The organism is Sphingomonas sp., assembly GCF_030145815.1.
In the GTDB taxonomy this organism is placed as follows: Bacteria; Pseudomonadota; Alphaproteobacteria; order Sphingomonadales; family Sphingomonadaceae; genus Sphingomonas.
On record NZ_JAIXHL010000008.1, the window covers coordinates 1 to 109,640 of the forward strand.

Genomic DNA, 109,640 nt, shown 5'->3' on the forward strand with positions numbered 1-109,640 from the left:
GCCGGCCCCCGCGCCGCGTCCCGCCGCTCCGGCGGGCGAGACTGCGCAGGAGCGGCAGGCCCGCCTGCTGCGTGAAGCCGACGAACAGCGGATGCAGGCGCTGGAAGAGGCGCGCCGCCGCGAGGAGCGTGAGCGCGCCGAGGCTGCCGAAGCAGAGCAGCGCCGTGCCGCCGAAAAGGCTCGCGCCGAAGCCGAAGCGGCCAAGGCGCCCAAGGTCGAGGCAACACCCGAGCCCGTTGTCGAAGCGAAGGCCGCGCCAGTCGCGCCCGCCACGACGCCTGCTCCCGCACCTGTTCCGGCTCCCGCTCCTGCGCCGGAGCCGATCGCGCTTCAGCTCGACCCGAGCCGCCCGGCGCCGCGTCGCTTCACCCCGGTGCAGCGCCCCGAAATTCCGCGCCCCGCGCCGGCCAAGCCCGAACCTGCGGCACCCGCTGCCGCCGCCGCTCCGGCGAGCACCGGCGGCGCCGCTGCGCCGCGCGCGACCAATCTTGGCCCGAATCGCGCTCCGGCGCGTGCGCCCGAGCCGCAGCGTCCGCAGCAGCGCGATCGCAAGGGCGATGAGCGTCGCGGCGGCAAGCTGACCGTCAACCGTGCGCTCGGTGGCGACGATGGTGCACGTGCGCGCAGCCTCGCCGCGCTGAAGCGTGCGCGTGACAAGGAACGCCGCCACACCGGCCCGCGTGAGCCGCAGGCCAAGCAGGTCCGTGACGTCAAGGTGCCGGAGACGATCACCGTCGCCGAACTCGCCAACCGCATGGCCGAAAAGGGCGCGGACCTGGTCAAGGCGCTGTTCAAGATGGGCATGCCCGTCACGCTGACCCAGACGATCGATCAGGATACCGCCGAGCTGCTGGTGACCGAATTCGGCCATAACATCGTCCGCGTCAGCGACAGCGATATCGACCTGGTGCTCGACACTGAAGTGGATGCCGAAGATGCGCTGAAACCGCGTCCGCCGGTCGTCACGATCATGGGCCATGTCGATCACGGCAAGACCAGCCTGCTTGATGCGCTGCGCGGCACCGATGTGGTGCGCGGCGAGGCCGGTGGCATCACCCAGCATATCGGCGCCTATCAGGTGACGTTGAAGGACAAGTCGAAGATCACCTTCCTCGACACCCCGGGTCACGAGGCGTTTTCGGAGATGCGCGCGCGTGGCGCGAACGTCACCGACATCGTCGTACTGGTGGTCGCCGCCGATGACGGGCTGATGCCGCAGACAATCGAGGCGATCAATCACACCAAGGCGGCCGGCGTCCCGATGATCGTCGCGATCAACAAGATCGACAAGCCCGAAGCCAATGCCCAGCGCGTGCGCGAGCGTCTGCTCGAGCATGACATCCAGGTCGAGGCGATGGGTGGCGAGACGCAGGACGTCGAAGTGTCGGCCAAGGAAAAGATCAATCTCGACGAACTGATCGAGAAGATCCAGCTCCAGGCCGAGCTGATGGAACTGCGCGCCAATCCCGACCGCGCCGCTGAAGGCAATGTGGTCGAGGCGAAGCTCGACAAGGGTCGCGGCCCGGTCGCGACGATCCTCGTCACGCGCGGCACGCTCAAGGTCGGCGACGTGTTCGTGGTCGGCGCGGAAAGCGGCAAGGTCCGCGCATTGATCGACGACAAGGGGCGCCAGATCAAGGAAGCGGGTCCGTCGATGCCGGTCGAGATCCTCGGCCTGTCGGGCGTGCCGATGGCGGGCGACCTGCTGCAGGTCGTCGAGAACGAAGCGCGTGCCCGTGAGGTTGCGGCCTATCGCGCCAGCGTGATCCAGAACAAGCGCACCACCAACACCCCGGCGAGCCTTGAGAGCATGTTCAGCGCGCTCAAGGAAAAGCAGGCGATGGAATATCCGCTGGTCGTCAAGGCGGATACCCAGGGCACGGTCGAGGCGATCGTCGCGGCGATCAACAAGATCAGCACCGACGACATCAAGGCGCGCGTGCTGCACGCCGGCGTGGGCGGCATTACCGAGAGCGACGTGAACGCGGCTGCGGCCTCGGGCGCGCCGATCATCGGCTTCAACGTCCGTCCGAATGCCAAGGCGCGCGAGATCGCCGATCGTCACAAGGTCGCGTTCAAATATTATGATGTGATCTACGAACTCACCGACGAGATCCGCGCCGGCATGGCCGGGCAGCTCGGCCCGGAAGCGTTCGAAACCGTGGTCGGTCGCGCGGAAATCCGCGAGGTCTTCTCGGCGGGCAAGCATGGCAAGGCGGCCGGTCTGCTGGTCACCGACGGCGCGATCCGCAAGGCGCTCAAGGCACGCATCACGCGCGACGACGTCATCATCTATCAGGGCGAGATCGCGTCGCTGCGCCGCTTCAAGGACGATGTCGCCGAAGTCCGCGCGGGTCTGGAGTGCGGTGTGACGTTCACGCAGAACTTCACCGACATCAAGGCCGGCGACTATCTCGAAACCTTCGAGGTCGAACTGCGCGAACGGACGCTGTGATTTGAGCGAGCTTTCGTCGATCCCCCTCCATCAGGTGCTTGAAAAAGCAGTCTGGTACGAGGTGTGGATCGATGAGAGTGCGCCTTATGTACTGCTTCTGTTGTGTATTTCGGACAGCGACTATCTGATCGCCGACCCCGCCCTCGGGACGATCAGGGATCGGCTTTCGAGCCTCGAAAGTGCGCGAAACTGGCTTTGGGAAGATGAGTACACGCTTGTGACCGGCCGAACGAAGGCAGAGGCGTAGAAGTCTGCGATGAAACACAACGACACCCCCGAAACCCGCTCCGTCCGCCTGCTGCGCGTGGGCGAGCAGGTGCGCCATATCCTGTCCGACATCCTTGCGCGCGGGGAGGTGCATGACGATGTGCTCGCCAGCCATGTGGTGAGCGTGACCGAAGTGCGCATGTCGCCCGACCTGCGCCACGCCACCGTTTTCGTGAAGCCGCTGCTCGGCAAGGACGAGGAGGCGGTGATCAAGGCGCTGCGCACCAACACCGCCTATCTCCAGCGCGAGGTCGCCGGGCGGATGAAGATGAAATACGCGGCGAAACTCAAATTCTTGGCCGACGAGAGCTTCGACGAGGGCAGCCATATCGAACAGCTGTTGCGCGACCCCAAGGTGGCGCGGGACCTGGGAGATGAGGATTGATCTGACGGGGCCGCAGCTTTAGCCTGCGATCATGATCCATTCGGTTCGCATGTCGACGCGGGGTCGCGTCACCCTTCCCAAGGCATTGCGGGATCGGCTGGGCTTGCGGCCGGGCATGAAGCTGGTTTGGGAGGTTTCCGACGGTCAGGCGGTAGCGCGGGTCGTCGAGAAGGATGCTCAGCCTGACTAGGCTCATCACCGCCTCACCGGCGGCGCGGCTGTTTGTTGCTCTTGGCGCAGTCGCGATCACGCTGACTGGCTGTCAGCAAGCCACCCCGCCACCGCTTACCGAAGCTGATCTGCGGTCCGTGTTTGCTATGAAAGTCTTGGGACACGTCCCGAAGGGTCCGGCGCTCGACAGACTATTCTCTTCCGACTCGGGCATGTGCGTAGACCTTCACGGAGGTGGGGCCGCCTTTGCCGAGTTCAGGGTTTTGCTGGACGACTGGGACAAGCTGAAGCTGGACTTGGGCTTCGCGGTTGATCGTAGCGAATGGCAGTCGTCAGATGAGCAACAGAAGCCGCTCGAACCCGTTCTCGCGCATCGCCTGAACCGCGCTGAGGATCGCGCGATCCTGAAGGTCGCACGGGCAGCAGAGAGGGACATCGTTCCGCCGAGCCGCAAGCCGTGGCCAAAGCGTTGCGAAATGCGCAGCTGGTTTGGTGCCCCGGCTTATGAAAGCCGTTTCGCCTTTATCGAGTCGGGATATTCGTGCGGCGATCTTTGCGGCGCGGGGGAGATTCTAGCGCTGGAGTATCGCGATGGCCGCTGGCGTCTGATCGCGAAGAAAGCTAGCTGGATGGCCTGATGGCCAAGCTCTATTTCTACTACGCCTCGATGAATGCGGGGAAATCCACCACGCTGCTCCAGGCCGATTTCAACTATCGTGAGCGCGGGATGCGGACGTTGCTGTTCACGGCGGCGCTCGACGATCGGTCGGGAGCGGGGCGGATCGCGTCGCGGATCGGATTGGATACCGCCGCAATGGGGTTTGCCGCCGATACCGATCTGCGTTTGCACGTCGAGCGGGAGATGGATCACGGCCCGGTGCATTGCGTGCTGGTCGATGAGGCCCAGTTTTTGACTGCAGCGCAGGTCGATCAGCTGGCGGCGGTCGCCGATGTGCTGGGCATTCCGGTGCTTGCCTATGGCCTGCGCACCGATTTTCGTGGGAATCTGTTCCCCGGATCGGCGCGGCTGCTGGCGCTGTCCGATGCGCTGGTCGAGATCAAGTCGGTGTGCCGCTGCGGGCGCAAGGCAACGATGAACCTCCGCGTCGATGGTGAGGGGCGCGCGGTCGCCGATGGCGCGCAGACCGAGATCGGCGGAAACGACCGCTATGTCGCCTTATGCCGTCGCCATTTCACCGAGGCGCTGGCAGCGGCGGACTAAACGTCCCGTTCCGTAACGGCAGCCTGACACGAATCGGGTGGAGCTGCGCGCATCCTTCGGCCACGGTGTGCGTCGGGGGGAAGAATGCAGCCGATTGTTGAATCGCTGGCCGTGTGGGCGATACCCGCGATTGCCGCAGTGCTGCTCCACGACTCGGCCCAGCGGATGGCGGCGAGCTGGCTGCCGCCCGAGCCCGACATGCCCGAACCGGTACCGAGTCGCTTGCCGCGCTTTCTGCGCGCGGTCGATCCGGTGGGGACGGTGATCGTTCCGATCGCGCTGGCGCTGGCGGGCGCACCGGTGTTCGGCTGGCCGCGTTATCGTCCGTTCGCGCTGGGCGAGGATGCGCTGGCGCGGCGGCGGCGGCTGCTGAGTGCGCTCGCCGGGCCGGTGGCGAGCTTCGCGGCGGCGCTGGTCGGCGCGATGGCACTGGGCGCGCTGGTCGCGGCGTCCGGCGGCGCGATGCCGTCCAAGGGGGTTGCGTGGCTGGTCACGGCCAATCTGTTCAACTTCATCCTCGCTAATGCGTGCATGACGAGTTTCCACCTGTTGCCGGTTCCGCCATTCGACATGGGACGAGCGCTCAGCGCGCTTCTTCCGGTTCCGCTGCGCCAGAAGCTGCGCCGCGCGGGGCGGCTGGTGGTGCTGGCGGTGATCGCGACCGTGGTGGCGATCCCGCTGCTCGATCCGCATGCCCGGATCGGCGAGTGGGTTGCCGCACCGATGATCAACGCAATCACGCGCTTCGTACTGGGCTTGGTGAACCTGACGGTCTAATCGCACGCCGATGCATGGCTGGATCATTCTCGACAAGCCGCTCGGCCTCGGCTCGACCCAGGGGGTGAGCGCCGTCAAGCGCGCGCTGCGTGACAGCGGCTATGGGCCGAAGCTGCGCGACCTGCCCAAGGTGGGGCATGGCGGCACGCTCGACCCGCTGGCGACCGGCGTGCTGCCGATCGCGGTGGGCGAGGCGACCAAGCTCGCCGGACGGATGCTCGATAGCGACAAGGTCTATGACTTCACGATTCGGTTCGGGGTGGAGACCGACACGCTCGATCTTGAGGGCAAGCCGGTCGCCGAATCCGCTGTGCGACCCACGCGCGATCAGATCGCGGCGATCCTGGCGCGCTTCACCGGTGCGATCGACCAGATGCCGCCCGCCTATTCGGCGCTCAAGGTCGATGGCGAGCGCGCCTATGACCTGGCACGCAAGGGGGAGACGGTGACGCTGGCGGCGCGCGCGGTGACGATCCATGCACTGACGCTGGGCGAAACCACGCCCGAATCGGCGACGCTGACCGCGCATGTCTCAAAGGGCACCTATATCCGTAGCCTGGCGCGCGACATCGCGCTGGCGCTTGGCAGCGTGGGGCATGTCACCATGCTGCGGCGGGTGAAGGCCGGGCCGTTCACCCTCGAATCCGCGATATCGCTGGACAAACTGGCCGAATCCGGTATGGCGCGCGACCTTGAACACTGCCTCCTGCCGCTGAGGGCGGGGCTGGACGACATCCCGGCTCTACTCCTCGAACCCGGTCAGGCAGGGGCTCTCCGCCAGGGGAAAGTATTGACCGGGATCGCCGCGAATGATGGCCAACATTTTGCGCTGGACGGCGAAACGCCGGTCGCGCTGGTGGAGGTTACGGACGGAAACGTCCGCGTCGTGCGCGGCTTCAACCTGTAGAATGATGTCGAAGGAAAACACATGACGATCACGACCGAGCGCAAGGCAGAACTGACCAAGGAACATGGCCGCAACGAAGGCGACACGGGCAGCCCCGAAGTCCAGATTGCGATCCTGACCGAGCGCATCGTCAACCTGACCGCACACTTCAAGGGCCATGCGAAGGACAACCATTCGCGTCGCGGCCTGCTGATGATGGTCAACAAGCGTCGCAGCCTCCTCGACTATCTCCGCAAGACGGACGGGGATCGCTACACCGCCCTCATCGCGAAGCTCGGGCTTCGCAAGTAACCGGAAAGGCGGCCTTCGGGTCGCCTTTTTGCCATTTCGGGCATGCGCCCGAATCTCTTGGATCGTCGGCAATTCGGCCAGCGGTCCGTAGCACAGGGGTGACGTCACCCCGCACCGCGCAGGCCGGACAGCCTGCACACAGGCCCCGGGCGCATTGGGCGTTCGGTCCAAAGGAAATATCATGTTCGACAAGAAGACCGTATCGATCGAGTGGGGCGGACAAACCCTGACACTCGAAACGGGCAAGGTTGCCCGTCAGGCCGATGGCGCCATCATGGCGACGCTCGGCGAAACCGTCGTGCTCTGCGCCGTCACGGCTGCCAAGAGCGTCAAGGATGGGCAGGATTTCTTCCCGCTCACCGTCCATTATCAGGAGAAGTATTCGGCCGCGGGTCGCATCCCCGGCGGCTTCTTCAAGCGTGAGCGTGGCGCGACCGAGAAGGAGACCCTGGTCTCGCGTCTCATCGACCGTCCGATCCGCCCGCTGTTCCCGGAAGGCTTCTACAACGAGATCAACGCCATTGCTCAGGTGCTGAGCTATGACGGCGAGAATGAGCCGGACATTCTGGCGATGGTCGCGGCCTCGGCTGCGCTGACCATTTCGGGCGTTCCCTTCATGGGCCCGATCGGCGCCGCGCGCGTCGGTTACCTGAACGGCGAATATATCCTGAACCCGACCGACGAGCAGGTTGCCGAGGGTGACCTCGACCTGGTTGTCGCTGCGACCTACGACGCGGTGATGATGGTCGAATCCGAAGCCAATGAGCTGTCGGAAGAGATCATGCTGGGCGCCGTGCTGTTCGCGCATGATGCGTGCAAGGAAGTCGTCAAGGCGATCATCAAGCTCGCCGAGCAGGCCGCCAAGGATCCGTGGGAAATGGCCGCGTCGGACGACAACGCCAAGATCAAGGACAAGCTCAAGAAGCTGATCGGCAAGGACATCGCCGCCGCTTACAAGCTGACCGACAAGTCGGCCCGTTCGAACGCGCTGAACGAAGCGCGCGCGAAGGCGAAGGCACAGTTCACCGAGGACGGCCTGTCGCCGCAGGAAGTCATGGCCGGCATCAAGCTGACCAAGAAGCTGGAAGCCGAGATCGTCCGTGGGGACATCCTCAAGACCGGCAAGCGCATCGACGGTCGCACCACGACCCAGATCCGCCCGATCGTCGCGGAAACCCACTTCCTGCCGCGTGCGCACGGCTCGGCGCTGTTCACGCGCGGCGAGACCCAGACCATCGCCACCTGCACCCTCGGCACCAAGGACGCCGAGCAGATGATCGATGGCCTGAACGGCCTTAGCTACCAGCATTTCATGCTGCACTATAACTTCCCGCCCTATTCGGTCGGTGAAGTCGGCCGCTTCGGCGCGCCGGGCCGTCGCGAAGTCGGCCATGGCAAGCTGGCGTGGCGCGCGCTGCACCCGGTGCTGCCGAAGAAGGAAGACTTTCCCTACACGATCCGCCTGACCAGCGACATCACCGAGTCGAACGGCTCGTCGTCGATGGCGTCGGTGTGCGGCGGCAGCCTCGCGATGATGGACGCCGGCGTGCCGATCAAGCGCCCGGTTTCGGGCATCGCGATGGGCCTGATCCTTGAGGGCAAGGATTATGCGATCCTGTCCGACATCCTGGGCGACGAGGATCACCTCGGCGACATGGACTTCAAGGTCGCGGGCACGTCCGAAGGCATCACCACGATGCAGATGGACATCAAGATCGCGGGCATCACGCGCGAGATATTCGAAGCCGCGCTCAACCAGGCCAAGGAAGGTCGCGCTCATATCCTGGGTGAGATGAACAAGGCGCTGGGCGAAACCCGCACCGAGCTGTCGGCCCACGCTCCGCGTATCGAGACGATGCAGATCGACAAGTCGAAGATCCGCGACGTCATCGGCACCGGCGGCAAGGTGATCCGCGAGATCGTCGCGACCACCGGCGCCAAGGTCGACATCGACGACGAGGGTGTGATCAAGGTCAGCTCGTCGGACGTCAGCCAGATCGAAGCCGCGATGAACTGGATCAAGGGCATCGTCGAAGAGGCCGAGGTCGGCAAGATCTACAACGGCAAGGTCGTCAACCTCGTCGATTTCGGTGCGTTCGTGAACTTCATGGGCGGCAAGGACGGTCTCGTCCACGTGTCCGAGATCAAGAACGAGCGCGTCGAGAAGGTCAGCGACGTCCTGTCCGAAGGCCAGGAGGTCAAGGTCAAGGTGCTCGAGATCGACCAGCGCGGCAAGGTGCGCCTGTCGATGCGCGTCGTCGATCAGGAAACCGGTGCCGAGCTGGAGGACACGCGTCCGGCCCGCGAACCGCGTGAGCGGAGCGAGCGTGGCGACCGCGAAGGCGGCCGTGGCGGCGATCGCCGTCGTGACGGTGGCCGTGGCGGCGACCGCGATCGCGGCCCGCGCCGCGACCGGGGCGACCGCAATGACCGTCCGGCGCGTTCGGAATCGAAGGATGAAGGCGGCGAGAATATCGGCCTTCCCGCCTTCCTGACCGGCGGCAGCGACGACTGATCGCCTTAGCGATTGCGACAATGAAGAGGGCTCCGGGCAACCGGGGCCCTTTTTCATTGCGTGGGGCGTTTGCCCGGGTCGGCAACAGGCGGTAGCGTGACGGCATTGCCCTCCGACACAGGATTTGCCCGTGACGCTTCGTCTTGCTCTTTCCCTTCTGCTCGCTGGGGTCGCCGCCCCCGCGCTCGTATCGAACGCCGCGCCGCTGGAGACCGCTGCCGATACCCGGGCGGAGGATGCCCGGCTCAACGCCTTTCTCGATGCCGCGTTCGACGCCAATGTCGCGCTGAGCCCGGAAACGCAGACCGCGCTGGGCCTCAAGACCAATTACGACAAGCTCGATGACTACACCCGCGCCGATGGCCAGAAGCGGATGGCGATGGCCGAGGCGACGCTCAAAAAGATGCGTGCGCAGTTCGATCCGGCAAAGCTCGGGCCACAGGCGCGGCTGAGCTATCGGCTGTTCGAGACGCAGGTCGAGCGGTCGCGCGCGGCGTACAAGTTCCGCGACTACGGCTTTCCGGTGTCGACCAATGGCAGCCCGGCGGGTCAGATCCCGGTGTTCCTGATCAATAACCATCGGGTCGACAGCGTGGCCGATGCACGCGCCTATATCGCCCGCATCACCGAGGTGGAGCGCGTGATGCGCGAGGTCGCGGCAACGATGCGTGACCAGGCGAAAAAGGGCATCGTCCCGCCCAAAATGGTGTTCAAGCCTGCGCGTGAGGACGCGCGCAAGGTCGTCACCGGCGCCCCGTTCGACTCCGGCGCGGACAGCACCGTGATGGCCGATTTCCGCAAGAAGGTGGGCGCGCTCAAGATCGCCGATGCCGAGAAGGTGGCGCTGATCGCCGACGCCGAGAAGGCGCTGACCGGCCCGTTCAAGCGTGGCTTCGACACGCTGTTCGCGGTGCTCGACGAGATCGAGCCCAAGGCAAAGGGCAATGACGGCGCGTGGAGCCTGCCCAATGGCGCCGCCTTTTATGCCAACCGTCTGGCGCAGAATACGACGACGGACCTGACCGCGGACCAGATCCACCAGATCGGCCTCGATCAGGTCGCGGCGATCCGCACCGAGATGGAGGCGGTGAAGGCGCGCGTCGGCTACACCGGCAGCCTCGAAAGCTTCTTCGACGCGATCCGCACCGATCCCAAGTTCAAATATCCCAACACCGATGCCGGTCGCGAAACCTATCTGACCGAAGCGCGCGCGGTGATTGCGCGGATGATGGACGCCGCCCCGCGCTGGTTCCACCGTTTGCCCAAGGCGAAGCTGGAGGTCCGCGCGGTCGAGAAATGGCGTGAGGGGACCGCGTCGGTCGCCTTCTACAACCGCCCTGCGCCCGATGGCTCGCGCCCCGGCATCTACTACGTCAACCTCGCCAATATGGATCAGGTGCAGAAGATCCAGCTGGAGGGGATCGCGGTGCATGAGGGCGCGCCGGGCCATCATTTCCAGATCGCGCGCGCGATGGAGCTGGAAGGGCTGCCCAAATTCCGGCGCTTCGGCGGCTACAGCGTCTATAGCGAGGGTTGGGGCCTCTATACCGAGCGGCTGGCCAAGGAGATGGGCGCCTATGCCGATCCCTATTCCGAATTCGGCATGCTCTCGCTGCAGATGTGGCGCGCGATCCGGCTGGTGACCGATACCGGGCTGCATGCGAAGAAATGGAGCCGCGAGCAGGCGATCGACTATTTCAAGGCGAACTCGTCGATCTCGGCGGCGGATATCGAGCGCGAGGTCAACCGCTACATCAACAATCCGGGGCAGGCGACGAGCTACATGATCGGCCAGCTCAAGATCGCGGAGCTGCGCAAGAAAGCCGAAACCGCGCTGGGCGACCGGTTCGACATCCGCGATTTCCACGAGGTGGTGCTGGCAAACGGTGCCGTGCCGCTGAACGTGCTGGAGGAAGAGGTCGATCGCTATATCGCGGGCAAGAAGGCGTGAGCAGGCGGGCGGTCGCGCTCGCCGCGTCGGTGGCGCTGGCCGGCTGTGCCACCACTGGCCCGGCCGAGGTGCGGGTCGCGTTCGATGCCAAGGAGGTGACCTCGGCCCGCGCCAGCGGTCTGGCCGATCGCAGTACCGGTCGCCGCGTCACGGCGGACGATCCGGTGCGGATCGCCAGCATCTCGAAGCTGGTGGTCGCGCTCGGCGTGATGCGGATGGTCGAGGCGGGGCAGCTCGACCTCGACCGCGACGTGTCGGAAGTGCTGGGCTGGCGCGTGCGCAATCCGGCCTTTCCCGATGCGCCGGTGACGCTGCGGCATTTGTTGTCGCACCAGTCGGGGCTGATCGATCCCGATGAGTATCGCGTGCCGCTCGGCGACCCGCTCGCCGACGTCATTGCGCGGCCGGCGCTGTGGGACGCGCAGCACGCGCCAGGCAGCTATTTTCGCTATTCCAACGTCGCCTTTCCGGTGATTGCGAGCGTGATGGAGAAGGCGGGCGGCGAGCGGTTCGACCGGCTGATGCAGCGCCATGTGCTCGCGCCGCTCAAGCTGGACGCGTGCTTCAACTGGTCGACCTGTTCGGACGCGAAGATCGCGCGGCACGTGGTGCTGTACCGCGCGAGCGGCGAAGTCGCGCTCGACAATCTGGGCGGGAAGCGGCCCGATTGCCCGGTAATCGCCAAGCAGGGCTGCGACATTGCCGCATACCGGCTGGGGGAGAATGGCGCGCTGTTCTCGCCCCAGGGCGGGCTGCGCGCGTCGATGCGTGACCTGGCGGTGATCGGCGCGATGCTGATCCGGAATGACGGAAGCTTTCTGAAACCCGCCTCGATCGCCGAGATGGAACGCGTCGCATGGCGCTTCGACGGGATGAATGGCGACACGACCGGCGCTTTTTACTGCCAGTATGGGCTGGCGGTGACCACGTTGCCGACCGCACGGGTCGGGTGTGACGACGATCTGTTCGGCGATGGGAGGACCCGGATCGGTCATGCCGGTGAGGCTTATGGCCTGCGCTCGGGGCTATGGATCGACCGCGCGGCGGGGCGGGGTGTCGCCTTTTTCGCCACCGCGACCCCGCCGGTGAGCAAGGGGCGTACGGCGTTCAGCGTCGATGAGGAACGGCTGGCGAGGGGGAGATAGTGGGGGGCTTCTGTTGCCCGGTGCCCCCCGTACCGCTGGAATCCGCTTCTGTTGCCCGGTGCGGTCCAACCGCGCATTTTAGTCTAACCTTAGTCCGTTAGGACTTGGGGTTAGGCCGCAATAGCGAGTGCTTCGTTATCGTTGGCACTTGTGAGTATGGGCCGTCGCGGTGGTCCCATTCCGAACGAAAACAGCGCTTTTCAACACACGTCGATCCTGGTTCGGCCCCGTCAGAAACGGTCTCCAGTATGACCACCATTTCTGGTGGAGCCGCCGGGTACTGCCCCCGGGTCCGCTGCGTCTATTGCACGCCACAATTTATCGTCATAGCCGGGCGAACCCGGCCCGACCGATATAGGAAACCGCAATCCGATTGAAAAGAGCGGGTTTCGGTGCCGAAATCTAACAAGAACGATGGGATTTGGCCTTCCCATCGCCATAAACCGCGCGCAAAGAACGTGCCATGCTTACCCAGCGCTCTCGTTATGCCCTGCGCGCCATGCTGTTTCTGGCCAAGCAGCCCCGGGACGGGGCGCCGACGCCGATGACGCGGATCGCCGCTGAAGCCAATGTGCCGCGCAAGTTCCTCGAACTGATCCTCGCCGATCTGCGCGAAGCCGGGTTCATCCTGTCGACGCGCGGCAAGATGGGCGGCTATCGCCTCGCGCGCGCCAATCACCTGATCTCGCTGGGTGAGATCATCCGTGTGATCGAAGGGCCGCTGGCGCTGGTGCCATGCGTCAGCCGCACCGCCTATCGCCCGTGCCTCGACTGCAAGGACGAGGCGAGCTGCGCGATCCGCCATGCGATGGCCCGCGTACGGGATGAGACGGCAAGGATCCTCGACGGCACCAGCCTGGCGGACGCCACCGCCGAGGATCTTGCAGCAGCTTAAGCGCTGTTGCGCTTCTTCAGCTCGTCGCGGATTTCGCGCAACAGCACCACGTCCGCCGGATCGGCAGCGGGTTCCGCCGTGCCTTCGGCCTTTTCGCGTTCGGCGGCGGCCAGCACCTTGTTCACGGTCCGCACCAGCAGGAACACGATGAAGGCGAGGATCAGGAAGTTGATGATCACGGTGATGAACTGGCCGAAGCCGAACAGCGGCACACCCGCCGCCTTCAGCGCGGCATAGTTGGAGGCCGAGCCGGTATAGCTCGCCGGGATCGGGCCGAGCCGGAAGAAATAGCTCGAGAAATCGAACCCGCCGAAGATCCAGCCGACCACCGGCATGATGATGTCGTCGGTGAGCGATTTGGTGATCGTCCCGAACGCCGCGCCGATGATGACCCCGACCGCGAGGTCGAGCACATTGCCGCGCGCGATGAAGGTCCGGAATTCCTTGAGCATAAGCTCCCCCTTGTGATTGCCGATCCACGCTACCCAACGCTCAGGCGCGGCGCAAATTTCCGGTTTCCATTGCGTAGTGCCCATGCCGTCCCTAGATTTGCGGTGTCGTATGGATGCGACACACTATGAGGGACTCATCGCGATGAAGCTTCGTCTGGTTGCCGCGCTGGTTGCCGCGGCCATGCTGTCCGCCTGCGGGCTCAACAGCGTTCCGACGGCTGAAGAGACTGCGAAGGCGAAATGGGCGGAGGTGCAGAATCAGTATCAGCGCCGCGCCGATCTGACCGGCAATCTGGTCGCGACGGTGAAGGCCGCCGGGGCGCAGGAGAAGGCGATTCTGGTCGAGGTGACGCAGGCCCGCGCCGCCGCGACGCAGGTGCGCGTCAGTGATGCCGACTTGACCGATCCGGCCAAGATCGCGGCTTTCGACCGTGCGCAGAACGCGGTGACGCTGAACCTGCAGCGGTTGCAGGAGGCGTATCCTGAGCTGAAGAGTCAGGCCAATTACGCGACCCTGCTCACCCAGCTCGAAGGCACGGAGAACCGCATCAGCATCGCCCGCCGCGATTATAATGAGGCGGTGCAGAGCTATAACACCACCATCCGCACCTTCCCCGACGCGATCGGCGCCAAGATCTTCTATGGTGCCAAGCCGATGGCCCCGTTCCAGGCGACCACGCCGGGTGCCGATACTGCGCCCAAGGCGGACTTCGGGAACGGGAACTGATCGGGCACCGCTTCCTGCCGCTCCTGCTCCTCGCGGGTTGCGGGACGGCAGGGTCTGACCCGACGCCAGAAGCATCGCCGACCGTGCCCGCGCTGACGGGGCGGGTGGTCGACAACGCCGATCTGCTGCCGCCGGACAAGGAGTTGCTGCTCGAGCGGGCACTGATAACGACCGAGCGGGCGACACGCAGTCAGTTCGTCGTCGTCACCTTGCCGACGCTGAACGACCGGAAGATCGAGGATGTCGGGGTGGAGCTGGGCCGCGCTTGGAAGATCGGCAGGTTCGACGTTGACGATGGTGTGATCCTGATCATTGCGCCGAGCGAACGTCAGGCGCGCATCGAAGTCGGCTACGGCCTGGAAGGCGTGTTGCGGGACGAGGAGGCGAAGGCGATCATCACCGACACCATCATCCCGCGCATCCGCTCGGGGAATATGCCCGGGGCGATCCTGGCGGGAAGTGCCGCGATCATCCGTGAAATCAATGTACCGGGAGCAACACCATGAGGTTCGTGCATCTGGTTCTTGCGCTGCTGCTCGCCGCCTTTGCGGGGCAAGCGGCCTCGGCGCAGTCCTTTCCCAAGCTGACCGGCCGGGTGGTCGATAGCGCCGATCTGCTCAGTCCCGCGCAGGAGGCCGAGCTGACCGCGATGTCCGAAGCGACCGAGAAGGCGACCGGGCGACAGCTGGTGGTCGCCACGGTTCCAGACCTCCAGGGCTATCCAATCGAGGATTTCGGCTACCAGCTCGGCCGCGAATGGCAAATCGGGCAGAAGGACGCCGATAACGGCATCATCCTGCTGGTCGCGCCCAATGAGCGCAAGGTGCGGATCGAGGTCGGCTATGGGCTTGAGCCGATCATGACCGACGCACTGTCGGGGATGATCATCCGCGACACGATCATTCCACGCTTCAAGGATGGCGACATGCCCGGCGGGATCATGGCGGGTGCCGCCGCGATCAACGAGCAACTCAAACTCCCGTTGGAGGCCGCCGAGGCGCGCGCCAAGCAGCTGATCGACAGCGGCAAGTCGCGTAAGAAGGACGGTGCAGGGGTGTTCGTGCTGATCTTCTGGATAGTGATCCTGCTGATGGTCGTGCTTCCCATCGTGATCGGTGCGGCGCGCGGCAAGAAATATCGCCGCGGCCGTGCGCCGGTGGTGATCTGGGGCCCCGGCTGGGGTGGTGGCGGCGGATCGTCCTGGGGCGGCGGCGGTGGCGGCTCCTGGGGTGGAGGCGGTGGCGGTTTTGGCGGCGGCGGAGGCTTTTCCGGCGGCGGCGGGTCGTTCGGCGGCGGCGGCGCATCGGGGGGATGGTGATGGCACGGCGATTCACGGCTGAAGAACATGCTCGCGTCACCGCTGCGGTGGCGGAGGCCGAGCGCGGCACCGATGGCGAGATTGTGACAATCGTCACCGACTGGTCCGATCATTATCACGACGTCTCGCTTTACTATGCGGGCGCGGCGATGCTCGCGGCGCTGGGCTTGTTCGCTTTCTTCCCCGACCTGCTCGACGCCAAGCTGGCGTTGTTCACCGGCGGCTGGGGTGAGGCGGAGCGGCATCTCCAGCTCGCTTTGCTGGTGGTGGTTCAGGCGGTGGTCTTCCTGGCCGTGCGCTTCGGGTTTGGGGCGCTGCCGGGGCGCGGGGTGCTGATCCCCGGCGCGGTGCGCGGACGGCGGGTGCGGCGGCGCGCGGTGCAGTTCTTCAAGGCGAGCGCCGAGAAGCGCACCGCCGAGCGCGTCGGGGTACTGCTCTATGTCAGCCTCGCCGAACACCGCGCCGAGATCATCGCCGACGAAGCCATTCTGGCGAAGGTCGAAGAGGGCGTGTGGGGCGAGGCGATGGTCGCGCTGGTGGACAAGGTGCGCGCGGGCGATCCGGCGGGCGGCATGGCCGATGCGGTGACCCGGATCGGCGCGGTGCTGACGACGCACTTCCCCAAGACTGCGGGCGACGCCAACGAACTCCCCGACCGGCTGATCGAGCTGTGAGCTTCCCCGACAGCGACGCGCCGGTCGAAACCGTCTGGCAGGGCAAGTTCATCACCGCCAAGCGCCAGGGCCGCTGGGAATATGTCGCGCGCGCGCGGGGCATTCGCGCGGCCGTGATCGTTGCGTTGGATGATGAGGGTCATCTGCTACTGGTCGAGCAATATCGCGTCCCGCTCGGCCGCACCTGCCTCGAACTGCCCGCTGGGCTGATCGGCGATGGCGGCGATGACGAGGCGGACGAAACCGCCGCGGCGCGCGAGCTGGAGGAAGAGACCGGCTATCGCGCCGAGCGGATCGAATCGCTTGGTGAGTTCTTTTCTTCGCCGGGAATGGTCAGCGAGAGCTTCACCCTGGTGCGCGCGCACGGGCTTACGAAAGTGGCCGAGGGCGGCGGGGTGGAGGGCGAGAATATCACCGTCCACCGCGTCAAGCTGGCGGACGTCCCCGCTTACGTTGCTGAGTGCCGCGGGCGCGGTATGGCGATCGACGTGAAGCTGTTGCTGGCGCTCGGAAGCAGCCTGCTCGGCTAGCGCTCAGCGGAAATTGTCGGCGTAGGCCTGCAGCTTGAGCGTCTTCATCGGCGCGGGCACGACATGGACGTCAATCCCCTCCCGTGCGGCATAATCCTTGGCCGCTTCGAGCGTCGGGAAGTTCAACCGCAGCTGCGCACGCGTGTCGCCTGATCCGGCCCAGCCGGTCAGCGGGTCGGGGCGCTGCTTCTCATTCGATTCGAATTCGAGCACCCAGCGATCGGTGCGGGCGCGGCCCGACTGCATGGCGTTCTTCGGGCGCTGATAGATGCGTGCGGTGGACATGGTCTGGCTCCTTATCGCGATCCGTTGCGCCGTGCATCCGCATTTTTCGTCCGCAACGTCGCATTGGCGGCGGCGGGATCGTCGGGCCAAGGGTGGCGGGGGTAGCGGCCGCGCATTTCCTTGGCGACATCGGCCCAGCTGCCCTTCCAGAAACCGGGCAGGTCGCGTGTCGTCTGGATCGGTCGCCCGGCGGGGGAGGTGAGCGAGAGCACCAGTGGCGTCCCGTCGCCCAGCATGGGGTGAGTCGCGAGGCCGAACAGCGCCTGCACCCGCACTTCGACGGTCGGGCCGCCCTCTGCAGCATAGTCGATCGCATGACTCGACCCGGCGGGCGTCTCGAGCCGCGCCGGGGCGAGGCGGTCGAGCGTCTTCTGCCCGTCCCACCCGATGCGGTTCTGCAGCGCCTGGCTCAGTCCCTCGCCCGAAACCGCATTGAGCCGGCGCTTGCCCACCAGCAGCGGGGGCAGCCAGTCGTCGAGATCGGCGGTCAGTGCTGCGTCCGAGAGTGCCTCCAGCCCGGCATAGGCCGCGCGCGTTCGTAGCGCCTGTGCGGGGTCGGACCAGGGCAGTAGCGCCAGGCCATGCGCGCGCACACCATTTAGCAGCGCCGCCGCGACCTCGTCCGGGTCGGCTTGCGTGTCAGGGCCGGAGGACAGACGGATTGCGCCCAGCCGCCGCTCGCGCGTCGCCTCCACCCGGCCGGTCGCGGGGTCGAAGCGAACCTGGCGGCGCGTTTCGATCCGGTCGGCGAACAGGCTTTCGATCTGGTCCGGGTTGAGGGCCGCGGCGGAGAGGATGCGTGCACCCGCCGCCATTCCTTGCGTCTCGGCGACCGCGAGCCATTCGTGGCGGGCGAGCGCGGAAGTCGGGTCCAGCTTGAACCCGCGCCCGCCCGCCGATGCCCAGCTCTCGCCAGACGCATCGGGGCGGCGCGCGATGCGGTCGGGGAAGGCGAGGGCGATGCACAGGGCAACCTGCTCCGCGCCGGACTCGGTGCTGGCTGGCGCCGAAGGGGCCAGCTTCGCCCAGCGTTCCGCCAGTTTTCGCGCCGCATCCGCACGCTGGCCGCGTTCGCTGCGCCAGCGGCGCATGCGGGTTTCGAGATCGGCGTCATTGCCGCCCAGCCCGCGCTCGCCGAGCAGCACCGCGACCTGCGCGGCGGTGGTAGCCATGCCCATCTCCCCCGCGCGCACCAGCATGTGACCGAGCCGGGGCGGGAGCGGGAGCGCGGCGATCGCCTTACCATGCGCGGTCGGGCGCCCGTCGGCGTCGAGCGCGTCGAGGGTGGTCAGCCGCGCCCGCGCCTCGGCCACCGCAGCGGCCGGCGGCGCGTCGAGCCAGCGCAGCTCGCGCGGATCGGCAACACCCCACAAGGCGCAATCGAGCGTCAGCGCCGACAGGTCGGCTTCCAATATCTCAGGTGGATCATAGGGCGGCAGGCCAGCGGTCGCCGCCGCCTCCCACAGCCGGTACGCGACCCCCGGCCCCTGCCGCGCGGCGCGGCCCGCGCGCTGCGTCGCCGATGCCTGGCTCGCGCGTTCGGTGACGAGCCGTGTCATCCCCGCCGCGCGGTCATAGCGCGGACGGCGAGCCAGCCCCGAGTCCACCACCACCCGGATGCCGTCGAGCGTGAGCGAGGTTTCGGCGATCGATGTCGCCAGCACGATCTTGCGCTGCCCGGTCGGATCGGGGGCGATGGCGGCGCGCTGGGCCGCGGGGTCGAGGCTGCCGTGCAGCTTGTGGACGATGGCGTCGGGAATATCGCCCAGCCGTTCGGCGGTCCGCTCGATCTCGGCAACGCCGGGCAGGAAGGCGAGGATGCCGCCCTCCGCCTCGCGCAGTGCCAGCCGGATCGCAGCGGCGACGGGTTCGTCGATCCGCGCTTCGGCGGGGCGGCCGAGATGGCGCAGCTCCAGCGGATAGCTGCGCCCTTCGCTCTCGATCACCGGCGCGCCGTCCATGAGCGTGGAGAAGCGCGCGCCGTCGAGCGTTGCCGACATCGCGACCAGCCGCAGGTCGGGCCGCAGCGCCCCCTGCGCATCCCGCGCCAGCGCAAGCCCGAAATCACTGTCGAGGCTGCGCTCATGCACCTCGTCGAACAGCACTGCGCTGACTCCGGCGAGTTCGGGATCGGCCTGGATGCGGTTGACAAAAATCCCCTCGGTCACGACGGTCACCCGCGTCGCGGCGGAGCGCCGCGTGTCCATCCGTGTGGCATAGCCGAACGTGCCGCCGACCTTCTCCCCCGCCAGCGCCGCCATCCGCTCGGCAGCGGCGCGCGCGGCGAGGCGGCGGGGGGAGAGCAGCAAGATTTCGCCGTCGCACCAGGGCTCGGTCAGCAGCGCCGGTGCGACCGCTGTCGTCTTGCCCGCGCCCGGCGGCGCGACCAGCACCGTGTTGTTCGATCCGCGCAGCGCGGCGAGCAAATCGGGCAGTACGGCATGGATCGGCAGGTCGCTCACCCGCCCGCCCTACGCAATTCGGCGCGTCGCTTGAAGCCGCGATGGCACTTGATCGCGCGGTGCGCGTTGCGCCCAATCGGAAAGGAGACACGATATGGCACGTACGGTTTCGAGCTTCACGGTCGCGGCAGACGGCAAGGGCGATTATCTGCTGAATTTCGAGGATGAGGATGGCGAGACGATCGAGCTGACCGCCAGCTTCGAACAGCTCGACCTGATCGCCGACGCGATCGGCGAAGCGCTCGATGCGGACGAGGAAGACGCGCTCGGCGTCGATGACGACGCGGACGAGCCGGTCGAGGAGTGAAAGGCGGCAATCGCGACGTTCCCTTTCGTCACCCCCGCGAAAGCGGGGGCCCATCTCCTCCTCTATCGGCGCACCGAGCCGGTGCGTGGTTGGACAGTCCGGGAGATAGGTCCCCGCTTTCGCGGCGATGACGGGAATCTAATACGCCCGCGCCACCGCGAACTCGACCGCCTCGATCATCGCGTCCTTCGCGGCGCTGGCCGGAAATCCGCCGATGGCGTCGATCGCGCGCTGGCCATAATGGCGGGCGCGGGCGAGCGTGTCGTCGACCGCGCGGCTGGAGCGGACCAGTTCGATCGCATGGGCGAAGTCGGCGTCGTCGTTGCGGCGACCGAGCACTGCCTCGCGCCAGAATGCCCGCTCTTCCTCCGACCCGCGCGCATAAGCGAGAATGACGGGCAGCGTCATCTTGCCCTCCCGGAAATCGTCGCCCGCGTCCTTGCCCATCGTGCCAGCGTCGGAAACATAATCGATCGCGTCGTCGACCAGCTGGAACGCGATGCCGAGGTTGCGGCCATAGGCGTCGAGTGCGGCCTCGTCTGCCTCGCTGCGTTCGGCAACCACGGCGGCGATGCGGCACGCGGCGGCGAACAAGGCAGCGGTCTTTGCGCCGATGATGTCGAGATAGCGCCCCTCGTCCAATTCGACCCGGCGCGCGGCGGTGAGCTGGTTGACCTCACCCTCCGCGATCACCGCGCTGGCGTTGGACAGGATCTTGAGTACCTTCAGGCTGCCATCTTCGACCATCAGCTCGAAACTGCGGCTGAACAGGAAGTCGCCGACCAGCACGCTTGCCGGATTGCCCCAGATAAGGTTCGCGGTGCGCTTGCCGCGGCGCATGTCGCTGCCATCGACGACGTCGTCGTGGAGCAACGTCGCGGTGTGGATGAACTCGACCGCTGCGGCCAGCCGGTGGTGGCGATTGCCCGGATAGTCGAGCAGCCGCGCACTCGCCAGCGTCAGCATCGGGCGCATCCGCTTGCCCCCGCCGGCGATCAGGTGCCCCGCCAGCTCCGGGATCAACGGGATCTGCGACTGCATGCGATCGAGGATCACCGAGTTGACATGGTTCATGTCACCCGCAACCAGCGCGATCATCGGTTCGAGTGAGGGTTCGGCCCCACGGCCGATGCGATGAATGGTCGCGCTCATGGCGACGCGATGGCGGCAACTTGCCGTAAAGGCAAGTGGCTGGGGGTTGCGCGGGGCGGAAAGCGCGGCAACAAGGCACCCGCGCGGCCGATAGCGCGACCGGAGGGCAGACATATGAGCGACGAAACGCTGCAGCGCTATCGCCAGAGCATCGACCGGATCGACGCGGCGCTGGTGTTCCTGCTCGCCGAGCGCTTCCAGATCACCCAGGCGGTCGGGCGCTTCAAGGCTGAGACCAACCTGCCCCCCGCCGATCCCGCGCGCGAGGACCGCCAGATCGCGCGGTTGCGCGAACTCGCTGCCGAAGCCGATCTGGATCCCGAATTCTCCGAAAAATTTCTGCGGTTCATCATCGATGAAGTGATCCGTCACCATGCCCGCATGCAGGACGGCCCGGGAACCGAGTAAGGCGCGGCGCGCTTTGGCGCCTTGGCATAGCGATCAAAGGGGCACAGGCGGTGATCGAAGACACGCTGATCTTTTCGCCTGACGATGTCGATCTGTCGCGCTCGCCGCTGCGCCGGTCGCTCGATGCGGGCACCTATGTGCTCGGCGCGTTCAATCCCGGGCTGACCCGCCTGCCCGGCGGCAATCTGTTGCTGATGGTGCGGGTGGCAGAGGCACTGACGCAGCCGGTGGTCGACGGCCATGCCCGCGCGATCCGCTGGACGGCCGACGGCTATGTGCTCGATTCCTACCCGCTCGATGCCATCGAGATGGACGATCCGCGCACCTTTCGTCTGCGTGGCACCGGCCCGCGCCTGTCGGGTCTGACCTCGCTCTCCTGGCTGCTGCCGGTCGAGATTGCGGGCGATGGACGCAGCGTGGTGAAGGTCCATTACGACAAGGCGATAGAGCCATCGGCGTCGTTCATGGGTCTCGGGATCGAAGATGCGCGGATCAGCCTGATCGGCGGCGCGTGGTACATGACCGTGTGCGCAGTGTCGGACGAGCGGCAATGCACCGCGCTCTACCGGTCAGTGAACGGGCTCGATTATCGCTGCGAAGGGATCGTGCTCGATCACCAGAACAAGGACATGTGCCTGTTCGAGGGGAAGGTCGGCGGCAAGTTTATGGCGCTGACCCGCCCGCTCGGCGAAGCATGGTTCGCGCCGCCACCCGACAGCACCTATGCGGGCGGCCCTGCAATCCAGCTCGCCCAGTCGCCCGATGCGCTGCACTGGAAGCCGTTGGATGCGCCCGGGCTGCGCGCGCGGCGTGGGACCGCGACCAATTTGCGTATGGGCGGCGGAACACCACCGGTGCTGACGCCGCAGGGCTGGCTGATGCTCTATCACGGCGTCGAACAACGCGGCGCGATCGGCACCTATCGCACCTATTGGGCGATGCTGGACCGTGACGATCCTTCGGCCCTGCTGCGGCAGGAGGATGGGGGGCCTCTGCTCGAGGAGCTGCCCGCGCTCACCGACCCGATCGCCGATCGCCGCTATCTCCCGTCGTCGGTGGTGTTCAGCACGGGAATCGTCGATGCGGGTGACAGCTGGATCGTTGCCAGCGGCGAGGCGGACCTGGCCTGCCGCATTTCGCATGTCCCCAAAGCACGATTCGCATGATCGCGCCTTCGCAGTGGCACAATTTTGCGACAAAGCGCGGTTAGTGCGCACTGCCGGATAGCGGTCGGCTCATATTTTCGGTTGTGGAGTAAGTAGATGCGGCAAGCGGCGTGGATCACGGCTGTGTTGATGACAACGGCCTCGCCCGCGGCGCTGGCCGCGACCCAGACCGGTGTGCCTTCCCCCGCGACCGCACCGCAGCAAGCCGAGCCGGAACAGGAGTCCGGCGCGCCGGGTGGCTCGACGATGGGCGACGAGGTCGAGGAAGTGGTCATCACCGGCAGCGCGCCGCGCGGGTCGGTGCCTGGCGACGTCAAGCCCGAGCTGGTGCTCAATCCCGCCGATATCCGCGCTTATGGCGTGGGTTCGCTCGCCGAGCTGCTGACCGAGCTGGAGCCGCAGACGCGCAGCGGACGCGGGCGTGGCGGGGGCGCGCCGGTGCTGTTGCTCAGCGGGCGGCGTATTTCCGGCTTCGGCGAAATCCGCGACATTCCGCCTGAAGCGATCGAGCGGATCGACATTCTGCCGGAAGAGGCTGCACTCAAGCTCGGCTATCGCGCCGACCAGCGCGTCGTGAATATCGTGCTGCGCCGCCGCTTCCGCTCGTTCACGGTCGAGCTTGATGGCAGCACAGCGACCGATGGCGGAACCGGGGGACAAGATGTCGAGCTGAGCATGCTGCGGCTCAACCCCAATGGCCGCATCAACCTCGACCTCGAATATGAGCGTGACACCGTGCTGCTGGAGAGCGAGCGCGACATCATTCAGGATCCGCTGTTTCCGCGCCAGGACACGCAGTTCCGCTCGCTGCGCCCGGCGACGGACAGCTTGACGCTGAACGGCGTGCTCAGCCGCAATATCGGCAAGACCGTGGCGACCGCGAATCTGCGGATGGAACAGAATTGGAGTGATTCGCTGCTGGGTCTTCCGACTGGCGGCACCGATCCGCTCGAGCGCAGCAGCACCACCAACACGCTGCAGGGCGGCGTGTCGTTCAATGGCGATATCTCGACCAAATGGCGCTGGTCGCTGACCGGCAATTGGGACCGGATCGAAAGCCGCACGCTGACTGACCGCGACACCGGCCTGACCGATTGGGCGCAGTCGGTGTCGAATGTCGGATCGATCGACGGGCTGGTCAACGGACCGCTCGCCGAGTTGCCGGCGGGCGCGATCAATACCAGCCTGCGCCTGTCGGGGCGGACCAGCGACCTTGACGCGCAATCGCGGCGTGCAGGGCAGTATGTGGCGACCGATATCGGTCGGACCAGCGGAAGCGCGCGCGCCAATATCGACCTGCCCATCGCCAGCCGGAACAAGGATGTGCTGAGCCCGCTCGGCAACCTGTCGCTCAATGCCAATGCAGAGGTTGAGCAGCTATCCGACTTCGGCACGCTGTTCACCTATGGCTATGGTGCCAACTGGTCGCCGATCGATGGGCTGCGCATGCTCGCCTCGTTCACCGAGGAGGAGGGGGCACCCTCAGCCCAGCAGCTGGGCAATCCGGTGGTGGCAACGCCCAATGTGCGCGTGTTCGACTTTGTGCGCGGCGAGACGGTCGACATTACCCGGCTCGATGGCGGCAATCCGGGCCTGTCGGCGGACAATCGCAGCGTGATGAAGCTGGGGCTGAACTATCAGCCGGTGCAGAAAATCGATCTGAGCTTCAACGTCGATTACACCAAGAGCACGATCCGCGATCCGATCGCGTCCTTCCCGACCGCGACCGCCGAGATCGAGGCGGCGTTCCCCGATCGCTTCGTGCGCGACGGCAGCGGTCGCCTGATCCGCATCGACAATCGCCCGGTCAATTTCGCGCGCAGCGAGCGCGAGCAGATTCGCTGGGGCATCAACTTCTCCGCCCCGATCGCCTCGCCGCTGGCGCGCAAGGCGGCGGAAGAATTCCGGGCGCGGCGCGAGGCGATGATTGCCGCGCGCGAACGCCAGCAGCAACAGGGCCAGCCGCAGCCGGGGCAGCAGCAACAAGGTCAGCCTGGTGAAGCTGCGCCGCAAACGCCGCCTGAGGGGGCGCGTCCTCCCCGTGGCGAAGGTGCGCCTGGCGCTGGGCCGGGTGGCGGCGGTCCGCGCTTTGGCGGGGGCGGCGGACGCGGCCCCGGCGGCGGTGGCTTTGGCGGCGGCCCCGGCGGGCCGGGCGGCGGCGGGCGGCTGCAGATCGGTGTGTTCCACACCGTCGCGCTGACCGACCGGATCGAAATCCGCGACGGCCTACCCGCGCTCGACCTGCTAGACGGCTCGGCGACGGGCAGCCGGGGCGGATCGCCGCGCCACCAGGTCGAGGTGCGCGCCGGCGTGGTCCGCGACGGGATCGGGCTGCGCGTCAACGCCGACTGGCAGAGCGCGACGCGGGTCGATGGCGGCGTGACCGGCACCGGCCAGCTGCGGTTCGACGATTTCGCCACCGTTGGGGTGCGGCTGTTCGCCAATCTCGGTCCGCAGTTCAAATTCGTGCGCGACAATCGCTGGCTGGCGGGCACGCGCGTGGTGCTGTCGGTCGACAATGTGTTCGACAGCCGGTTGCAGGTCACCGACGCGACGGGAGGGACGCCCTATAGCTATCAGCCTGCCTTGCTGGACCCGGTTGGCCGGACGGTGCGGATCAGCGTGCGGAAGCTGTTTTTCTAAGGCGTCTTTGGCGTCGCTCACGCGACGCGCGCGGCACCGGCCCGCTCCCCTACCCGGCCACCCATCTAGGATACTCTGCTTGGGTGGCCGGGTGGGGGAGCGGGCCGGTGCCGCACTTCAGCGCAAGCTGAAGCGAACTTACTTGTCCAGCTTGCTCTTGCGGTAGAGCAGGGTGATCGCGACGCGGCGGTTACGTGGGTCGGCGGGGTTGGCGGCGATCAGCGGTTCGCGGTCGGCGACGCCTTCGATCCGCTCGAAGCGCGACTCCGGTACGCCCGCCGCGACCAGCCGGCGACGCGTTTCCTCCGACCGCGCGCTCGACAGCATCCAGTTGTTCATATTGGTCGGGTCGCCATAGCGCAGACTGTCGGTATGGCCGCGGATCATCAGCGGATTGTCCGAATCCGCGATCGATTGCGCCACCAGCTTCACCAGCGCCGCCGCATCGGGGACGAAGCTGGTCGTGCCGAGCGCGAACATCGAATAATCGGCATCGTCCATCAGGTCGATGCGCATCCCCTCCCGCGTCGGCACGAACCGCACCTGCTTGCCGAGGCGTGTGAGGCCATTGGCCTTCATCTTGCGCTCGATTTCGCTCTTCATCCTGGTAAAGGCCTTGCGGTCGGCGGCGTCCATCGCCTCCTTATTCTTCAAGCTGCCTTTCTCGCCCGTGCCGACCCGGTCGCCACCGGTTGCGCCGGCGGGGATGGTCATCGACCGCGTGCCGGTCTGCTTGGCGTTGGTCGGGTAATTGTCCTTACCCTGAATCGCATCGCCGCCGAACAGGCCGTTGGAACCGGCGCTGTTCTGCTTGAACTCGATCAGTGTCGGCGCAAAGTAATCGGCGAGCGCCTTGCGCTGCTTCTCATTGGTTGCGCCGAGCAGCCACATCAGCAGGAAGAACGCCATCATCGCCGTCACGAAATCGGCGTAGGCGACCTTCCACGCGCCGCCATGATGACCCCCGCCGCCTTCGACGATGATCTTCTTGACGATGATCTTGGGCGGCTGCTTCGCCGCGTGCGGTGCCCTGGCCGTCACGGATTACCTACCGCGCAGACCGTCGAACACTTCGGCGAAGCCGGGCTGGTTATGGTGCGCGATGCCGCTGCGCGCGGCTTCGATCACCAAGGGCTGCGGGTGGCCGTGGAGCGAGGCGATGATGATCTGCTTGACCGTGTGATAGATCGCCGCATCAGCGTCGATGATCTGCTTCAGCCGCCCGGCGAGCGGGCCGACCAGGCCATAGGCCAGCAGCACGCCAAGAAACGTGCCGACCAGCGCCGAGCCGATCATCCCGCCCAGGATGTTGGGCGGCTTGTCGATCGATCCCATTGTCTTCACCACGCCCAGCACCGCCGCGACGATGCCCAAGGCGGGCAGTGCGTCGGCAAGATTCTGGAGCGCATGCTGCGGCTCGGCGACCTCATGATGGTGGGTCTTGATCGCGTTATCCATCACCTCTTCGACCGCATGCACGTCGAGCGTGCCGGACGAGACGACCACCAGCCGCAGCGTGTCCGCGATCAGGCTGGTCAGCGCGTGATCGGCGAGCAGCCGCGGATATTCGGCGAAGATCGCCGAGGATTTGGGATCCTCGACATGCGGTTCCAGCGCGATCGGTCCGTCGATCCGCAACAGTTTCATCAGCTTGCTGACCAGGAAGATCGCGTCGAGATAATCCTGTTTCTTGTATTTGGGGCCCTTGAGCACCTTCACGAATCCGCCGCCCAGCGCCTTCAGCTCGCGCCCCGAATTGCCGATGATCAGCGCGCCGACTGCAGCGCCGCCAATGATCAGCATTTCGTGCGGGAGGGCGTGGAGCACGGGTTCGAGCGCGCCGCCGGTCAGCGCGAAGCCGCCGAACACCATCGCGATCAGGACGACGAAGCCGATTGCTGGAAACATGAGTGCGATCTTCCCCCGAAGTCACCGGAGCCGCCGGAACGGGCGGACTATTCAAACATGTCTAACGACCGATTCACCGCAAACTTGCGTGGAAATCAGCGCAGATAATCGAACAACGACAGGCTGGTGAGCTTGGTGAAGCTCGCCTGCGTCGCCTGCAGGATGGTCAGCGTCTTCTGCAACTGGGCGATGGACTCCGCGGTGTCGGCGTCCTCGATGCCGGTCCGCGCCGCTTCGCGCGTGATCTCGGCCTCGCCCAGCCGTTCGGCCTCGAGGTCGAGGCGAAAGGCGCGTGCGCCAACCGAGGCGCGGGTGGTGCCGACATGGTCGAGGGCGGCGTCGAGGTCGCGCATCGCGGTCTCGACGCCGCCCGCCGCTCCGTCCGGCCCGAGAGCCGCGGCGAAGGCGGAAAGGATCTGGAACATGTCGGTGGCCCCGCTGGACCCCGTGATGCCGCCGAACGCACGCGCACCGCTGGTGGTTGCGGCGATCGATTCATTTTCGCCGATCGGGATCGCGGCAGGCTCGCCTCCGCCGGTCCAGGCAATGCTGCCATCGGCCTGGACGGTGAAGGCCGCGTCACCTGACGTGCCGCCGAACAAAGGCTGGCCGCGCGTGTCGGTGCTGTTGGCGACGCCGATCAGGTCGGTAAGGATCGTTTCGATCTCGACCTTGATCGCCGCGCGGCCTTCGGCAGTCACCGTGTCGCTGTTCGCCTGGACCGCGAGCGTGCGCGCGCGCTGAAGCTGGGTCTCGACTTGATCGAGCGCCGTGTCGGTCGCGCCGAGCAGCGCCTGTGCGGACTTGATGTTGGCACCATAAGCGCTGTCGTCCGCCCCCGCGCGTTTGAGGCCCGACAGTTGCTGCCAGCCCGATGCGCTGTCCGACGGGGCGAGGATCTTCTTGCCGGTCGCCACCTGCGTCTGCAGCCGGTCGGCCTGGCTGCTCAGGCTCGCCATCATCAGCGAGGGGCGATCATAGCTCTGGCTGGTCGTCACGCGCATGGGGATCACCGGATGTCGAAGAGGGTCTGGAGCGTCTCGCGGGCGACCTGGATCACCCGGCTCGACGCCTGATAGGCCTGCTGGAAGCGGATCAGATCGACCGCCTCCTCGTCCACATTGACGCCGGTCACGGAATCGCGCGCCGCGACCGCGTTGCTGCGGATCGTCGACTGGACCTCGGCAATGGCGCGACGGCCCGCGAGCGCGCTGGCATTGCCGGTGGTCAGCGTGGTGACCTGGCTTTCGAAGCCCTCGTCGCGGCGCAAGGTCGCGAGCGCGGTGAGGTTGCCATTGTCGCGCTCGCCCCCGCCCGGTGCCGCCGCAGCGATGCCGCGCGGATCGGTCAGGGCGAGGCGGAAGTCGCGCGCGCCGGTCGCTTCGAACATCGGTTCGCCGGTCGCGCCATCGAGGTCCTCGCCGCCCGCCTGCACTGCGTTCACGCCGTCGGCGAAATCGGTGGCGAGCATGTCGAGCGCGGCCTTGGCATCGGCAAGGCGGGCCGCGCCTTCGGCAACCCCCGCCAATGCGCCGCCGCTCGGCGTCAGCGCCTGCGACCCTTCGATCCCATAGACGGCGAAGGACACCGCGCCGTCGCTGCGCGCATAGGTGGCGATCGCCGCCTGGTCGCCCTGCACCAGCAATGGCCCGCCGCCCCCCGCGCGCACCGTGGCGCGGCCCGCAGCGTCAAAGCTGGCCGCAACGTCGGTCAGCGCCGCCATCGAATCGAGCAGCCGGTCGCGCTCATCGAGCAGCGCTGCCTGTGCGCTGCTGCCCTGTGCGGTGCGACCCAGCGACCCGTTGACCTTGGCGAGGCCGGCGGTGAGCGCGTTGAGATCGTTGACTGCGGCGTCGGCGGTGCCGTCGAGATCGGCGGCCGCGCCTTCGATCGCGCTGGCGGTCGCGGTGAAGCTGTGCGCCAGCGTGGCGGCGGCTTGCAGGAAGGTCGCACGCGGCGCGCTGGCCGAGGGATCGGCGGCGAGTGCGGTCGCGGCGTTGAAGAATGCGGTCATCCGCTCGTCGAGCTTGTTGCCGGTCAGCGCGCTCTCGATCCGGTCGAGCCACACGATCCCCGCCTCGCTCCGCGCCAGATCCGATCCGGCGGCGCGCACTTCGGCATTGCGCAGGTCGCTTCCGGTGCGGGTCACGCCGCTGACGGTGACGCCAAGGCCGTTCAGCGTTCGCCCCGATGCGTCGCCCGGTGCTGCCACCTCGCGCGTCGATGCGATGCGGCGCGAATAACCGGCGGTCCCGGCATTCGCGATATTCTCGGACGTCGTGGTCAGCGCGGTCTGGTAGGCGCGCACCCCGCTCGCGCCGATCGAGAGCATGTCGGTCATGGCGTGTTACCCTTGTCCCTATCCGCGACCGGGGTCTCGGTGACGCTGCCCGCCTTCGCCAGGAATTCGGTCATCGCCTTGCCGATCCCCATCGGCGTGTGCGCGGCCATATTCTCGGCCAGCTTCTGGTCCTGCATGTCGCGGAACTGGTCGAGCGCCTGGCTTTCGAACAGGCTGTCGGCCAGCTTCGCCTTGCGCATCGACGACAGCATCATCTTGGTGAAGATCGCCTCGAACTTCTCGCCCGCCGCATCCAGGTTGTCGCGCGTGCCAAGGCGCGCGGTATCCGTGGATACGCTGCCGGTCAGCTTGAGCGATACGGGGGCGGGGGCGCGAAGGTCGGTCACAGGACGATCAGCTCCGCCTTGAGCGCGCCGGCCTGCTTCAACGCTTCGAGGATCGCGACCAGATCGGCCGGCGATGCGCCGATCGCGTTCACGGCCTTGACCACATCGGCCAGCTTGGGACCCGGATCCATCAGGAACATCGGCCGCTTCTCCTCCTCGACGCCGACGCCGCTCTGCTGCTCGACCCGGGTCTCACCCTGGCTGAACGGCAGCGGCTGAACGACCCGCTGGGATTCATCAATACGAACGGTAAGTTTACCATGGGTTACCGCGGCGGGGCTGACACGGACGGCCGAGTTGATGACCACGGTGCCGGTGCGCGCGTTAACGATTACCTTGGCCGCGGCCTCGGCCGCATCGACGGTGAGATTCTCGATCTCGCTCATGATCTGCGCGCGGACATCGGCCCCCTGCGGCGCGGTGACGGCGACCGATACCGCGTCGATCGCGCGGGCAGTGCCGAAGCCGTAGCGGCCGTTGATCGCATCGGCGACGCGCTGTGCCGTGGTGAAGTCTGCGCGGGCGAGGTTGTAGGTCAGCGTCGGCGCGGTGGCGAAGCCGGTTTCGACCGCACGCTCGACCGTCGCACCCTCAGGGATGCGGCCCGATGACGGGATGTTGACGACGATCTTCGACCCGTCTGCACCCTCTGCACCCAGACCGCCGACGGCAAGGTTGCCCTGCGCCATCGCATAGATCTGACCATCGGCACCCATCATTGGGGTCAGCACCAGCGTGCCGCCGCGCAGACTCTTCGCCTTGCCCATCGACGACACCGTAATGTCGAGCTTCTGCCCCGGTTTGGCAAAGGCGGGCAGCTCGGCGGTGACCAGCACCACGGCGGCATTCTTGAGCGCCGGGTTGACGCCGGGCGGCAGCGCCAGCCCGAAGCGGGCGGTGACGCCCTTCATCGACTGGACGGTATATTCCAGATTGTCGTCACCCGTGCCGGGCAGACCGACGACGATGCCGTATCCGGTCAGCTGGTTGGTGCGGATGCCCTGAAAATTGCCGAGATCCTTGATCCGCTCGGCCGCGACGGGCTGGGCGAGGATCAGGGTGGCGAGCAGAGCGAGGAGAAAGCGGATCATCGATGCTATCCTCAGAACGGGCTGATGGCCTGGAAGAAGCGGCTGAACCACCCCTGCCGGGCGGCGCGGGCGACATCGCCCTTGCCGGTATAGGCGATGCGGGCATCGGCGACGCGGGTCGACGCGATACGGTTGTTCGCATCGATATCAGTGGGGCGGATGATCCCCTTGATCTGCACGAACTCGTCGCCGCGGTTGAGCGTCACGCGCTTCTGACCCTGCACCAGCATCGTGCCGTTGGGCAGCACGGCGGCGACGGTCACACTGATCTCGCCCGACAGCGCGTTGGACTGATCGGCCGCGCCGGCTCCCTTGAAGCCGCGCTTGCCGCTGATGCTGGCGTCGCTCTGACTGAACAGGCTCAGCGCACCGGTGGTCGGGGGGGTCAGCGAAAAGCCGCCGCCGCTGTCGAGATCGGTGCTCGCCGATTTGGACGCGCTGGTACGTTCGACCAGCACGATCGTCACCGGATCGCCGACGCGGCGCGCGCGCGTGCCTTCGTGGAGCGCGGCATAGCCCTCGCTCACCTGAAAGATCGATCCATTGGCGGCGGGCGGCGCCGGCGCCGGCGTTGGCAGGGTGACGGTGAAATCCTCTGGCGGCTGCTTCTTGCCGAACAGCTTCGCGTCGACCGGCTGTGCGGCGAACGCGCAGGCGGTGAGGGCGGCGAGGGCGGATAATGTGCGCATGATCTGGCCCTCAGACGTTCTGGTTGATGTACTGGAGCATCTCGTCGCTCGCCGAGATCATCTTGGAATTGACCTCGTACGCACGCTGGGTCTCGATCATGTCGACCAGTTCCTCGACGACATTGACGTTCGACCCTTCGAGCATGCCCTGACGGATGTTGCCGCGCCCGTCCTGCCCGGCGATGCCGAGATTGACCGCGCCGCTCGCCGCGGTTTCGACGAGGTAGTTGTCGCCGATCGCCTGCAGTCCCGCGCTGTTGGGGAAGGCGGCGATCTGGATCTGGCCGACCTGGCTTGCCTCGGTCTGGCCCGCGATGGTTGCACTGACCGTCCCGTCGCTGCCGACGGTGATCGACGTCGCACCTTCGGGAATCGTGATGCCGGGCATCACCTGATAGCCCTCGCTCGTCACCAGCATGCCTTCGGGCGAGCGCGCGAAGTTGCCGGCACGGGTATAGCCGAGCTGGCCGCCGGGCATCTGCACCTGGAAATAGCCATTGCCGTCGAGCGCCATGTCGAGCGCGTTGCCCGTGGTCTGCATCGCGCCTTGGGTGTCGATCCGCGCCGTCCCCTGAATGCGCACGCCGGTGCCGAGATTGGTGCCGGTGGCATAGCGGGTCTCGGCGGTGCTCGCCGCGCCGGGCGCAGTGACGACCTGATAGGCAAGCGCCTCGAAGCTCGCCCGGTCGCGCTTGTACCCGGTGGTGTTCACGTTCGCGAGGTTGTTCGAGATCACCCGCATGCGCATGTCCTGGGCATCAAGCCCAGTGCGCGCGATGTGCATTGCTGCGGAACCCATGGGTCTATTCCTTCCTGAAATTTCTTAGCTGACGCGCATGAGCGAGGCGGAGCTCTCGTCCATCGACTTGGCGTCGCGGAGCAGGTTTGCCTGCACCTCGTAGCTGCGCTGGTTCTCGATCATGTCGACCAGCGCCTGGGTGAGATTGACGTTCGATCCTTCGAGCGCGCCGGTCATCACCGTCGCGTCCAGATCCTGCGGCAGCGCGCCGCCGCCACGGACGTGGAGCAGATTGTCCAGCCCCTTGACGGTGGTGCTACCCTTGTCGCTGACCAGCTTGATCTGATCGATGGTCTGCGGCGGCTGCGTCGGATCGGCGCCCGGCGGAACGATCGACAGCGTGCCGTCGGCGGCGATCATGATCTTGTCGTGCGGCGGCACGGTGATGGGGCCCCCCGACCCCATCACCGGGAAACCGTCGCCGGTTTCCAAGACGCCACTCGGCGCAACGCGCAAATCGCCGCGCCGTGTGTAAGCTTCGCTGCCATCGGTCGCCTGCACCGCGAGCCAGCCTTCGCCGGTGATCGCGATGTCCAGCCCGCGGCCGGTCTGGGTGATCGCACCCGCGCGCCGGTCCATATCGACCACCGTCTCGACGCTGGGCTGGCGGCTGTCATGGCCGTCGCCCTGCACCAGCAGGCGCTCGAAATTGATGCGGTCGGCGCGGTAGCCGATGGTCGAGGCGTTCGCGATGTTGTTCGCGATCGTCGCCTGCGCCTGCATCTGACCCTTGAGGCCGGACAGGGCGGTGTAGACGAGTCTATCCATCGCGAATGCCTCCTAAATCGCTGAAATCAGCTGCGGATGTTGAAAATGGTCTGCGAGATCTGGCTGGCGGTATCGAGCGCCTTGGCGTTCGCCTGGAAATTGCGCTGCGCCGCGATCAGACCGACCAGTTCCTCGGTAATATCGACGTTCGAGCGTTCGACCGCGCCCGACATCAGCCCGCCAAAGCCGTTGACCCCCGGCTCACCGAGCCGCGGTTCGCCCGACAGGCCGGTCGCGGCCCAGGTCGAATTGCCGAGCTGACGCAGTCCCGAGGGGTTGGAGAAGTTGGCGAGCGCCATCTTGCCCAGCGCCAGGCTGTCGCCGTTGGAGAAGCTGGCGCGGACGATGCCGTCTTCACCCACCGTCACGCCGTCGAGCTGGCCGACTGCCTTGCCGTCCTGGCTGCGGCCATCGATGCTGAACGGCGCCCCGAGCTGGGTCGTCGCGCTGCCGAAATCGAGCGCGATGCTCTGCTCGGTGGTGCTCGACCCGACCGTGAACGGCGCGAACTGGGTCGGTGCGGTCGGGCTGGTCAGCGCGCCGCTCGAGTCAAAGGTCAGCGTGACCGGCTGCGGGTTGGCAGCATCGGTACCCAGCTGGCGGTCGCCGACGAAGCTGTAGACCGACCAAGTGCTCGGCGTATCGGTCGTCTCGCGCACGAAATAATTGGTCATGGTCAGCGGATTGCCGCTGGCGTCATAGATCGTGGTCTGGGTCGAGTTGTTGTAGGTGCCCGGATCGAAGCGGTCGAACGCATAGGGCGTGTCCTCGCTGAACCGCGATGCTTCCGACGGGACCGCCGAATAGGCCGACAGGTTCAGCGACAGCGCGACATTCTCGGTCGCTTCCGGAACGCCGCTGGTCTGCGGCAGGCGCAGGTTCACGGTCGAGCCCAGGCCGGTCGCGACGACCGCACCCGATCCGTCAACCGGATAGACCTGAAGATAGGCGCCCTGCGAATCGGTGACGTAGCGGTCGCTGTCGACCAGGAAGCTGCCGTTGCGGGTGAAATTGACCCCGGCTGCGTCGAGGCTCGGCTTGACCGCGAAAAAGCCGTCGCCGGCGATCGCGATGTCTAGGCTCGATGCCGATTGCTGCATCCCGCCCTGGCCGAATTGCTGGCGGATCGCCTTCACCACGGTGCCCGACCCGATCATCTGATTGGGGTTCAATGACACGCTCGATGCGATCACGTCGGCAAACTCGGTCCGGCTCTTCTTGAAGCCGTTGGTCGAGACGTTCGACAGGTTGTGCGAAATGGTCGACATGTCGGTCTGCGCCGCCTGAAGACCCGAGAGCGAGGTGTAGAAGGACATCGAAATTGGCTCCTGTTTGGACTCAGCCGATCTGGCGGACGGCGGTGGTGGACACCTGGCCGATGCCAGGCAGGGTAAGGACCGGGTTGCCGTCGCTGCCCATCGCGACCGCAGTCACGGGGGCCCAGACGAGCGGTTGTGCGGAAACGGCAGCGCCATTGGCGTCGCGCGCGGCAACGCGGATGGTGAAGGGGCCATCGCCGGCGGGTTCGCCGGTGTCGGTGGTGCCATCCCATTCGAATTCGGTGCGACCCGCCGGCGCCGCGCCGAGCGAGACGCTCTTGAGGATTTCGCCGTTCGGCCCCTCGATCACGACATTGACCTCCGCCGCAGCGGAGCCGAGCTCGATCATCCCGCCGAGCGACCCATCGGTGCGCGGATAGGCGACATTGCCTTCGGTCAGCACCGTCCGGCCGACCCAGGACACCAGATCGGTGGTCGAGGTGGCGTTGAGCTTGGCAGCGATCGCCTGCAGCGTCGTGTTCATCTCGCTGATCCCGGCCAGCGACGAGAATTGCGCCATCTGCGCCACCATCTGGGTGTTGTCGACCGGCTCGAACGGGTCCTGATTCTTCATCTGCGCGGTCATCAGCATCAGGAAGTCGGACTGGTCCATCGCTGACGAACCCAGCGAATTGGTATCCGCCTGCGTCGTCGTGCCGGTGCGGCCGATGCCGAGATTGCTCAGCGTCGTGTCAAAAGCGGTCATCAGCTGCGTCCCAGGTTGAGCGTCTGGGTGATCAGCGTCTTGGCCGTCTGCATCACTTCGACATTGTTCTGATAGGTGCGGGCGGTCTCCATCATGTCGACCAGCTCGCGCGTCTCATCGACCGCACTTTCCCAGACATTGCCTTCGGCATCGGCCATTGGGTTGCCGGGGTCGTAGCGCTTGGTCGGCGCCTCGCCCGCGACGACGACATTCTCGACATCGACGGTCGCCATGCCGCTCGCGGCATCGAATGCGGTGCGAAACACCGGCTTCATCGAGCGATAGGCCTCGCCCGGGCTGGACGCGACCTGGCCGACATTGGCGAGGTTGGAGGCGGTGGTGTTCATCCGCACGAGCTGCGCCGACATGGCGCGGCCCGCGACTTGGAAGATGGAAAGCGGCTGGTCGGACATGGGTTATTCTCCCTTCAGCGCGCGCTTGAGCGTGTCGATGCGGCCGTTGAGGAAGGCGAGCGTCGTCTGATAGGCGACGGCATTCTCGGCGAACGCGGTCTGTTCGGTGGCGAGCTCGACGGTGTTGCCGTCGAGGCTGGGCTGCAGCGGCACGCGATATTTGGTCGCACCCGAGATCGGATCGGTGCCGGCCATGCCGGGCGTTTCGATCGCATTCAGTGCTTCGCGAAAGTCGATGTCCTTCGCCTTGAAGCCGGGGGTCGAGGCGTTCGCGATGTTCGACGCGAGCACGCCCATGCGCTGCGAACGCACCTGAAGCGCCGCGCCGTGCACCCCGAAGAGACTGTTGCTGCCCATATTGACGGTCCTCATGCCAATGTTCGGACGGTTCCTAGCAATGGGCGTGCCAGTTTGCGGGGAGCGGGCCGGAATCGCCGCATTTGCCGTTTTGGCGAGTAGGGGCGGCAAGGATTTGCCGGGCGGCGGCGGCGGATTTGCCGCTTTTGCCGGTCAGGCGTGCGCTTGCCGGGGTTTCCCACCCGGGGCGCGAATTGGCCCGGCGCTTGCAGAGCATATGCGCATGAATAGTGCCGCACCCACCGATCTCGCCGCGCTGGCCCCGCTCGACGCATCCGTGCTGCTCGACCCGCTGGCGCTGGCCATCGTGCTGGGCGGAACGGCGATAAGCGTGCTGCTGCGCCACCGTCTGGCCGATGTCGGGCGTGGGTTGGTTGCACTCAAGACGCTGCTGCGCCGCCCGTTCGACGCCGCGCAGCTGATCGCGCAGGCCGGGTCGCTTGAGAAGATTGCCAAGCGCCACGGGCTGATCGCGCTCGACCGGTCGGTGATCGACGATTCCGACATGGCCGCAGCAGTCGCGGCGGCAGTCGATGGCGCAACTCCGTCCGAGATCGAGGCAGTCATCCGCGACCGCGTAGCGACCCGCGTCGAACGCCACCGCGCGGTGATCGAACTGTGGAGCGGTGTCGCCGAGGCCGCGCCCGCCATGGGGCTGATCGGCACGATCCTGGGCCTCGTCCGCATGTTCGCCGCAATGGATAACCCGGACCGCATCGGCGCGGCGATGGCGGTGGCGTTGCTCGCTACCCTTTATGGCGCGCTGCTCGCCAACCTCGTCGCCATGCCGATCGTCGCGCGACTGAAGCGGCTCGCGCGGGTCGAAGCGGCCGAACGGCTGCGGCTGGCGGCCCCGCTGGCGCGCCTCGCCACGCTCGAACGCGCGCGCAAACGCGAGATCGCGGCTTGAGCGCGGCGCTGACCCCGGACAGCTGGGACGAGATCGCCCCGGCGCGATCGGTGTGGCTGATCACGCTCGCCGATCTGGCGCTGCTGCTGGTCGGATTCTTCGTCCTGCTCCAGGCGCATCGTGAGGCGGATCGCGCGCGGCTCTTCGCGGGCTTGCGTAACGGCTTCGGGGTCGAAGCACCGGCCCCGATCGACCCCATGGCGGTCGCCCGTGCGCGGGTCGATGGCTATGCCCCGGGCAGCGCCGATGCGGACCTCGCCGCCACGATCGCCTGGGCACGCGATGTCGCGCGCGACAAACGCACTGCCATCACCATCACCGGATCGACCGCGCCGACCGGCGATGTCGATCCGCGAACTGGCAGCGCCGCCATCCTCGCCGCTGATCGCGCGCGGACCGTCGCTGCGGCTTTGGTCGCACAGCGCGCGGTGTCGCCCGACCGCCTGATCCTTCGCATCGCGCCCGGCCATCGCCGTGCTGTGACGCTCTCCGTCGGCTTTGCTGGCGATCCCGAACTTCAAGCTGGAGATCCGCAATGATCGCACTCCTGATCGCCCTGTCCGGCCCGACCGGGGCCTTTCAATCGACCGAGGCGCTCGACCAGCTCGTCGAACGCTTTGCCGGAGCCCCGATCGGCGCCGAGGGCGGCGCGCGCGCGGCTGTAGACAAGCGCCTCAAGCTCGCACCGTGCGACACGCCGCAGCTCAGCTGGCGTTCGGCAGCCGAGGATGCGGTGGTGATCCGCTGTCAGGGTCCGCAGCAATGGCGCGTGTTCGTGCCGGTCAACGCCCTGCCCAAGGCTGCTGCGCCCACCGCGGCCACGCCTTCTCCGGTCGCGGCCAAGGTCGAATTCGTGATTCGTCGCGGCGATCCGGTGATGCTGGAGGCGGGTGCCGCCGGCTTCTCGATCACGCGCGAAGGGCTGGCGATGGCCGACGCTGCGGTCGGTGGTCGCGTGCTGGTCAAGACCGACGACAAACGCCCGCCGGTTGCCGCAATTGCGCTGGCCCCAGGCCGCGCGAAACTGCCCGGTTTCGGGGATTGAATAGCTTCATTCCTCCCCTGCGCCGCAGGGGAGGTGGCGCCGAAGGCGACGGAGGGGCCGCCCCGCAGAGGGCGGAATTTGCCGAGATGCCGACGGCTGTCTGCGCAGCCGCCCCTCCACCACCCGCTGCGCGGGCGGTCCCCCTCCCCTGAGCAAGCTCAAGGGAGGAATAAAAATTCGCCGCCCCTGCATTTTTTCCTAAAGCTCCCCGTCAAAGCGTCGTTTTCGCGTATGTCCGCAGAAAAAGGGTCGCAGACATGGTGGATCCAGTCGGCTTTAAGCCTGCATCACTCGCCCCTCGGCTCACGCCGGTGGCCGCTGCCGCGCCCGTGCGGTCGGTGGAAGGGGCAACGCAAGCTGCCACGACCAGTGCCGCCGCGTCGCTGACGCAGTCGGCGGCGGCCAGCGCCCCGGTCGATGCCGAGCGGGTCGCGCGGATCAAGAAGGCGATTGCCGATGGCAATTTCCCGCTGGTCCCCTCGACCATCGCCGACCGGCTGCTCGCGCTCAAGCTCCAGTGGAACCCGAATGACGCGGCATGACGCCCTGGTCCGCGTGATCGAGGCGCTCCACGCCGAGATCGCCGCGTTGAAGGCGAACGACGTCGCCGCGCTCGAACGCGCGACGCGCGAGAAATTGATGGGGATCGAGGCGGTGGGGGCCGCCAATGACGACAATCCCGCGCTGTCGGGCGAGCTCAGGGCGCTCGCCGAGGAAGCGCACCGGCTCAACGAGAGCTGCCGCATCTATGTCAACCTGATGGCCGCCAATGTGCGGCGGCGGCTGACGGCACTGACCGGCAATGATTTGCCGTCCTACCGGCCCGGACTTGCCGCCGGGTAGAAAGAAGATGCGCGCACAAAGGCACAAAGCCACAAAGTGCGCTAATCTTCAGGTGATCGCGCCGGCTCCTGCCTAGGGCGGCTAGCGCCGCAGGCATTCAATCTTCGTGGCTTTGTGTCTTCGTGCGCGAACCCACTTTTCTTATTCTGGCACGGCTCTTGCTGATCTCTCCGGACCCAAGGGGATGAGAAGCAAGGCCTATGACCGTACCTTCGATCGGAGCCAGAACGAACGTCACCACGGCGATTGCGACGGCGAGCCAGAAGACCGGCATCGACTTCAACTATTTGCTCGGCCAGGCGCAGGTCGAAAGCGGCATGCGCGCCGATGCGCGCGCGCGCACCTCCAGCGCCACTGGCCTCTATCAGTTCATCGAACAAAGCTGGCTCGGCGTGATCAAGGATCATGGCGAGAAACATGGCCTGGGCTGGGCGGCGGACAGCATCCGCCAGACCGCCAATGGCCGCTTCACCGTGTCCGACCCCGCGACGCGTCAGGCGATCCTGTCGCTGCGCAACGACCCGCAGGCCGCGTCGCTGATGGCGGCCGAACATGCCAGCGATAACAAGGACGCGCTGGAAGCATCTTTGGGCCGCGAAGCCACCGGCACCGACCTCTATATGGCGCATTTCCTGGGTCTTGGCGGCGCGCGCAAATTTCTGCGCGCCATGGATGCCGATCCGACCCGCGGCGCGGCGAGCCTGTTCCCCGCCGCCGCGCGCGCCAATCGCAACATCTTTTACGCCAGTGACGGGTCGCAGCGCACGCTCGGGCAAATCTATGAGCGCTTCGCCGGCAAGCTCGATCGCGGCGCCGCTGCGGTCGGCGCGACCGGCGCGGCATCGGGCAGCCTCGACGCCCGCTTCCAGACGCTCGTCGCCTCGCTCGGCGAGGATGTCGAAGTGGTGCTCGGCAATGACGCGGTCGGACAGGATCGCGGCTGGCTGACCACGCTCGACCGGCTGGAAAACGCCGGACGGCTCAAGGCGTCGACGCTGCCAACCGTCAATCCGCTGCGCCCGACGCCGGAAACGGCGCGGCTTGCCTATCTCATGCTCGCGCAGATGGGGGCCTGACCCGACATGAACGCACTTTCGCTCAAGGGCGGTATCCTCCCGGGCCTGCACAGCTTCGCGCTGCCCGTCGCTATTCTGGTGCTGGTGGGCATGATGGTCGTGCCGGTGCCGACCTTCCTGCTCGACGCCTTTTTCATCATGAACATCATCATCAGCCTTGCGGTGCTGATGGTGGCGCTCAACGCGCAAAAGCCGCTCGATTTCTCCGCCTTCCCGACCGTTCTCCTCTTCGCGACGCTGTTCCGGCTAGGCCTCAATGTCGCATCGACCCGCGTCGTGCTGGGTCATGGTCATGAGGGCGAGGCGGCCGCCGGCCATGTGATCGAGGCGTTCGGGACGTTCATGATCGGCGGCGATTACATTGTCGGCCTGTTCGTGTTCGCGATCCTGATCATCATCAACATGATCGTCGTGACCAAGGGCGCCGGGCGCGTGTCCGAAGTGTCGGCGCGATTCACCCTCGACGCACTGCCCGGCAAGCAAATGGCGATCGACGCCGACCTCAACGCCGGCCTGATTACCCCCGATGAAGCCAAAGCGCGCCGGATCGAGGTGTCGACCGAAGCCGATTTCTACGGCGCGATGGACGGTTCGTCGAAGTTCGTGAAGGGCGATGCGGTCGCCGGCCTGCTGATCCTGTTCATCAACATCATCGGCGGCCTGATCCTCGGCCCGGTCAGCCATGGGCTGACGCTGGGCGAGGCGGCGCAGACCTATGTGCTGCTCGCCATCGGTGACGCGCTGGTCGCGCAGATTCCGGCGCTGCTGCTGTCGATCGCCGCCGCCGCGATCGTGACGCGGGTTTCGGCGAACAAGGATCAGGACCTGACCGGCCAGATCGGCAGCCAGTTCGGCAGCCATCGCACCTGGACCCCGGTCGCGGCGATCACCGGCCTGCTGGCCTTCCTGCCCGGCATGCCCGCCCTTATCATCCTCCCCGCAGCGGCCGGTTCGGGTTACATGGCATGGAAGATGTGGCGCGCGAGCAAGCTGCCACCGCCCCCCGCCATCGTCGAGGCGGCCGAGCCGGTCGACCCCTCACGGATCGGCTGGGACGAGGTCACCGACAATATGCAGGTGATGATCGACATCGGCTATGGGCTGGTGCCGCTGGTCGATGAACGGCGCGGCGGCGCGCTGATGGGCCGGATCACCGGCGTGCGGCGCCAGCTGTCGAAGGAACTCGGCTTCGTCGTGCCGCAGGTTCGGGTCCGCGACGACATCAACATGGCTCCCTATGCCTATCGCATCGTCGTCGGCGGGGTGGTGATCGGGGAGGACAGCGTCTCGCCCGACGAGATGCTGGCGCTCGACACGGGTCAGGCGGTCGGCACCCTGCCGGGCAAGCGCGCCAAGGATCCGACCTTCGGCCTCGATGCGATCTGGATTTCGCCGGCCGACGCCGATGCCGCGACCGGGCAGGGCTGGCTGGTCGTCGATCCCGGCACGGTGATGGCGACGCACCTCAACCAGGCGCTGATCTCCAACGCCGCCGACCTGCTCGGCCCGGACGAGGTTCAGGCGCTGCTCGACGGGCTGCGCGAGCGTGCGGCGCAGCTGGTCGCCTCGCTCTCGCCCAACCCGCTGCCGATCACGACGCTGACCCAGGTGCTGCGCGGCCTGCTCGCCGAGAATATCCCGCTCAAGGAATTCCGCCGCATCGCCGCCGCGATCGCGCTCGCCGCGCAGCGCACCGCCGATGCCGACGAGATTATCGAGCTGATCCGCCCTGAACTCGGCCCGCTGATCATCCAGCGGCTGTGCGGAGTGCGCGAACCGCTGCGCGTGATGACGCTTGAGGGGCAGCTTGAGGCATTGCTGGGTCAGGCGATCCGTTCGGATCCGTCGAAGCGCCACACGATCGAGCCCGACCTTGGCCGCCGCATCGTCGATGCGCTCCAGCGCGCCGCCCAGCCGCTCGTCGCCGAGGCCAAGCCGTTCGCCCTCGTCGTCCAGCCGACGATCCGCATCGCGATCCGCAAACTCGTCCGCACCGTCCTGCCCGATACCCCGGTGATGAGCTTCTTTGAAGTGCCCGAGGACAAGTCGGTCGAGGTCGTCGCCGTGATCGGCGCACCGGAGGCACTTGCCGCATGACCTACCAGCCCGCCCCGAACGAATTCGCGCTGACCTATGATCGCCGTGGCGACACGAAGCGGGACATGGACGCGCTCGTGCGCAAGCATATGCCGCTGGTCCGCCGGCTCGCCTGGCACGTGCATGGGTCGATGAGCACGCTGATCGATGTCGAGGACCTGGTCCAGATCGGGCTGGTAGCCTTGGTCGAGGCTGCGGCCAGTTTCGAGGATCGCGGCCTCGTCAGCTTCGACCAGTATCTCCACACCCGCGTGCGCGGCGCGATGATCGACGAACTGCGGCGGCAGGCGACGATCACGCGGGGCGCGATGAAGCGCCGCCGCGCCTATCAGGACGCGGTGACCGCGCTGACCGACGACGGGAAGCGCCCGGACGAGGCGGCGGTCGCATCGAAGCTGGGCGTCACCGTCGACAAATTGCGCAGCGACTATGCCAGCGCAGAGGCGGTACGGTTCGATTCGATCGACGATGTCTATTCGGACGAAGGCCCGTGGTTCATGTCCGACGAACCCGATGCGTTCGACCAGCTCGCCGACGCCGACCAGCGCGAGGCACTGATCGAAGCGATTTCGGAGCTGCCCGAGAAGGAGCAGCTGGTGGTGCAGCTTTATTATGTCGAGGAACTGAACCTCGAGGAAATCGGTCAGGTGCTCGGCGTCGGCGCCGCGCGCATCTGCCAGATCAAGAAGAGCGCGCATGATCGACTGAAAAAGGGGTTGATGCGCCGATTGGGGTAACGCGCTTTTTGCGAGACAGTCGCGACTGGCGTGCTACGCAAGCGGGGTGCGTCGCCATCTCTATCTGATCGCCGGATTTATCTGTCTCGGCTTGGCCGTGATCGGCGCGATCCTGCCGGTGATGCCGACGACGGTGTTCGTGATCATGGCGGCCTATTGCTTCGCGCGCAGCTCGCCGCGTCTGGAACGCCGCTTGATCGAGCATCCGCGCTTTGGCCCGCACATCGTCCGCTGGCGCGAAAAGGGCGCGGTCAGCCGCAGCGGCAAGGTCGCGGCCAGCATCGCCTTTGCCGTCAGCATCGCGCTGACCCTCGCACTGACCGCGATGCCGTGGCCGCTGATCCCGATCGGCGCAGCGGTGGTGATCGGTGGCTGGCTATGGACCCGGCCTGAAGCCTGATGCCTTGCCCTGCGCGCAGTCCCCGTTAGGGTCGCGCGATCAGTTTGAGGGGTCACCATGAAGCGTATCTTCGCCGCCGCACTGCTCTGCACCGCGCTCGCCGCACCCGCCATCGCCCAGACCGCCGCGCCCGCGCCGGTCACCAGCGCGGCGCCGGCGACCGACTGGACGGTCAAGCCCGAATGGATTTCGGCGCATGTCCGCTTCCTCGCCGGGCCGGAGCTGCAGGGGCGCGGCAGCGCGACGCGGGATGAGGCGATCGCCGCCGCCTATGTGGCGGCGCGCTTTCAGGGCTATGGGCTGCAGCCCGCGCCGGGCACGGACTCCTATGTGCAAAAGGTCAAGGTCATCCGTCCGCGCCTTGACGGCGAACCGGCGGTTACGGTCGCCGGCAAGGCGATCAAAGGCGCGACGCTGATTCTTGGCGGTGCCGATCGCGTGGCGGGCACTGCGGCAGTCCATGCCGGGGACGATGCCGCCACGCTCCCCGCTGGAGACATCGTGTTCGTGGCGGGCGCAAAGATCTCACCCTCCGCCGCGATCCGCGCCACGCGCGGCAAGGGGACCAAGCTGCTGGTGCTCCGCGCGAGCGAGGCGACCGCGAAATTATGGGAGCAGATCGGCAAGCAGCCGCGCCTGACCTCCTACCTCGCCAGCCAGCCGCCCAAGGACGGCCTGTCGGTGATCGTCCTCCCCGCTGCGGCGTTCGACAAGGCGGCGAAGTCTGCGGGCAAGCCGGTCGCGATGCAGCTCAACCTGATCCGCGAAGAGGTCGAGACCACCAACGCGATCGGCTATCTGCCCGGCACCGATCTCAAGGCGGGGGTGATCCTGCTCGCCGCGCATGTCGATCACCTTGGCGTCCAGCCCGACGGGACAGTGATGTATGGCGCCAACGACGATGCGTCGGGCGTCGCGGCCGTGCTCGAACTCGCCCATGCGCTGAGCAGCGGAAAGCGGCACAAGCGTGGCATCCTGTTCGCGGCGTTCGGGGCGGAGGAGATGGGCGGCTTCGGATCGCGCGCCTTCGCCGCCGCGCCGCCGGTGCCGCTGAACGACATCGTCGCCAACCTCGCTTTCGAGATGATCGGGGCGCAGGATCCCAAGCTGCCCGCCGGCACGATGATGATGACCGGGTTCGAACGCTCGACGCTCGGCCCGGCACTGGTCGAGCGCGGCGCGCTGGTGGCGAAGGACCCCTATCCCGAGCAGAACTTCTTCGCGCGATCGGATAACTACCAGCTCGCGCTGCGCGGGGTGGTCGCGCACACCATTTCGGGCTGGGCGGTGACGCCGACCTATCACTCGCCGCAGGACACGATCGCCAATCTCGACATCCCGTTCATGACGCGCGCGGTCCAGTCGCTGATCGGCCCGGTGCGCTGGCTCGCCGACGGCGACTACCGTCCCGACTGGACCCCCGGCGGCAAGCCGGGGGAGTAAGGCATCAATTCCTCTCCTGAGCTTGCTCAGGGGAGGTGGCAGCGCACAGCGCTGACGGAGGGGCCGCCGCTGCAAGCGGCGGAATTTTGCCGAGCTGTCCACGGCTGTCTGCGCAGCCGCCCCTCCACCACGCCCTACGGGCGCGGTCCCCCTCCCCCAGCAAGCTGGGGGAGGAATAGCCAACAAAATAGAAAAACCCCGGCGGTCTTTCGACCACCGGGGTTTCCTCGCATGCCCTTCCAACAGGGAAGGGTGACCGGCCGTGGCGCCTGTCAGGGGGGTGACACCCCGACCGGCACACGCTTAGCGAAGCAGCGTAAGGACGTTCTGCTGCGACTGGTTGGCCTGGGCGAGCATCGCGGTCGATGCCTGGCTCAGGATCTGCGCCTTGGCGAGCGCGGTCGTTTCGGCCGAGAAGTCGGCGTCCTCGATGCGGCTGCGCGCTTCGGTGAGGTTGGTGACGTTGCTGGTCAGGTTGTTGACCACCGATTCGAGGCGGCTCTGGCTGGCACCAAGGCCGGCGCGGACCGTGTTGACCGTGGTCAGCAGCGCGTCGATCGTGGCGAGCGATGCAGTCGCCGCTGCCGACGTCGCAACCGACAGACCGGTCGTTTCGATATCGTCACCGACCGAAACCACGATGTCGTCGCCGACTTCCGCCGCGATCTGGTCACCGACTTCCGCCGCGATCAGGTCGCCTTCCTCGGCAGCGACCTGGTCGCCGACCGAGACCGTGATCTCATCGCCTTCGCTCACGACGATCTGATCGCCTTCCTCGGCGAGGACTTCGTCGCCGACTGCAACCGCGATGTCGTCACCGACCGCGCCGCCAAAGCCGTTATCGATATCTTCCTGAGTCGCCGGGCGCATCAGGTTGGCGTCAACGTCAGCCTGGGTGGCGACGCGGGTCGCACCCGCCGTCACGTCGTCGGCAGTTGCTGCACGGGTCACCCCGGCCGTCACGTCCGCCGCAGTCGCCTCACGGGTCACGCCCGCATCGACATCGTCCTGCGTCGCGGCGCGGGTCGCACCGGCCGTCACGTCGTCCGCCGTTGCGGCGCGGGTGGCACCGGCGGTCACGTCCGCGGCGGTGGCGGCGCGGGTTGCGCCCGCCGTCACGTCGTCGGCAGTCGCTTCGCGGGTCGTCCCGGCATCGACATCCGCCTGAGTGGCGGCGCGGGTGCCGGCCGACATGGTGCTCAGGTCGATATTGCCGATCGCGATCGCGACGGTCTCGCCCGAGTTATAGCCGGTCTGGATCGTCGTGCTGGTGCCCGTGCCGCCCGAGGTCGTCGTGAACAGCGAAACGCCGTTGAACTTGGTCGTGGTCAGCGCCGACGAGATCTGCGAGGTCAGCGCGGTCACTTCCGACTGAAGGTTGGTGCGGTCGCTGTCCGAATAGGTGCCCGAAGCCGACTGGACCGACAGCTCGCGGATGCGCTGCAGCATGTTGGTGACTTCGCTCAGCGCACCTTCGGCGGTCTGGGCGAGGCTGACGCCGTCATTGGCGTTGCGGATTGCCTGGCTCATGCCGCGGATCGACGAGGTCATCGTCGATGCGATGGCGAGGCCGGCGGCGTCGTCCTTCGAAGTGTTGATGCGCTTGCCAGTCGACAGACGCTCCATGGCGGTCTGCAGCGAGGCCGACGCCATCTTCGAAGCATTCGCGGCGCGCAGGCTCGCGATGTTCGTTCCGATAACAGTCATGTCTTGTCTCCGTTCAATCCGGCGTCTCCCCGTTCCCCCCTGAATGCGAAGGAGCCCGAGCCGCCACAGGGGTGAACGGCAGGGTGCGCGGCGGATTAAGCAGTTTTCTGCGCAGTTTTTCGCGGGTCTCGCGCGCGCGTAGAGGCACGCGCGGCGAACTGGAGCCGAAAAATGCTGTTTTTTTGAATTGGTTTACTCGGCGTTTACCACCAATCCCGCATTCCCCCGTTCAACAGGGGGTTCTCGAATGCAGACCATCTTTCCGTCGGCCGCAGTCCTTCGCCAGAATTATGCGCTGGTTTCGGCGCTGCGCTCGCAAGGGTTCACGATCGGTGCCGCCGACAAGGTGAAGCCGATGCCCGGCGACCTGTTCATGATCGTCGAGGGCGAAGCGCCCCCGGTTTCCGCCCGCACCCTGGTGCTGGCCGAGGGGCCGGTCGCGGCGATCCCGTTCAACGACGGCAATCCCGCCCGGTTGTCCTATGGTGCCGATGACACTGCGGTCGCCACCGGCTTTGCCAGCGCAATGTTGCGTGGCGCGCATGCGCCGGTCGCCGCCGATCCCGAAAGCCTGGCGCTCTATGCGCTGGCCGAACGCGTCGCCGCCGCCGACATCACCGTACTGATCAACGGCCCGACCGGCACCGGCAAGGAAGTGCTGGCCAAGGCGATCCATAACGGCTCCACCCGCCGCGACGGCCCGTTCATCGCGGTCAATTGCGCGGCGCTGCCCGAAACCATGCTCGAAGCGTTGCTGTTCGGGCACCAGAAGGGCGCGTTCACCGGCGCGAATGCGTCGGGCGAAGGCTTTTTCCGTGCGGCCAATGGCGGCACGCTGCTGCTCGACGAAGTCGCCGAAATGCCGCTCGCGCTCCAGGCCAAATTGCTCCGCGCATTGCAGGAGCGTGAGGTCGTGCCGATCGGCGCGACTGCCGCTGAAAAGATCGACGTGCGCGTCATCGCCTGCGCCAACCGCGATCTTCAGGCCGAAGTGATGGAGGGCCGGTTCCGCGCCGACCTTTACTACCGCCTGTCGGTCTTCCCGCTCTCGACAAAGCAGCTCGCCGCGCGCCCCGGCGACGTGGCTGCGCTGGCGGCGGCGATGGTGCTGCGTCACAGCGCGGGCCGCGCGCAGCTGCCCTGGGTGACGCGCGAGGCGCTGGCGGTGCTCCAGTCGCATGACTGGCCGGGCAATGTCCGTGAGCTCGAGAATGTCATCCAGCGCGCGCTCCTGCTGTGCATGGGCGACGCGATCACGCCCGATCACCTCATCTTCGATCGTCCGCGCGTCTCGGCGGCGCCGGTGCAGGCCGAGCCCGGACAGCTCAGCAATATCGTCCAGCTCAGTGAGTTCGCCGCAATCCGCGAGACGCTGGCGGCGTGCGGCGGCAGCCGGATCGAGACCGCCAAGCGGCTCGGCATCTCCGAACGCACGCTGCGCTACCGCCTCGCCAAGGCGCGCGAGCAGGGCGAAGACCTGGTCCGGAGGATTAGCGCATGAGCGGGATCGGCGGAGTGGGCGGCGCGGGTGGCGTCGACCGGGTGATGCAGCTGCGCGCCCAGATCCTCGAACGCAACGAAGCGCTGCAGCGCGCAACCAGCGGGGCCGCCGCTCCGGTTGGAACGCCGGGCGTCCAGCCCGCCGGCCCGTCCAGCTTCATCGACACGATGCAGCAGGCGGTGGCGAACGTGAACGGAGCGCAGGCCCGCGCCAGCGAACTCTCCGCCTCGTACGAGCGCGGCGAAACGGTCGACATCGCCAAGGTGATGCTCGCCCGCCAGGAAGCGTCGGTTGGCTTCGAAGCGACGCTTCAGGTCCGGAACAAACTCCTGACCGCCTATCGTGACATCATGAGCATGCCGGTCTGACCATGAGCAACGCCATCGCCACCACCGACGCCCCCGTCCCCGCCACCAGCGGCGGCGCGGCCAACCCGCTCAAGCAGCTGGGCGACATTTTCGCCCAGCCGGCGGTCAAGCGCAGCCTGCCGCTGATCTTCATGCTCGGCCTGATCGGCGCTGCCGCTCTGGCCTGGATGATGCTGTCGACCCCGCCGCAGCGCGTGCTGTTCGCCAACCTGCCCGAAAGCGACAAGGCGGCGGTGGCACAGGCGCTCGACGCCGCGAGCATCGCCAATGGCATCGACGGGTCGGGTTCGATCACCGTCGCCGAGGACGATTATCACAAGGCGCGCATGCTGCTCGCCGGACAGGACCTGCCCAAGGCTGCACCGGGCGGCTACGCCCTGCTCGACAATATGCCAATGGGCGCGAGCCGCGCGGTCGAGGGGGAACGGTTGCGCCAGGCGCGCGAGACCGAACTGGCCCGTTCGATCGGCGCGATCGACACGGTGGCCGAGGCGCGGGTGCATCTCGCCACCCCCGAAGCCAGCGTGTTCGTGCGCGACAAGGCCGAGCCGAGCGCTTCGGTGATCGTCAAGCTCCAGCCCGGCCGCACGCTCAGCGACGCGCAGGTCCGATCGATCGTCAACCTCGTCGCCTCGTCGGTGCCGGGGATGAAGCCCGATGCGGTGACCATCGTCGACCAGATGGGCGCGCTGCTGAGCAAGACCGGGCAGGAATCGAGCGCCGGCGACGCGCGGATCGATTTCCAGAACCGGGTTGAGGACAAGGTGCGGCAACAGCTGGTGACGCTGCTGACCCCGCTGCTCGGCGCGGGCAATTTCAGCGCCGAGGTGCAGGCTGAGGTCGATCTGGACGAGAACCAGGCCACCCGCGAAAGCTATGACAAGGAAGGCACGGTGGTCCGCGCCGAACAGGGCAATTGGACCGGCGCGCCGCGCGACGGTGCGGCGGGTGCGCCCGGCGGCATCCCCGGCGCGCTGTCCAACGTGCCCCCGGCGCCGAGCACGGTTGCGACGCCGACGCCCGGCGCTCCCGCTCAGCCCGGCCAGCCCGCGACTCCGGCGGCTGCCCCCGGCATGAAGCAGAGCGACAGCTTCACCCGCACCTACAGCAATGGCCGTGAGGTTTCGGTCACCCGCAACATGCCGGGCAGCATCAAGCGGCTGTCGGTCGCGGTGCTGCTGCGCGAGGAGCCGGGCAAACCGCGCGGCCAGGTCGAAATTCGTCAGATCGACGAACTGGTCAAGGCGACGGTCGGCTATAAGGCGGAGCGCCAGGATCAGGTCACGGTGGTCAGCCGCAAGTTCAGCACCAACGCCGCTGCCGAGGCGGAGGGCATTCCCTTCTACGAAACGCCATGGTTCGCGATGGTCGCGCGCAACGTCACTGCGCTGGTGATCGCGCTGCTCGTCCTGCTGCTCGGTGTGCGTCCGCTCGCCCGCGCGCTGATGCGCCGCCGCGACGATGCGCGTGTGGCCGGTGCGCCGATGGGCGCCGCCGATGGCGTGCAGCTGCCGACGCCGGTCAGCCCGCAGATGCTTGCCGGGTCCGGCCTGTCGCTCGGCGACCGGGTGGGGCTGGTGCGCGATTTCACACGCGAAAATCCGGCGCGCGCTGCGCTCGCGGTGCGCGACATGATCCGCACGGAGGGCCAGTAAGATGAACGCCCCGCGCCGCTTTACGGGCGTCGAACGCGCCGCCGTGCTGATGATGGTGGTCGGCGACGAAGAGGCCGCTGCGATCCTGCAAAAGCTCGATCCGGATGAGGTGCGTCAGCTCGGCGCGGCGATGATGGCCGTGGCCGATGTCAGCGAATGGGAAATGGCGCAGGTCCTCGACGATTTCACCGGCCGCGCGCAGGAGCGCAGCGCGATCCAGTTCGATCCGCGGCCCAAGCTCGAAACGGTGGTGACCAAGGCATTGGGGCCGGAGCGGGCGGGGACCGTGCTCGCCAGCATCCTGCCGCCCGAACCCGCCGAATCGATCAGCGCGCTCGCCTGGATGGACGCGACCGAGATTGCCGGGATGCTCGAGGACGAGCATCCGCAGATCGCCGCTGTGCTGCTGGCGCATCTCGATCCCGCCGTCGCGGCACAGGTGCTGGAAATGCTGCCCGAGGCGAACCAGCCGCAAGTGTTGCGCCGCGTGGCCCGCCTTGGCCCAGTGACTCCGGACGCGATCGCGACGCTGACCCAGGTCCTCGAACGCCATGCTGGCCAGCCCAAGCGGGTTGCCGGCGTCCAGATGGGCGGCGCGCGCGAGGCGGGGAAGATCATGTCCTCGGCACGCAAGATCACCGAGCAGAAGGTGATGCCCAAGCTCGCCAAGATCGACCGCGAAATCGCCCGTGCGATCGAGGAAGCGATGTTCGTCTTCGACAATCTGCTCGAGCTCGACGACAAGAATATGGGGACTTTGCTCCGCAACATCGACAGCGACATACTGGTCCGCAGCCTCAAGGGCGTGGACGAGGCTGCGCGCACCCGTTTCCTGTCGTGCATGTCGAGCCGCGCGGCCGACACGATCCGCGACGAGCTGGAAGCACGTGGCCCAATGAAGATGGCCGAGGTGCTCGACGCGCAAAAGGCGATGATCGGAATCGCCCGCCAGCTGGTGAAGGACGGCACGATCACGATGCCGGGCGGCGGCGGAGACGACGACTATGTCTAACTTCGTCCCCGGCCTGGCCGCGCGCGGCGACGGGATTGCGGACGCGCTCAAACGCGCCTTCGCCCCGCCCGATGCCTTCGCGGCGCGCGCGATCGCGCCGCGCCCGCCTGCGACGCCCCGCCACTTTGCGCCCGAAGCGCCGGGTCACAAGCCTACCGAAGGGTGGGACATGTTCGAGGCGGACAAGGCCGCCGCCGAACCCGCACCATTCGTCGACCCGGTCGCCGCCGCGCGTGCAGCGGGTTATGCCGAAGGGCTCGCCGCCGGTCGTGCCGAGGCCGACGCGGCTACAGCGGCGCAGACTGCGCTGCTGACCCAGGTCAGCGACGCGCTGGCCCGCGGGGCGCATTTCGATCGCGCGCGCATGGCCGGGCATCTGCGCCAGACCGTGCTGCACCTCGTCACCCGCATGATCGGCGAGGCGGGGGTTGCCCCCGACGTGCTCGCGCACCGAATCGAGGCGGCGACCGACCTGCTTGCCGACAGCGCCGAATCGGCGATCCTGCGGCTCCACCCCGACGATGTCGCTTTGGTGCAGGATCACCTGCCCAAGACGGTCTTCCCGGTCGGCGACGCCCAGCTCAAGCGCGGCGCCTTCGTCATCGAAAGCGCCTCGACCATCGTCGAGGACGGCCCCGAATTGTGGCTCGAACAACTGGCGCAGGCGATCGACCGCGTGCCTATTCCTCCCGCGATCTGAGGGCGCATGTTCAACGATTTCAGTGCCGCCTATCTCGACGGTCTCGCCGGTGGCGGATTCCGGCCCCAGCCCAAAGTGTCGGGCCGCCTGTCCTCCTATGACGGGCTGCTGATGGAGGCCGTTGGCCTGTCGCTCCCGGTCGGCACGGTCTGCGCGATCGGCACGGGCGAGCATCGCGTCGAAGCCGAAGTGATCGGCTTTCGCGGCGGCAAGACTTTGCTGATGAACCTGGGCGGCCCCGCCGCCTTGCTGCCCAACGCCCCCGTCCGCCCGGTTGGCCCTCCCGGCGAGGCCGAGGTCGGTGCGGCGCTGCTCGGCCGCGTCGTCGATGGCGCAGGCAAGCCGATTGACGGGCTCGGCCCGATTCGCGGGGCAGGCAAATGGCCGCTCGCCGGCAAGATCCAGTCGCCGCTCGACCGTGGGCGCGTGCTTCAGCCGATGGATGTCGGGGTGCGCGCGATCAACGGCCTGCTGACCATCGGTCAGGGCCAGCGCGTCGGCATCATGGCGGGATCGGGCGTCGGAAAATCCGTGCTGCTCGGCATGATGGTCCGCGCGGCCAAGGCCGATGTGATCGTCATCGGCCTGATCGGCGAACGCTCGCGCGAAGTGTCCGACTTTCTCGAAACCAAGGTCGCTGGCGCGGCACGTGCGCGTTCGGTGGTGGTCGCGGTCCCGGCCAACCACTCGCCGGTCCTGCGTATCCGTGGCGCGCTGCGTGCCACCGCCATCGCCGAAGCCTTTCGCAACGAGGGCAAGAAGGTGCTGCTGATCATGGATTCGCTCACCCGCGTCGCGCATGCCGGGCGGGAGATCGGGCTGGCACTGGGTGAACCCGCCAGCGCGCGCGGCTATCCGCCCAGCGCCATCGCGATGTTGCCCAGCCTGATCGAGCGGGCCGGGACCGACGTCCACACCGGCGGGTCGATCACTGCGATCTACACCGTGCTCGCCGATGGCGACGACGGCAACGATCCCGTGGTGGACAGCGCCCGCTCGATCCTTGACGGCCATATCGTACTCAGCCGCGCGCTGGCCGAACGCGGCGTTTATCCCGCGATCGACCTTGGGCCATCGGTCAGCCGCGTGATGACCGACATCGCCGACAAGACGCACGTCGCCGCCGCGCGCGTGCTGCGCCGTCACCTCGCGACCTATGAAGAGAATCGCGATCTCGTCCTGATGGGCGCCTATCGCGCGGGCGCCGATGCCCAGATCGATGCCGCGATCGCCTGCCACGACACCGTGCTCGACTATATCCGCCAGCCCTATGACGAGACGGTCAGCCTCGACGAAGCCGTGACCGAACTGGTCGGCGTGTTCGGGGATGCGTGACCGGATAAGATCCTCCCCGGAACGGGGAGGGGGACCAGCCGAAGGCTGGTGGAGGGGGCCCGAGGCAAGGGAGTCCGATGCCTCGGGCCCCCTCCGTCAGCGCTGCGCGCTGCCACCTCCCCGTGCCGGGGAGGATTGATTGGACAAACACACTAAAAAGCTCGGTCGCCTGCACCGCGTCCGCACGCTCCAGCTCGACATGGTGCGCGCGAGCGAGGCTGCGGCGCGGGAGAAGGTCGCCGCCGAACAGGCGCTGCGTGCCCGGATCGAATCGCTGGCACAGGGCGTCGCGCCGTCGCCCGCGCCGCTGCCCGGCAGCGCGACCAGCCTGATCGCCGCCGCGCACTATCGCGAACGGCTGCACCAGTCCGCCTTCGCCGCCGAGCGCCGCGTCGCCGATGCCCAGCGCGGGCTCGATCATGCCCGCAGCGCGACGCAGGAAGCCAAGCGCGACCAGAGCGCGATCGAGAAGCTGATCGAACGTGCCGAGGCAAATGCCGCCCGCCGCGCGATGCGCGCGCTGGAGGACATGCCGGCCATCCCGAGAAAACGGCACGATCCTTGCTGATCACCGGGCGAAGGAGTTTCGCCCGACGTGACCGACCTGCTCGCCTCGACCGCCATCGCCCTGTCTCCGTCCGCAATCGCGCCGCGCGCCGTGCCTGCGACGGGTCCCGGGGGGTTCGATCTCAAGCTGGCGCTCGACTGCGTGATGCCCGGCCTCGCGCCCGCGACCGGCAAGCTGGTTGCCGCGGGCGGCAAGGATTTGCCGGTACCCGGCAATGGCGCGGCAACGGGCGACGATAGCGACACGGATGAAGCACTGCTGGCGTGGATGCCGGAGGGGCTGATGCCGCTCCCGCTCGAAGCCCCGCTGCCTGCCCGTATTGCGGTCGGCATGCCCGCCGCTCCGGTCGCTGCGCCGATCGCCGATCCCGTGGAGGCCGCCGCAATGCCGTGCGATCTGCCCGAGGCGGCGCCGCTCCCCGGTGAAGCGACGGGCGCTGCTGACGGCGATGGGTTCGCCGCGTCGCTGGCACCGGCGTCTAATGCTCCGACGTCAACCCCAGTTTCCACCCCGCTTCGCACCCTGCGCGCGGTTCCGGCCCAGGCCGAGCCGGGCGTAGGGGGCGGGGTCGCCGCGGCGGAGGTTCGGATCGACCGCGCCACCGCTGCGGCGCCCGAGCTTGCCGCGCGACTGACCGCCGTGCTGCCGCCGGTCATGCAGGCCGCACCCGCCGCGCAGGTCTTCGCCGCTGCTCTCGCCGCACCGTTGGTCGAACCGCTCGACACAGCCACCCCGGCCGACCCGACCAGCCCGGAAATCCAGCTGCTGCGCTCGGTCGAGCTTCAGCGCACCACCGTGCAAGCGACCGCGCCGGCCGATCAGGCCCCGCTCGACCTCAGCCGCGACGATTGGACCGGCAAGATGATCGAACGCATCGCCGCGCTGCGTGAGGGCGTCGAGGCGGCGGACACGCGCATCCGCCTCGCGCCCGAGAATTTGGGCGCGGTCGATGTCTCGATCCGCCGCGATGGCGATCGGCTCCAGGTGCATTTCACCGCCGAGAACCCCGCAACCCGCCAGCTGCTCGCCGACGCTGCCCCGCGCCTTGCCGAACTCGCCGAAGCGCGCGGGCTGAAGCTCGGCCAGTCGAGCGTCGACAGCGGCAGCGGCGAGCGCGGCCAGCAACAGCAGCCCAACCACCCATCCACACCCGCCCGCCCGGCATCGGCGCGCGCGGACACCGGCGCCGCGTCTGACGCGCGGGTCGCCTGAACCATCCTGAGGGGGATTTGAGATGAGCGATACCGAAGCAACCGCAGCGCCCGCGAAGAAAAAGGGCGGGATGATGAAATGGCTGATGATCGGCACCGGCCTGGTCGTGCTGATCGGCGGCGGCGTCGGTGGCGGCCTCTACGCCGCCAATTCCGGCCTGCTCGGCGGGGGCGCCGCGCAGGGCGAGAGCGCCGATGCCGATACGCCGCGCCTCGTCCCCAAGAGCGAGGAAATCCGCGCTTCCGCCGGGAAGGAAGGCGAAGAGGGCGGCGAGAGCAAGGGCAAGCCGACGCCAAAGGGCGAGGGCGGCGACAAATATGCCTCCACTTACTACCAGATGGAGAAGGAGTTCACCTCCAATCTGCGCGAGAGCGTCCATTTCGTGCAGGTCGGGATCGCGGTCTCGACCCCCTATGACAACCGCGTCGTCGACAATCTGAAGACGCATGAACTTGCGGTCCGTTCGGCGATCCTGCTCGCGCTCGGCGAAACGGCGGAGGACGATGTCTTCACCGCCGACGGAAAAACCCGCCTGCAAAAGCGCCTCGCCGCCGCAATCAACGGCGTCCTCAAGGAAAAAGAGGGATTTGGCGGGATTGCTAACGTCTATTTTACCAATTTCATCGTTCAGTGAACGGGCATGGTTAACGGCCCTTCAGAGATGACCCTTCAGGGAAACGCGTCGGATCGGCGTGAGCGTTCGCGCGCCGGCGCCGAGCACGCGCCCGCTTTGGGGGCCGCGAACCTCAACCCGTTCGGCGACCTGCGCGGCGTGCAGCACCTCACCGCCCGGCTCGCCAAATCGTTGAAGCCGGTGTTCGAACCGCTGCTCGGCGAAGGGCTGCGCGTCTGGGCTGAGCCGCTGGCGGTGCAGCGCCACGCCGATTACCGCGCGGAACGGCCCGCCGGGCTCACCGCGTGGCTGCCGCTGGCCATGTCGCCGGGGCGGGGCCGTGCCTTCATTCTGATCGACGGCAAGCTCAGCTACGAAATGCTCGACCGCTTCTTCGGCGGGGATGGTGAGGCACCACACCCGATGCCGACCGACTTTACCGGGTCGGCGGAAACGCTGCTGCACCGGGTGGCCGACAGCATCGCGGCGCAGCTGCGCCCGGCCTGGGAGCTGCTCGCCGAGATCGACTTCAGCTTCGCCCCCGCGCCGACGCCGCTGTCGGTTGCGCCGGAGATCGATGGCGGCGACGCGATGGTCGTCACCCGCATCGGCGTCGCACAGGGCAGCGGCAAGCCGCACTGGATCGACATTCTCTACCCCGTCAGCGCGCTCAAACCGTGGAGCCCGGCGCTCACCGCCAAGGTGATCGGCGGCGAGCCCGAGGTCGAGCCGCACTGGCGCAATGCGCTGACCCGCGCCGCGCTCGGCGTGCGCCTGCCGGTCCGTTCGGTGCTGGCCGAGCCGATCGTGCCCGCTTCGACGCTGATGGCGCTCAAGCCCGGCGACGTCATTCCGATCAGCTTCGGCCCCGATGTGCCGGTGATGGTCGGCCCGCGCCGCATCGGCAGCGGCACCGTCGGCACCGCCAATGGCCGCGCCGCAATTCGCCTGACCCGTTTCGACACCCCTGAGCTCGAGGACGCACGATGAACGACATGACCGGCAGCTTCGCCGCCGAAACCGCGGCCGCCGCCAATTTCCACCTGCTCCAGGATGTCGGGGTCAAGCTGACCGTCGAGATCGGATCGACCACGCTGACGCTGCGCGAGCTGCTCGCGCTGGCCGAAACCAGCGTGATCGAACTCGACCGCGAGGCCGACGAGCTGCTCGACGTGTTCGTCAACGGCACGCTGATCGGTCGGGGCGAAGTGGTCACGGTCGGCAAGAAGTTCGGCGTGCGCATGACCGAACTGGTCGCGCCCGAAAAGCGGGGCTGACCGACCATGATGTGGTCCTACATCCTCAAGCTGGTCGTGCTGCTGCCGCTCGTCTGCGGCCTGCTGATCGGCTGCCTCTATCTCTGGCGCAAGCTTGAGGCGCGGTTGCCCGGCAATCAGGGCGATCGGCTGCTCAAGGTCAAGGAAACGATGATGGTCTCGACCGGCACGCGCATCGCGGTGCTTGAGGTTGAGGGCAAGCGCCTGCTCGTTTCGGTCAGCCGTAACGGCGTCACCCTGATCGACCGGATCGACGGATGAGCCCGATGCTGCGCCACCTCATGCTCCTGCTCGGCGCGTTGGCGCTGGCATTGTTCGCGGTCGCCCCGGCCTTCGCGCAGGAAGCCGCCGCCGCTGCGCCCACCGCCGCTGCGACTCCGGGTGCGGGCGATGCGATCGACCGCGCGCTCGGCGACCTGGGTGGCGGCGACGCGCCGCTCAGCCTGTCGCTGCAGGTGCTCATCATCATGGGCCTGCTCACGGTGCTGCCGGGCATCCTGCTGATGATGACCAGCTTTACCCGAATCATCATCGTGCTCGCGATCCTGCGTCAGGCGCTGGGCCTGCAACAGACCCCGCCCAATCAGGTGCTGGTCGGCCTTTCGCTGTTCCTGTCCTTCTTCATCATGGCCCCGACGATCGAGGTGATGAACCGCACCGCGATCCAGCCCTATGCCGAAGGCCGCATAGGCGCGACGCAGATGATCGAGGAGGCGGGAAAGCCGCTCCACGCGTTTATGCTCAAGCAGACGCGGGTAAAGGACATCACGATGTTCGCCGGCATCGCCAAGACCGGCCCGATCGCCAATCCGCAGGACACGCCCTTCTCGATCCTGCTGCCCGCTTTCGTCACCAGCGAACTCAAGACCGCGTTCCAGATCGGCTTTCTGATCTTCCTGCCGTTCATCGTCATCGACCTGATCGTCGCCACCGTGCTGATGAGCCTCGGCATGATGATGATGTCGCCGACGATCATCTCGATGCCGTTCAAATTGCTGCTGTTCGTGCTGGTCGATGGCTGGGCGCTGACGATGGGCAGCCTCGCTTCAAGCTTCTCGGGATAGCCGGACCATGGACGCAGACTATTTCCTGTCGGTCGCGCGCGAAGCGATGTGGATCCTCGCGCTGGCCTCGGCCCCGATCCTGATCCCGGCGCTGCTGTCGGGCCTGATCCTCGGCATGATTCAGGCGGCGACGTCGATCCAGGAACAGACGCTGACCTTCGTGCCCAAGCTCGCGATCGTCGGGGTCAGCCTGGTGATCTTCGGCGGCATGATCATGACGCTGCTCGGCGACTTCACCACCACCATCTTCGAACGCATCCCGGACCTTGTGAAATGACTTTCAGCACACCCGTTCCCGCCGCCCCGCCACAGCCGCCGCGCCCGTCGCTACGTCGCCCCGATGCGCGGCGTGACGATCTGTTCCGCACGCGCTGGGCGCCGACCTCGGCCAGCATCCACTAACATGCTCGGCTTCGGCCTCGCGATCGAACCGCAGCTCTGGGCGCTGCTGTTCACGATGGTGCGCGTCGGTGCGGCCTTCCTTGCCGCGCCGGTGTTCGGCGCAATCGCGGTGCCGCTCAACGTCCGCATCCTGCTGACCGCCGCCGTCTCGATCCTGTCGATGCAGGCCGCGCCGATTGCGGTGCCGGGCGAGGTGTTCGTGCTGACCACGATCCTCGCCGTCGCGGCGGAGGCGCTGGTCGGCCTCGCCCTCGGCTTCATCCTCCAGATCGCCTTTGCCGCGCCATTGGTGGCGAGCGAGGTGATCGGCGTATCGATGGGCCTCAGCTTCGCCACCGCGATCAACCCGCAGACCGGCCAGTCCACCCCCGCGCTAGGGCAGTTCCTGACCGTGTTGCTCACCCTGCTGTTCCTCGCGGTCGACGGGCATCTGGTGCTGGTCGAGCTGATCGTGCGCTCCTACGAACTGCTGCCCCCCGGCGGCGCGTGGCTGACGCCGGGCAAGCTCATGAACATCGTGCTGTTCGGCGGCTACGCCTTCCTCGCCGGGCTGCTGCTCGCGCTGCCGGTCGGCTTTCTGCTGCTGTGCCTCAACATCGTCGTCGGCATGCTCTCGCGCTCGGCCCCCGCGCTCAACCTGTTCGCGATCGGCATTCCCGCCAGCCTCGCCATGGGTGTCCTCGCGCTGCTCGCCGGCATGCCCGCGATGGGCGACTACATGCTCGTCATCGTGCGTGAGGCGCTCGACGCCGTACAGGCGCTGGTGCTCGGAGGACTCGGCTGATGTCGGAGAGCGCGGGCGAAAAGACACAAGCACCAACACCCAAGCGCAAGCAAAAGGCGCTCGACGATGGCGACCTGCTCAAATCGCGCGAGTTCGGCGCGGCGCTGATCATGCTGCTCGGCTGTGGTTGGATGATCCTGATGGGGCCGCAACTGCTGTCGGCGATCCGCGAGGTGATGGCGGCGAGCTTCAGCTTCGGCCGCGCCGATATCGAGAGTTTCCAGCCCTGGAAGCCGCTCGCCACCGCCGGGTGGAAGCTCGCCCCGTCGATGGGCGCCCTGCTCGCCATCGCATTGGGCGGCGCGGTGCTGAGCCAGGCAGCGCTCGGCGCGCTGCGCTTCAACGGCAAGCTGATGGCACCCAAGGGCAATCGCATCAATCCCGGCTCCGGGCTCAAGCGCATCTTCGGCCCGACCGGCTGGATCGAACTCGGCAAGTCGCTGCTCAAGGTCGTGCTGCTCGGTGGCATGGGCGCGTGGCTGCTGTGGGGATCGGCGCCGATGACGATGGGTCTGGTCTCGTCCGACCTCGGCACGGCGGTGAAGTCGCTCGGCGATACCTTTGCCACATTGGTTCTCGTCATGGCGGGCGGATTGCTGCTGATCGCGGGCGTCGACCTTCCGATCCAGATCTTCCGCCACATGCAGCGGCTCAAGATGAGCCTGCAGGAAGTAAAGGACGAATATAAGGAAACCGAAGGCTCGCCCGAGGCTAAGGGCCATCGTCGCCAGCGTCAGCGCGAAATTGCCAAGGGTGGCCTCCGCAAGAGCGTCGCGACCGCGCATGTCGTGCTCACCAACCCGACCCATTTCTCGGTCGCGTTGCGCTATGATCAGGGCAAGGATCAGGTGCCGGTGGTGGTCGCCAAGGGGCGCGGCGAGATCGCGCTGGCGATTCGCGAGCTGGCCGACGAATTCGCGGTGCCGCGGATCGAGCTGCCACCGCTCGCCCGCGCGCTCTATTTCACCAGCCGCGAGAATCAGGAGATCCGCGACGACCTGTATCTCGCGGTCGCGACGGTGCTGGCGTTCGTCTTTGGCCTCGACAAGCGTGCGGGCGCAGCGATGCCCGCCGTGAAGGTGCCCGAGACTGCGCAGTTCGACGAAAACGGCGTGCAAATCGGCCTAAAGGGCAGGCCGTGATGGCCGTTCTTGAGGGCATGGGGGAATGCGGCCATGGCCATTGAATCGATTGCGAAAACGATCGGCACCGGGTCGGGCATCGACACGACCGCGCTCGTCCAGAGCCTGGTCGATGCGCAGTTCGAACTGAAGAACGCAGCGCTCACCAAGCGCGAAGAGACGCTGACGGCGCAGATCACGGCGGCGGCGACGCACAAGAGCAACATCACCGGCTTCGCCACGGCGCTGGCGAACCTCACGCGCGGCGGGACGCTCGCGACGCAGCCTACGACCTCACATTCCAGCATTCTAGGCGTCACCCGCCTGTCGGGCGCGAACCTGGCTACGCTCAACGCCAAGGTCGAGGTGCGTCAGCTCGCCGCACCGCAAAGCGCCGCCAGCGCCGCCGTGACCGACCGCACTGCTGCAATCGGTCAGGGGACGCTCACCCTCACCTTCGGCACTGCGACGGTCGCTGATGGCGCGATGGCCGGCTTCACGGCGGGAAGCGCCGCCCCGGTCGCCATCACCATCGGCCCGGACAATAGCAGCCTCGACGGCATCGCCGCCGCAATCAACGCGGCCAAGGCCGGGATCACCGCATCGGTCGTCACCGACAGCGGCGGCGCGCGGCTGGTGGTCAAGGGCGCAAGCGGGGAGGCGCGCGCCTTCACCCTCACCGCGACCGAGACGGCGGGCCATGAAGGACTCGCTGCGCTCAATGTCGGCATCGGTGCGACCGGCACCACGATCGGCAGCGCCGCCGCCGACGCGATCGTCGCGGTCGACGGCATCGCGCTGCGCCGCGACGGCAACAGCATTTCCGATCTGGTCCCCGGCGTCCGGCTCGACCTGTCCTCGGCCCAGCCGGGGACGATCGTGACGATCGGCAAGGCCGCGCCGACCAGCGCCTTGCTCCAGGCCGCACAGGATTTCGTCGCGACCTATAACGAGGTCTTCTCGGCGCTGAACAAGGATCTCGACCCGCTCGACGGCGCGCTGCGCGGCGATGCGGCGGCGAAGGCGGTGAAGCGCCAGCTTCAGCAGATCACGATCGCTCAGGTCGCGACCGGCGCAGCGGGCGAGCCGACGACGCTGGCCCAGATCGGCATTCGCACCGAACGCGACGGGACGCTCAGCGTCGACACCGCCGCGCTGAGCCGGGCGCTGGTCGACTATCCCGAAGCGGTCGAGCGGCTGTTCGCCGAACCGGTCGGCACCAACGCCACCGGCAACGGCATCGCCGGGGCGCTCAACGCGATCTCCGCCACCGCCGCCAGCACGACGCGCGGGCTGGGCGCAAGCGAGGCGAGCTACACCCGCGCCAAGGCCGATCTGGACGAGGACAAGGCCGATGTGCTCGCCAAGGTCGAGGACACGCGCACGCGCATGACCCGCCAGTTCGCCAGCATGGACGCCAAGGTCGCGGTCTATAAATCGACGATGAGCTTCCTCGAATCGCAGGTCGAAGCCTGGAACAAGCAGAATTGATGCGATGACCCGCCCAATCCGCCTCACCACCGACGCCGCCGCCACCTATCGCAACATCGACGCGGTTGGGCGCACCGCCGCCGCCGATCCGCACCAGCTGGTCGAACTCATGTACAAGGAGTGCATCGCCGCGCTCCGCTCCGCAGCCTTCGCGACCGAAAACGGCCAGTTCCCGGTCAAGAGCGAGCGCATCGCCCGCGCCACCGCGATCCTGTTCGCGCTCGAAGGGGGCCTCGATTTCGAACGCGGAGGAGAGGTGTCGCGGACGCTCGCGACGCTCTATCACGGTCTGCGCAACCAGATCGTCCACGCCAGCATCGGCAGCGACCCCGCGCCGTTCCGCGCTGTCGCCGACGACCTTGAGGAAATTGCCGGCGCGTGGAGTGCAGCGCGCGCGGCCTGAACCCCTATTATTCCCCTCCCTGAAAGGGAGGGGCTAGGGGAGGGTTTAGCGGCGAGCGAGGCTCGATTCCTCGCACGTCGCTGTTTTGCCGATGCGCTTTGCATCCTTTGAAGCGCGCAGACGCACGCCCCTCCTCCGACCCGTTCCGGGAGGGGAGATTTGACCTCAATCCACCCACCGCCCCAGCATCTCGCCGACGCTCGTCACCACCGCCGGTCCTACCGGCGTCGCGCGCGGGGTGAATTGCGGCGCGGTCGGGCCGCCCGCCGGGCCACTCGCCAATGGACGCCGGGCCAGTGCATGCGGATGCCGCGCCGCTTCCGTCAGGCTCAGCACCGGGGTGACACAGGCCGCACCATCGGGGAAGCGTGCGACCCATTCGTCGCGCGTCCGGCTGGCAAAGCGCCGGGCGAATTCGCGCGCCATGTGCGGCCACCCCGCACGGTCGAACTGCGGGATTTTCGACGCCTCCAGCCCCAGCACCGCGCACAGATCGGCAAAGGCCGCCGGCTCGATTGCGCCGACCGCGACATGGCGCTCATCGGCGCAGCGATAGGTGCGGTAAAAGGGCGCCCCGCCATCGACCAGATTGGCCTCGCGTCGATCGAGCCAGCGCCCGCTCTGCGCCAGGCTCTGGGTCAGCGCCATCAGCGTGCCGACCCCATCCGACGCGGCGGCATCGACAACCCGGCCCTCGCCGTTCGCCTGCGCGCCCAGGATCGCGCTCACCATGCCCAGCGCCAGGAACATGCCGCACCCGGCATGGTCGCCCAGCAGGGTCAATGGCACCACGGGCTGGTCAGGCGTGCCGATCGCATGCAGCGCGCCGGTCAGCGCCAGTACGTTGATGTCGCTGCCCGGACGCTCGGCCATCGGCCCGTCCTGCCCCCACATGCTCGCCCGGCCATAGACCAGCCGCGGGTTGCGCATCCGGCACGCATCGGGGCCGATCCCCAGCGCATCGATCGAGCGCGGGGGCATGCCCTCGATCAACCCGTCGGCGCGGTCGATCAGGTCGCGCAGCTCGTTGATCGCCGCCGGATGCCGGAAATTTAGCTCCAGCTCGCGCCGCCCGCGATACAGGCTGGGGACGACATGGCTCGCATTCGCATCGGGTTGGACGATCCGCACCACGTCCGCCCCCAGATCGGCGAGCAGCATCGCGGCGAACGGCACCGGCCCGATCGCGTCGATCTCGACGATCCGCACCCCCGCCAGCGGTCCCTTGGTCTGCACCCCGTCCCTCCTTCGCCGTCCCGCGCGATCAGGGTGGCCGATCCCGGTGGTTTCCGCTAGCCCCGCGCCATGAGCAAGCCGCACATCGTCGCCCTTGGCGGAACATCGCGCCCCGAATCGAGCACCGGCCGCGCGCTGGCGCGCTGTCTGGCGATCGCGGAGGAAGCTGGCGCACGCACCACGCTGCTGACGGGCGAGGCGATCAACTTCCCGCCCTATGAGCTGTGCGACCCGGTGCCGGACGGCAATATCGCGCAGTTCGTCGCGGTGCTGCGCAGCGCCGATGCGGTGATCGTCGGCTCGCCCGGCTATCACGGCACGCTGTCGGGGCTGGTCAAGAACGCGCTCGACCATGTCGAGCTGCTGCGCGGCGACGATCGCGTCTATTTCGACCGGATGCCGGTGGGCATGGTCGCGACGGCGGGCGGATGGCAGGCTGCGGTGTCGACCATGGCGGCGCTGCGCACGGTGGTCCACGCGCTGCGCGGCTGGCCGACCCCGCTGGGTGTCGCGATCAACATGGGCGCGCCCGGCGATCCATTGGCCGATGCCGACGCGCAACTGCGCATGATGGTTGACCAGATCCTGTGGTTTCTGCGGCGCTGAGTAGTAGCCCAAGTAAGACGGCACCGGCCCGCTCCCCCACCCGGCCACCCATATCATGCTACCGCTGGGTGGTCGGGTGGGGGGAGCGGGCCGATGCCGCCGCCCAGCGTAGCGCTAAACGGCACCAGCGCAGCGTTAACAGGATCGTGACGCTCCCGGCATAGATTGGGTGTCATGGTGAGCCCTGACACCCAGACAGGCGATTCGCGCCGGCGTCACACGCGCACGATCCTGGTCGTCGATGACAGCCGGACCAGCCTGCACGTCATCGGCGGACGGCTGGGCGCGATGGGCTATATGGTGGTGCTGGCACAAAGCGGTCGCGAGGCGCTCGATCTGATTTCCGGGCGTGGCTTCGACCTTGTCCTGCTCGACATGGTGATGCCGGGCATGTCGGGGCTGGAGGCGCTGGCGGAAATTCGCACTGCGCCCGACACTGCCGACCTGCCCGTGATCATGATCACCGCGCTCAACGATACGGACGGCGCGGTTGCGGCGCTCGCGGCGGGGGCGGACGACCATATTGCCAAGCCGTTCGATTTCGGTGTGCTTCAGGCGCGGATCGAACGCACGCTGGAGCGCGCCGGGCGAATCGCTGAGCTCAAGCGCACCGTCGCCTCGCTCGACGCGCGAATCGCCGCGCGCGCGATCGAACTGGGCGAGACGCGCAGCGAACTCGCCGTCACCCGTGCCGATTGTGCGCGGCTGCAGGGATCGATCGACGCGCGGGCCGGCCGCGTCGTGCCGCTCAACGGAACCAGTGTCGCCTGACGAAATACAGGCCGACCCCGGCCGCGACCGCCAGGCTGAAGCCGGTGATCACCCAGAATGATTCGGGATGTCTGGCATAGGGAATGCCATCGACATTCATCCCGAACAGCCCGGTGATGAACGTCAGCGGCAGAAAGATCATCGCCACCACCGCGATCAGCAGCGAGCGCTGATCAATCACCTCGGCGCGCAAATCGGTCAGCGCCTCATGGATCAGCGCCGCGCGCTCGCGAATGCTCTCCAGCTCCTCCGCCATGCGTGCCGCGCGGTCGGCGGCGGCGTTGATGTGCAGCCGGTCCTCGTCACTCAGCCACGGTACCGGCAGCCCGGCGAGCTTCTCCAGCGCCACCCGTTGCGGATAGAGGAAGCGGCGATATCCAATCGCCTTGCGCCGCGCCGCGCTGACACTGCGGCGCAGCTCAAATGCGGCGCGCGGATCGAGCTGCTCCTCGCAATCGTCGAGTGAATCGCCAAGCTGCGCGACATGCGGATCGAGCTGTTCGGTGATCGCGGTCGCCAGCGTCGCGATCAGATCGCCCGCGTCCCGGATCTGCCCCGCCTCCATCGCTGCGCGCGCCGCATCCAGCGCGTCGAGCGGCAGCCGGGTCACCGAAATCACGCGGCGCCCATCGGCGCGCATCCGGATCGATGCGAGCGGATCGCTGCTTGCCATCTGCGCCTGTGTCATGCCGCGCAGATTGAGCAACGCCGCGCCATCGACCTGCTCGCAACGCGGGCGCGTTTCCAGCGCGGTCAGCGCATCGATCGTGAAATGGTCGAGTGCGGCGTGATCGCGCAGCCACGCCTGCACCTCCTCATCGCGCGAGGTGAGGTGGATCCACACGAACTCCGCCGCGCATGCCAGCGCGTCGCGCGGGGCGATCTCCTCGACGGCGTCCGCCGTGACCCGATAGGCAAATCCACTCATCGCGTGGTTGAAACATCGACGGTGAGGCCGGGCAAGCCCTCAGGCGGCGCGTCGCACAACATGCGATCGGCATCGGCGCGCGCGCGGTCGAGGATCGCGGCGGGCACATCGGCGCGATGCGTCACCCGATCCGCCTGCGCCAACCAGCGCGCCTGCCGCAGCGTCAGGTCGTCGGGATCGGGGGAGGTCAGTATGATTGCCTCGATCCGGTCGCCCGGTGCATCGGACCCGGCGATCCAGCGCGCCACCGCCTTCTCATCCTGTGCCTGCAACGGATCGAGCGGCCCGCTCAACGCAGCACCCAGCGCCCGCCGCCGCTCGCCCCCATCGGGCCAGCGCGCGCGCATCGCCCCGCGCGCCGCCGCCAGCGCATCGGCGAACGCGCCAAGGCCAGCCGGAATGAGTGGTTCGATCCGCTGGCGCAGTGCCGCCGCCAGACCCGCCGACGCGCCGCCGGTGCCGATCGCAATCGTCACCGGATCGCGCTCGATGATCGCGGGCAAGGTGAAGTCGCACAGATCGGGCCGGTCGGCGACATTGACCAGCAGCCCGCGTGCCTTCAGCCGCGCAACCACCGGCTCCGGATCCTCGCACGCGACCAAAGCGATCTGCGCGAGCGCATCCTCGCCCACGATCACCGCGCCCGCGCGTTCGAGCAAGCGGCGCTTGGCCTCCGCCATCGCGCCGTCGCCCACCAAGATTGCCGGCCGCCCGTCCAGCCGCACAAAAACGGGCAGGCCGGAGCGCTTCACCGCACCCACTCGGGGACGCGCTCGGACCCCATGATCGTTTCGGGCTGGATGCGGTCCGCGACCACCGCGAACTTGTCGCCCGACACCAGCACCTCGGGCACCAGCGCACGGCTGTTGTAAGTCGAGGCCATGGTCGCGCCGTACGCGCCAGCCGTGCGGAACACGCCCAGATCGCCCGACTTCACCAGATCGATCTCGCGCCCCATCGCGAACGTATCGCCGGTCTCGCACACCGGCCCCGCGATATTCGCGACGAACTTCTCGCCCGTCGGCTCGACCGCCTCGAACGCATGATAGGCGTCGTAGAGCGCCGGGCGGGCCAGGTCGTTCATCGCCGCATCGACGATGACATAGGGGTTGATGCTCGCCGGCTTCACCCAGATCACCTCGGTCACCAGCACGCCTGCATTGCCGCAGATAAACCGGCCCGGCTCGAACATCAGCGTCACGTCCCAATCGGCGGTGACGCGCTTGACCATCGCGCCGAATTCCTCGGCGGTCGAAACCTTGTCATCAGGCTCGTAAGGGACGCCAAGTCCGCCGCCCAGATCGACATGGGTGATGGTGTGTCCGGCAGCGCGCAGCTGCGCGACCAGCTCGCCGACGCGCTTGTAGGCCGCCTCCAGCGGGGCGAGCGTCTTGAGCTGGCTGCCGATATGGATCGCCACGCCGCGCAGGTTCATGCCCGGCCGCTTGGCCAGCCGGTCGAAGATCGCGGGCGCGCGGTCGATCGCGACGCCGAACTTGTTCTCCGCCTTGCCGGTCGAAATCTTGGCATGCGTGCCCGCATCGACATCGGGGTTCACGCGCAGCACTGCCGGCGCAGTCTTGCCCTGGGCATGCGCGAGGTCGGCGAGCACCTCTCCCTCTTCCTCCAGCTCCAGGTTGAACTGACCGATCCCTTCGTCCAGCCCCAGCTGCAGCTCGCCGCGCGTCTTGCCGACGCCCGAAAACACGATGTCCTCGGGCTTCATCCCCGCCGCCAGCGCGCGCTTGAGTTCGCCGCCCGACACGACATCCGCGCCATAGCCCTGCTTGGCGAGCACGCCGAGCACGGCAAGGTTCGGATTGGCCTTGATCGCGAAGGCGATATGCACGCGCGGCAGGTCGGCCAGCGCGGCCTTCAGCACCTGCGCATGCCGCTCCAGCGTGGCGGTGGAGTAGACGTAGAAGGGCGTGCCGACCTCTGCCGCGATGCGCGAAATGGCGACGTTCTCGGCGTGCAGCACGCCGTTCTTGCGATTGAAATGGTCCATGATGGTCTTCTTATTGCGGCGGCAGGTCGAACTCGTCGCTGCGCCGTTCCTCTGAGCTGCGCAGCACTTCGTCGCTGCGCGTCGGTCGCGTCTGGGGCGGCGCCTTCGTCAGGTCTGCCGGTGCCGGCGTGGCCACCGCACCATAGGGTTTGGGGGGCAGCGACTCCCCGGCGGCCGGTTTCAGGTCACCCCGATTGCCGCATGCGGCCAGCAGAAGCGCCGTGAAGACCACCAGGGTTCGCATATTCATTCTCCTCTTGCAGCGCGGGCGGCTGCAATCGCCGCACGCACCCGGGTCGGGGCCGTGCCACCAAAACTCATCCGGCTCGCCACCGAAGCATCGACCGTCAATACGTCAAACACGCGCGCATCGATACGCCCGTCGATCGCCTGCAGTTCCGCCAGTTCCAGCTGGTCGAGCCGCACGCCCTTCGCCTCCGCCGCCGCGACCGCGCGCCCGGTGATATGGTGCGCCTCACGGAATGGGATGCCGCCTTCGCGCACCAGCCAGTCGGCCAGGTCCGTAGCGGTGGCAAAGCCGCTTTCGGCCAGGCCGCGCATCCGGTCGGTGCGGAAACTCGCGCTCTCGACCATCCCGGTCATCGCCGCGATCGACAGCGCCAGCAGGTCATGCGCCTCGAATACCGGCGGCTTGTCGTCCTGCATGTCCTTCGAATAGGCGAGCGGCAGGCCCTTCATCGTGATCATCAGCGCGGTCAGGCACCCGACGATCCGCCCGCTATGCCCGCGCACCAGCTCCGCCGCATCGGGATTGCGCTTTTGCGGCATGATCGAGCTGCCGGTCGACCATTGGTCGGACAGCTTGACGAAGCCGAAGGGCTGGCTCGCCCAGATCACGAATTCTTCGGCAAGGCGACTGAGGTGCAGCGAACATTGCGCCGCCGCCATCAGATAATCGAGCGCGAAGTCGCGGTCGCTCACGGCATCGAGCGAGTTGCGCGTCGGCCCGTCGAACCCCAGCGCCGCTGCAGTCATCTCGCGATCCAGCGGAAAGCCCGTCCCCGCCAGTGCCGCCGACCCCAACGGGCAGAGATTGCCCCGCGCACGGTTGTCGGAAAACCGCGACACATCCCGCGCGATCATCTCGAAATAGGCCATCAGATGATGCCCCAACGTCACCGGCTGCGCGCTCTGCAGATGGGTGAAGCCCGGCATCACGCTGTCGGCATGCTCCTGCGCCCGCGTCAGCAGCGCGCCCTGCAACGCGTCGAGCGCGGTGAGCACCTGATCACTCGCGTCGCGCACCCACAGTCGGAAATCGGTCGCGACCTGATCGTTGCGGCTGCGCGCGGTGTGCAGCCGTCCGGCAACCGGCCCGATCTTCTCGGCCAGCCGCGATTCGGTCAGCATATGAATGTCTTCGAGCGCCAGATCCTCGGGCACCCCGTCGCGCGCATAGTCTTCGGCAACCGCGTCCAGCCCGGCCGAAATCGTCGCGGCATCCTCCGCCGACACGATCCCCTGCTGCCCCAGCATCGCAACATGCGCCTTCGACCCCGCGATATCCTGGCGCCACATTCGCTTGTCGAACGGGATCGATGCGTTAATCTCACGCATCACCGACGACGGGCCTTCGGCGAAGCGCCCGCCCCACATGGAATTGGAGCTTCCCTTGCGCTCGACGATCGCGCTTCTCCTCGTAACAGGTCTTGGAATTGCCGGCTGCGATAGTGGCAAGCAACCCGACCCGCAAGCAACCGCAACTGTCGCCGCCGAAAGCCCGGCTGCGCCCGACAACGCCTCCGACGAGCCCGAACGCGTCGGCACGGTCGACCGCAGCAAGCAGGGCGAGGCCGCGCCCGACTACGGTTTCCTCGACCCAGCGGGCAAGCCGGTGACGCTGGCGGCGTTCCGTGGCAAGCCGCTGCTGGTCAACCTGTGGGCCACCTGGTGCGCGCCTTGCGTGCGCGAAATGCCGACGCTCGACCGGCTCGCGGTGCGGGAAAAGGACAAGCTGCAAGTGCTGGTGATCAGCCAGGACCTCGACGGCGCGGCCAAGGTCACGCCCTTCTTCGAAAAGGCCAAGTTCGCCGCGCTCCAGCCCTATCTCGACCCCGATGTGAAGTTCTCGACCGGCTATGGCGTCAACCTGCCGACGACGATCCTCTACGATGCGGAGGGCAAGGAAGTGTGGCGCGTGTCAGGCGACATGGAGTGGGACGGCGAGACGGCGGCAAAGTGGATCGCGGAGGCGGGCTAGACATATGACGCCGCCTATCGATGAAACCCCTTATTGTCGCTTGTACATCGACACGCGTGCATCTGATGACGATGTTCAGGCACTTTTGGACCAGTCGACGTCGAAGGAATTCGATGGATTGCGGGTTTGGGCCGACAACTTCAAAAATGATGCATATCTAGCGGAGCAGAGTGCTCGCAAGCCGTACCATCCTATTGAGGCATCGCGCTGGACAGCGGAAGTCGACGCCGAAGACAGCGATCCTGAAAGCCATGAGCGCTTTCAAGCGGGTGTCGTGGCTATGATCCGCAGCCTGCGCGCGTGCGGAATGATAGTGACTGCCTCCTGCGACTTTGAGGATCGCGTGGCATCGGAGACTGGTTGGAACTGGAGCAGCGAGACCACCGAGCCGCCCCGCAGCTGACTACCGAACCCCCAACCCCCGCGCCAGCAACTCCGCCACTGTATCGGCCACCTCGCCCGCCTCGGCGTCCTCGCTCCACACGCCGTAGCGCAGGCCCAGGAACACGTTCATCCCCATGATCGCCCAGGCGTGGACCTCGGACACATCGGCGCGCACTTCGCCGCGTTCCGCCGCCGCCTTCAGCCGCTTTTCGATGCGTTCGGCGGTGGTCTGATAGTGTAGCCGGAAGCTCTCGGGATCGACGAACTCGGCCTCGTCGATGATGCGGTAGATTTCCTTGTGCTTGCGCACGAAGCCGATGAAGGTTTCCAGGCCCGCCCGCTCGGCGGCGATCTGCTCCGGGGCGGCGCGGATCGCTGGGGCGACATGTTCGCGCACCTGATCGCTCATGTCGCGCACCAGCGCGCGGAACACCGCGTCCTTCGAATCGAAATAGGTGTAAAAACTGCCCAGCGCCACGCCGGCGCGGCGGGTAATGCCGCTCACCGACCCGTCATGAAATCCCTTCTCGCCGAACTCGGCGGCAGCGGCGTCCAAAATCGCGCGCAACGTGCGGCGGCCGCGTGCGGTGCGCGGCTCCTTGCCCTCACTCGCCGCGCTGTCGCCCAGATGCAAAGCAGGGGGCAGTGTGGCGGACTTGCCACGTTCTTGCGTCATTTATCCCCTCCTTCATCCGGAAGTTGAAACCCGGTTCAGGTTTCACTATAGGCAAGCTCAACCACTGACAAGGCCGGGATTCGTCGGCCGCTTTTGGGGAGGAAAGCATGAAGCGTCTCTATCCGTCTGTCCGCACGATTCTGACCGCCGGCGCCGCATTGAGCGCGCTCGCCTCGGTCCCTGCCATGGCGCAGGAAGCACCCGTCGACGAAGCCGCCGAAACGCAGGACAGCGGCGAAATCGTCGTCACGGCGCGCCGTCGCGAAGAAAGCCTGATCGACGTGCCGATCTCGATGTCGGTCGTCACTGGCGACTCGCTGGTCAAGAGCGGCGCAGCCGACATCACCGCGCTGCAGGACAAGACCCCGAACCTGACGCTGCAGATCGCGCGCGGTTCGAACTCGACCCTGATCGCGTTCAGCCGCGGCGTGGGTCAGCAGGATCCGCTGTGGGGCTTCGAACCCGGCGTCGCGCTGTATATCGACGATGTCTATGTCGCGCGTCCGCAGGGCGCGGTGCTCGACATTTTCGACGTCGAGCGGGTCGAAGTGCTGCGCGGGCCGCAGGGCACGCTCTATGGCCGCAACACCATCGGCGGCGCGGTGAAGTATGTCACCCGCCGTCTGGGTAACGACTTCAAGGCGTCGTTCCGCGGTTCCTATGGCTCGTACAACCAGGTCGATCTGGTCGGACAGGTCGTGGTCCCGGTCGGCGACACGCTGTCGCTCGGCGCGGCGGTCGCGCAGTACTGGCGCGACGGCTTCGGCACCAACCTCACCACTGGCGCCGAACATTATAACAAGGACGTGTTCGCCACCCGCCTGTCGGCCGAATTCACCCCGACCGACAACATCTTCGTGCGCGTCGCGGGCGATCGCGTGCTCGACCGGTCGAACCCGCGTCACGGCACCCGCCTGCTGCCCAACGGCACCGACCCGATCTACGCCCCGACCGCAAGCGTCTATGACACGCGTGCAGGGATCGGCGATGACAACCGCGTCGAAACGCGTGGGCTTTCGGTGACCGGCGAAATCGGCCTGTCGGACGAACTGACCTTCAAGACCATCACCGCCTGGCGCGACGGCAGCACCGACACGGTGATCGATTTCGACAACACGATCCTGCCGACGCTCGACATCCCGGCGGAATATTCGGACCGCCAGTTCACCCAGGAACTCCAGCTGCTGTATGAAGGCGATCGTCTGCAGGGCGTGTTCGGCCTCTATTACCTCAACGGTCGCGCGAGCGGCGCGTTCGACACCGTCGTCGGCCTCGCCAATTTGACCACGCTGACTGCGGGTGAGGTGTTTACCAAGAGCTATGCCGCGTTCGGCGATTTCAGCTTCGACGTGACCGACCAGTTCAAGATCTCGGCCGGCCTGCGCTACACCCGCGACGAAAAGACCGGCACCGTGTTCCGTCGCAACTATACCGGCATCCGTTCGCCCCGCTTCGGCAATGCCGCTGCGGTCCCGGGCCTGATCCGGTCGGATTATACCAACAGCCGCGACTTCGAAAAGCTGACCCCGCGCATCAGCCTGAGCTACCAGCCGAACGCCGACCTCAACATCTATGCCAGCTATGGCAAGGGTTATAAGTCGGGCGGGTTCGACATGCGCGGCGACGCGATCCTGACCCCCACGACGGTCAACGGTTACGAGCCCGAGACGATCGACAGCTACGAACTCGGTATGAAGGGCGCGTTCCTCGACCGCACCCTGTTCGTGAACCTCGCCGGCTTCTTCTCGAACTACAAGGATCAGCAGGTCACCATCCAGGTGCCGGCACTGCCCAGCGGCATCGCCAGCTTCGTCGATAACGCGGGCAAGGGCGAGATTTACGGCTTCGAGCTCGAAACCCGCATGGTCCCGTCGCGCCACTTCCAGGCGAGCGTCGTGGTCGGCTACACCAATGCCGATTACAAGGAGTTCTTCACCTTCATCGGCGGTGGCACCACCCCGGTCGACGTGTCGAACGCGCGCGATTTCCAGAACACGCCGGAATGGACCGCCAATGCCTCGTTCACCTGGTCGAACGATGTCGCGGGCGGCGTGCTCGCCTTCACCCCCGCCGTCTCGCTGCGCAGCGACACCCAGATGTTCGAACTGGCGACCCCGGCGCTGGATCAGGACGGCTATGCCCTGGTCGACGCCTCGCTCAACTGGACCTCGGGCGATGGCCGCTATCGCCTCGGTGTTGCGGCGCGCAACCTGACCGACGCGCGCTATCGCGTCGGCGGCTACAACTTCCCGGGCGCACTCACCGGCAACTCGGTGATCGGCTATTACGGCCCGCCGCGTACGTTCACCGGCACGTTCGAGATCAAGTTCTGATCGCTTTCATGCTTTGAGTTTGCCAGACTGATCGGGCCGGGCGTCGAAAGGGGGCGTCCGGCCCATTTTTTTAGGGGAGAGGGTATGAGCGCCACCAACGGGGCGGCACCGACGACGCAGGGCCATGGCACGCCGGGCTATCGCGCGGTGGTGCTGGCGATGCTGCTGCTGGTCTATACCTTCAACTTTCTCGACCGGCAGATCCTCGGCATCCTCGCCGTGCCGATCAAGGCGGACCTCGGCCTCACCGATACCCAGCTCGGCGCGCTTGGCGGCATCGCCTTCGCCTTTCTCTATTCGACGCTCGGTGTGCCACTGGCATTGCTCGCTGACCGCACCAGCCGCACCTGGGTGGTGACGATCTCGCTGACGGTGTGGAGCGGCTTCACCGCCCTGTGCGGCCTCGCCAACAGCTTCTGGACCCTGTTCCTCTACCGCCTTGGCGTCGGGGTGGGTGAAGCGGGCGGCGTTGCGCCGTCCTACGCGATCATCGCCGACTATTTCCCCCAGCATCAGCGCGCCCGCGCGCTTGCCATCTATTCGCTCGGCATCCCGATCGGCCTCGCCTCGGGCACGTTGCTTGGCGCGTGGATCGCGAAGACCGTCGACTGGCGCTGGGCGTTCATCGTCGTCGGTCTGGCCGGCGTCGTCATCGCCCCCTTCTTCCGCATGATCGTCAAGGAACCACCGCGCCCCGTCGCCACCACCGCCGCCACGCGCGCGCCGATCGGGCAGGTATTCGGCATCCTCGCCAAAAAGCCCAGCTTCTGGTTGATGGCGATCGGCGCGGGGTTCAGCTCGATGTGCGGCTATGGCCTCGCGTTTTGGGCGCCGACCTTCTTCGTGCGCAGCTTCGGCTTCGACCTCACGACCACCAGCTATTTCTTCGGTTCGATCCTGCTGGTCGGCGGCACCATCGGGGTATTCATGGGCGGGGTACTCGCCGACCGGCTCGGCGGAAGCGACCGCGGCGCCTATGCCAAGCTTCCGGCGATTGCCTGGCTGGTCTGCGTCCCGCTGTTCGCCGGCGGGTTCCTGACCGACAATGTGACGCTGGCCTGGTTCCTGTTCCTGATCCCGAACGGCCTCAACATCCTGTGGCTCGGCCCGGTGACCACCGCGATCCAGAACCTCGTGCCCCCGCAGATGCGCGCGACGGCGAGCGCCAGCTTCCTGCTGATCAACAATCTGATCGGGTTGGGCGCGGGCTCATGGGCGATGGGCGCGATGTCGGACGCGATGACTGCCAGCTATGGCAACGAAGCGCTGCGCTACTCGGCGGTCACGGCGCTGTCCTTCTACGTCATCGCGGCGGTGCTGATGCTCTTCGCCGTCCGCACCCTGCGCAAGGACTGGGTGGAGTAAGAAAATCCTCCCCCGCAAGGGGGAGGTGGCGCCGAAGGCGACGGAGGGGGAGGACGGCTGCGTCCTCTCGCCCGTCGTGCTTCCTCCCCCTCCGTCAGCTATGCTGACACCTCCCCCTTGCGGGGGAGGATTAGCGGGTCTCAATCCGCGAACAACAACACCGGCGTCTCGAGCAGCTTGCGCAGCGCCTGGACATAGCTCGCGGCGTCCCAGCCATCGACCACGCGGTGGTCGCAGCTGATCGACAGGTTCATCAACTTGGCGCGCACGATGTCGTCGCCGACGAACACCGGCCGCTCGACGATCTTGTTCGGGCCGATGATCGCGACCTCGGGCCGGTTGATCACCGGCGTCGTCGCGATTCCGCCGAGCGGGCCGAGCGAAGTGATTGTAATCGTCCCGCCCTGCAGCTCTTCCGACTTGATCTTGCCGGTGCGCGCGGCTTCCGCGAGGCGGCCGATCTCGCTCGCCAGCTGCCAGACATTCATGTCCTGCGCGTCGCGGATGACCGGCACGGTCAGGCCCGCATCGGTTTGCGTCGCCATGCCCATGTGCACGCGCCCATGGCGCGTCACCACGCCACCCTCGTCATCATAGCGGGCATTGAGCATCGGGAAGTCGGGCAGGGTGCGACAGATCGCGACGATCAGGAACGGCAGCATCGTCAGCTTGGGCCGCGATCCGCGATTGGCGTTGAGGTCGGCGCGCATCGCCTCCAGCGCGGTCACGTCGATCTCGTCGACATAGGTAAAGTGCGGAATCGCGCGCTTCGCCGCCGCCATATTCTCGGCGATGCGGCGACGCATCCCGATCACCTTGACCGCCTCGTCCTCCCGCGCCCGGCTGGCGTGCGGCGCGTGGTAGCCCTGCCCGCTGCCATAGCGCAGATAGGCGTCGAGATCGGAATGGCGGATATGCTGCCCGTCATGCTTCACTTCGGCCAGGTCGACGCCAAGGTCCTTGGCCCGTGCGCGGACTGCCGGGGAGGCGAGGACGTGCTTCGCGACCGGAGCCTGCTCCTCCGCTCCGTTTGCCCTGAGCTTGTCGAAGGGCTGCGCGACCACTTCGGTCGCGGCAGGTGCTTCGACAGGCTCAGCACGAACGGGGGTTGGCGCTTCGACCACTTCCGGAACCCCCGGCGTCTCCGCCTCAACCTGTTCCTCGACCGCCTCGGCTACGGGAGCCTCCGCAGCCGGCGCCTCCTCCGCCACCGCCTCGTCAGTCTCCACCACCATCAGCGACGCGCCAATCGCGACCTGATCACCAACCTCACCGGCCAGCTCGACCACCACGCCCGACACCGGCGATTCCATTTCGACGGTCGCCTTGTCGGTCATCATGTCGGCGACCTGCTGATCCTCCTCGATCCGGTCGCCCACCTTGACGTGCCAGACGACGATCTCGGCCTCGGCGATGCCTTCGCCAATGTCCGGAAGACGAAACGTAAAGCGCGCCATGCCGATCAGTCCTTCAGGAGTTTTTTCAAAGCCTGTCCAATACGGACCGGCCCGGGGAAATAAGCCCATTCAAGGCTATGGGGATACGGCGTGTCAAAGCCGGTGACGCGCTCGACCGGCGCTTCGAGGTGATAGAAACACCGCTCCTGCACCAGCGCCGACAGCTCCGCGCCGAAGCCGCCGGTGCGGGTCGCCTCATGCACCACCATGCAGCGCCCGGTCTTCTTCACCGACTCCTCGATCGTGTCGATGTCGAGCGGCACCAAAGTGCGCAGGTCGATGATCTCGGCGTCCACGCCCATTTCCTCGACCGTCGCCTTCACCACATGCACCATCGTGCCATAGGCCAGCACGGTCAGCGCAGTGCCCGGCCGCACGATCGCCGCCTTGCCCAGCTCGATGCGGTAATAGCCCTCGGGCACCGCGCCGCCGGGATGCTTCGACCAGTTTTCCGCCGGGCGATCCCAATGGCCGTTAAACGGGCCGTTATAGATGCGCTTGGGCTCGAAGAAGATGACCGGATCATTGTCTTCGATCGACGCGATCAACAGTCCCTTGGCGTCATAGGGCGTCGACGGGATCACCGTCTTCACGCCCGACACATGGGTAAAGATGCCCTCCGGCGACTGGCTGTGCGTCTGTCCGCCGAAAATGCCGCCGCCGAACGGCGAACGCACCGTCAGCGGGGCGGTGAACTGCCCCGCCGAACGATAGCGCAGCCGCGCTGCCTCACTCACCAGCTGGTCGAGCGCCGGGTAGATATAGTCGGCGAACTGGATCTCCGGCACCGGGCGCAGGCCGTATGCGCCCATGCCGATTGCCACGCCGATGATGCCGCATTCGGTGATCGGCGTGTCGAACACGCGGGTCTTGCCATATTTCGCCTGCAGTCCGGCAGTGGCGCGGAACACGCCGCCGAAATAGCCGACATCCTCGCCCATCACGACCACATCGGGATCGCGCGCCATCATCACGTCCATGGCGGAATTGATCGCCTGGATCATGTTCATCCGCACGGTGTCGCCGGTCTCGCCGGAGGCGGAGGTTTCGATCACGTCGCTCATGCCTTCCTCGCCCATGGACGCCCGCTCGCCTCTTCCTCGTCCAGCATCTGCTGGCGTTGCTCGCGCAGATGCCACGGCATTTCCTCGAACACCCCGTCGAACAGCGAATCGAGCGGCTGGTGCAGGCCATGGCCCAGGATGCCGTTCTTCTCTGCTTCCTTCTGCGATGCCTTGACCAGTTCGGCGACCTCGCGATCCATCGCCGCGTGGCGCTCTTCGTCCCACTCGCCCAACGCGATCAGGTGTGCCTTGAGCCGCGCAACGGGATCGCCCAGCGGCCAGGCGCCCGGCTCGCCCGCGCTGCGATATTGCGTCGGATCGTCGGAGGTCGAATGGCCCTCGGCGCGATAGGTGAAATGCTCGATCAGCGTCGGCCCCTGATTGGTCCGCGCGCGCTCCGCCGCCCATAAAGTCGCGGCATAGACCGCCAGCGCGTCATTGCCGTCGATCCGCAGCCCGGCCATGCCATAGCCGATCGCGCGCGCGGCAAAGGTCGTCGCCTCGGCCCCGGCGAATCCCGAAAAGCTTGAAATCGCCCATTGATTGTTGACGACGTTGAAGATGACCGGCGCCTTGTACACCGTCGCAAAGGTCATCGCCGAGTGGAAGTCGCCCTCCGCCGTCGACCCCTCGCCGCACCAGGTCGCGGCGATCCGCGTATCGCCCTTCGCCGCGCTCGCCATCGCCCAGCCCACTGCCTGCGGATATTGCGTGGCGAGGTTGCCGGAGATCGAGAAGAACCCGTCCTCCTTCGACGAATACATGATCGGCAGCTGCTTGCCCTGCAGATTGTCGCCGCTGTTCGAATAGATCTGGTTCATCATCTGAACCAGGCTGTATCCGCGCGCGATCAGGATGCCCTGCTGGCGATAGCTGGGGAAGCACATGTCGTCGCGGCTCAGTGCATGGGTGGCGGCAATCGCCACCGCCTCTTCGCCGGTGCACTTCATGTAGAAGCTGGTCTTGCCCTGCCGCTGCGCGCGGAACATGCGCTCGTCGAACGCGCGGACCAGCGCCATGTCGCGCAGCATCGTGCGCAGCGTGTCGGGATCGAGGCGCGGGTTCCACGGCCCGACCGCGCGACCCTCATCGTCGAGCACGCGGACCAGCGTGTAGGCCAGGTCGTGGAAGCTCGCCGGATCGGCGGCGGTATCGGGGCGGGGCTGCGCGCCGGCGGGCGGCACTTCCACGGCTGCGAAATCGACCGCATCGCCCGGCCGGAACTTGGGCTCCGGCACATGCAGGCTCAGCGGGGGCAGGTTGCGCGGGACGTCCGCCATGCACTCTCCAGCGTCTAGAATGGCTCCGGGTCGCCCTGCGGCGCGCGGACATTTATTTCAGCGCCCGATTATATTGTTTCAACGCACCTGTCGAGATGGGTCAGCAATGCTGTCCTGACTCACCTGTGCCCACACGGGACGCCGATGCGTAGACACGCTACCCTAAACGCCCCCTTTTCGCGAGCGATCCACGTGCCTAAGGGGAAGTCAAATCCATGACACTCGCTGGGGAGCGACGCGCGTATGAAACTGATGGCTGGCAATTCGAACCTGCCGCTCGCCCAGGCGATCGCCTCCTATCTCGAAATCCCCCTGACGCAGGCCAATGTGCGCCGCTTCGCCGATGAAGAGATTTTCGTCGAGATCCTCGAAAATGTCCGCGGCGAGGACGTGTTCGTGCTCCAGTCGACCGCCTATCCGGCGAACGACAACCTCATGGAATTGCTGATCATGATCGATGCGCTGCGCCGCGCATCGGCCAAGCGGATCACCGCCGTGCTCCCCTATTTCGGCTATGCGCGTCAGGATCGCAAACCCGGCCCGCGCACCCCGATCTCGGCCAAGCTCGTCGCCAATCTGATCACCACCGCCGGCGCCAACCGCGTCCTCTCGGTCGATCTGCACGCCGGGCAGATTCAGGGCTTTTTCGACATTCCGACCGACAATCTGTTCGGCGCCCCGGTGATGAGCGAAGATATCAAGGCGCGTTTCTCGGACCGCAATCTGATGGTGGTCTCGCCCGACGTCGGCGGCGTGGTCCGCGCCCGCGCGCTGGCCAAGCGGCTCGACAACGCGCCGCTCGCGATCGTCGACAAGCGCCGTGAAAAGGCCGGCGAATCCGAAGTGATGAACATCATCGGTGAGGTCGAGGGCCGCTTTTGCATCCTGATCGACGATATCGTCGATTCGGCGGGGACGCTCTGCAACGCCGCCGCTGCGCTCAAGGCGGCCGGCGCGGAGGATGTCGTCGCCTATTGTACGCACGGCGTGCTCTCGGGCGGCGCGGTCGCGCGTGTCGACGGATCGGCGCTGCGCGAACTGGTCATCACCGACTCGATCGGCAACCACAATGTCGTCGGCGAATCGCAACGCGTTCGCCACCTGACCATCGCCCCGCTGCTCGCCGAAGCGATCCGCCGCATCGCGGACGAAAGCTCGGTGTCGTCGCTGTTTGACTAACGCGAGTCGCTGAGGAGGCTTTGGATGAAAAAAGCACATGGCCTCCAACGCGCATTGCCTCCGCTGGCACGGGAGCAGTTGGAATCGATGCCGACGGGGGCGCTGCTTGCGCGTCTGAAGCGCTTGCGCTGGTGCGAAGATAGTCCGGAAATAAGCGATCTTTCAGAGGATGAGCGAGCCACGGCGACTCACCTGATCCTGTTCAAGACCGACCCTGCCTGGCGTCAGGCCTATGCTGACCTCAAGGACGTTCTGGCCGGTCGCGAACATATGGACGCGAAACCATAGGCAAGTTCACGCCACCGCCTTCGCCACCAGCACCACGCCCACGCCGATCATCAGCCAGTAGATCGCGGTATAAAACCGCTCCGGCGATACCCGCCGCACCAGCCATACCCCGGCAACGGTCGACGCGATCGCCACCGGCATCAGCACCGCGCTCGTCGCCAAATTCTCCCGCGTAAACTGCCCCAGCGCCAGATAGGCCGGCACCTTGATCCAGTTGACCAGCGCAAAATAGACCGCCGTGGTCCCCACCAGCATGTCGCGCGACAGTCCGCGCGGCAGCACCCAGAGCTGCCAGGGCGGCTGCCCGGCATGTGCGATCTGGCTGGTGAAGCCCGAGGCGACTCCGAACAGCGACCCCACCCATCCCGGCGAGGTCGACGCCGCTCCTGCGCCGATCCGGTCCTTCCACAACCGATATGCGCCGAACAGGATCGAGATCACCCCGACCATCGCCAGCACCGCATCCGCCGACACGCTCGCCGCGAACCCATAGCCGAGCAGGATGCCGACAATCGCTCCGGCCAGCGTCCATCCCAGCACGAACCAGTCCACGCTCCGCCGGAACGCCCACACCCCGACCACATCCTGCACGATCAGGATCGGCAACAGGATCGCCGCGGCCCGCACCGGATCGGTGGCGAACGCGATCACCGGCAGCGACAGCGCCCCAGCACCGGCAAACCCGCCCTTTGACAGCCCGAGCAAGACGACCGCCGGCACCGCCAGCGCGTAAAAGAGCGGGTCGGAAATCAGAACCGGCCGACCGGTTCACGCACCCCGGCATTACCGCGCGCCTTCAATTGCGCCTTCAGCTTCTCGGGCGGCGGGGCGTAGAGGAAGCCGAAGCTGACCGTGCCATGCTTGGTCTCGACCACATGGTGCAGCCGGTGCGCCTGGATGATCCGCTTCATATAGTCCGACTTGGGAATGTAGCGGGTGTTCAATCGCTTGTGCACGATGATGTCGTGGAACCCGAAATAGATCGCGCCATAGGCCGCGATCCCCGCGCCGATCCACGCATAACCGACCCACCACCCCAGATGCACGGCGCCGAGCAGCAGCACGAACGACGGCACCGCAAAGATCACGGCGTAGAGATCGTTGAGCTCCCAATTCCCCGTGCGCGGCGAATGGTGGCTTTTGTGCAGGAACCAGCCCGGCCCGTGCATCAGCCAGCGATGCGCGACATAGGCAAACCCCTCCATGAGGGCGACGGTGAGCAGGAACAGCGCGATGCCGATTGCGGGACTCATGCGGGCGATATAGCGACGGACCATGATCGATGCGAGACGCGTGATTCCCCTGATTGCCGCCCTGGCGGCACTTTCTTCCTGCGCGGTGCCCGAAGCGCGCCTGCGCACCGGACTTACCAATGCCGGCCTGCCCAAGCCGCTCGCTGCCTGCATGGCAGAGCGGATGGTCGATCGGCTGAGCCTTGCCCAGCTGATGCGCATCGCCGACCTGCCCAAGGCGCGCGAAGCCGAGTCGCTCGACCGCTTCCTGCGCCGCGTCCGCGCGCTCGGCGATCCTGAGATCCTCGCGGTCGCCACCAGCTCGGGCGGGTTATGCGCCACCGGCCTCGCCAAAGAGGCTCGCTAACCCGCTCGTTTCGCAGGTGACACAGCGCTTATTGCAATTGCGTCGCAATGCCGAAGTCAAGACATTTGATTCCGCCGCGCCCCTGTGCTTAAGCGGCGCGAATTTTGCTGCAACGCAAAGGGCGATCCCATGAATATCCATGAATATCAGGCCAAGGAACTGCTGGCGAAGTACGGCGCGCCGATCGCGGCCGGCCATGCCGCCTTCACCGTCGAAGAGGCGGTCGAGGCTGCCAAGAAGCTCCCCGGACCGCTCTATGTCGTGAAGTCGCAGATCCATGCCGGCGGCCGCGGCAAGGGCAAGTTCAAGGAACTCGCCCCCGAAGCCAAGGGCGGCGTCCGCCTCGCCTTCAGCCTCGACGAGGTTGAGGCGCATGCCAAGGACATGCTCGGCAACACGCTGGTGACGATCCAGACCGGCGACGCGGGCAAGCAGGTCAACCGCCTCTACGTCACCGACGGCGCCGACATCGCCAAGGAATTCTACCTCGCGCTCCTCGTCGATCGCGCCACCAGCCGCATCGCCTTCGTCGTCTCGACCGAAGGCGGCATGGACATCGAGGAAGTCGCGCATTCGACTCCGGAAAAGATCCACAGCTTCTCGGTCGATCCTGCGACCGGCTTCATGCCGCATCACGGCCGCGCCGTCGCCGCCGCGCTCGGCCTGACCGGCGATCAGGCGAAGCAGGCGGCCAAGGTCGCCTCCTCGCTCTACACCGCGTTCCTCGCCACCGATGCCGAGCAGATCGAGGTCAACCCGCTCGCGCTGACCGAGCAGGGCAACCTCCTTGTCCTCGACGCCAAGGTCGGCTTCGACGGCAACGCCATGTTCCGTCACAAGGACCTGATGGAACTGCGCGACACCACCGAAGAGGATCCGATGGAGCTCGAGGCGTCGAAGTACGACCTTGCTTACATCAAGCTCGACGGCGACATCGGCTGCATGGTCAACGGCGCGGGCCTCGCCATGGCGACGATGGACATCATCAAGCTGAACGGCATGTTCCCGGCCAACTTCCTCGACGTCGGCGGCGGCGCGAACAAGGAAAAGGTGACGGCCGCGTTCAAGATCATCCTTGCCGATCCGGCGGTGAAGGGCATCCTCGTCAACATCTTTGGCGGGATCATGAAGTGCGACATCATCGCCGAGGGCATCGTCGCCGCGGCGAAGGAAGTGAACCTCTCGGTCCCGCTGGTCGTCCGCCTCGAAGGCACCAATGTCGAGCAGGGCAAGGAAATCCTCGCCAACTCGGGCCTTGCCATCGTTCCGGCCAATGATCTGGGCGACGCGGCGAAGAAGATTGTGGCGGAAGTCCAGGCGGCTGCTTGATCGCGGCCCCCGGAACACCCATTGAAAGGGGGTCTGGCGCGTCATCCGCGTCGGACCCCTTTTTCGTTCGCGCAATGACGCTACGGCAATCGTATGATTCCATACCGGACTTGCGAAAACGGCAAAAACCCTTCTAGGGAACGTCGAACTCGAACCTTTAAAACGACGCGATTGGAGCGGAGGACGCGATGAAAGTGCTGGTGCCGGTCAAGCGTGTGCTTGACTATAACGTAAAGCCCCGCGTGAAGGCGGACGGGACGGGCGTGGATCTTGCCAACGTCAAGATGAGCATGAACCCGTTCGACGAGATCGCGGTCGAGGAAGCGATTCGCCTCAAGGAAAAGGGCGTCGCGACCGAGATCGTGGTCGTTTCGATCGGCGAGCAAAAGGCGCAGGAAACGCTGCGCACCGCACTCGCCATGGGCGCCGACCGCGCGATCCTGATCACCGCCGAAGGCCCGGTCGAACCGCTCGGCGTCGCCAAGCTGCTTGCCAAGGTCGCGGAGGAAGAACAGCCCGGCCTGATCATCCTCGGCAAGCAGGCGATCGACGACGATAACAACCAGACTGGCCAGATGCTCGGCGCTTTGCTCGGCTGGGGCCAGGGCACCTTCGCGTCGAAGGTCGAAGTGTCGGGCGACAGCGTCGACGTCACCCGCGAAGTCGATGGCGGTCTTGAAACGGTGAAGCTCAAGCTTCCCGCGATCGTCACCACCGATCTTCGCCTCAACGAACCGCGCTACGCCTCGCTGCCCAACATCATGAAGGCAAAGAGCAAGCCGCTCGCCGCCAAGACTCCGGCCGATTACGGCGTCGACGTGACGCCGCGCCTGTCGGTCGTGAAGGTCGAAGAGCCGGCCAAACGCACCGCCGGCGTCAAGGTTGCGGATGTGGATGAGCTTGTCGGCAAGCTCAAGGCACTGGGAGTTGTGGCATGAGCGTTCTGGTCTGGGTCGAACATGACAATGCGTCGGTGAAGGACGCAACGCTCGCCGCCGTCACCGCGGCGGGCAAGCTGGGCGACGTCGTCGCTCTGGTCGCGGGGTCGGGCGCACAGGCTGCCGCCGACGCCGCCGCAAAGATCGCGGGCGTCAGCAAGGTGCTGCTCGCCGACGACGCGGCCTATGGTCACGCGCTCGCCGAAAACGTCGCACCCTTGGTCGCCGATCTGATGTCGGGCTATGACGCCTTCGTCGCGCCCGCCACCACCACCGGCAAGAATATCGCGCCGCGCGTCGCCGCTTTGCTCGACGTGATGCAGATCAGCGAAGTGATCGGCATCGAGGGCGACCAGTTCACCCGTCCGATCTATGCCGGCAACGCGATCGCCACCGTCACCTCGTCGGACGCCAAGAAGGTGCTGACCGTGCGCGGAACCGCCTTCGACAAGGCGGCGACCGAGGGCGGCAGCGCCAGCGTCGAAACCGTGTCGGGCAAGGGCGATGCCGGCCTGTCGAGCTTCGTCGGTGCCGAGATCGCCAAGAGCGAGCGCCCCGAACTGACCAGCGCCAAGATCATCGTCTCGGGCGGCCGCGCGCTTGGCTCGGGCAAACAGTTCCACGCGCTGATCGATCCGCTCGCCGACAAGCTCGGTGCCGGCGTCGGCGCCTCGCGCGCCGCGGTCGATGCGGGTTACGCCCCCAACGACTATCAGGTCGGCCAGACCGGCAAGATCGTCGCGCCGGAAGTCTATGTCGCAATCGGCATCTCGGGCGCGATCCAGCATCTCGCCGGCATGAAGGACTCCAAGACCATCATCGCGATCAACAAGGACGAAGACGCCCCGATCTTCCAGGTCGCGGACATCGGCTTGGTCGGCGATCTGTTCAAGGTCGTGCCGGAGCTGACCGAGAAGCTGTAAGCGGATCGGAACGGTAGAAGGAAGGCGTCGCTGGCCGGGAGGTCGGCGGCGCCTTTTGTTTTGACGCAAGTCTCAGACAAAATTGACGATTCTGTAAGCTCGTCGGCACTAGGGTCACTCACAAGGGGGCCTAATGCAATGCGACGCTCGATCCTTATCCTGGTCCTCATTGGGCTGACGAGCTGCAGCTCGGCACCTCTCGCACTCGATCCCGAAGACAACTATCATTGCGCGATAATTTTTCTCACACTCGACAGGGCTACGGACAGGCAGTCAGTGGACGCCAAGTTCCTCAAGGCGACCCACACCTTGAAAACATGGTACTTCTCGCGAATGTCTGAGGAAGAGTTCGCCGCAGCCAATAAGGGCATTGAATCGATCAATGCGGAAGTCCGTCGAGACCCAACGATTGTGGCCTCTATGGCCAAGGCGTGTGCGACACGCGCCGACAAGAATCTCGAGTTTCGACGGTTCGCAGCGTCGGCGATGAAGTAGCGTAAGGATCGCGTTGCGCCGCGCAAAAAGAGCCGATCGTCGGAAAACAAGTAAGGCCCGTCGCTTTCGCGGCGGGCCTCCCTGGACGATCCGTTCCACATGGGTTCGGGTCGTCTAAATGCTCTTTCTCTCGATCAAGCAGGGCAACAACGCGCCCGCATCGCACTTGGTTCCACGCCCCGCGAAAAAAATTCGCGCACGTCAGAACCCGCTCAAAAAGCTGGCAACATTCGCGCCGAGCGCATCGATCGCATAGCCGCCTTCCATCACGATCGCCGTCGGCAGTCCGGCAGCCGCGATGTCCCGCCCCAGCACCGCATAGTCCGTCGTCTCCAGCGCGAACTGCGAAATCGGATCGCCGACAAACGTATCCGCGCCGAAACTGACCAGCAGCAGTTCCGCCCCCGACGCCGCAATCGCCGCCAGCGCCCGATCCTGCGCCCGTCGAAACGCATCGATCTTCGTGCCGCGCGGCAGCGGCAGGTTCAGCGTCGCGCCCTCGCCGTCCCCTTCGCCAACCTCGTCGGCATGCCCCCAGTAGAACGGAAAATCGGTCGCCGGATCGGCATGGATCGACGCGAACACGACATCGCCGCGCGCCCAGAAGATATCCTGCGTCCCGTTGCCGTGATGATAGTCGATGTCCAGGATGCCGACCCGCTGTACCCCAGCATCGCGCGCCGCCTGTGCCGCGACCGCGACATGGTTGAGGTAGCAATAGCCGCCCAGATAATCCGCGCCCGCATGATGCCCCGGCGGCCGCGACAGCGCGAACGCCGCCCGCTCGCCCCTCAGCACCCCATGCGTCGCCGCCAGCGCGCACTGCACGCTGCGATAGCTCGCGTCCCAGGTGTCGGCGGTCAGCGGGGTCGATGCGTCGATGCTATACTGTCCCGCCAGGGCGTCGATCCGGTCGAGCCTGAGTGCGCGCTTGCGCACCGTCGGCCAGATATAGCCCATCACATCGCCCGGCCGCCCCGCCTCCGCCCAGCGCGCCGGGGCGGTCTTGAGGAACTCGATATAGCCCGCATCATGCACCGCGCGGATCGGTCCCTCGCCCCGGTCCAGCGGCAGCTCGGTCGCCCCCAGCGTCGCGGCAATCGCCGCAGCCCGCTCGGGCTTTTCCGCATAGGGCACGAACGCGCCATTATGCAGCTCGCGCGCCGGCGCATGCGCCAGCTGGCCGGGGTCGTAGAAGCAGCGCATCAACCGGCCCGGTCGGCGTCGCCGCTGCTTCCTTCCCGCCAGCGCGGCGCAAAGCGCAGGATGGTGTAGCCGATCACCGCCGACAGGATCGATCCGCTCAGCACGCCGATCTTCACCTCGTCGACCAGCTCCTCATTCCCGGGGAAGGCCAGCCCACCGATAAACAGGCTCATCGTAAAGCCGATCCCGCACAGCATCGCGACCGCATAGAGCTGCAGCCAGGTCGCCCCACCCGGCGGCGTGGCAAAGCGCAGCTTCGCCGCCAGCCAGATGCTCCCGAAAATGCCGACCTGCTTGCCGATGAACAGCCCTGCCGCAATGCCCAGCGGCAACGGCGCGAGCAGGATCGCCGGGCTCATCCCCGCCAGGCTGACGCCCGCATTGGCAAAACCGAACACCGGCACGATCAGATAGGCGACCCACGGGGCAAGCGCATGTTCGAGCTTGTGCAGCGGCGATTCGGCATCGTCGCACGCGCCCGGGCTCGTCGTGATCGGCACCATCATCGCCGTCAGCACGCCCGCGATCGTGGCATGGACCCCCGACATGAACACGAAATACCACAACGCCGCACCCAGCAGCAGATAGGGCGTCAGCCCCTTCACCCCGCTGCGGTTCAGCACATACATGGCCGCCATCACCAACGCGCCCAGCGCAAGGTAGAGCGTCGACAGGCTGGCGGTATAGGCAACCGCGATGATCGCCACCGCGCCCATGTCGTCGACGATCGCCACCGTGGTCAGGAACAGCTTGAGCGACGCCGGCGCGCGCTTGCCGAGCAATGCCAGCACGCCGATGGCAAAGGCAATGTCGGTCGCCGCCGGAATCGCCCAGCCATTGACCAGCGGCCCGCTCCACCCGGTGATGAACAGATAGACCAACGCCGGCCCGACCATCCCTGCCGCCGCAGCGACGATCGGCAACCGCCGATGCTCCCAGGTCGCAAGCTGCCCGTCGATAAACTCGCGCTTGATCTCCAGCCCGACGAACAGGAAGAAAATCGCCATCAGCGCATCGTTGATCCACAGATGCACCGTCATCGACCCGTATTTCGGGCTGATCACCGGCCCGGTGTCGAGATGCAGCAGGTGGAAATAGGCCTCCGAAATCCCCGGCAGATTGGCGACGAGCATCGCCAGCGCCGCCGCACCCATCAGGATGATGCCGCCCGCGGCCTCGCTCTGCAGAAATCGGCGTAGCACCGATCGTCCTGCCTGGTCGTTTCGTGCGGCCATGCGTTGCTCCTGTGATTGCGGTTCGCCCCCTGCCTAACGGCTGGCACCCACCGGGCAAACCCCTTAGAGGCGCGGAAATGAGCATCGCATTGTTGAAGCCCGACAATCCGGTCGTCGCCTGGTGGCGGACGCGGGTGATCGCGACGGTCGATCATGTCGATGTCGTCGAAAAAGTGCGTGAAGACGCCGGCTTCACCGGCCGCTACGCCTTCATGACGCTGATGTCGGCGGGCATCGCGGTGCTCGGCCTGCTGCTCTCCTCACCGGCCGTGGTGATCGGCGCGATGCTGATCTCGCCGCTGATGGGGCCGATCATCGGCCTTGGCTTCGGCCTCGCCACCTTCGACTGGAACGAGATTCGCACCGCCGCCATCGCGCTCGCGCTCGGCATCGTCATCGCGGTGCTGTTCACGGCACTGCTCGTGCTGGTCTCGCCGATTCAGAATGTAACGACCGAAATCGCCGCGCGCACCCGCCCCAATCTGTTCGATCTGATGATCGCGCTCTTCTCCGCCCTCGCCGGCGCCTATGCGATGATCCGGGGCAGGGCCGGCACGGTCGTCGGCGTCGCCATCGCCACCGCCCTGATGCCGCCGCTCGCCGTGGTCGGCTTCGGCCTCGCCACCTGGAACTGGACCGTCTTCGCCGGATCGCTGCTGCTGTTCCTCACCAACCTCATCACCATCGCGGTCGCCGCCGCGGTGGTCGCGCGCCTTTATGGTTTCGGCTCGCACCTCTCGCCCCAGCACACGATGCTGCAGACGATCGTCGTCACCGTCGCGCTCGCCGCCTTCGCGATTCCCTTGGGGCTGGTGCTGGTCCAACTCGGATGGGAGGCCAACGCCTCGCGCCAGATCCGCGACGTGATCAGCGGCGAGTTCGAGGGCGCGGCGCGGCTGAGTCAGGTCGAGATCGATTATGAGAGCAACCCCGTCCGCGTCACCGCCACCGTCATGACCCCGCGCGTGCGCGAAGATGTCGAGCGCCGCGCGCAGGGCGTCATCGCCCAGCTCGTCGGCCGTCCGGTCGCGGTCGAACTGGAACAGATCCGCGTCGGCACCGGCGCGCAGGCGGAGGCCGCGCAGGTCGCCGCCGCACAAGCCTCCAGCGCCACCGCCGCCAACCGCCTCGCCGCGCGCGCGCAAGAACAGCTCGCGCTGATCGCCGGGGTGAAGGGCGACGCGGTCCTGCTCGACCGCGACAATCGCCGCGCCGTGGTCAACGCCGCCCCGCTGCCCGGCGCCAACCTCGCCGCCTATCGCGCGCTCGAAACGCGCGTCTCCGCGGGGGTGCAGGGCTGGACCGTCACGCTGATCCCGCCCGTCGCTGCATTCCCCGACATTGCGGTCGCGGACGACAAGCCCGATGCGGACGCGCTCGCGACGGCAATCTGGGCGGCGCAGCGGATCAAGCTCCCGATCGGCGTGTCGGGCAGCGGCGCGCAGACCGTGGTCGACGCCCTCACCGAAGCCGGCATCGACGCCCGCGTCACCGGCAACGGCACCGCCCCCGCCCGCCTGCGCTGGCTCGCGCCCGAGGAGGCCGATTAAGACATTCCTCCCCCGCCAGGGGGAGGTGGCACGCGTAGCGCGACGGAGGGGGAGGAAGGGGGGCGGCCCGAGTGGCAAGGACGAAGCCGTCCTCCCCCTCTGTCGCCTGCGGCGACACCTCCCCCTGGCGGGGGAGGATTGAGCGTCAAACCTTCGCCAGCGCCTCGCCGATCAACGTCCGGCTATTCTCCACGCCATAGAGCGCAATGAAGCTCCCCATGCGCGGCCCCTGCGAGCTGCCCAGCAGCGTCTCATACAGCGCCTTGAACCAGTCGCGCAGCGCCTCCTTTCCGAACCGCGCCTTGCCGATTTCATAGACGATGTTCTGCAGATCCTCCGCCGACGCATCGGCACCCGCCCCGGCCAGCTCGCGGTCCAGATCCTGCAACGCCGCGACCTCGACACCCTCGGGCGCCCGCCGCACAGGCTTCTCCGCCACGTCGCGAACAAAGCGAATCGCATAGTCGATCAGCGCATCCAGCTCGGGCCACTGTGCCGCATTCGCGCCGGGCAGATAGTTGGCAAGATAGCCCCACACCTGCTCCTTGGTCGCCTCGCCCATCACCCCGACCAGATTGAGCAACAACCCGAACGTAACCGGCAACGTCCCCTCAGGCGGCGGTCCGTTGTGGATATGGTGCACCGGGTTGCCCAGCCGCTGCTCGACCGGCTGCTCGGCATAGGCCGCGCGGAACTGCCAATAATCGTCCACCGCGCGCGGGATCAGCCCCAGATGCAGCGCCTTGGCCTTTTTCGGCTCGCGATAGATGTAGAAGGCCAGGCTCTCGTCCGGCCCGTATGTCAGCCACTGCTCGATCGACAGGCCATTGCCCTTGGTCTTGGAAATCTTCTCGCCCTTCGCGTCGAGGAACAGCTCGTAATTGAACCCCTCGGGCGGCCGTCCGCCCAGCACGCGTGCGATCTTGCCCGATTGCGTCACCGAATCGATCAGATCCTTGCCCGCCATCTCGTAATCGACGCCCAGCGCGACCCAGCGCATCGCCCAGTCGGCCTTCCATTGCAGCTTCGACTTGCCGCCAAAGATGCTCTGCTCGATCCGCTCGCCATCGCTGTCGGTGAACGCGATCATCCCCGTCTCGGGATCGAGCACCTCGATCGGCACCTGCAGCACGATCCCCGTCTTAGGGCTGATCGGCAGCACCGGCGAATAGGTCGCCTGCCGCTCCGCCCGCAGCGTCGGCAGCATCACGTCCATGATGCCCTGATAGTTGCGCAGGACGAGCCGCAGCGCGTCGTCGAACTTGCCCGACCCGTAATAATCGGTCGACGAGGCAAACTCATAGTCGAACCCGAACCGGTCGAGAAACTCCCGCAGCATCGCGTTGTTATGCGCCGCAAAGCTCTCATACTTGTCGAACGGGTCGGGCACCTTGGTCAACGGATGGCCGATATACTGCGCCAGCATCTCGCCGTTGGGCACATTGTCCGGCACCTTGCGCAGCCCGTCCATATCGTCGCTGAACGCAATCAGCCGCGTCGGCTGGTCCGACAGCGTCTCGAACGCCCGCCGCACCATCGTCGTGCGCAGCACTTCGTTGAACGTCCCGATATGCGGCAGCCCCGACGGGCCGTACCCGGTCTCGAACAGCACCGGCGCACCATTGGGCTTCCCCTCGGGATAGCGCTTGAGCAGCTTGCGCGCCTCTTCATAAGGCCAGGCCTTGGAGGTGAGGGCGGCGTCGCGGAGAGCGGTGTCGGTCATATCGGATCAGTCATGCTGGAGGGAAAGCCAGCGGGTGCGCGATGCCGGAAAGATTTGCAACCCGCCCAATTCCTCCCCCGGAGGGGGAGATGGCACCGCGCAGCGGTGACGGAGGGGTAGTTTCGGCAAGCGACGTCGCCAAGAGGAGAGCTACCCCTCCACCGCCTTCGGCTGTCCCCCTCCCCCTCCGGGGGAGGATTTAGCGGCACGATCCGCAACCACTCAATCCTCCCCCGCAAGGGGGAGGTGGCACGCGCAGCGTGACGGAGGGGGAGGAAGCACGCCGGCTGGAAGTTTGGGGGCAAGAGACGCAAGGACACTGCCGTCCTCCCCCTCCGTCGCCTTCGGCGCCACCTCCCCTTCGCGGGGGAGGATATTTTGTCACGTGATTCCCGCTGGCATTTCCCCGTCGCTCTTGATAATCGCTCGCAACATGACCGACTCCCTCGCGCGTGCGCCGCGCAACCTTCCCGCCACCGTCGCCACGATCGACTGGTCCGCGCTCGCCCCGCACGAAGTGCGCCGCCTGCGCGAATTCGGGCTGGATGAGGGGGTCGAGGTCGAACTGATCCGTCCGGTCGGCTGGTTCGGCGGCCCCGCCGCGGTGCGCATCGGCCGCATGACCGTCGCGCTGCGCCGCCACATCGTTCAGGCGATTCACCTCAAGGCACCCGCCGCATGAACGCCCAGCCGCTCGTCGCCCTGGTCGGCAACCCCAATGCCGGCAAGACCGCCCTGTTCAACGCGCTCACCGGCGCGCGGCAAAAGGTCGGCAATTATCCCGGCGTGACGGTCGAGCGCCATTCGGGCCGCCTCGCGCTCAACGATGGCCGCCCGGTCGAGCTGGTCGACCTGCCCGGCACCTACAGTCTCGATCCGTCCAGCCCCGACGAAGCCGTCACGCGCGACGTCGTGCTCGGCAAGCAGGAGGGCGAGCGCCTCCCCGACGCGCTGATCGTCGTCGCCGACGCCTCCAACCTCGAAAACCATCTGCGCTTCGTGCTTCAGCTGCGCCAGCTCGGCCGCCCGATGGTGGTCGCGCTCAACATGATCGACATGGCGACGCGCGACGGCCTGACGATTGACGCCGATGCGCTGTCGGCGGAGCTGGGCGTGCCGGTCGTCACCACCGTCGCGGTGCGCAAGCGCGGCCTCGACGAACTGCGCGCCGCGCTCGACGGCGTGCTGCGGGCAAGCCGCCCTGCCGCCCCCGCCACCCCCGAATCCGATATCACGTACTTCCAACGCGATGCCCGCCGCATCGCCACGCTCGCCATCACCGATCAACCGCGCAGCCGCGCCTTCACCCGCGCGGTCGACAATGTCGTCCTGCACCCGGTCGCGGGCTGGCTGATCCTGATCGCCATGTTCTTCGTGATGTTCCAGGCGGTCTACAGCTGGTCCGAAGCCCCGATCGGCTGGATCGAGGGGACGCAGGAATGGCTCGGCACCCATGCGCAGGAGAACCTCCCCAGCGGCTTCATCGGCGATCTGGTGGTTCAGGGGATCATCGCCGGCGTCGGTTCGGTGGTTGTGTTCCTGCCCCAGATCCTGATCCTGTTCTTCTTCATCCTGCTGCTCGAAGCGACCGGATACATGGTCCGCGCCGCCTTCCTGATGGATCGCCTGATGTCGCTGGTCGGCCTGTCGGGCCGCGCCTTCATCCCGCTGCTGTCGTCCTTCGCCTGCGCGATCCCCGGCATCATGGCCGCGCGCTCGATCGACGATCCCAAGGAGCGGCTGACCACGATCCTGATCGCGCCGCTGATGACCTGCTCGGCGCGACTCCCGGTCTATATGCTGATCATCGGCGCGTTCATCCCGGCGCGCGACGTGGCCCCGGGCATTGGCTTGCAGGGGCTGGTGCTGTTCGGCCTCTATGTCTTCGGCATTGTCGGCGCGATCCTCGCCGCCTTCGTGCTGCGCCTGACCGCGACGCGCGGCAAGAGCGGCGGCTTCATGATGGAAATGCCGCGCTACCAGCTCCCCTCGATCCGCGATCTGCTGATCGGCTTGTGGCAGCGCGCATACGTCTTCCTGCGCCGCGCCGGCACGATCATCATGGGCGTCACCGTCGCGCTCTGGCTGCTCGCCTCCTACCCCGTCGCACCCGAAGGCGTGAAGCAGAGCGAATATTCGGTCGCCGGCCGCATCGCATCGGGCCTCGAAGTCGTCCTCGCCCCGATCGGCTTCAACCATGAAATGAGCCTCGCGGTGATCCCCGCCATGGCCGCGCGCGAAGTCGCCGTCTCGGCGCTCCAGACCGTCTATGCGATCGACGCCCCGGACGAGGAAACCGGCGCAGCGGCTTTGGGCGAGAAGCTGGCACAGGGCTGGCCCCTCCCCACCGCACTCGCCTTCCTCGCCTGGTTCGTCTTTGCCCCACAATGCCTCTCGACCATCGCCGTGGCGCGGCGTGAGACCAATGGCTGGAAATGGCCGATCGTGATGATCGTCTATCTGTTCGCTGCGGCCTATGTCGCGGCGGGGCTGACCTATTGGACCGCGAAGGCGCTGGGGCTTTAGGGTGGGCGTCAATTGGGGTAGCTAACCCTCATTGATCTTCTGAAAGCTGCCGGTCGGCTAACGACCCCGTTGCGGCCGTTCCCTTTTGCGAGCTACCTCGTCGATAATTGGGAGGGTGCAGGGTGACGGACAATCGGATCGAAACGTTTGCAGATGTCCTCGCGACGATTTCGGGTAGGGCTGCCAATGCGTGGGTCTACCTGCCCGTTGGCGAGGAATGGAGTTTAGCGTCGCGGTCGATCACGCTGGTAAGCGACGAGGTCTCGCCTGAGGAAGAGGATCTTCCTGACGCCGGAGTTCCTGAGTTCGCGAAGCAAAATGGGCTTACACAAGCGATAGACGTTCTCGGGCTACAAGACGTGGTCTCGAATGCCCTGTGCCAGCGCCCATCCGCAACGCCCGAAGATCTCTTGAGAGCGTTCCTCTTTTACCGCCGTCAGGACGCATTCATCGAGTTTCGATGAGGCAGCGAAATCCGCTAACCACCCAATTCGCGACATTGCGCCGCTCGATCAGGCGGCTTGAAACCAGACATTCGGCGAAGGCCGAGATTTGCCCACGCGGCATTGTCGATCCGCGACTTGCGCCTCAGAAAAGGCGACACCCCGGACCGGGCCAATGGCGCGTAAACCCGCGACATGTTCGCTTTGCCAAATCCGTCGCGCCACCCGAATCTGCCGGATTCGGCCCGCCCCGCCTTTCGCGAACTCCAGTTAAACCACTGATATAAAACGACAATATCGAACATGTTTCCTACATGTTCTCATTCTGCCATAACCCTGACCATGGCCAAGGCAAAGTCACACCTCACTCCCGCCGCGCGCCGTCCAGATTTTCGCAAATCCGGGCGCGCTCGGCTTCGTCCGCCGCTTTCTGCGCCTTGGTGCGCCCGAATTTGGCGCGGTTCTCCACAGCCTTTGCGGTCGCCTGCGCCTTCGCGCGTGCCTTTCGCGCCTTGTTGAGGTTAAGGATATCGGCCATTCGTCCCTCGATATCGAATTACAAGCGGAGTGAACATGGCGGGCAGCGTCAACAAGGTCATCCTGGTCGGCAATCTCGGGCGCGATCCCGAAAGCCGGTCCTTTTCCAACGGCGGCAAGGTGGTCGAACTGCGCGTCGCCACCTCGGAAAGCTGGAAGGACCGCAATTCGGGCGAGCGCAAGGAGCGTACCGAATGGCATACGGTCAAGCTGTTCAGCGAAGGCCTCGCCAACGTCGCCGAACGCTATCTGCGCAAGGGTAGCAAGGTCTATCTCGAGGGCCAGCTCCAGACCCGCAAATGGCAGGACCAGCAGGGCCAGGACCGCTACTCGACCGAAATCGTGCTGCAGGGCTTCGACGCCAAGCTGGTGATGCTCGACGGTCCCGGCGGCGGTCAGGGCGGTGGCGCGGGCGGCGGCGGTGGTCGCGGCGCGGATGACTGGGGTGGCGGCGACGACGCGTTCGCCGGCCAGTCGAGCAATCGCGGCGGCTATGGTGGTGGCGGCTCGGGTGGCGGCTTCGGCGGCGGCAACCGTGGCGGTGGCAGCAGCGGCGGCAATGCCGGCGGCGGCTTCCCCGACGATCTCGACGACGACGTGCCGTTCTGACTCCGGGGGTGTAACTAATCCTGTAACTAACCTCAATTCCACGAGGTAACAGCTGCAGATCAGGTTGTAACTGCGCCAGCGGTCATGGCAGGTTCGGATAACGGGCTCCAAGTTGTAACTAGGGGCCCGTTTTTCGTCCCATTCTGAGTCGACGCTAAAAGGCCGCCGGACAGCGTGTTGCAATGGCGCGAGGTTCTTCATACGTTCTTCGGTTATTGCCGCGAGAACAGGGTCGATGCAGCCGACAACCGATAGGAAGCGGGGACCGTATTACCGCAAGAACGTCCGCTTCGACGGCGGCGAACGGTTCGCGTTCATGTGCGCCCGGTCTACCGACCTGCCCGACGCATGGGCACTTCGATATGCCCTGGCCAAGCTCCGGCAGAAGTCCATCAACCTCGCCAACCGCGTCGTGGACTCGCTGTGCCTCTTCTACGAGTGGGCCGAGAACGAGGGTATCGACGTCACCCAGCGCCTCGAGTCCGGCGACCTGTTCTCGCCAATGGAGATCGAGAATCTCTCCGAATTCATGCGCACCAGCAAGAAGGCTCCACTCGAGATCGGCGCAATGAAGGTCAAGCGTGTCGTCGTCGGCAACACGCACAAGGACAGGATGAAGCGCGTCCTGGCATATGTGGATTGGCGGATGTCGCACATCTCGCTCGTCATGACCGATCAATCCCGCGTCTACTTCATCAACGCGCGGCTCGCCGTCCTGAAGAACGCGGTCGCCAACATCGCTGGCAGCAAGCAGAAACAGCGCGAGGCGCTCACCGACGAGGAGCTCGACTTCCTGATGCAGGTCGTCCGTCCGGACGATCCGCGCAACCCCTTCGCGCCGCATACGCGTGACCGCAACTTCTGCATCGTGCTGTTCTTCGTCGAGTTGGGCATGCGCGAGGCAGAGCCGCTCGTCCTGAAGTCCGAGCACGTGAATGTGGCTGGACGACACCCGGGCATCAGCATCGTGCCCAACCCCAACGATCCCGAAGAGCACCGCACCGATCCGCCGCTCGTCAAGACCAATGGCCGCGACCTGCCCATCAGCCCGCTCCTGGCGTTCGCCATGGACAGGTACATCATGAAATGGCGCACCAAGCTGCCGGGCCACAAGAGGAACCCCTTCATCTTCCTCGAGACCAACGGCGGCGCGGCCATGTCGCTCGACGCGCTGTATGACATCTTCCGGACGCTGCGGGCACGCTTCCCGCACGATCTGCCGGCGGACCTGTCGTCGCATAGGCTACGCCACACCTGGAACTCACGGTTCCGGCGCCTGGCCTCTGAATACGGGTGGCCCGAGGCATTCCGCCGCATCATCAACAACTACATCATGGGCTGGAACAAGACGTCCGAGCAGGACGCGCGCTACGCTCATTCCGAGATCGTGCGGGAAGCCGCGAAAATCCTGCGCGCCCTGCATGCACCCGCCGACGCGATGAAGGCCGCCGCGTGATGGCGAGTCTGCCGATCGCCGCTCTCGCAACATCCGCCCGCAGGTGGCCGCCGCGCGATACCATCATCGTCGATCGCGCCGGGCTGCCCGTGGACGTGTCCGGCCCCGTCTGGCGGCTGAACGACCCGATGCGTGCGGCCTCTATCAACTGGGCGAACTTCCCGCTGACAGACTGCATCGCACTCGACGGGATCAAGGGATATCACGTCCACCTGATCAAGAATGGCTCTGCGGCGGCCGTGGCGAACGCGTTCCACCAGGTCAGCTTGCTCGTGCGGATGCCCGCCTTCCAGCAGGCCGCGGCGTCCGGGGAGGCCATTCCCTACCTCGCGCTCAGTCAGGCGCGGGATTACCTGGGGAAGGAGGATCAGTGGAAGCTGCACTACGGCCGCGCTATGTATCGCTGGTGCACGCAGACCGGATACGACGGCTTCGACCAGCGCGTGCTCGACCAGATCGAGGAATGGCGGATCGGCGGCAACCGCAAGGGCGCTGCGGTCCGATCCCGTGATCCCAACGAAGGACCGCTGACGTCGAGGGAGGTGTCCGCGATCGTGACCGCACTGCGGGCCGCGCGGCTCACCGGGGCGATGCCGCTTCCGGAACAGGCGGCACTCGCCCTGGCGTTGGCGTTCGGCTCCAACTCCAGCCAGTTCGCCTCCATGCGCGAGGATGATGTCGAGCCCCTGCAGTCAGGTGGCGCTATCGCGGCCTGGATCGTCAGCATCCCCAGGCACAAGAAGGGCGAGGCGCTTTCGAGGACGTCCTTCAGGCGGCGTAAGCTCACCGGGCTCTATGGCGAGATCATCCAGGATCTGATCGAGTGGAACGGGACGCGGCCCACGTTCGAGAACGACGCACGGCCCCTCATCCGCAAGGGCACGCTGCGCATGCGCACCACGTTCGACGACCAGTGGCAGGCCCACATCTCGGCGGCGACCTTCACGCAGCTGCTGCAACGCGCGGTCCGGCGTCTGGGGATCACGACCTACGGGGGCAAGCCCCTCGAGGTGACGTGCCGCCGGTTCCGCTACACCCTTCCGAGCAGGATGGTCGCCAACGGGGCATCGCAGGCGGCGGTCGCCGACGTCCTCGACCACAGTGACCTTCAGAACGTGCCCGTCTACTGGGAGATCCACTCCGACATCGTGGACCAGATCGACACGGCGATGACGACCGCCCTCGCACCGCGTGCGCAGGCGTTCGCCGGGATCATCCGCAACGAAGCGGAGGCGATCCGAGGTGACGACGAGTCGAGCCGACGCTTCTTGGCCGACCCCGGGAGTAACCGGATCGAGGTGATCGGCAACTGCGGCGAGTTCCGCTTCTGCGGGATCACCGCGCCCTACGCCTGCTACACCTGCGTCAAGTTCCAGGCATGGATGAACGGCCCGCACCGGGAGGTTCTCGACCAGCTGCAGCGGGCGCGGGACCAGCGGGAAAGCCTTGGCCTCCATCCCAAGATGGTCGGGATCGAGGACGAACTCATCGAGGCCGTCACCGACACCATCGCGAGGATCGCCGCCAAGCGCGCCAGCGAAGGGTCAATCCATGATTGAACGCCTCGTCACCATCCCCCAGCGGACCGCGCGCTCGGCGCTTGCCGAAGTCATCAGGCGTGCGCGCCACGAGTGCGCTGCCTTCGGATCGGATCTGGCCTACGACGAACCGGTCTGGGATGTCACGGCGAGCTGTCCGCGTCCCAGCAACAAGTCCCAGACCGCCGCCAAGATCTACTATACGACGCATGAGGGCGGCACGTCCAAGAGCATGAAGGGGCGGACCGCGCTCGGCGAACCGTTCGGCGCATTCATCAAGGCCATAGTGCGCCTGAAGCAGGACGCGCGGCCGCAGACGGCCGATCCGCTCATCGCCATCGTGCACGCCGCGCGTGACCTGGGCGAGGAGCTGCAATCGCGGAACAACGATCCCTGCATGCTGCTGTCCGAAGACTTCGACGCCGCCTCAAGGCGCATCATCGAGCGTGCCGGCGGGAGCAAGCCTTACAAGCTAGGGCTCGCGCTGGAGGAGATCGCCCGCTTCATCGATAAGCACGGCATCACGCCGATGCGGCTCGATTGGAAGAACCCGATCAAGAGGGTCAGCAACGCCCGCGACCGGACGACTGAAGTCGCGGCAACAGCGCGCGCCGACAAGATCCCCGATGGGGAGGTGTTCGATGCGCTCGCCGAGATCTGGCAGATCATCGACAATCCTAGCGACGCGATCCTGATGGGCTGCATCGTGCTCCTTCACTGCGCCCCGTGGCGCATCGTCGAGGTCCTACGGATCGCACACGACTGCGAGGTCGAGGAGCAGAAGGAGGGTCCCGACGGACCTGTGTTCGACAGCGATGGCGTCCCCGTGATGCGCTACGGCATCCGCTACTGGAAGGAAAAGAGCGGCGACCCCGACATCAAGTGGATCCCCACGGTCATGGTCGACGTGGCCAAGTCGGCCATCGAGCGGATCCGGCAGGCGACGGCCGGTGCGCACGAGCTCGCCAAGTGGCTGGTTGCCAATCCAGGTCGCGCGTGGCTGCCTGCCGATATCCGGCCGACCGCGGACGACGCATTCTCGGTCAAGGACGTACAGCTAATCCTCGGCCTCAGCGCGCCGCCGGCGGCACTCCTGTGGCTCAACACCAATGGCGTGCCGCTCGCCAATCGTGAATACGAATCCCGACAGTTCGGCACCAAGCTGCGGAAGATGGTAGCGCGGGCTGATCTCGAAGCAGCGCTGCTGCGCATGATGCCTTCGGTTGCGCCTGGCAGGGCCGAGGCTCCGCTCCACGAGCGCCTTTTCGTCAGCTTCGCCAACCAACACCACGCCAAGCGGGCGACCATCCCATGCCTGCTGGAGATCACCAGCGACCAGCAGGTCCGAGACTTCCTCGGCGGCAGGCGCGAGAACGGCAGGACCGTCATCCAGTCCGGCTTCTCCCGCCTGCTCAACCGCCCGCATCTGAGCGCGCGGAGCCACCAGTTCAGGCACTGGCTCAACACGCTGGCCCAGTCGGGCGGCCTAGAACAGCAGCTGATCGCACGCTGGTCAGGAAGGGACGACCTCGAGCAGAACGCGGAATACGACCATCTCACGCCCACAGAGCTGGCCGCCGCGGTGCGTGAGCCGCTGGCCAAGGGCATGGCCATCGGCGTGCTCGCAGACATCCACACCAAGCTGGAACCCGTGGAGCGGGAGGGCTTCCGCGACGTGATCGTCGCCACGGCGCATGTGACGGAAATCGGCTTCTGCATTCACGACTGGAACACGGCGCCCTGCCCCGAATTCGGCGCGTGCTCGACCTGCGCGTCATTCGTGTTCGTGAAGGGGGACGAGAAGCATCGCCGTCGAAGCGAGGAGATGCGTGTCGATACGGCATGGATCATCACACGCCTCGAAGCCGAGATGGACGAGGGGACGCGCGGCGCGTCCAACCACTACCGGACGATGCGCGCCAAGCTCGACAGCCTCGAGCGCATCCTCGAATATCACGACGACGCCAGCATCCCGGACGGCACCCTGATCCAGCCGAACAGCTCGTCGCCGGTCCACATCCAGGCAGCAAGGGAAGACGCGGCATGAGCCAGGAGAAGAAGCCGGGACGCAGTCGCATCCCGATCACGCCCGAGCGGAAGGAAAAGATCATCGCGCTGATCGAGCGTTGGACGGTCGAGTGGGGTCGGCTGACGGGTCCGGCACTCGAAACCAGGGTTGAGAACTGCCTTGGCTGGAAGCTGAGCCGCATCGGCATGTTCAAGCATCCCGAGATCGAGACCGCGTTCGAGAAGCGTCGCCTCGGACTCGACGAGGGCAAGCCGCCCAAGAAGCGCCGGCCCGCGCACGAGGAGGTGACCGCGCAGCGCATCAAACGGCTCGAGGATGACAACACCAAGTTGGAGAAGAAGGTCGACAACCTGCTCGAGATGATCGCCCGTCACCACTTCAACGCGCAGCGTAGGGGCATGACGATCGCAGAGCTGGAGGCGCCGCTCAACCAGGCGCGCGCGGAGACGCAGTTCCCCGACATCGGCAAGAAGAAGCGGTGATCCCATGTCCGAGATCAGCAACAAGGAGCGCGGCCAGGCCAACCACCAGGCGCTGATCGATTACTTCGACCGCGTCGGTGCCGCCATTCCGCGCAAGCCTGACGGCGCCGCCGACATCGCCGCCATCGTGCGCGACGCGCCGCTGAACGACCGGCAGGCGATCTACCAGAACAAGCGCAACCGCGACCTGTGCAACGAGCGGTTCGCCCTGCACGACATCCCGGCGATCGCGGCGAAAGGCCCTGCTGAAACGACGTTCCAGCGTCCCGGCGCCGCCGCTCCCGACGAGGAGAAGAAGGCGCTCAGGCGGCAGAACGACCAGCTTCAGAAGGAACTGCTCGTCGCACGCGCCGAGGCCGTCGAACTGCGACGCCAGATGCGCCGATACAAGGCGATCGAGATTCACCTGGCGGATACCGGCCGCCTGCCGCGATGACCGACGTCGCCGTCCGCGCCACCGTCACGCATGTGCTGAGCGCCGGCTCGCGCATGGCCGTGTTCCGCGCCGACGACGACCAGGACGTCCGCCGCCGCTTCGTCGCGAAGGACCTGCCCCGACCGCCAGCCACCGGCGAGACCTGGCACATTTGCGGCACGACCGAGGTCCACCCCAGCTACGGTCCGCAGGTCGCGGTCACCGACATGAAGCTGGTCCGCCCCGAGGGCCGTCTGCTCGCGCGGCTCCTCGCCGGCCAGCGGTTCCCCGGCGTCGGGGAGGCGACGGCCAACAGGCTATGGGACGCTTATGGCGAGCAGCTGGTCGACGTCCTGGACGCGGGCGACGCCGAAGCCCTGCTGCGCGTCCTGCCCGACGACGCCCGCTCGCGCGCGCAGATCGAGATGATCCTCCTCGAGTGGCCGATGATCGACGCCGAGCCGCGCATCCTCGCCGGCTTCGATCGCGTCGGCATCCCGCTGCACGTCGCCGCGAAGCTGCTCGCCGTCTACGGGGCCGACGCGCTCGACAGGCTGCACGACGACCCATACCGGCTGCTGGCCTTCAGCGGCTGGAAGACCACGGATGCGATCGCGCGCCGCATGGGCGTCGAGGCGAACGACAAGCGCCGTCTGGTCGCTGCGTGCGAGGCCGCGCTCCACACCCGGCTGAGGGATGGTGACACCCTGATGGCCGGCGACGATCTCAGGAAGGCTGCCGGGGCTCTCCTCGGCGCGCCCGTGGGCGACGATGTCCTCGACACCGCCTCACGCCTCGGCGCCATCCGCAGGCGACCCACTGGGTGGCAATCATCGGGCGCTGCGCTGATGGAGGACGCGATCGCGCAGCGGATCGCGGACGAACTCACTTCCTGTTCGCGTAAACCGACCGTCCTGCCACTCGCCGACCGGTCCCCTGACGCCGTGACGCTCAATGCCGGCCAGGCATCCGCCGTGGCTATGGCGATCGCCGAGAACTTCTCGCTGCTGGTCGGCGGCGCCGGCACCGGCAAGACGACCACGCTGAAGGCCATCTGCCGCGCCGCGGCGGCCGCCGGCATCCCGGTCGAGATGATGGCGCTGTCGGGTCGCGCCGCCCTGCGCATGCGCGAGGCGACCGGCCAGATGGCCCGCACGATCGCGGGCTGGCTGAACGGCGTCGCGGCCGGCGACATCGACCTTTCGGACGAGCCGCTCATCGTCATCGACGAGGCCAGCATGGTGGACCTCGGCTCGCTCTACCGCATCCTGCTGCTGGCGCCCGACGGCTGCCGCTTCCTACTGGTCGGCGACGACGGCCAGCTGCCGCCCGTCGGCTTCGGCCTCACCTTCCACGCGCTGCTCGGCGTAGAGGCCGTTCCTCGCACCGTTCTCACCGAGGTGATGCGCCAGGCGGCCGAGACCGGCATCCCCGCCGCCGCGCAGTCGTTGCGGCAAGGCGTCCTCCCCGACCTGCCGGCGTTCGACGCCGCCGACGACCATGGCGTGTCGATCGCCGCCTGCGACGCGCGCGACGTGGTGGCCACGGCCGTCGCCATCCGCCGCGCGTTGCCGGGCGCACAGATCGTCGGCTCGATCAAAGGCGGCGGCGAACCGGTCGACGGCGGCACGACCGCCATGAACGCGGCCCTGCACGACGCGTGGGCGACCGCACGCAAGCTCGATCCGTCGACCTGGTTGCGCGGCGAGCCGGTCATCTGGACGGTCAACGACTACGACCTGGACCTGTGGAACGGCAGCCTCGGCAAGGTGCAGGGTCTGACCGAGGACGGCCTCGCGGTCCGCTTCGACGAGGGCGACCGCACTATCCCGGTCGAGCTGCTCGACCACCTTGAGCCGGCTTGGGCGATCACGACGCACAAGGCGCAGGGCTCGCAGTTCGAGACCGTCATCGTGCCAGTCACGGCCAGCCGCATCCTAGACCGGACGCTGCTCTACACGGGACTGACGCGCGCCACCCGGCGAGTCGTACTTGTCGGCGACCCTGCCGTGATCCGCGACGCGATCCGCCGTCCGCCGCAGGCCACGCGGCGCGCCACGTATCTCGCGCAGGCCGTGAACGACGCCATCACTGCGTTGAGCGAGGCTGAAGCCGCCTGAGATGATTCCAATCTGAACGGAAAAAGCCGTGTCAGCCCAGCTGTAGGGTTTCAGCTGTTGATCACTTAGCCTTCCGAAACGTCCATTCTGCCACCCTGAGCAACACAGCCGTGTCGCCGGTGTCATTCCATACTGCCGATCCAAGCCCCCAATAGAAACGATGTTTCGTGCTGCCGTTATCCATCGGTTCTTCGGTATTCTTACCGTTGCCGGTTCGAAGGATGATGGTGTCACCCGCTTCCACCCGCTTGTTGGGGAACCAGAACATATGCCGGAGCTCATTCGAGATCTGGTCAGGCGAGATGTAAGTCGTGTCCGCGAGAACATAATCGCCCACGTCACAGTCGGCGTCGACGCGCAGCGAGACATACTCCTTGGGCGCGTCGCCGTGCCCATGAACTCCAGTGATTCTGATATCCATTTACATTCCCCGCTCTGGTCAACGTAACAGCTATTTGGAACCGATCGGTCGCAACGCAAGGTTGATCCGTTTCGACCCGCTCCGCGCCAGTCGCCCGACCATCACCATCACTATCACCCAGGAGGACGAACATGTCCGAAGCGACGACACGCGCCTACGCCGCCGCGGCGGAGGCGCTGAAGCTCAACGTGCTCGCCTACGGCGGGACGTTGCTCGACCTCGACGTGTTCAAGGAGCGGCTGACCGAGTCTGCCGAGGACCCATACGGCGTCGACATCGTCGTCGAGATCCGGCCGGGGCTAGAGATCACCTTTCCGCTCGTCACGACGTCGATGAAGGAGTGGCGCCGGCGCGGCCCGGGGTCGCCGACCGAGATGCTGGTCCGCGCCCTCGGTCGTCTCGCGATGGTGCGCGTGTGGCGCAGCCGCGGCACAATAGCGCCGCCAGCCGGGCTGCTGGAGGTCAACGGGCTGGGCAAGGCGCTGATCGAGCGCACCGGTGTCGACCCGCAGGCGTTCTTCGACGCCGTCTGGTCGCCGGTCAGGATCGGCGACAAATACACGGACACAGCCGATTGGATGAGCGAGGGCGCCGTAACACCGCTCCTGTCGCGCGCGCCTGCGGCGACGCGCAAGACACGCCAGCTCCCTGAAGGGCTGCCCTGGCTCAGCGGCTACAGCAACCTCAACACCGTGTTCGTCGAGGCCGTCGCGCTCGACGAGCGGCTGGCGGTGCTATGGCGCCCGCAGGACGCCTCAGGGTTCGAGGTGCGGCTCGCACCCGGCATGATGCCGGATACGCTGCTCGCGGCCGCCCCTGGCCGGCCTTTCCGGCAATATGTGTCGCATCCGCTGCTCGACCGTTTGCAGCTCAGGATCGTGTCCGTGCGGCAGCACCAGAAGTCGCTGCGCCTGAAGCTGGACGGCGGCTCGACGCTTTGGCGCCGCGTGCGTCTCAAGGGCGGGAACGAAGAGCGGGCCGAGCTGAAGCAGGAGATCCGCATGCTACGCGATGGCCGCCGACACCTCGAAAAGTTGATCGCCGGCCACCTGACCCTGCCGGGCCAACGCGGCGACACCGAGGTGCCGTGGGACGACATCCTCGACGAGGACGAGATCGACGAGTTCACCGGACAGCCCGGGCCCGAGGTCGACCACGGTTTCGAAGGCATCTCGGGACGGCGATACCATGAAGAGCGGCTGCACAACGACGGGGACCCGCCGATCCGCTTCGACGAGAACGACCCGGCCTCCTACGCCTGATGTGGGGCTCACGATCGCGTGACAGTCGGGGTGTGCTGACCTATGTCAGAACCAAGCTAGCCGGCGCTAAATCGGCTGATAGTTACAACGGAGCCTGCCGATCATGTCCATCAACGTCGTTGCGAGGAGGGAGAGGGGGGCTGTTCTTACATACAGTTACACCTCTCCCCCGGAATAACCGTTCTGATTTTTGAGCCGGTGCCGTAACCCAACAAACACCGCGCGTCGATGGCCCCTTAAGGGGTTAATTTAGCTAGATTTTTCAAGAAATGGTGCGGTCGAGAAGACTCGAACTTCCACGGCCTTTCGGCCACAACGACCTCAACGTTGCGCGTCTACCAGTTCCGCCACGACCGCACTGATTTCGTCCACCCGATGAACCGGGTGGCTGGTAAGGCAGCGGCCCCTAGCAAAGCCCCGGGGGGCATGCAACCTCCCTTTTGTCCGCGCCACTCTGCGGCTAAGGCGACCGCCCCATGACGCTGACCATCGAAACCCGCGCGGAGATTCGCCGCATCCTCGCGCTGGCCTGGCCGGTGGTGCTGACCGGCCTCAACTGGACCATCCTCCACGTCACCGACGTCATCGTCGTCGGCCTCGTCAGCACACACGAGGTCGCGGCATTGGGCGCCAGCCGGACGCTGACCTTCATCGGCATCGTCGTCGCCCTGGGCTGGCTCACCGGCGTGCTCGTCTTCTCCTCCCGCGCCGACGGGGCCAAGGACCTGCCCGCGACCGGCGCAGTGCTGCGGCAGGGGCTGGTCCTCGGCGGCATCCTGGGCCTGATCAGCGGCGCGCTGCTGTTCGTCTTCGCCCTGCCCATGCTGCGCGGCGTCGGCGTCGATCCCGGCATCGCCCCCGAAGCCGCGCGCGTCGTCCAGACCATGGCAATCGCCTACCCCTTCCAGCTGATCATCGTCGCCGCCAGCTTCTTCCTCGAAGGGGTCAGCCGCCCGCGCCGGGTGATGGCGGTCAACCTCTCGATCCTGCCGCTCAACGCAATCCTCGCGTGGATCCTCGCCACGGGCCAGTTCGGCCTGCCGCAATTCGGCGCAGTCGGCGCGGCGAGCGCAACCGTCATCGCCACGATCGTCGGCGCGGTCGCAATGACGGTCGCCGCCCTGACCCTCCCCCGCGCACGGGAGCGCGGCGTGCGCGACTGGAGCGACCTCGGCACGCCAGCCATGTGGCGCGGTGTCGGCCGGTTGCTGGCGTTCGGCGCAGTGCCAGCGGTCGCGTCGGGGCTGGAGCTGGCGGGCTTCTCGATCCTGATCGCGCTGTCGACCCAGCTCGGCGAATCGGTCACCCACGCCTTTCAGATCGTGTTCTCGGTCCACAACGTGACCTTCGCCTTCGCGCTTGGCCTCGGTTCAGCCGCAGGCGTGCGCGCGGGTAACGCGGTGGGGGAAGGGGTTCCGGCACAGGCCGGGCCGCGCACCGGCATCGCCGCGATCCTCGCCGCGCTGATCCTCGGCCTGCTCGCGCTTCCGCTCACCTTTGCGCCGATGCTGATCGTCTCGGGCTTCCCGGCCTCGCCGGAGGTCGCGGCGCTGGCCGTGCTGATGCTGACGGTCTGGGCGCCGTTCATCCTGTTCGACGGGCTGCAGGTCGTGTTCGTCTATGCACTACGCTCGCTCGGCGATCAGGTGGTGGCGGGGATCAACGGTATCATCGCCTTCTTCCTGCTCACCGGCGCGATCGGCCTGTGGACCGTCCAGCATGGCTGGGGCCCGATGGGGCTGGTCTATGCCTCGGGCAGCGGGATGATCGCCGCCGCCTTGCTCAACGGCGGGCGGCTGTGGTGGATTATTCGCCGCCTTCGCCGGAAAAGCTGAACTGGATCGTCTTGCCGGTCTGCGGCACGTCGAGCTTGCCGCTGTTGAAGTCGAGGCTGCCCCCGGCCGGCAGCGTGCGCGGGTCCGGCGTGATGGTCCAGCTGTAGACGATCGTGTTGTTGCCGTCGCGCAGCTCGGCCAGGATGTTGGGGACGCGCTGCGTCTCCTTGGTCGGGTTCATCACCTGTCCGCTGACCACGAACAGCTCGCCACCGTTGAGCCGCGGCCTGCGATCCACGTCCTGCGCGGTGAAAATCAGCGGAGTCTGCGCCGCACCGACCGGCAGGCCAAGCTGCGCCGCAATGCCCGGCGCACCGGTCCAGATGATCGCGCCCGTGCCCAGCGCCATCGACAGCCCCGCGATCGCGGCGGCGGCGGTCCAGCGCTTTTCGGGGTTGCGGCGCGGCTTGAACGGCGGCTCATGCGCGAACGGATCATAGTCGCGCGGCTGCTCTTCGCTGACCGGCGGCTGCGAATAGGCGTCCGCGCGGACCACGTCCGACGCAGGCGCAGGGGCCACAGCGCTCGCGGAAGTCGCGGTCCCGGCTGCAGTCTGGAACCAGCTATGCTTGCAGCTTGCACAGCGCACGGTCCGCCCGTCCGCCCCGATGGCGGTATCCGGAACCAGGTAGCGCGTTCGGCATTCGGGGCATTCGAGGATCATGGCGGCACGCGTTGCTAGGCGGCCTTCGCTAACCAAAATGGGAAAAGGCCGGTCCCGAATCTAAACACCCGCCGCGCGCGAATGGCAAGGCCCGAGTCGCACGGGTGCGGCTGTGCTTGAGCGGGCCGGTTGGCTGTGCGATGGCTGGCCCAGGGGCAGAAGGATCAGGAGCGGCCGACGCCGGCACATGGCCAATATCGTTCAGTTTGAGAATGTCGGCCTGCGCTATGGCACCGGGACCGAAACGCTGAGCGACGTCAGTTTCACGCTCAGCGCCGGGTCATTCTATTTCCTCACCGGCGCATCGGGGGCGGGCAAGACCTCGCTGCTCAAGCTGCTGTATCTTGCCCAGCGGCCGACGCGCGGCGTGGTGCGGCTGTTCGGCGAGGATGCCGGCGCGCTCCCGCGCCGCCGCCTGCCCGGCTTCCGCCGCCGCATCGGCGTGGTGTTTCAGGACTTCCGCCTGCTCCCGCATTTGTCCGCCTATGACAATATCGCGCTCCCGCTGCGCGTTGCCGGAATGCCGGAGGGTGAGATCGAGGCGCCGGTGCGCGAAATGCTCGCCTGGGTCGGCCTCACCGATCGCGGCACGGCCAAGCCGCCGACGCTGTCGGGCGGTGAGCAGCAGCGCATCGCCATCGCCCGCGCGGTGATCACGCGGCCTGAGATGCTGGTCGCGGACGAGCCCACCGGCAACGTCGATCCCGACATGGCGGAGCGGTTGCTGCACCTGTTCGATTCGCTCAACCGGCTCGGCACGACCGTGGTGGTCGCGACGCACGACTTCCATTTGCTCAACCGCATCCCCAATGCGCGGATGATGCGAATCGAGAAGGGGCGCCTGCTCGACCCCACCGGCGCGCTGCGCTTCCCGCCCGACCGGGGGAATGCGTAATGCGGATCGGGCGCGCACGGCCGCATCATCGCTGGCTCGACGATGGCCAGCGCACGCGCGCGATGGTGTGGATCATGGCGATCATGCTGTTCCTGACCGTGCTGGCCGGTGCGTTGGGTTTCGGCATGGCCGGAGCCGGGCGGTCGCTCGAACGCCAGCTTGCCGGTCGCCTGACCGTGCAGCTGATCGAGGCTGACGCCGCGCGCCGTGATGCCAACACGCGGGCGCTGGTTGAGCGGATCCGCGCCATTCCGGGCGTAAAGCAAGTGGTCGAAGTCGACCGCGCGCGGCTGGCGGAGTTGCTGCGTCCGTGGCTGGGCGATGCTGGGCTCGATGCCGAGCTGCCGATGCCAGCGATGATCGACGTCGACCTGACCAGCGGCGACCCGGCGCTGATCGCGCGGGTGCGTCAGACCGCGCTGGCGGTGTCGCCGGCGGCGCGGGTGGATCAGCATGCACAGTGGCTCTCGCCCGTGGCAGGCTTCATCGCGACGCTGACCTGGGCGGCGGCGGGGCTTGTCCTGCTGATGGCGACGGCGACCGCCGCGGTGGTGCTGCTGGCCGCGCGCGCGGGGCTCGACACACATCGCGATACGATTGCGGTGCTGCACATGCTGGGGTCGACCGATACGCAGGTCGCGCGGTTGTTTCAGCGGCGCATCGCGCTCGATACGCTGGTCGGCGGGATCATCGGTACCGTGGCGGCGCTGGGCGCGGTGTGGCTGCTGGGGCGGCAGTCAGCAGGGCTGGGATCGGAATTGCTCGGCAATGTTGCGCTGGCGGAGGCGGATTGGGTGCTGCTGGCACTGGTCCCGTGCGCCTTTGCGCTGCTGGCGATGGGCGCGGCGCGGGTGGCGGTGCTGCGGACGCTGGGGCGCACGCTGTGATCTGGCGCATCCCGCTCCTGCTGGTGCTGGCCTGGGCGATCGGCTTCGGGCTGTTCATGCTGTCGCTCGGCAAGCCGCTCGACGCTGAGGTGAAAACCGACGCAATCGTGGTTCCGACCGGGGGGCCGGGTCGGATCGATCGCGGGATCGCGCTGCTTCAGGCGAAGAGCGCGAAACGGATGCTGATCACCGGCACGGACCCGACTGTGCGCCCGATCGAGCTGGCGGTCGAATACAAGACGTCGCCGCGCCTGTTCCGCTGCTGCATCGACCTGGGGCATGAGGCGGTCGACACCCGGTCGAACGCCGATGAGACCGCCGCCTGGGTTGCGAAGCACGGTTACAAATCGGTGCGGCTGGTTACCGCCGACTGGCATGTCCCGCGCGCCAAGCTCGAACTCGCCAATGCGCTCGGCCCCGATGTCGAGATTCGTGGCGATGGCGTGCGCACCACCGCAAGCTGGTCGATGCTGCTGCGCGAATACCACAAATATCTGGTGCGTCGCTTCGCCTTGCTGTTCGGGATCGGCAATGGCTGACCGCATCCGCACGCTGATCTATTCGATCATCTTCTATGGCCTTTCGGTGCCGATCGTGCTGGCCGCTCCGGTGGTGGCGCTGTTCGGGACCGTCACGTTGCGCCGATATTCGATGGCCTGGGCGGGGCTTGGGTTGCTGCTCGCGCACCAAATTCTCGGCATCCGGGTCGCGGTCGAGGGGCGGCGCGAAGATGGCCCGGCACTCTACGCGGTGAAGCATCAGGCGATGTACGAGACGCTGGCCATGGCGGCGATGCTCGATGCGCCAGCAATCGTGATGAAGCAGGAACTTGCGCGCATCCCGGTTTGGGGCTGGGTTGCGCGGCGCTATGGCGTGATCGTGATCGACCGTGCCGGATCGGCAAAGGCCCTGCGCGCGATGATGAAGGAAGCCCGCGCTGCGGTCGCCGAGGGGCGGTCGGTGGTGATCTTTCCCGAGGGCACGCGCACACCGCCCGGGGAGACGCCGCCGTTACGTTCGGGCTTTGCTGGGCTCTACCGGGCAATCGGACTGCCGGTCGTGCCAGTGGCGTGCGAGACGGGGAAGGTCTGGCCGCGCAAGGGACCGAAGCGTCCCGGCA

Annotated in this window: 116 protein-coding genes, 1 tRNA gene, 1 other RNA gene and 2 pseudogenes (1 of these 120 running past the window's edge); 81 read left to right on the forward strand and 39 right to left on the reverse strand. The window is 66.7% G+C overall.

From position 1 onward, the window contains the following. From infB to KYX69_RS08495, 12 genes are all read left to right on the forward strand, one after another. Positions 1 to 2,455: translation initiation factor IF-2 (gene infB, locus KYX69_RS08440; protein ID WP_300496052.1), on the forward strand; the 2,455-nt coding region annotated here is incomplete at its 5' end. Between the two features lies 1 nt (position 2,456). After that, on the forward strand, positions 2,457 to 2,702 hold the full coding sequence (locus KYX69_RS08445) for a hypothetical protein (protein ID WP_300496054.1): 246 nt from the start codon (positions 2,457 to 2,459) through the stop codon (positions 2,700 to 2,702). A gap of 9 nt (positions 2,703 to 2,711) precedes the next feature. Next, a complete protein-coding gene (gene rbfA, locus KYX69_RS08450; RefSeq protein ID WP_300496056.1) occupies positions 2,712 to 3,107 on the forward strand; it encodes a 30S ribosome-binding factor RbfA in 396 nt (131 codons plus the stop codon). 31 nt (positions 3,108 to 3,138) lie between these two features. After that, on the forward strand, positions 3,139 to 3,297 hold the full coding sequence (locus KYX69_RS08455; protein WP_300496058.1) for an AbrB/MazE/SpoVT family DNA-binding domain-containing protein: 159 nt from the start codon (positions 3,139 to 3,141) through the stop codon (positions 3,295 to 3,297). Next, positions 3,281 to 3,916 carry a hypothetical protein gene (locus tag KYX69_RS08460; protein WP_300496060.1) on the forward strand — a complete coding sequence of 212 codons (636 nt, stop codon included), beginning with the start codon at positions 3,281 to 3,283 and terminating at the stop codon, positions 3,914 to 3,916. The genes KYX69_RS08455 and KYX69_RS08460 overlap by 17 nt, the downstream gene beginning before the upstream one ends. Beyond that, positions 3,916 to 4,500 (forward strand): thymidine kinase, encoded by a 585-nt coding sequence (locus KYX69_RS08465; protein ID WP_300496062.1) that lies wholly within the window; start codon positions 3,916 to 3,918, stop codon positions 4,498 to 4,500. Before KYX69_RS08460 ends, KYX69_RS08465 begins: the two co-directional genes overlap by 1 nt. A gap of 84 nt (positions 4,501 to 4,584) precedes the next feature. Continuing rightward, positions 4,585 to 5,277: a hypothetical protein gene (locus KYX69_RS08470; RefSeq protein WP_300496065.1), complete on the forward strand. Its 693-nt coding sequence runs from the start codon at positions 4,585 to 4,587 to the stop codon at positions 5,275 to 5,277. A 10-nt stretch (positions 5,278 to 5,287) separates the two neighbouring features. Beyond that, the gene (gene truB, locus KYX69_RS08475; protein WP_300496068.1) at positions 5,288 to 6,184 is read left to right on the forward strand and encodes a tRNA pseudouridine(55) synthase TruB; all 897 of its coding nucleotides are present in this window, start codon (positions 5,288 to 5,290) and stop codon (positions 6,182 to 6,184) included. A gap of 21 nt (positions 6,185 to 6,205) precedes the next feature. Further along, a complete protein-coding gene (gene rpsO, locus KYX69_RS08480) occupies positions 6,206 to 6,475 on the forward strand; it encodes a 30S ribosomal protein S15 (RefSeq protein ID WP_300496071.1) in 270 nt (89 codons plus the stop codon). A gap of 181 nt (positions 6,476 to 6,656) precedes the next feature. Beyond that, the gene (gene pnp / locus KYX69_RS08485; protein WP_300496073.1) at positions 6,657 to 8,990 is read left to right on the forward strand and encodes a polyribonucleotide nucleotidyltransferase; all 2,334 of its coding nucleotides are present in this window, start codon (positions 6,657 to 6,659) and stop codon (positions 8,988 to 8,990) included. Positions 8,991 to 9,120: 130 nt separating this feature from the next. Beyond that, complete coding sequence (locus tag KYX69_RS08490; protein ID WP_300496076.1) at positions 9,121 to 10,941, forward strand: DUF885 family protein; 1,821 nt, start codon at positions 9,121 to 9,123, stop codon at positions 10,939 to 10,941. Continuing rightward, complete coding sequence (locus KYX69_RS08495; protein ID WP_300496078.1) at positions 10,938 to 12,086, forward strand: serine hydrolase; 1,149 nt, start codon at positions 10,938 to 10,940, stop codon at positions 12,084 to 12,086. Before KYX69_RS08490 ends, KYX69_RS08495 begins: the two co-directional genes overlap by 4 nt. Here the strand turns inward: KYX69_RS08495 and ssrA are convergent. Then, positions 12,085 to 12,470: a transfer-messenger RNA gene (ssrA, locus tag KYX69_RS08500) on the reverse strand. The two genes, KYX69_RS08495 and ssrA, sit on opposite strands and share 2 nt — an antisense overlap. Positions 12,471 to 12,549: 79 nt before the next feature. Here ssrA and KYX69_RS08505 point away from each other — a divergent pair. Beyond that, on the forward strand, positions 12,550 to 12,981 hold the full coding sequence (locus tag KYX69_RS08505; RefSeq protein ID WP_300496081.1) for an Rrf2 family transcriptional regulator: 432 nt from the start codon (positions 12,550 to 12,552) through the stop codon (positions 12,979 to 12,981). Here KYX69_RS08505 and mscL read toward each other — a convergent pair. Then, positions 12,978 to 13,433, reverse strand: a complete 456-nt coding sequence (mscL, locus tag KYX69_RS08510; protein WP_300496082.1) for a large conductance mechanosensitive channel protein MscL — start codon at positions 13,431 to 13,433, stop codon at positions 12,978 to 12,980. The two genes, KYX69_RS08505 and mscL, sit on opposite strands and share 4 nt — an antisense overlap. 142 nt (positions 13,434 to 13,575) lie before the next feature. Here mscL and KYX69_RS08515 point away from each other — a divergent pair, with 142 nt between their 5' ends. From KYX69_RS08515 to KYX69_RS08535, 5 genes are all read left to right on the forward strand, one after another. Continuing rightward, positions 13,576 to 14,160 carry a LemA family protein gene (locus tag KYX69_RS08515; RefSeq protein WP_300496084.1) on the forward strand — a complete coding sequence of 195 codons (585 nt, stop codon included), beginning with the start codon at positions 13,576 to 13,578 and terminating at the stop codon, positions 14,158 to 14,160. An 83-nt stretch (positions 14,161 to 14,243) separates the two neighbouring features. Beyond that, on the forward strand, positions 14,244 to 14,666 hold the full coding sequence (locus tag KYX69_RS08520) for a TPM domain-containing protein (protein ID WP_300496086.1): 423 nt from the start codon (positions 14,244 to 14,246) through the stop codon (positions 14,664 to 14,666). Then, positions 14,663 to 15,478 (forward strand): TPM domain-containing protein, encoded by an 816-nt coding sequence (locus KYX69_RS08525; protein WP_300496088.1) that lies wholly within the window; start codon positions 14,663 to 14,665, stop codon positions 15,476 to 15,478. The genes KYX69_RS08520 and KYX69_RS08525 overlap by 4 nt, the downstream gene beginning before the upstream one ends. Continuing rightward, entirely contained in the window at positions 15,478 to 16,152 is a 675-nt protein-coding gene (locus tag KYX69_RS08530) for a TPM domain-containing protein (RefSeq protein ID WP_300496090.1), read from the forward strand. The genes KYX69_RS08525 and KYX69_RS08530 overlap by 1 nt, the downstream gene beginning before the upstream one ends. Continuing rightward, complete coding sequence (locus tag KYX69_RS08535; RefSeq protein ID WP_300496093.1) at positions 16,149 to 16,682, forward strand: NUDIX hydrolase; 534 nt, start codon at positions 16,149 to 16,151, stop codon at positions 16,680 to 16,682. Before KYX69_RS08530 ends, KYX69_RS08535 begins: the two co-directional genes overlap by 4 nt. 3 nt (positions 16,683 to 16,685) lie before the next feature. On the opposite strand, the gene KYX69_RS08540 is transcribed toward KYX69_RS08535, so the two are convergent. Together KYX69_RS08540 and hrpB are read right to left on the reverse strand one after the other, a co-directional pair. Continuing rightward, positions 16,686 to 16,967, reverse strand: coding sequence for an ETC complex I subunit (locus tag KYX69_RS08540; RefSeq protein WP_300496096.1), 282 nt, complete (start codon positions 16,965 to 16,967; stop codon positions 16,686 to 16,688). Between the two features lie 11 nt (positions 16,968 to 16,978). Beyond that, positions 16,979 to 19,429: an ATP-dependent helicase HrpB gene (gene hrpB, locus KYX69_RS08545; RefSeq protein WP_300496099.1), complete on the reverse strand. Its 2,451-nt coding sequence runs from the start codon at positions 19,427 to 19,429 to the stop codon at positions 16,979 to 16,981. Between the two features lie 94 nt (positions 19,430 to 19,523). Between hrpB and KYX69_RS08550 the strand changes: the two genes are divergently transcribed. Further along, the gene (locus KYX69_RS08550; protein WP_066660541.1) at positions 19,524 to 19,736 is read left to right on the forward strand and encodes a hypothetical protein; all 213 of its coding nucleotides are present in this window, start codon (positions 19,524 to 19,526) and stop codon (positions 19,734 to 19,736) included. A 138-nt stretch (positions 19,737 to 19,874) separates the two neighbouring features. Here KYX69_RS08550 and KYX69_RS08555 read toward each other — a convergent pair whose 3' ends face one another. After that, positions 19,875 to 20,888 (reverse strand): polyprenyl synthetase family protein, encoded by a 1,014-nt coding sequence (locus tag KYX69_RS08555; RefSeq protein ID WP_300496102.1) that lies wholly within the window; start codon positions 20,886 to 20,888, stop codon positions 19,875 to 19,877. Between the two features lie 114 nt (positions 20,889 to 21,002). On the opposite strand from KYX69_RS08555, the gene KYX69_RS08560 reads away from it, so the two are divergent. The 3 genes from KYX69_RS08560 to KYX69_RS08570 all read left to right on the forward strand — a co-directional run bounded on the left by KYX69_RS08560 (position 21,003) and on the right by KYX69_RS08570 (position 25,105). Then, positions 21,003 to 21,296 (forward strand): chorismate mutase, encoded by a 294-nt coding sequence (locus KYX69_RS08560; RefSeq protein WP_300496105.1) that lies wholly within the window; start codon positions 21,003 to 21,005, stop codon positions 21,294 to 21,296. Between the two features lie 50 nt (positions 21,297 to 21,346). Then, entirely contained in the window at positions 21,347 to 22,462 is a 1,116-nt protein-coding gene (locus KYX69_RS08565) for a glycosidase (protein WP_300496108.1), read from the forward strand. A gap of 129 nt (positions 22,463 to 22,591) precedes the next feature. Beyond that, positions 22,592 to 25,105, forward strand: coding sequence for a TonB-dependent receptor (locus tag KYX69_RS08570; protein ID WP_300496109.1), 2,514 nt, complete (start codon positions 22,592 to 22,594; stop codon positions 25,103 to 25,105). A 138-nt stretch (positions 25,106 to 25,243) separates the two neighbouring features. Here KYX69_RS08570 and KYX69_RS08575 read toward each other — a convergent pair whose 3' ends face one another. The 13 genes from KYX69_RS08575 to flgB all read right to left on the reverse strand — a co-directional run bounded on the left by KYX69_RS08575 (position 25,244) and on the right by flgB (position 35,843). Next, positions 25,244 to 26,146 (reverse strand): flagellar motor protein MotB, encoded by a 903-nt coding sequence (locus tag KYX69_RS08575; protein ID WP_300496111.1) that lies wholly within the window; start codon positions 26,144 to 26,146, stop codon positions 25,244 to 25,246. A gap of 3 nt (positions 26,147 to 26,149) precedes the next feature. Then, on the reverse strand, positions 26,150 to 27,013 hold the full coding sequence (gene motA, locus KYX69_RS08580; RefSeq protein ID WP_300496113.1) for a flagellar motor stator protein MotA: 864 nt from the start codon (positions 27,011 to 27,013) through the stop codon (positions 26,150 to 26,152). A 95-nt stretch (positions 27,014 to 27,108) separates the two neighbouring features. Continuing rightward, on the reverse strand, positions 27,109 to 28,017 hold the full coding sequence (gene flgL, locus KYX69_RS08585; RefSeq protein WP_300496115.1) for a flagellar hook-associated protein FlgL: 909 nt from the start codon (positions 28,015 to 28,017) through the stop codon (positions 27,109 to 27,111). A gap of 5 nt (positions 28,018 to 28,022) precedes the next feature. After that, complete coding sequence (gene flgK / locus KYX69_RS08590) at positions 28,023 to 29,354, reverse strand: flagellar hook-associated protein FlgK (protein ID WP_300496117.1); 1,332 nt, start codon at positions 29,352 to 29,354, stop codon at positions 28,023 to 28,025. Then, positions 29,351 to 29,701: a rod-binding protein gene (locus KYX69_RS08595; RefSeq protein ID WP_300496120.1), complete on the reverse strand. Its 351-nt coding sequence runs from the start codon at positions 29,699 to 29,701 to the stop codon at positions 29,351 to 29,353. The genes flgK and KYX69_RS08595 overlap by 4 nt, the downstream gene beginning before the upstream one ends. Next, complete coding sequence (locus KYX69_RS08600; protein WP_300496122.1) at positions 29,698 to 30,792, reverse strand: flagellar basal body P-ring protein FlgI; 1,095 nt, start codon at positions 30,790 to 30,792, stop codon at positions 29,698 to 29,700. The genes KYX69_RS08595 and KYX69_RS08600 overlap by 4 nt, the downstream gene beginning before the upstream one ends. Before the next feature lie 11 nt (positions 30,793 to 30,803). Beyond that, complete coding sequence (locus KYX69_RS08605) at positions 30,804 to 31,481, reverse strand: flagellar basal body L-ring protein FlgH (RefSeq protein ID WP_300496124.1); 678 nt, start codon at positions 31,479 to 31,481, stop codon at positions 30,804 to 30,806. Between the two features lie 10 nt (positions 31,482 to 31,491). Continuing rightward, on the reverse strand, positions 31,492 to 32,280 hold the full coding sequence (flgG, locus tag KYX69_RS08610; protein ID WP_257843954.1) for a flagellar basal-body rod protein FlgG: 789 nt from the start codon (positions 32,278 to 32,280) through the stop codon (positions 31,492 to 31,494). Between the two features lie 24 nt (positions 32,281 to 32,304). After that, entirely contained in the window at positions 32,305 to 33,048 is a 744-nt protein-coding gene (gene flgF, locus KYX69_RS08615) for a flagellar basal-body rod protein FlgF (protein WP_300496129.1), read from the reverse strand. 26 nt (positions 33,049 to 33,074) lie between these two features. Further along, positions 33,075 to 34,364, reverse strand: a complete 1,290-nt coding sequence (locus tag KYX69_RS08620) for a flagellar hook protein FlgE (protein WP_300496132.1) — start codon at positions 34,362 to 34,364, stop codon at positions 33,075 to 33,077. A 22-nt stretch (positions 34,365 to 34,386) separates the two neighbouring features. After that, complete coding sequence (locus tag KYX69_RS08625) at positions 34,387 to 35,073, reverse strand: flagellar hook assembly protein FlgD (RefSeq protein WP_367280183.1); 687 nt, start codon at positions 35,071 to 35,073, stop codon at positions 34,387 to 34,389. Further along, on the reverse strand, positions 35,073 to 35,486 hold the full coding sequence (gene flgC, locus KYX69_RS08630) for a flagellar basal body rod protein FlgC (protein WP_300496134.1): 414 nt from the start codon (positions 35,484 to 35,486) through the stop codon (positions 35,073 to 35,075). The genes KYX69_RS08625 and flgC overlap by 1 nt, the downstream gene beginning before the upstream one ends. Before the next feature lie 3 nt (positions 35,487 to 35,489). Continuing rightward, a complete protein-coding gene (gene flgB / locus KYX69_RS08635; RefSeq protein WP_300496452.1) occupies positions 35,490 to 35,843 on the reverse strand; it encodes a flagellar basal body rod protein FlgB in 354 nt (117 codons plus the stop codon). Positions 35,844 to 36,066: 223 nt separating this feature from the next. Here flgB and KYX69_RS08640 point away from each other — a divergent pair, with 223 nt between their 5' ends. From KYX69_RS08640 to KYX69_RS08685, 10 genes are all read left to right on the forward strand, one after another. Then, positions 36,067 to 36,753, forward strand: a complete 687-nt coding sequence (locus KYX69_RS08640; RefSeq protein WP_300496137.1) for a MotA/TolQ/ExbB proton channel family protein — start codon at positions 36,067 to 36,069, stop codon at positions 36,751 to 36,753. Beyond that, positions 36,750 to 37,292: a flagellar motor protein MotB gene (locus tag KYX69_RS08645; protein WP_300496140.1), complete on the forward strand. Its 543-nt coding sequence runs from the start codon at positions 36,750 to 36,752 to the stop codon at positions 37,290 to 37,292. The genes KYX69_RS08640 and KYX69_RS08645 overlap by 4 nt, the downstream gene beginning before the upstream one ends. Further along, positions 37,289 to 37,798: a flagella basal body P-ring formation protein FlgA gene (locus KYX69_RS08650; RefSeq protein WP_300496143.1), complete on the forward strand. Its 510-nt coding sequence runs from the start codon at positions 37,289 to 37,291 to the stop codon at positions 37,796 to 37,798. Before KYX69_RS08645 ends, KYX69_RS08650 begins: the two co-directional genes overlap by 4 nt. A 257-nt stretch (positions 37,799 to 38,055) precedes the next feature. Then, positions 38,056 to 38,340, forward strand: a complete 285-nt coding sequence (gene flgM / locus KYX69_RS08655) for a flagellar biosynthesis anti-sigma factor FlgM (protein ID WP_300496146.1) — start codon at positions 38,056 to 38,058, stop codon at positions 38,338 to 38,340. Then, positions 38,327 to 38,641, forward strand: coding sequence for a flagellar protein FlgN (locus KYX69_RS08660; protein ID WP_300496148.1), 315 nt, complete (start codon positions 38,327 to 38,329; stop codon positions 38,639 to 38,641). The genes flgM and KYX69_RS08660 overlap by 14 nt, the downstream gene beginning before the upstream one ends. A 200-nt stretch (positions 38,642 to 38,841) precedes the next feature. Then, on the forward strand, positions 38,842 to 39,717 hold the full coding sequence (locus KYX69_RS08665; protein WP_300496150.1) for a lytic transglycosylase domain-containing protein: 876 nt from the start codon (positions 38,842 to 38,844) through the stop codon (positions 39,715 to 39,717). 6 nt (positions 39,718 to 39,723) lie between these two features. Further along, complete coding sequence (gene flhA / locus KYX69_RS08670; RefSeq protein WP_300496152.1) at positions 39,724 to 41,814, forward strand: flagellar biosynthesis protein FlhA; 2,091 nt, start codon at positions 39,724 to 39,726, stop codon at positions 41,812 to 41,814. Then, on the forward strand, positions 41,811 to 42,551 hold the full coding sequence (locus KYX69_RS08675; RefSeq protein WP_300496153.1) for a sigma-70 family RNA polymerase sigma factor: 741 nt from the start codon (positions 41,811 to 41,813) through the stop codon (positions 42,549 to 42,551). The genes flhA and KYX69_RS08675 overlap by 4 nt, the downstream gene beginning before the upstream one ends. Before the next feature lie 46 nt (positions 42,552 to 42,597). Continuing rightward, positions 42,598 to 42,951 carry a YbaN family protein gene (locus KYX69_RS08680; RefSeq protein ID WP_300496156.1) on the forward strand — a complete coding sequence of 118 codons (354 nt, stop codon included), beginning with the start codon at positions 42,598 to 42,600 and terminating at the stop codon, positions 42,949 to 42,951. Between the two features lie 57 nt (positions 42,952 to 43,008). Beyond that, positions 43,009 to 44,394, forward strand: a complete 1,386-nt coding sequence (locus tag KYX69_RS08685; RefSeq protein ID WP_300496158.1) for a M20/M25/M40 family metallo-hydrolase — start codon at positions 43,009 to 43,011, stop codon at positions 44,392 to 44,394. A 303-nt stretch (positions 44,395 to 44,697) separates the two neighbouring features. Here the strand turns inward: KYX69_RS08685 and KYX69_RS08690 are convergent. Beyond that, positions 44,698 to 45,000, reverse strand: a pseudogene (locus KYX69_RS08690) (flagellin); the annotation flags it as partial. Between the two features lie 696 nt (positions 45,001 to 45,696). After that, positions 45,697 to 46,101: pseudogene (locus KYX69_RS08695) on the reverse strand (flagellin FliC); the annotation flags it as partial. Between the two features lie 247 nt (positions 46,102 to 46,348). Here KYX69_RS08695 and KYX69_RS08700 point away from each other — a divergent pair. The 19 genes from KYX69_RS08700 to fliS all read left to right on the forward strand — a co-directional run bounded on the left by KYX69_RS08700 (position 46,349) and on the right by fliS (position 61,607). Next, on the forward strand, positions 46,349 to 47,602 hold the full coding sequence (locus KYX69_RS08700; protein ID WP_300496159.1) for a sigma 54-interacting transcriptional regulator: 1,254 nt from the start codon (positions 46,349 to 46,351) through the stop codon (positions 47,600 to 47,602). Further along, positions 47,599 to 47,970, forward strand: a complete 372-nt coding sequence (gene fliE / locus KYX69_RS08705; RefSeq protein WP_300496160.1) for a flagellar hook-basal body complex protein FliE — start codon at positions 47,599 to 47,601, stop codon at positions 47,968 to 47,970. The genes KYX69_RS08700 and fliE overlap by 4 nt, the downstream gene beginning before the upstream one ends. A gap of 2 nt (positions 47,971 to 47,972) precedes the next feature. Continuing rightward, positions 47,973 to 49,625, forward strand: coding sequence for a flagellar basal-body MS-ring/collar protein FliF (gene fliF / locus KYX69_RS08710; protein ID WP_300496162.1), 1,653 nt, complete (start codon positions 47,973 to 47,975; stop codon positions 49,623 to 49,625). Between the two features lies 1 nt (position 49,626). Then, on the forward strand, positions 49,627 to 50,637 hold the full coding sequence (gene fliG / locus KYX69_RS08715) for a flagellar motor switch protein FliG (protein ID WP_300496164.1): 1,011 nt from the start codon (positions 49,627 to 49,629) through the stop codon (positions 50,635 to 50,637). After that, positions 50,630 to 51,337, forward strand: a complete 708-nt coding sequence (locus tag KYX69_RS08720) for a FliH/SctL family protein (RefSeq protein ID WP_300496166.1) — start codon at positions 50,630 to 50,632, stop codon at positions 51,335 to 51,337. The genes fliG and KYX69_RS08720 overlap by 8 nt, the downstream gene beginning before the upstream one ends. Before the next feature lie 6 nt (positions 51,338 to 51,343). Then, positions 51,344 to 52,672 carry a FliI/YscN family ATPase gene (locus KYX69_RS08725; protein ID WP_300496168.1) on the forward strand — a complete coding sequence of 443 codons (1,329 nt, stop codon included), beginning with the start codon at positions 51,344 to 51,346 and terminating at the stop codon, positions 52,670 to 52,672. Between the two features lie 139 nt (positions 52,673 to 52,811). Then, on the forward strand, positions 52,812 to 53,240 hold the full coding sequence (locus KYX69_RS08730) for a hypothetical protein (protein WP_300496170.1): 429 nt from the start codon (positions 52,812 to 52,814) through the stop codon (positions 53,238 to 53,240). Between the two features lie 27 nt (positions 53,241 to 53,267). Further along, the gene (locus tag KYX69_RS08735) at positions 53,268 to 54,452 is read left to right on the forward strand and encodes a flagellar hook-length control protein FliK (protein ID WP_300496172.1); all 1,185 of its coding nucleotides are present in this window, start codon (positions 53,268 to 53,270) and stop codon (positions 54,450 to 54,452) included. A gap of 22 nt (positions 54,453 to 54,474) precedes the next feature. Further along, positions 54,475 to 55,086 (forward strand): flagellar basal body-associated protein FliL, encoded by a 612-nt coding sequence (fliL, locus tag KYX69_RS08740; protein ID WP_300496174.1) that lies wholly within the window; start codon positions 54,475 to 54,477, stop codon positions 55,084 to 55,086. A 27-nt stretch (positions 55,087 to 55,113) separates the two neighbouring features. Beyond that, a complete protein-coding gene (locus KYX69_RS08745) occupies positions 55,114 to 56,055 on the forward strand; it encodes a FliM/FliN family flagellar motor switch protein (protein WP_300496175.1) in 942 nt (313 codons plus the stop codon). Then, positions 56,052 to 56,342 (forward strand): flagellar motor switch protein FliN, encoded by a 291-nt coding sequence (fliN, locus tag KYX69_RS08750; RefSeq protein WP_300496177.1) that lies wholly within the window; start codon positions 56,052 to 56,054, stop codon positions 56,340 to 56,342. The genes KYX69_RS08745 and fliN overlap by 4 nt, the downstream gene beginning before the upstream one ends. A gap of 6 nt (positions 56,343 to 56,348) precedes the next feature. Then, positions 56,349 to 56,603 (forward strand): flagellar biosynthetic protein FliO, encoded by a 255-nt coding sequence (locus KYX69_RS08755; RefSeq protein WP_300496179.1) that lies wholly within the window; start codon positions 56,349 to 56,351, stop codon positions 56,601 to 56,603. A 5-nt stretch (positions 56,604 to 56,608) separates the two neighbouring features. Then, positions 56,609 to 57,406, forward strand: coding sequence for a flagellar type III secretion system pore protein FliP (fliP, locus tag KYX69_RS08760; protein WP_300496181.1), 798 nt, complete (start codon positions 56,609 to 56,611; stop codon positions 57,404 to 57,406). A 7-nt stretch (positions 57,407 to 57,413) separates the two neighbouring features. Next, entirely contained in the window at positions 57,414 to 57,683 is a 270-nt protein-coding gene (gene fliQ, locus KYX69_RS08765; protein ID WP_066682622.1) for a flagellar biosynthesis protein FliQ, read from the forward strand. Further along, positions 57,680 to 57,808, forward strand: a complete 129-nt coding sequence (locus KYX69_RS08770; protein WP_300496183.1) for a hypothetical protein — start codon at positions 57,680 to 57,682, stop codon at positions 57,806 to 57,808. The genes fliQ and KYX69_RS08770 overlap by 4 nt, the downstream gene beginning before the upstream one ends. A 1-nt stretch (position 57,809) precedes the next feature. Continuing rightward, the gene (gene fliR / locus KYX69_RS08775; RefSeq protein ID WP_300496185.1) at positions 57,810 to 58,592 is read left to right on the forward strand and encodes a flagellar biosynthetic protein FliR; all 783 of its coding nucleotides are present in this window, start codon (positions 57,810 to 57,812) and stop codon (positions 58,590 to 58,592) included. Continuing rightward, the gene (flhB, locus tag KYX69_RS08780) at positions 58,592 to 59,734 is read left to right on the forward strand and encodes a flagellar type III secretion system protein FlhB (RefSeq protein ID WP_300496187.1); all 1,143 of its coding nucleotides are present in this window, start codon (positions 58,592 to 58,594) and stop codon (positions 59,732 to 59,734) included. The genes fliR and flhB overlap by 1 nt, the downstream gene beginning before the upstream one ends. A gap of 33 nt (positions 59,735 to 59,767) precedes the next feature. Beyond that, positions 59,768 to 61,204, forward strand: a complete 1,437-nt coding sequence (gene fliD / locus KYX69_RS08785) for a flagellar filament capping protein FliD (protein WP_300496190.1) — start codon at positions 59,768 to 59,770, stop codon at positions 61,202 to 61,204. Positions 61,205 to 61,208: 4 nt separating this feature from the next. Beyond that, the gene (gene fliS, locus KYX69_RS08790) at positions 61,209 to 61,607 is read left to right on the forward strand and encodes a flagellar export chaperone FliS (RefSeq protein WP_300496193.1); all 399 of its coding nucleotides are present in this window, start codon (positions 61,209 to 61,211) and stop codon (positions 61,605 to 61,607) included. A 165-nt stretch (positions 61,608 to 61,772) separates the two neighbouring features. Here the strand turns inward: fliS and KYX69_RS08795 are convergent, their stop codons facing one another. Next, on the reverse strand, positions 61,773 to 62,843 hold the full coding sequence (locus KYX69_RS08795) for a CaiB/BaiF CoA-transferase family protein (RefSeq protein WP_300496195.1): 1,071 nt from the start codon (positions 62,841 to 62,843) through the stop codon (positions 61,773 to 61,775). A gap of 69 nt (positions 62,844 to 62,912) precedes the next feature. On the opposite strand from KYX69_RS08795, the gene KYX69_RS08800 reads away from it, so the two are divergent. After that, the gene (locus KYX69_RS08800; protein WP_300496197.1) at positions 62,913 to 63,449 is read left to right on the forward strand and encodes an NADPH-dependent FMN reductase; all 537 of its coding nucleotides are present in this window, start codon (positions 62,913 to 62,915) and stop codon (positions 63,447 to 63,449) included. A gap of 177 nt (positions 63,450 to 63,626) precedes the next feature. Beyond that, complete coding sequence (locus KYX69_RS08805) at positions 63,627 to 64,220, forward strand: response regulator (protein ID WP_300496200.1); 594 nt, start codon at positions 63,627 to 63,629, stop codon at positions 64,218 to 64,220. On the opposite strand, the gene KYX69_RS08810 is transcribed toward KYX69_RS08805, so the two are convergent. The 5 genes from KYX69_RS08810 to argH are packed head-to-tail and all read right to left on the reverse strand — an operon-like array spanning position 64,198 to position 68,773. Continuing rightward, a complete protein-coding gene (locus KYX69_RS08810) occupies positions 64,198 to 65,148 on the reverse strand; it encodes a CorA family divalent cation transporter (protein WP_300496202.1) in 951 nt (316 codons plus the stop codon). The genes KYX69_RS08805 and KYX69_RS08810 overlap by 23 nt on opposite strands. Next, positions 65,145 to 65,900, reverse strand: coding sequence for an NAD(P)-dependent oxidoreductase (locus KYX69_RS08815; protein WP_300496204.1), 756 nt, complete (start codon positions 65,898 to 65,900; stop codon positions 65,145 to 65,147). The genes KYX69_RS08810 and KYX69_RS08815 overlap by 4 nt, the downstream gene beginning before the upstream one ends. After that, positions 65,897 to 67,156, reverse strand: a complete 1,260-nt coding sequence (lysA, locus tag KYX69_RS08820) for a diaminopimelate decarboxylase (protein ID WP_300496206.1) — start codon at positions 67,154 to 67,156, stop codon at positions 65,897 to 65,899. The genes KYX69_RS08815 and lysA overlap by 4 nt, the downstream gene beginning before the upstream one ends. A 10-nt stretch (positions 67,157 to 67,166) precedes the next feature. Next, on the reverse strand, positions 67,167 to 67,400 hold the full coding sequence (locus KYX69_RS08825; protein ID WP_300496208.1) for a lipoprotein: 234 nt from the start codon (positions 67,398 to 67,400) through the stop codon (positions 67,167 to 67,169). A 2-nt stretch (positions 67,401 to 67,402) separates the two neighbouring features. Continuing rightward, positions 67,403 to 68,773, reverse strand: a complete 1,371-nt coding sequence (gene argH, locus KYX69_RS08830; protein ID WP_300496210.1) for an argininosuccinate lyase — start codon at positions 68,771 to 68,773, stop codon at positions 67,403 to 67,405. A gap of 16 nt (positions 68,774 to 68,789) precedes the next feature. Between argH and KYX69_RS08835 the strand changes: the two genes are divergently transcribed. Further along, entirely contained in the window at positions 68,790 to 69,377 is a 588-nt protein-coding gene (locus KYX69_RS08835; protein WP_300496212.1) for a TlpA disulfide reductase family protein, read from the forward strand. A gap of 4 nt (positions 69,378 to 69,381) precedes the next feature. Continuing rightward, the gene (locus tag KYX69_RS08840) at positions 69,382 to 69,780 is read left to right on the forward strand and encodes a hypothetical protein (protein WP_300496214.1); all 399 of its coding nucleotides are present in this window, start codon (positions 69,382 to 69,384) and stop codon (positions 69,778 to 69,780) included. Here the strand turns inward: KYX69_RS08840 and KYX69_RS08845 are convergent, their stop codons facing one another. After that, positions 69,781 to 70,437, reverse strand: coding sequence for a TetR/AcrR family transcriptional regulator (locus KYX69_RS08845; protein ID WP_300496216.1), 657 nt, complete (start codon positions 70,435 to 70,437; stop codon positions 69,781 to 69,783). A 107-nt stretch (positions 70,438 to 70,544) separates the two neighbouring features. On the opposite strand from KYX69_RS08845, the gene KYX69_RS08850 reads away from it, so the two are divergent. Continuing rightward, a complete protein-coding gene (locus KYX69_RS08850) occupies positions 70,545 to 72,770 on the forward strand; it encodes a TonB-dependent receptor (protein ID WP_300496219.1) in 2,226 nt (741 codons plus the stop codon). Between the two features lie 84 nt (positions 72,771 to 72,854). Next, entirely contained in the window at positions 72,855 to 74,135 is a 1,281-nt protein-coding gene (locus KYX69_RS08855; RefSeq protein ID WP_300496221.1) for an MFS transporter, read from the forward strand. A 140-nt stretch (positions 74,136 to 74,275) separates the two neighbouring features. Here the strand turns inward: KYX69_RS08855 and KYX69_RS08860 are convergent, their stop codons facing one another. From KYX69_RS08860 to KYX69_RS08870, 3 genes are read right to left on the reverse strand one after another with little or no spacing between them, the layout of a single operon-like run. Next, positions 74,276 to 75,592: a dihydrolipoamide acetyltransferase family protein gene (locus tag KYX69_RS08860; protein ID WP_300496223.1), complete on the reverse strand. Its 1,317-nt coding sequence runs from the start codon at positions 75,590 to 75,592 to the stop codon at positions 74,276 to 74,278. A 5-nt stretch (positions 75,593 to 75,597) separates the two neighbouring features. Beyond that, positions 75,598 to 76,602 (reverse strand): alpha-ketoacid dehydrogenase subunit beta, encoded by a 1,005-nt coding sequence (locus KYX69_RS08865; RefSeq protein WP_300496455.1) that lies wholly within the window; start codon positions 76,600 to 76,602, stop codon positions 75,598 to 75,600. Positions 76,603 to 76,652: 50 nt separating this feature from the next. Then, entirely contained in the window at positions 76,653 to 77,936 is a 1,284-nt protein-coding gene (locus KYX69_RS08870) for a 3-methyl-2-oxobutanoate dehydrogenase (2-methylpropanoyl-transferring) subunit alpha (RefSeq protein WP_300496224.1), read from the reverse strand. Between the two features lie 243 nt (positions 77,937 to 78,179). Here KYX69_RS08870 and KYX69_RS08875 point away from each other — a divergent pair, with 243 nt between their 5' ends. Together KYX69_RS08875 and KYX69_RS08880 are read left to right on the forward strand one after the other, a co-directional pair. After that, entirely contained in the window at positions 78,180 to 79,115 is a 936-nt protein-coding gene (locus KYX69_RS08875) for a ribose-phosphate pyrophosphokinase (protein WP_300496225.1), read from the forward strand. 24 nt (positions 79,116 to 79,139) lie between these two features. Next, positions 79,140 to 79,403 (forward strand): hypothetical protein, encoded by a 264-nt coding sequence (locus tag KYX69_RS08880; RefSeq protein WP_300496227.1) that lies wholly within the window; start codon positions 79,140 to 79,142, stop codon positions 79,401 to 79,403. Between the two features lie 6 nt (positions 79,404 to 79,409). Here KYX69_RS08880 and KYX69_RS08885 read toward each other — a convergent pair whose 3' ends face one another. Both KYX69_RS08885 and KYX69_RS08890 read right to left on the reverse strand, forming a co-directional pair. Continuing rightward, entirely contained in the window at positions 79,410 to 80,156 is a 747-nt protein-coding gene (locus KYX69_RS08885) for a sulfite exporter TauE/SafE family protein (RefSeq protein WP_300496458.1), read from the reverse strand. After that, a complete protein-coding gene (locus KYX69_RS08890; RefSeq protein ID WP_300496228.1) occupies positions 80,153 to 80,656 on the reverse strand; it encodes a sterol desaturase family protein in 504 nt (167 codons plus the stop codon). The genes KYX69_RS08885 and KYX69_RS08890 overlap by 4 nt, the downstream gene beginning before the upstream one ends. A 22-nt stretch (positions 80,657 to 80,678) precedes the next feature. On the opposite strand from KYX69_RS08890, the gene KYX69_RS08895 reads away from it, so the two are divergent. The 5 genes from KYX69_RS08895 to KYX69_RS08915 all read left to right on the forward strand — a co-directional run bounded on the left by KYX69_RS08895 (position 80,679) and on the right by KYX69_RS08915 (position 84,687). Further along, positions 80,679 to 81,002: a hypothetical protein gene (locus KYX69_RS08895; RefSeq protein WP_300496230.1), complete on the forward strand. Its 324-nt coding sequence runs from the start codon at positions 80,679 to 80,681 to the stop codon at positions 81,000 to 81,002. A 129-nt stretch (positions 81,003 to 81,131) separates the two neighbouring features. Next, complete coding sequence (gene sucC, locus KYX69_RS08900) at positions 81,132 to 82,331, forward strand: ADP-forming succinate--CoA ligase subunit beta (RefSeq protein WP_300496231.1); 1,200 nt, start codon at positions 81,132 to 81,134, stop codon at positions 82,329 to 82,331. A 188-nt stretch (positions 82,332 to 82,519) separates the two neighbouring features. Then, on the forward strand, positions 82,520 to 83,269 hold the full coding sequence (locus KYX69_RS08905; protein WP_300496233.1) for an electron transfer flavoprotein subunit beta/FixA family protein: 750 nt from the start codon (positions 82,520 to 82,522) through the stop codon (positions 83,267 to 83,269). Next, positions 83,266 to 84,192, forward strand: a complete 927-nt coding sequence (locus tag KYX69_RS08910; protein ID WP_300496234.1) for an electron transfer flavoprotein subunit alpha/FixB family protein — start codon at positions 83,266 to 83,268, stop codon at positions 84,190 to 84,192. Before KYX69_RS08905 ends, KYX69_RS08910 begins: the two co-directional genes overlap by 4 nt. A gap of 138 nt (positions 84,193 to 84,330) precedes the next feature. Continuing rightward, complete coding sequence (locus KYX69_RS08915) at positions 84,331 to 84,687, forward strand: hypothetical protein (protein WP_300496237.1); 357 nt, start codon at positions 84,331 to 84,333, stop codon at positions 84,685 to 84,687. A gap of 201 nt (positions 84,688 to 84,888) precedes the next feature. Here the strand turns inward: KYX69_RS08915 and KYX69_RS08920 are convergent, their stop codons facing one another. Then, positions 84,889 to 85,893, reverse strand: a complete 1,005-nt coding sequence (locus tag KYX69_RS08920; RefSeq protein WP_300496238.1) for a histone deacetylase family protein — start codon at positions 85,891 to 85,893, stop codon at positions 84,889 to 84,891. Then, positions 85,893 to 87,128 carry a Na+/H+ antiporter NhaA gene (nhaA, locus tag KYX69_RS08925; protein ID WP_300496242.1) on the reverse strand — a complete coding sequence of 412 codons (1,236 nt, stop codon included), beginning with the start codon at positions 87,126 to 87,128 and terminating at the stop codon, positions 85,893 to 85,895. The genes KYX69_RS08920 and nhaA overlap by 1 nt, the downstream gene beginning before the upstream one ends. 77 nt (positions 87,129 to 87,205) lie before the next feature. Between nhaA and KYX69_RS08930 the strand changes: the two genes are divergently transcribed. After that, positions 87,206 to 88,678: a DUF389 domain-containing protein gene (locus KYX69_RS08930; protein ID WP_300496245.1), complete on the forward strand. Its 1,473-nt coding sequence runs from the start codon at positions 87,206 to 87,208 to the stop codon at positions 88,676 to 88,678. A gap of 145 nt (positions 88,679 to 88,823) precedes the next feature. Here the strand turns inward: KYX69_RS08930 and KYX69_RS08935 are convergent, their stop codons facing one another. Further along, positions 88,824 to 90,401 (reverse strand): lysine--tRNA ligase, encoded by a 1,578-nt coding sequence (locus tag KYX69_RS08935; RefSeq protein WP_300496248.1) that lies wholly within the window; start codon positions 90,399 to 90,401, stop codon positions 88,824 to 88,826. Positions 90,402 to 90,834: 433 nt separating this feature from the next. Between KYX69_RS08935 and KYX69_RS08940 the strand changes: the two genes are divergently transcribed. The 3 genes from KYX69_RS08940 to KYX69_RS08950 all read left to right on the forward strand — a co-directional run bounded on the left by KYX69_RS08940 (position 90,835) and on the right by KYX69_RS08950 (position 93,391). Further along, positions 90,835 to 91,083 carry a FeoA family protein gene (locus KYX69_RS08940; protein ID WP_156442774.1) on the forward strand — a complete coding sequence of 83 codons (249 nt, stop codon included), beginning with the start codon at positions 90,835 to 90,837 and terminating at the stop codon, positions 91,081 to 91,083. Continuing rightward, a complete protein-coding gene (locus KYX69_RS08945) occupies positions 91,080 to 92,927 on the forward strand; it encodes a ferrous iron transporter B (protein ID WP_300496250.1) in 1,848 nt (615 codons plus the stop codon). The genes KYX69_RS08940 and KYX69_RS08945 overlap by 4 nt, the downstream gene beginning before the upstream one ends. Positions 92,928 to 93,049: 122 nt before the next feature. Continuing rightward, positions 93,050 to 93,391 (forward strand): hypothetical protein, encoded by a 342-nt coding sequence (locus tag KYX69_RS08950; protein ID WP_300496252.1) that lies wholly within the window; start codon positions 93,050 to 93,052, stop codon positions 93,389 to 93,391. Positions 93,392 to 93,734: 343 nt separating this feature from the next. Here KYX69_RS08950 and KYX69_RS08955 read toward each other — a convergent pair whose 3' ends face one another. Beyond that, the gene (locus tag KYX69_RS08955; protein ID WP_294017577.1) at positions 93,735 to 93,908 is read right to left on the reverse strand and encodes a DUF4169 family protein; all 174 of its coding nucleotides are present in this window, start codon (positions 93,906 to 93,908) and stop codon (positions 93,735 to 93,737) included. A gap of 35 nt (positions 93,909 to 93,943) precedes the next feature. On the opposite strand from KYX69_RS08955, the gene ssb reads away from it, so the two are divergent. The 7 genes from ssb to KYX69_RS08990 all read left to right on the forward strand — a co-directional run bounded on the left by ssb (position 93,944) and on the right by KYX69_RS08990 (position 102,556). Beyond that, positions 93,944 to 94,516 (forward strand): single-stranded DNA-binding protein, encoded by a 573-nt coding sequence (gene ssb / locus KYX69_RS08960; protein ID WP_300496254.1) that lies wholly within the window; start codon positions 93,944 to 93,946, stop codon positions 94,514 to 94,516. Between the two features lie 235 nt (positions 94,517 to 94,751). Next, the gene (locus tag KYX69_RS08965) at positions 94,752 to 95,972 is read left to right on the forward strand and encodes a site-specific integrase (RefSeq protein ID WP_300496257.1); all 1,221 of its coding nucleotides are present in this window, start codon (positions 94,752 to 94,754) and stop codon (positions 95,970 to 95,972) included. Further along, complete coding sequence (locus KYX69_RS08970) at positions 95,972 to 97,531, forward strand: tyrosine-type recombinase/integrase (protein WP_300496259.1); 1,560 nt, start codon at positions 95,972 to 95,974, stop codon at positions 97,529 to 97,531. The genes KYX69_RS08965 and KYX69_RS08970 overlap by 1 nt, the downstream gene beginning before the upstream one ends. Next, the gene (locus tag KYX69_RS08975; RefSeq protein WP_300496262.1) at positions 97,524 to 99,557 is read left to right on the forward strand and encodes a hypothetical protein; all 2,034 of its coding nucleotides are present in this window, start codon (positions 97,524 to 97,526) and stop codon (positions 99,555 to 99,557) included. The genes KYX69_RS08970 and KYX69_RS08975 overlap by 8 nt, the downstream gene beginning before the upstream one ends. Continuing rightward, on the forward strand, positions 99,554 to 100,021 hold the full coding sequence (locus KYX69_RS08980; RefSeq protein ID WP_300496265.1) for a hypothetical protein: 468 nt from the start codon (positions 99,554 to 99,556) through the stop codon (positions 100,019 to 100,021). The genes KYX69_RS08975 and KYX69_RS08980 overlap by 4 nt, the downstream gene beginning before the upstream one ends. Before the next feature lie 4 nt (positions 100,022 to 100,025). Beyond that, positions 100,026 to 100,457: a hypothetical protein gene (locus KYX69_RS08985; protein WP_300496268.1), complete on the forward strand. Its 432-nt coding sequence runs from the start codon at positions 100,026 to 100,028 to the stop codon at positions 100,455 to 100,457. Beyond that, entirely contained in the window at positions 100,454 to 102,556 is a 2,103-nt protein-coding gene (locus KYX69_RS08990; protein ID WP_300496271.1) for an AAA family ATPase, read from the forward strand. The genes KYX69_RS08985 and KYX69_RS08990 overlap by 4 nt, the downstream gene beginning before the upstream one ends. Positions 102,557 to 102,617: 61 nt before the next feature. On the opposite strand, the gene KYX69_RS08995 is transcribed toward KYX69_RS08990, so the two are convergent. Then, a complete protein-coding gene (locus KYX69_RS08995) occupies positions 102,618 to 102,977 on the reverse strand; it encodes a hypothetical protein (protein ID WP_300496274.1) in 360 nt (119 codons plus the stop codon). A 131-nt stretch (positions 102,978 to 103,108) separates the two neighbouring features. On the opposite strand from KYX69_RS08995, the gene KYX69_RS09000 reads away from it, so the two are divergent. After that, positions 103,109 to 104,239 (forward strand): hypothetical protein, encoded by a 1,131-nt coding sequence (locus KYX69_RS09000; RefSeq protein WP_300496276.1) that lies wholly within the window; start codon positions 103,109 to 103,111, stop codon positions 104,237 to 104,239. 270 nt (positions 104,240 to 104,509) lie between these two features. Here KYX69_RS09000 and KYX69_RS09005 read toward each other — a convergent pair. Further along, positions 104,510 to 104,596, reverse strand: a tRNA-Leu gene (locus KYX69_RS09005). Positions 104,597 to 104,715: 119 nt separating this feature from the next. On the opposite strand from KYX69_RS09005, the gene KYX69_RS09010 reads away from it, so the two are divergent. Next, positions 104,716 to 106,074: an MATE family efflux transporter gene (locus KYX69_RS09010; protein WP_300496278.1), complete on the forward strand. Its 1,359-nt coding sequence runs from the start codon at positions 104,716 to 104,718 to the stop codon at positions 106,072 to 106,074. Here KYX69_RS09010 and KYX69_RS09015 read toward each other — a convergent pair. Further along, positions 106,046 to 106,738 (reverse strand): MJ0042-type zinc finger domain-containing protein, encoded by a 693-nt coding sequence (locus KYX69_RS09015; RefSeq protein ID WP_300496280.1) that lies wholly within the window; start codon positions 106,736 to 106,738, stop codon positions 106,046 to 106,048. The two genes, KYX69_RS09010 and KYX69_RS09015, sit on opposite strands and share 29 nt — an antisense overlap. A gap of 187 nt (positions 106,739 to 106,925) precedes the next feature. Between KYX69_RS09015 and ftsE the strand changes: the two genes are divergently transcribed. The 4 genes in view from ftsE to KYX69_RS09035 are tightly spaced (each overlapping or abutting the next) and all read left to right on the forward strand, a layout consistent with a single transcriptional unit that may run on beyond the window. Next, positions 106,926 to 107,633, forward strand: coding sequence for a cell division ATP-binding protein FtsE (gene ftsE / locus KYX69_RS09020; protein ID WP_300496281.1), 708 nt, complete (start codon positions 106,926 to 106,928; stop codon positions 107,631 to 107,633). Then, complete coding sequence (locus KYX69_RS09025; protein WP_300496283.1) at positions 107,633 to 108,520, forward strand: FtsX-like permease family protein; 888 nt, start codon at positions 107,633 to 107,635, stop codon at positions 108,518 to 108,520. Before ftsE ends, KYX69_RS09025 begins: the two co-directional genes overlap by 1 nt. Continuing rightward, positions 108,517 to 109,059: a YdcF family protein gene (locus KYX69_RS09030; RefSeq protein ID WP_300496284.1), complete on the forward strand. Its 543-nt coding sequence runs from the start codon at positions 108,517 to 108,519 to the stop codon at positions 109,057 to 109,059. The genes KYX69_RS09025 and KYX69_RS09030 overlap by 4 nt, the downstream gene beginning before the upstream one ends. Then, positions 109,052 to 109,640, forward strand: the 5' portion of a protein-coding gene (locus KYX69_RS09035; RefSeq protein ID WP_300496286.1) for a 1-acyl-sn-glycerol-3-phosphate acyltransferase. It continues 98 nt past the right edge of the window; only the first 589 of its 687 coding nucleotides appear in the window; the start codon lies at positions 109,052 to 109,054; its stop codon lies beyond the right edge, outside the window. The genes KYX69_RS09030 and KYX69_RS09035 overlap by 8 nt, the downstream gene beginning before the upstream one ends.

Excerpts from the sequence above, each read along its gene's own strand:
- rbfA (WP_300496056.1), top strand. The coding sequence starts at position 2,712 with ATGAAACACAACGACACCCCCGAAACCCGCTCCGTCCGCCTGCTGCGC.
- KYX69_RS08455 (WP_300496058.1), top strand. The coding sequence starts at position 3,139 with ATGATCCATTCGGTTCGCATGTCGACGCGGGGTCGCGTCACCCTTCCC.
- KYX69_RS08460 (WP_300496060.1), top strand. The coding sequence starts at position 3,281 with ATGCTCAGCCTGACTAGGCTCATCACCGCCTCACCGGCGGCGCGGCTG.
- KYX69_RS08465 (WP_300496062.1), top strand. The coding sequence starts at position 3,916 with ATGGCCAAGCTCTATTTCTACTACGCCTCGATGAATGCGGGGAAATCC.
- KYX69_RS08470 (WP_300496065.1), top strand. The coding sequence starts at position 4,585 with ATGCAGCCGATTGTTGAATCGCTGGCCGTGTGGGCGATACCCGCGATT.
- truB (WP_300496068.1), top strand. The coding sequence starts at position 5,288 with ATGCATGGCTGGATCATTCTCGACAAGCCGCTCGGCCTCGGCTCGACC.
- rpsO (WP_300496071.1), top strand. The coding sequence starts at position 6,206 with ATGACGATCACGACCGAGCGCAAGGCAGAACTGACCAAGGAACATGGC.
- pnp (WP_300496073.1), top strand. The coding sequence starts at position 6,657 with ATGTTCGACAAGAAGACCGTATCGATCGAGTGGGGCGGACAAACCCTG.
- KYX69_RS08505 (WP_300496081.1), top strand. The coding sequence starts at position 12,550 with ATGCTTACCCAGCGCTCTCGTTATGCCCTGCGCGCCATGCTGTTTCTG.
- mscL (WP_300496082.1), bottom strand. The coding sequence starts at position 13,433 with ATGCTCAAGGAATTCCGGACCTTCATCGCGCGCGGCAATGTGCTCGAC.
- KYX69_RS08515 (WP_300496084.1), top strand. The coding sequence starts at position 13,576 with ATGAAGCTTCGTCTGGTTGCCGCGCTGGTTGCCGCGGCCATGCTGTCC.
- KYX69_RS08525 (WP_300496088.1), top strand. The coding sequence starts at position 14,663 with ATGAGGTTCGTGCATCTGGTTCTTGCGCTGCTGCTCGCCGCCTTTGCG.
- KYX69_RS08530 (WP_300496090.1), top strand. The coding sequence starts at position 15,478 with ATGGCACGGCGATTCACGGCTGAAGAACATGCTCGCGTCACCGCTGCG.
- KYX69_RS08540 (WP_300496096.1), bottom strand. The coding sequence starts at position 16,967 with ATGTCCACCGCACGCATCTATCAGCGCCCGAAGAACGCCATGCAGTCG.
- KYX69_RS08550 (WP_066660541.1), top strand. The coding sequence starts at position 19,524 with ATGGCACGTACGGTTTCGAGCTTCACGGTCGCGGCAGACGGCAAGGGC.
- KYX69_RS08555 (WP_300496102.1), bottom strand. The coding sequence starts at position 20,888 with ATGAGCGCGACCATTCATCGCATCGGCCGTGGGGCCGAACCCTCACTC.
- KYX69_RS08560 (WP_300496105.1), top strand. The coding sequence starts at position 21,003 with ATGAGCGACGAAACGCTGCAGCGCTATCGCCAGAGCATCGACCGGATC.
- KYX69_RS08570 (WP_300496109.1), top strand. The coding sequence starts at position 22,592 with ATGACAACGGCCTCGCCCGCGGCGCTGGCCGCGACCCAGACCGGTGTG.
- motA (WP_300496113.1), bottom strand. The coding sequence starts at position 27,013 with ATGTTTCCAGCAATCGGCTTCGTCGTCCTGATCGCGATGGTGTTCGGC.
- flgL (WP_300496115.1), bottom strand. The coding sequence starts at position 28,017 with ATGCGCGTGACGACCAGCCAGAGCTATGATCGCCCCTCGCTGATGATG.
- flgK (WP_300496117.1), bottom strand. The coding sequence starts at position 29,354 with ATGACCGACATGCTCTCGATCGGCGCGAGCGGGGTGCGCGCCTACCAG.
- KYX69_RS08600 (WP_300496122.1), bottom strand. The coding sequence starts at position 30,792 with ATGATCCGCTTTCTCCTCGCTCTGCTCGCCACCCTGATCCTCGCCCAG.
- KYX69_RS08605 (WP_300496124.1), bottom strand. The coding sequence starts at position 31,481 with ATGCGCACATTATCCGCCCTCGCCGCCCTCACCGCCTGCGCGTTCGCC.
- flgG (WP_257843954.1), bottom strand. The coding sequence starts at position 32,280 with ATGGGTTCCGCAGCAATGCACATCGCGCGCACTGGGCTTGATGCCCAG.
- flgF (WP_300496129.1), bottom strand. The coding sequence starts at position 33,048 with ATGGATAGACTCGTCTACACCGCCCTGTCCGGCCTCAAGGGTCAGATG.
- KYX69_RS08620 (WP_300496132.1), bottom strand. The coding sequence starts at position 34,364 with ATGTCCTTCTACACCTCGCTCTCGGGTCTTCAGGCGGCGCAGACCGAC.
- KYX69_RS08625 (WP_367280183.1), bottom strand. The coding sequence starts at position 35,073 with ATGACCGCTTTTGACACGACGCTGAGCAATCTCGGCATCGGCCGCACC.
- flgC (WP_300496134.1), bottom strand. The coding sequence starts at position 35,486 with ATGTCCGACCAGCCGCTTTCCATCTTCCAAGTCGCGGGCCGCGCCATG.
- flgB (WP_300496452.1), bottom strand. The coding sequence starts at position 35,843 with ATGGGCAGCAACAGTCTCTTCGGGGTGCACGGCGCGGCGCTTCAGGTG.
- KYX69_RS08640 (WP_300496137.1), top strand. The coding sequence starts at position 36,067 with ATGAATAGTGCCGCACCCACCGATCTCGCCGCGCTGGCCCCGCTCGAC.
- KYX69_RS08650 (WP_300496143.1), top strand. The coding sequence starts at position 37,289 with ATGATCGCACTCCTGATCGCCCTGTCCGGCCCGACCGGGGCCTTTCAA.
- flgM (WP_300496146.1), top strand. The coding sequence starts at position 38,056 with ATGGTGGATCCAGTCGGCTTTAAGCCTGCATCACTCGCCCCTCGGCTC.
- KYX69_RS08660 (WP_300496148.1), top strand. The coding sequence starts at position 38,327 with ATGACGCGGCATGACGCCCTGGTCCGCGTGATCGAGGCGCTCCACGCC.
- KYX69_RS08665 (WP_300496150.1), top strand. The coding sequence starts at position 38,842 with ATGACCGTACCTTCGATCGGAGCCAGAACGAACGTCACCACGGCGATT.
- flhA (WP_300496152.1), top strand. The coding sequence starts at position 39,724 with ATGAACGCACTTTCGCTCAAGGGCGGTATCCTCCCGGGCCTGCACAGC.
- KYX69_RS08675 (WP_300496153.1), top strand. The coding sequence starts at position 41,811 with ATGACCTACCAGCCCGCCCCGAACGAATTCGCGCTGACCTATGATCGC.
- KYX69_RS08685 (WP_300496158.1), top strand. The coding sequence starts at position 43,009 with ATGAAGCGTATCTTCGCCGCCGCACTGCTCTGCACCGCGCTCGCCGCA.
- KYX69_RS08700 (WP_300496159.1), top strand. The coding sequence starts at position 46,349 with ATGCAGACCATCTTTCCGTCGGCCGCAGTCCTTCGCCAGAATTATGCG.
- fliE (WP_300496160.1), top strand. The coding sequence starts at position 47,599 with ATGAGCGGGATCGGCGGAGTGGGCGGCGCGGGTGGCGTCGACCGGGTG.
- fliF (WP_300496162.1), top strand. The coding sequence starts at position 47,973 with ATGAGCAACGCCATCGCCACCACCGACGCCCCCGTCCCCGCCACCAGC.
- fliG (WP_300496164.1), top strand. The coding sequence starts at position 49,627 with ATGAACGCCCCGCGCCGCTTTACGGGCGTCGAACGCGCCGCCGTGCTG.
- KYX69_RS08720 (WP_300496166.1), top strand. The coding sequence starts at position 50,630 with ATGTCTAACTTCGTCCCCGGCCTGGCCGCGCGCGGCGACGGGATTGCG.
- KYX69_RS08725 (WP_300496168.1), top strand. The coding sequence starts at position 51,344 with ATGTTCAACGATTTCAGTGCCGCCTATCTCGACGGTCTCGCCGGTGGC.
- fliL (WP_300496174.1), top strand. The coding sequence starts at position 54,475 with ATGAGCGATACCGAAGCAACCGCAGCGCCCGCGAAGAAAAAGGGCGGG.
- KYX69_RS08745 (WP_300496175.1), top strand. The coding sequence starts at position 55,114 with ATGACCCTTCAGGGAAACGCGTCGGATCGGCGTGAGCGTTCGCGCGCC.
- fliN (WP_300496177.1), top strand. The coding sequence starts at position 56,052 with ATGAACGACATGACCGGCAGCTTCGCCGCCGAAACCGCGGCCGCCGCC.
- KYX69_RS08755 (WP_300496179.1), top strand. The coding sequence starts at position 56,349 with ATGATGTGGTCCTACATCCTCAAGCTGGTCGTGCTGCTGCCGCTCGTC.
- fliP (WP_300496181.1), top strand. The coding sequence starts at position 56,609 with ATGCTGCGCCACCTCATGCTCCTGCTCGGCGCGTTGGCGCTGGCATTG.
- fliQ (WP_066682622.1), top strand. The coding sequence starts at position 57,414 with ATGGACGCAGACTATTTCCTGTCGGTCGCGCGCGAAGCGATGTGGATC.
- KYX69_RS08770 (WP_300496183.1), top strand. The coding sequence starts at position 57,680 with ATGACTTTCAGCACACCCGTTCCCGCCGCCCCGCCACAGCCGCCGCGC.
- fliR (WP_300496185.1), top strand. The coding sequence starts at position 57,810 with ATGCTCGGCTTCGGCCTCGCGATCGAACCGCAGCTCTGGGCGCTGCTG.
- flhB (WP_300496187.1), top strand. The coding sequence starts at position 58,592 with ATGTCGGAGAGCGCGGGCGAAAAGACACAAGCACCAACACCCAAGCGC.
- fliD (WP_300496190.1), top strand. The coding sequence starts at position 59,768 with ATGGCCATTGAATCGATTGCGAAAACGATCGGCACCGGGTCGGGCATC.
- fliS (WP_300496193.1), top strand. The coding sequence starts at position 61,209 with ATGACCCGCCCAATCCGCCTCACCACCGACGCCGCCGCCACCTATCGC.
- KYX69_RS08800 (WP_300496197.1), top strand. The coding sequence starts at position 62,913 with ATGAGCAAGCCGCACATCGTCGCCCTTGGCGGAACATCGCGCCCCGAA.
- KYX69_RS08810 (WP_300496202.1), bottom strand. The coding sequence starts at position 65,148 with ATGAGTGGATTTGCCTATCGGGTCACGGCGGACGCCGTCGAGGAGATC.
- lysA (WP_300496206.1), bottom strand. The coding sequence starts at position 67,156 with ATGGACCATTTCAATCGCAAGAACGGCGTGCTGCACGCCGAGAACGTC.
- KYX69_RS08825 (WP_300496208.1), bottom strand. The coding sequence starts at position 67,400 with ATGCGAACCCTGGTGGTCTTCACGGCGCTTCTGCTGGCCGCATGCGGC.
- argH (WP_300496210.1), bottom strand. The coding sequence starts at position 68,773 with ATGTGGGGCGGGCGCTTCGCCGAAGGCCCGTCGTCGGTGATGCGTGAG.
- KYX69_RS08840 (WP_300496214.1), top strand. The coding sequence starts at position 69,382 with ATGACGCCGCCTATCGATGAAACCCCTTATTGTCGCTTGTACATCGAC.
- KYX69_RS08845 (WP_300496216.1), bottom strand. The coding sequence starts at position 70,437 with ATGACGCAAGAACGTGGCAAGTCCGCCACACTGCCCCCTGCTTTGCAT.
- KYX69_RS08850 (WP_300496219.1), top strand. The coding sequence starts at position 70,545 with ATGAAGCGTCTCTATCCGTCTGTCCGCACGATTCTGACCGCCGGCGCC.
- KYX69_RS08855 (WP_300496221.1), top strand. The coding sequence starts at position 72,855 with ATGAGCGCCACCAACGGGGCGGCACCGACGACGCAGGGCCATGGCACG.
- KYX69_RS08860 (WP_300496223.1), bottom strand. The coding sequence starts at position 75,592 with ATGGCGCGCTTTACGTTTCGTCTTCCGGACATTGGCGAAGGCATCGCC.
- KYX69_RS08865 (WP_300496455.1), bottom strand. The coding sequence starts at position 76,602 with ATGAACATGATCCAGGCGATCAATTCCGCCATGGACGTGATGATGGCG.
- KYX69_RS08870 (WP_300496224.1), bottom strand. The coding sequence starts at position 77,936 with ATGGCGGACGTCCCGCGCAACCTGCCCCCGCTGAGCCTGCATGTGCCG.
- KYX69_RS08875 (WP_300496225.1), top strand. The coding sequence starts at position 78,180 with ATGAAACTGATGGCTGGCAATTCGAACCTGCCGCTCGCCCAGGCGATC.
- KYX69_RS08880 (WP_300496227.1), top strand. The coding sequence starts at position 79,140 with ATGAAAAAAGCACATGGCCTCCAACGCGCATTGCCTCCGCTGGCACGG.
- KYX69_RS08890 (WP_300496228.1), bottom strand. The coding sequence starts at position 80,656 with ATGAGTCCCGCAATCGGCATCGCGCTGTTCCTGCTCACCGTCGCCCTC.
- KYX69_RS08895 (WP_300496230.1), top strand. The coding sequence starts at position 80,679 with ATGATCGATGCGAGACGCGTGATTCCCCTGATTGCCGCCCTGGCGGCA.
- sucC (WP_300496231.1), top strand. The coding sequence starts at position 81,132 with ATGAATATCCATGAATATCAGGCCAAGGAACTGCTGGCGAAGTACGGC.
- KYX69_RS08905 (WP_300496233.1), top strand. The coding sequence starts at position 82,520 with ATGAAAGTGCTGGTGCCGGTCAAGCGTGTGCTTGACTATAACGTAAAG.
- KYX69_RS08910 (WP_300496234.1), top strand. The coding sequence starts at position 83,266 with ATGAGCGTTCTGGTCTGGGTCGAACATGACAATGCGTCGGTGAAGGAC.
- KYX69_RS08915 (WP_300496237.1), top strand. The coding sequence starts at position 84,331 with ATGCGACGCTCGATCCTTATCCTGGTCCTCATTGGGCTGACGAGCTGC.
- KYX69_RS08920 (WP_300496238.1), bottom strand. The coding sequence starts at position 85,893 with ATGCGCTGCTTCTACGACCCCGGCCAGCTGGCGCATGCGCCGGCGCGC.
- nhaA (WP_300496242.1), bottom strand. The coding sequence starts at position 87,128 with ATGGCCGCACGAAACGACCAGGCAGGACGATCGGTGCTACGCCGATTT.
- KYX69_RS08930 (WP_300496245.1), top strand. The coding sequence starts at position 87,206 with ATGAGCATCGCATTGTTGAAGCCCGACAATCCGGTCGTCGCCTGGTGG.
- KYX69_RS08935 (WP_300496248.1), bottom strand. The coding sequence starts at position 90,401 with ATGACCGACACCGCTCTCCGCGACGCCGCCCTCACCTCCAAGGCCTGG.
- KYX69_RS08940 (WP_156442774.1), top strand. The coding sequence starts at position 90,835 with ATGACCGACTCCCTCGCGCGTGCGCCGCGCAACCTTCCCGCCACCGTC.
- KYX69_RS08945 (WP_300496250.1), top strand. The coding sequence starts at position 91,080 with ATGAACGCCCAGCCGCTCGTCGCCCTGGTCGGCAACCCCAATGCCGGC.
- KYX69_RS08955 (WP_294017577.1), bottom strand. The coding sequence starts at position 93,908 with ATGGCCGATATCCTTAACCTCAACAAGGCGCGAAAGGCACGCGCGAAG.
- ssb (WP_300496254.1), top strand. The coding sequence starts at position 93,944 with ATGGCGGGCAGCGTCAACAAGGTCATCCTGGTCGGCAATCTCGGGCGC.
- KYX69_RS08965 (WP_300496257.1), top strand. The coding sequence starts at position 94,752 with ATGCAGCCGACAACCGATAGGAAGCGGGGACCGTATTACCGCAAGAAC.
- KYX69_RS08970 (WP_300496259.1), top strand. The coding sequence starts at position 95,972 with ATGGCGAGTCTGCCGATCGCCGCTCTCGCAACATCCGCCCGCAGGTGG.
- KYX69_RS08975 (WP_300496262.1), top strand. The coding sequence starts at position 97,524 with ATGATTGAACGCCTCGTCACCATCCCCCAGCGGACCGCGCGCTCGGCG.
- KYX69_RS08980 (WP_300496265.1), top strand. The coding sequence starts at position 99,554 with ATGAGCCAGGAGAAGAAGCCGGGACGCAGTCGCATCCCGATCACGCCC.
- KYX69_RS08985 (WP_300496268.1), top strand. The coding sequence starts at position 100,026 with ATGTCCGAGATCAGCAACAAGGAGCGCGGCCAGGCCAACCACCAGGCG.
- KYX69_RS08990 (WP_300496271.1), top strand. The coding sequence starts at position 100,454 with ATGACCGACGTCGCCGTCCGCGCCACCGTCACGCATGTGCTGAGCGCC.
- KYX69_RS08995 (WP_300496274.1), bottom strand. The coding sequence starts at position 102,977 with ATGGATATCAGAATCACTGGAGTTCATGGGCACGGCGACGCGCCCAAG.
- KYX69_RS09000 (WP_300496276.1), top strand. The coding sequence starts at position 103,109 with ATGTCCGAAGCGACGACACGCGCCTACGCCGCCGCGGCGGAGGCGCTG.
- KYX69_RS09010 (WP_300496278.1), top strand. The coding sequence starts at position 104,716 with ATGACGCTGACCATCGAAACCCGCGCGGAGATTCGCCGCATCCTCGCG.
- KYX69_RS09015 (WP_300496280.1), bottom strand. The coding sequence starts at position 106,738 with ATGATCCTCGAATGCCCCGAATGCCGAACGCGCTACCTGGTTCCGGAT.
- ftsE (WP_300496281.1), top strand. The coding sequence starts at position 106,926 with ATGGCCAATATCGTTCAGTTTGAGAATGTCGGCCTGCGCTATGGCACC.
- KYX69_RS09025 (WP_300496283.1), top strand. The coding sequence starts at position 107,633 with ATGCGGATCGGGCGCGCACGGCCGCATCATCGCTGGCTCGACGATGGC.